Below are 115,343 nucleotides of genomic sequence, written 5' to 3'. Positions count from 1 at the left end.
AAGAGATTTAGGCATTGCCCAAGGGCGTATGGCGTGCAAGTTGCAGGCTGAAATAACTCGTCCGCTGCTGGTACTGTCAGGTGGCGAAACTAGCGTTACCGTGCGTGGTAATGGTCGAGGAGGGCGCAATGTTGAGTACCTGCTGGGGCTTTTTGATACGCTAAAAGGATGTGATGGTATTTATGCGATTGCTATTGATACCGATGGAATTGATGGCTCTGAAGATAATGCTGGCGCGTTAATTGGGCCTGAATGCTGGCAGCGGGCTAAGGCATTAACGCTTTCTGCCCAGGATTACCTTGACCGTAATGATGCGTACAGTTTCTTTGACGCTTTAGATGACCTCGTGGTAACGGGGCCAACCCGAACCAATGTTAACGATTTCCGAGCGATTCTTATTCTACCCAACCCGTCGTAAGACTGACGTTGTACCCGCTTAACTATCCAATTACCCGTTAAGGCATTGTTTTGCGTGGTTCTGAGTGGTTGTCCGAGGGGTAAACATGATAAGTTTCGTCGAGGTTCATTAGAGAGTTAGGCCATGACCCTCGGCTGGCACAAGAAAGGTTTTACCAAAACGAAAGAAGGTCGCGTTAGCGATCAAGATATTGTTGAACACATCCGGTCTGCGGTACTGATGCAGCGACTGGCACCAAATACAAAACTGCCTGAAGTCACCATAGGCGATGTATTTGGCGTCAGCCGTTCAGTGGTGCGTAAAGCGTTAACACGGCTTGATGCTGAACATGTTATCGACCAACGACCGAATCAGGTTGCCCGCGTCAGAGCGCCTTCAGTTGACGAAACGCGAGAGACGTTTTCCGCGCGTAGGTTAGTGGAAGGTGAGATTGTCTCACTGTTGGCGGGTAAGCTGGATGTTGCGACTTACAAGGCATTAGAGAAGCAGGTCGCACTTGAAAAGCAGGCGTTTGAAAACAGTGACGAACCGTCACGCATTGAGCATTCCCTCAATATTCACCACCTCCTTGCGCAGCATGCCCCTAATCGTATCTTGGGTGCGATGCTGACCGATCTCGTCTTGCGCACGTCAATTGTCATCGCTCTCTATAAGCGTCCGGGACTGTCTTCTTGCTACTTGGAAGGAGATCATGCGAACTTGCTTGGGCACTTGGCGAGTGGTGATGCTGAGGCGGCTAAGCAGGCGATATACACTCACCTTAATAGCCTAGAGTCTTTGCTGGTGCTGTCGTCTAAAGAGCCAGAAAACGACGATTTGATGACTATTCTAGGCGGTAAATCTGTTAGGGCGTGATTCGCTAACCCTAGGCTTTCGGTAACCCTGGGTTTTCGCGAACAAAATAGATTTCAATCCTCCAAACTGATGTCTCAAAAAAGCGGCGCCCATTGGGCGCCGCTTGTGGCTTACTGTGAGACGATTACAGCAGTAATCGGCGAATGTCCGTCAATACATCGGCCAGGAAGGCCGTAAAGCGGGCGGCATCCGCACCGTTAATTGCGCGGTGATCGTAGGAGAGCGACAACGGCATCATCAGACGCGGCTGGAAGGTACTGCCATCCCATACCGGTTTCATCTGCGCTTTCGACACCCCCAAGATCGCCACTTCCGGCGCATTAACGATCGGCGTGAACGCGGTTCCATCAATTGAGCCAAGGCTCGAAATGGTGAAGCAGCCACCGGTCATCTCATCACGCTTAAGCTTCTTGGTTTGCGCTTTCTTACCTAGCTCCGCCATCTCCTTGGCAATCTCAATCAAGGATTTTTTATCGGCATTGCGCACTACCGGCACCATCAGACCATCAGGCGTATCCACGGCAATCCCAATATGCACGTAGTTTTTCCATACCAGCGTTTCGCCGTCGCCTTTGAGGCTAACGTTAAACTGGGGGAACTTACGCAGTGCAAAGGCACAGGCTTTAACCATAAACGGCAACGGTGTCAGCTTGGCGCCTTGGGCTTCGGCCTCGGCTTTCATAGCTTTACGGAAGCTTTCAAGCTCGGTAATGTCGGCCTCATCGAACTGCGTCACGTGAGGTACATTGAGCCAGCTGCGGTGCAGATTGGTCGCGCCCATCTTAAGCAGGCGGCCCATCGGCTTTTCTTCTATCTCGCCAAACTGACTGAAGTCGACGTCCGGTATCGCGGGAATACCCGCACCACCACTCGCTGCTGGGGAAGTCGCTGTTTGTGCTTTACCTTGGTTGGCAATGGCCTGCTTCACGTAGGCCTGTACATCTTCTTTCAGCACCCGGTCTTTCGGGCCACTAGGCTTAACAAGACGAAGATCGACATTTAGTTCACGGGCCAGCATCCGAACGGCGGGGCCTGCGTGCACCAGCTGACTATCCCGTGGCTGATTATCAGCGATTTGTGCTTCCGGACTCGGGGAGCCTTCAGGAGAAGAAGCTTGTTTTGCTGGCTCTTTAGCGACAGGTTCTTCAGCGACAGGTTCTTCAACGGCAGACTCTTCTTCCGGCGCGCTGCTGGCTTGGCTAGCGGCTTGCGGCGCGTCTTCTTCAGCCGATGCATCACCGCCTTCGCTCGTGATTTCTATCTGGCCGATCACGTCGCCTTCCGAGACGGTATCGCCTTCTTTCACCGTGAGTGCAACGATCTTACCGCCGTGCGGGCTGGGTACATCCATCGAGGCTTTATCCGACTCGAGGGTGATCAGGGTGTCTTCGGCGTTGACGTCATCGCCGGCGCTGACCGCCACTTCGATGATTTCAACGTTGTCTGAACCACCCAGGTCCGGCACTTTAATATCGACCGTTTGTTTACCGCCACCGGCTTTCTTCGCTGCCGGTGCGGGGGCATCTTCCTGCTTCGGTGCGGGGGCTTCGTCGGAGGAGCTGTCAGCCGCTGCTTCCGGCTTGGCATCGCCACCGCCTTCAACTTCCAGCTCAACGATGTCGTCACCTTCCGAGACGGTATCGCCTTCTTTGACCAGCACTTTGAGCACCTTGCCGCCTTTCGGGGCCGGGACGTCCATGCTGGCTTTGTCAGATTCCAGGGTGATTAGGGTGTCTTCCGCTTCAATGACGTCGCCTTCTGACACCGCAATCTCGATGATTTCGACATCGGTGTCGCCACCGATATCGGGAACTTTGATGATTTCGCTACTCAAGGTCGCGCTCCTTCCAAATCGGATCGAGCCGGCGGGCATCTGCCCGCCGGGCAGCGGTTTAGCTGGTCAGCGGGTTCGGCTTGTTGGCATCGATGCCATATTTCTTCAGCGCTTCGCCGACATGCTTACGATCAAGCTCACCGCGGTCTGCCAGCGCACGCAGCGCCGCGACGGTGACGAAGTAGCGGTCTACTTCAAAGAAGTAGCGCAGCTTCTCGCGGGTGTCGGAACGGCCGAAGCCGTCTGTACCCAGCACGGTGTACTCGCTCGGCACCCAGGCACGTACCTGGTCAGCGTAGAGCTTCATGTAGTCGGTGGAGGCAATCACCGGACCGTCACGACCTTCCAGGCACTTCGTGACGTGGGGCTTGGTGGCCTCAACGTCCGGGTTTAAGAAGGCTTCACGCTCCAGCAGTAGTGCTTCGCGGCGCAGTTCGTTAAAGCTGGTGACGCTCCAGATATCCGCGCCAATGCCCCAGTCGTTGGCCAGCAGTTCTGCGGCGGCTTCGACTTCGCGCAGGATGGTGCCGGAGCCCATCAGCTGTACGCGGCCTTTATCGCCCTGCGTTTCGTTGAGCAGGTACATGCCTTTGACGATATCGTCGGTGGGCACGTTGTCGATGACCGGATGCTCGTAGTTTTCGTTCATCACCGTCAGGTAGTAGAAGCAGTTCTCTTTGTCGGTGAACATGCGCTTCAGACCATCCTGGAGGATGACCGCCACTTCGTGGGCATAGGTGGGGTCATAGCTGCGGCAGTTGGGGATGGTGGAGGCTTGAATCAAGCTGTGGCCATCCTGGTGCTGCAGACCTTCGCCGTTGAGCGTGGTGCGCCCGGCGGTGCCGCCGACCATAAAGCCGCGGGCTTGCAGGTCACCGGCGGCCCAGGCCAAATCACCAATCCGCTGGAAGCCGAACATCGAGTAGTAGATGTAGAACGGCAGCAGGGTGACGTTGTTGTTGCTGTAGGACGTCGCGGCGGCAATCCACGCGGACATCGCGCCGGCCTCACTAATCCCCTCTTCGAGGACCTGACCTTTCTGGTCCTCGCGGTAGTACATGATCTGGCCTTTATCGACCGGCTCGTACTTCTGCCCTTCGGAGGTGTAAATGCCCAACTGGCGGAACATGCCTTCCATGCCGAAGGTACGTGCTTCGTCTGGAATAATCGGCACCACGTGCTTGCCAAGCTTCTTATCCTTCACCAGGCCGTTGAGCACGCGCACAAACGCCATGGTGGTCGAGACTTCGCGCCCTTTGGAACCGCCCATTTGCGAGGCAAAGGTTTTGTCTTCCAGGCTGGGGATTTCCAGCGCCTCAAAGTCACTGCGGCGGCTGGGCAGGTAGCCGTTGAGGCGTTCGCGCTGCAGGTGCATGTACTTAAGCTCGGGGGAGTCTTCTTCCGGCTTGTAGTAGGGCACGTCTTTGAGCTGCTCGTCGCTGATTGGAATGCCAAAGCGATCGCGGAATTTACGCAGCGCTTCGTACTCCATGCTCTTGACCTGGTGGGCTTCGTTGGCGGCTTCGCCATCGCCGCTGCCCATGCCGTAGCCTTTGACGGTGTGCGCCAGAATGACTGTGGGCTTGCCGTTAGTCTGGTTGACCGCTTCATGGTAGGCCGCATAGACCTTGAACGGATCGTGACCACCGCGGTTGAGCTTCCAGATGTCTTCGTCAGACAGGTCGTTGACCATCGCTTCGGTTTCGGGGTACTTACCAAAGAAGTGCTCACGGGTGTAGGAACCGCCGTTAGCCTTGTAGTTCTGGTACTCACCGTCGACCGCTTCGTCCATGCGTTTTTGCAGGATGCCTTTCTTGTCCTTCTCGAACAGCGGGTCCCAGTGACGTCCCCAGACGACCTTGATGACGTTCCAACCGGCACCACGGAACACGCCTTCGAACTCGTCCATCACGCGGGAGTTACCGCGCACCGGACCGTCCAAGCGCTGCAGGTTGCAGTTGATGACGAAGATCAGGTTGTCGAGGTTTTCACGTCCCGCCAGGGAAATCGCGCCCAGTGACTCCGGCTCATCACACTCGCCGTCGCCCATAAAGCACCAGATCTTGCGGTCGTACATGTCTTTCAGCTCACGGTGATGCAGGTACTTCATCACGTGGGCTTGATAGATGGCCTGAATCGGGCCAAGTCCCATAGACACCGTGGGGAACTGCCAGTAGTCCGGCATCAGCCACGGGTGCGGGTAGGAAGAGAGGCCATCGCCGTCGACTTCGCGACGGAATTTGTCCATCTGCTCTTCTGACAACCGGCCTTCCAGGTAAGAACGCGCGTAAATACCCGGGGCGACGTGGCCCTGGATGTAAATCAGGTCGCCTTCAAAATCGCCCTTGGGCGCGCGGAAGAAGTGGTTAAAGCCGACGTCGTAGAGCGTGGCCGACGACATAAAGCTGGCAATATGGCCGCCCAACCCGGGGTTGGCACGGTTATTACGAATGACCTGAGCAATGGCGTTGTAACGGATCAACGACCGAATGCGGCGCTCCATAAACAGGTCGCCGGGCATCGGTGCTTCACGATGCACAGGGATCGTATTCCGGTGCGGGGTTGTCACCGAGAAGGGCACCTTCATCCCGTCCCGGCGCAGGCGATCCGCCAGGCGGGTCATCAGGTAGCGGGCACGATCTTCGCCCTCACGATCCAGGACTGATTCCAGGGAATCCAACCATTCCGTGGTTTCGAGTGGATCGAGATCTTCTCTTGTCTCCAGACTCATAGAGGTCTCTCCGAATGACGATAAAAGGTAAGCCTCACAGCCTGAAGGGCCGAGCACCACAGGTCAGGCTGAAAGGAAAATACAAGCGCTAAGCGCGTGAGAATTACGCTGCCTCGGCCGCACGCATGTGCAGGCGAAAGCGCGCTATCTGGATGATTTGTTCAATAGCGGTACGTCGTTCGGCAGCGGCGTCGTTTTCAAGACGCTTTTCGAACGCATAAAGGATGGCGTGTCGATCAAGCCCTTTAACAGCAATCACAAAGGGGAAGCCGAACTTCTCTTGATAGGCCTGATTCAGGCGTTGAAAGCGCTCAAACTCTTCGCTTGAGCATTGATCTAGCCCCGCACCTGCCTGTTCGCGGGTGGAGTCCTGGGTTAGCTCCCCCGCTAGCGCTGCTTTCCCGGCAAGGTCTGGGTGAGCGCGAATGACAGCAATTTGCTGATCGATATCAGCACGCTTAAGCACATTGCCCATGCAGTCAGCTAGTACATTCGGGTCATCGTGTTGGTCGGTAAACCCCTGTTTCCAAGCGGTTTCTGCTACCCAGGGTGAATGTTCAAAGATGTCCCCGTAATGCTCAAGAAAGGCGTCTAAGCCGAGGCGGCTGGGGCGAGCTGATTTTAAAATGTGCGACATTGTATTCTCCATTTGTATTTGTTTGTCTTTTTTATTGTATACAATAAATATGTCAAAATGTACTCTAAGAAGTGTTGTTCCCGCAAAAAAATCGCTATTGCATCCGCGATAAGCGGGCATAACGGCGTTAGGAAAATCTTTATAGAAAGTTCTTTATAGAAAAATCTTTATAGAAGGGCCTTTACAGAGAGGGCTCTTAGAAAGATGCCTAAAAACAAAATTAAACAACAAAGGGTTTTGCATGTTGAAGAGCAAACGAGCAGTGGCAACGTATCTGGTGATAGGCGCTTCCCTTGGTACTATCTCGGCAGGTGCCCAGGCAGCGACATGGAGCGATACGTTTGTGGGTTATCGCTATGGAACACAGTTTACCGAGCCGAATAACCCAGAGAACATAGAGAAGCATATTCTTCAGTTCACCCATGTGAGTGGTTACTCACTGGGCCAAAACTTTTTCAATTTGGACGTGCTTCAGTCCAGCAGCCAAGACCCTGCCAATAACAGTGATTCAGGGGCGACGGAAGCCTATCTGGCATATCGGCATCAACTCCATGGTGGCGGAGTATTCAATGAACCCATCGCTTTCGGGCCCATCAAAGACATGGCGCTGACGTTTGGGTTTGACCTAAACACCAAAAATACTGGCTTTGCACCACGTAAACGTCAGCTAGTGATGGGGCCAACGTTTAAATTTGATGTGCCGAGAGGCTTTGTGGATCTAAGTCTCTTCTATAGCCGTGAGTGGAACCACTGCGGCTTGCCACCTTGTGGGCTGCCAGAAAACCAGAACAGCATTTCGTTTGATCCCTATTACCAAATTAACTTGGCCTGGGGGCTGCCGTTTGAAGCGGCGTCGTTACCGCTAAAATTCCAAGGGTTCTATAACTACAACAGCGAAAAAGGAGACGATTACTTTGGGGAAACGACCAAGCCTGAGCAGTTAATGCGCACCTCACTGATGCTAGACGTTGGGCAGGTCGCGTGGGGTGCGGAAAACTCCTTATGGATGGGCGTCGGTTATGAGTATTGGCGCAACAAATTCGGAAACCACAGCCAGCCGGGTGTCGATACCGATGCCATGACCTTTAATCTGGAGTGGCACTTCTAAAACTAACCACTGCTACTGGCTTAACCGATACCCCTTGGTCTGAAAGTGCCAAGGGGTATTTTTTATGTCTCAGGTGCTCCTTGGCTGAAAAGCCAAGGCGTTTTTTATCTAACGTTTACTCAACCTTCCGTTTAACGCTTTTTCCTGGCTGGTTTTTTATCAGCACTGGCTGGCGAGCTTTCCTTTGCGCTATCGCCACTGGGAAAGTGGGCGCGTACCAGTTCCAACAAACCTTGGGTAGAGGCGTCGAAGTCGGCGGCGTTGGTGTCGATGCGCTCACTGATTTCACCGGCAATGCGTTTGCCAAGCTGCACACCCCACTGATCAAACGAGTTGATGTTCCAGATAACGCCTTGCACAAACACCTTGTGCTCGTAGAGGGCAATCAGCGCACCTAGGTTTTTCGGTGTTAGCTCGTCAAGCAAAAGGGTGCTGGAAGGGCGATTGCCGGGGCAACTGTAAGGGTCATGTTGGCTTAGCTCTTTGCTGTCCCCTTGGCTGCCTTCCATAAAGGCATTGGCCTGGGCGAGCATATTGGTGAGCAAGGCGAAGTGGTGGTCTTCCACGCCGGGCTCGGGTTTTAGCGAGGCAATAAAATCAATTGGCACGTAGCGGGTGCCTTGGTGCAGTAGCTGGAAGAAGGCGTGTTGACCGTTGGAGCCGGTCTGGCCCCAAACAATCGGACCGGTTTTATAGTTAACCGGATGGCCGAAGATATCCACCGACTTGCCGTTAGACTCCATATCCAGCTGCTGCAGGAACGAAGGCAACTGGTTCAAGGCTTGATCGTAGGGCACGATGGCCTGGGTTTCCGCACCCACAAAGTTGATGTACCAAATGCCGATCAGCGCCATCAGTACTGGCATATTTTGTGAGAAGGGCGCCTCAATAAAGTGGCGATCCATCTCATGGGCGCCTTCCAGCAGTTCGATAAAGCCTTCAAAGCCAATCGAAAGCGCAATCGGTAGGCCGATAGACGACCACATGGAGTAGCGCCCGCCCACCCAGGCCCAGAATTCGAATACGTTCTCTTCACGAATACCGAATTCCATTGCCGCTTTGCGGTTGGTGGAAGCGGCAATAAAGTGGGCGCCTACGTCGGCATCTGCACCGGCATTTTCCAGGAACCAGCGCCGTGCGGTTTTGGCATTTAGCAGGGTTTCCTGGGTAGAGAAGGTTTTGGTGGAAACGATAAACAGCGTGGTCGCCGGGTCTAACCGTGAAAGCACTTTCTGAATATGGGTGCCATCGACGTTGGAGACGAAGTGGAAGTGCAGTTCCGGATGACGGTATTTGAGTAGCGCGCGTACGGCCATATTGGGGCCAAGGTCTGAACCACCAATGCCAATATTGACCACGTCTTTAATGCGTTGACCGTTATAGCCTTTCCATTCACCGTTTCTTACCGCTTCTGAGAACTGTTTGATCTGTTCCCGGGTGCGATTGATTTCCGGCATCACATCGTTACCGTCTACATGCACCGCTTCAGCGCTTAAATTGCGCAGTGCGGTGTGCAGTACCGGGCGGTTTTCAGTGACATTGATAATGTCGCCAGAGAACATCTGCGCTCGGCGCTGAACCAGGGCAGAGTGGTCGGCCAGCTCCAGCAGTTTTGTAAACACTTCGTCTGAGACGTGATGTTTGGAGTAATCTAAGAACAAGCCACCCACCCGTAAGCTCATTTTTTCAAAGCGCTGCGGGTCATTGGTGAAGTAATCACGAATGCGGTCGTTGGCGGTTTTGTCACGCAGGCGTTCAAGTGCCTGCCAAGTAACGCTGCGGGTGAGTTGAAACATAGAAGGCGGTCCTGTTGTTTTAGATGGTTATTAAGTGACGAGCGCTGGGTTGCTAGCTCTTGCTTTGTAATATCTATAAGTCTATTTATGAGTCATTTTATGTAAAAATACTACATAAACAGCCGAATGAAGCAACTAATAAGCGACTGATAGCTTAAAAATAAGTAATAAACCGTTTTTCTGTGTGAGGGCACGGTGGTAGCAGACAAGACGCTGAGTAAGCTGCAGCCTACCCAGCGCTGATGTTTGAAAGGTTAGCTGGCAACGGCGACCTGGGCGGCACCGCGTTTAATAAAGGCATAGCCTAAGCCGGTTACCAACGAACCTATGATAATCGCAGCAAGGTAAAGCAACGCAGGTGTAATGGCGTTGGGGATTAGCAGAACAAAGATACCACCGTGAGGTGCCATTAGTTTTGCGCCTACCAGCATGGAAAGCGCACCGGTGATTGCACCGCCCACCATGCACGCGGGGATAACCCGCAACGGATCTTTCGCCGCAAAGGGAATGGCCCCTTCGCTGATAAAGCACATGCCCAGTACAAACGATGCCTTGCCTGCTTCGCGCTCTGGTGCAGAGAACTTGTTGCGTGCAACGAAACTGGCAATGCCCATGCCTATCGCTGGCACCATGCCTGCCGCCATGATCGCTGCCATTGGGCCGTAGGTTTCCGAAGCTAACAGGCCCACGCCAAAGGTATAAGCTGCTTTATTGACGGGGCCGCCCAAATCGAAGCACATCATTGCGCCCAATAGAATGCCTAGCAGCACCGCGTTAGTAGAGCCCATAGATGCCAGGAAGCTGGTCAGCGCATTCAGCAATGCAGCGACAGGCTCGCCAATCACGTAGATCATGGTTAGGCCTGTTACCAGGCTGGCCACCAGCGGGATAATCAGAATAGGCTTGAGCGATTCAACGCTGGAGGGCAGCTTAACGTAGCGGGTAACCGCGAGGGCCACGTAGCCTGCCAGAAAGCCTGCCAAAATACCGCCAATAAACCCGGAGCCAATGTTGGCCGCCAACATCCCGCCAATCATTCCTGGGGCGATGCCGGGGCGGTCAGCGATGGAGTAGGCAATGTAGCCTGCCAGCACGGGTATCATTAGCGCGAAGGCGGTACCACCGCCAATTTGCATAAGCGCAGCGGCCAGCGTGCCTTCCTGTTCAAAGGCTTCAATACCGAAGACAAACGAGAGCGCAATCAGCAAGCCACCCGCTACCACCATCGGCAGCATGAACGACACGCCGGTGAGTAGGTGCTTATAAACACCTTTCTCTTTAACGCTTTTATTGGCGCTGCCCGAACCGCTGCTGGCAGTTTCTACACTAGCATCAACAAGGGCAGCTTCCAGCGTAGGGCGTGGCTTTTTCAGCGCGTTGCCGGTTGAGGTGCGGTAGATACGCTTACCTGCAAACCGCGACGGATCAACATCGATATCGCAAGCCAGTACGACCACGTCGGCATCGGCGATCTCTTCTTCGGTTAAGTGATTCTGAGCGCCTACTGAGCCTTGGGTTTCCACGCGAATAGCGTGCCCCATCGCTTTACCTGCTTCGGCTAATGCTTCGGCGGCCATAAAGGTATGGGCAACACCGGTGGGGCAAGCAGTCACTGCCACAATTTTCTTACCACCCGTGTTGCTCGGCGGAGTAGCGGCGGCTGTAGGGGTTGTAGGAGCACTGTAAATCGGTGCTTCACGCTTGGCTTGATTTAAGAAGGCACCGGGGTCGGGCAGGGCGCTGGCAATCGGCGCCTGGAAAAGCCGCTTGCCATCAAAACGTTCTGGGGCAGGGACGTGATCGGCAGCCACCACAATTAAATCGGCATTAGCAATTTGCTCGGCGGTGGCAGCCTGCAGCGGCGCAATCTCGCCGTGCATTTCCACATGAGCGCTCCAGCCCATCCGTGTGGCCGCTTGTTCAAGGCGCTTGGCGGCCAGAAAGGTGGTCGCCATGCCGCTGGGGCAGGCGGTAATTAGAATCAGGTTCATCGCGTGGCTCCCTCGGTGATGGCGTCGTCAAGACGCCGTACCAAAGTCTGTTGTTGGAGTAAGTCAAAGTCGTCGGCGTGGGGGGTGCCCACGCCGACGTGGCGAACCGCTTCGGCAGAGAGTGCCGTTGCGAAGCGAAGGGTGTCGTGTGGGGTGAAGTCGCTAAGCAGCCCGTGGAGCATGCCAGCCACAAAGGTATCTCCCGCACAAACGGTATTGATGGCGTTCACGCTAGGTGGGGTGGATTGCCAAGTGCCCTGTGAGCTGACCCATAAAACGCCCTCTGCGCCTGCGGAAATCAACGCGTGCTCGATGCCGCTGGCGTGCAGTCGCTCGGCGGCGACCTGGCGCTGTTGATGTGAATCTAGCGCGCTGCCAGCCCAGTCAGCGAGCTCCGTTTCGTTAGGTTTTACAGCCGCAGGCTGAGTAGCAATGGCGGTCAGCAGTGCTGGGCCGCTGGTGTCTATCCAAAGTGGAACGCCATAGCTTTTTAGGGTGGTCAGTAGTTCAGCAAACAGCGGCTGATCAATACCCGGTGGAAGGCTACCGGCAACGACGACCGCTTGGGGCGGAGCGGGGCGCTGAAACAGATCGTCTAGGGTAGTTCGTAAGGCATCTAGATGGGCAGCCTCAATCGGCATACCGGGGCCGTTAATATCAGTGACGCGGCCGCTTTGCTCCGCCAGCTTAGCGTTAATGCGCGTGCTGCCGGGCACTCGCACAAAGGCATCTTCCACGCCGTAGCGGGGAAATGCCAGACCGAACGGGGCGTCGTTATCCTGACCGAGGAAGCCGCTAACGATCACTTCGTGGCCTAAGCTTGCCAGCACTCGCGCTACGTTAACGCCTTTGCCCGCGGCTTCTAACTGGGCGCTGTGGGGGCGGTTCACATGGCCGAGTGTCAATGTTTCAAGATTAAATGCTAAATCCAGCGCGGGGTTGAGTGTAATGCACACTACCTGGGCCATTAGCGGGCCTCCAGGGCGTCGCGCACCTCATCGCTGGTGGCTTTACTCAGTGCTAATTGGGCAGTGGCTTTTGCATCGGCAAGATCAAATTCACGCAGGCGAGCTTTGACCAGCGGAATTTGTCGCGCACTGACGGAAAGCTCATCAACGCCTAACCCTACCAGTACAGGCACGGCCATGGCGTCCGAGGCGAGTTCGCCACATACGCCAACCCACTTACCGTGGGCATGGGCGGCATCAACGGTCATTTGAATCAGGCGCAGCACGGCGGGGTGTAAACCATCCGCCTGGGCAGAAAGCTCTGGGTGGCCGCGGTCGATGGCCAGGGTATACTGGGTTAAATCGTTCGTGCCGACGGAGAAGAAGTCCACCTCGGCCGCCAGCGTAGGGGCTAGCAGTGCGCTGGAAGGCACTTCGATCATCACGCCCAGTTGCACATCGGTGGCGCGCTGCTGTGGCGGGATTTCGCTAAGCAGGCGGTCATAGATGACTTTGGCGGCACGGAATTCAGCGACATCCTTGACCATCGGCAGCATGATGCGTAGCGGACGGCCGACAGCTGCCATCAGCAGTGCGCGGATTTGTGTTTCCAGCACTTCCGGCTGGGTCAGTGCTAAGCGAATGCCGCGTAGGCCCAAAAAGGGGTTGTCTTCCTGGGGAACCGGCCAGTAGGGCAGTGGCTTGTCGCCACCTACATCCAGAGTACGCGCGACCAGTGGGCGGCCATCCAAGGCATCGGTGGCTTCACGGTATTCGGCAATCTGGGTGGCTAGGTCCGGCGCACTTGAGTAGGCCATAAACAGGAACTCGGTGCGCAGCAGGCCAACGCCTTCGGCACCCCGTTCAACGGCGTCAGCGGCGTGGGCGGTGTTACCAAGATTGGCCGCCACTTCAACCCGATGACCATCGCGGGTTTGGGCTTGCTCAAAACGCAGCTCCCAGGCATCGGCTTCACGCTGCTGCTGATCGAGAAGCTGTTGTTCCGCCCGCTGCAGGCGCTCTTCGGAAGGCTGGGAGGTAACCCGCCCACGTTCACCATCCAGAATCATCATGCTGCCGTTATGCAGTACCATCACGGCATCACCTGCGCCGACGACCGCTGGAATACCCAGGGCGCGAGCCAGAATAGCACTGTGTGCGGTGGCGCCACCGCGCACGGTAAGCAGGCCGCGTACGCGTGAGGTATCCAGGCGAGCAACGTCGGAAGGGCCGATGTCATCCATCACCAGAATATACGGGTGGTCAGGTGGCTCGGGCAGTTGGACATTGCACAATACACCCAACACGCGGCGGCCTACGTCGCGCAGGTCAGCGGCGCGCTCGGCCAGCAGGCGGTCGGCGAGCATTTCCTGGGCGTGAGCGGCGGTTTCAATGGCATCCCACCAACCGGCTTCGGCTGAACGACCTTCACGAATCGCATCAATGGCAGCGTGCTGCAGCTCAGGGTCATCGAGCATCTCTTCGTGCATCGAGAGAATATCAGCCACTTCGCCGCCAGGAGCGTTGTGTACCAGTGCTTGAAGTTGTGCTGCACCTTCTTCTAATGCTGCTTTCAGGCGGTTAATTTCGTGCTCGGGGTCGTTGGCGTGTTCAGCGTAGTCGAACTGCATCGGGCGAATGACAAACACCGGCGCAATGGCTAAGCCTGGCGAGGCGGCAACGCCTGCGTGAGGTGTATCGACGACTAGCGGCTCAACCGGCTTACTCGTGTTAGCAACTGACTTGGCATCAAAACCGCCGTCGAACGGTGTTACTTTCTCGCCTAGACCATCTTCAACGGCGGCGGCTACTGCGCCTAGCGCAGCACTTGCCTGGTCGCCTTCGGCAGAAAGGATCAGCCACTGACCGCGCCGTGCTCCTAAACCAATCACTTTGGTTAGGCTGGCGGCAGACACCGTGGAAGCGCTGCCTTCTTCAAGGCGTACGTTAATCGGCATTAATTGCGCGCGGGCGACCTGTACCAGCTGTTTTGCCGGACGGGCGTGCAGGCCATGGGGGTTCAAGACGCGCACGCGGCGAGTCTGGGTACTCGCCGTTTCACCTGCCAACGTGGCCAGCAGCTGTGCGCTGCTTTTGCCCATCAAGCTGTCACTTTCGCCGTTCTCCAACACGGCTAATAGCTGTTCCAGCAGTGGACGGTGGGCATCGCCGCTGGCTGCCAAGCAGAACAGTATATGGACGGGATGGCCGCTATGCTCAAGTTGAGGGTCGGCTGGCGTGGCAACGCCTAGTGCGGGTTGTGTCACCCCTTGGGCTTGGCTTGCCAACCAAAACCCTTTGCCCAGCCATTGGGGGGAAGCGCTGGCGATGGCACTAATAAAGGCGTTATCAACACAGCCACTTTGACGAAGCCGTGCGGCAGCGGCCAAGGCGAGCTCTTGAGGATCACGAGCAGGAAAGTTAATGCACAGCGTATCGGCATCCAGGCGCGGCTCAAGCAGCGGCTTGGAAAGTAAACGCGCTACCTCGACAGCCGAGCTGGCGCTGGCGAGCTGGCTGGCGACGCCGTCGCGGTCTAAGACGTGGGTTAGCTGGCGCAGAATATCTAGATGTTCGTCATTTTGCGCAGCGATAGTCACCAAAACATGCACTGTCTGGCCGTCATGCCACTGAACGCCTTTGGGGAACTGCAGCACCCTCACGCCGGTATGTTTTACGTGCTGACGACTTTCCGGCGTGCCGTGTGGAATAGCAATCGCGTTACCAAGATACGTGGACGACTGAGCTTCACGGGCATGGAGGCCATCACGGTACTCGGCCTCAACTAAGCCCGCATCCGTTAGCGCCTTAGCGGCGACGTCGAGTGCAGCTTGCCAGTCGTCCGCATGGCGGTCGAGCAAGATGTCATCTGGGCCGAGAATTAACATAGGGTTCTCCTGTAAACGCTATCAGCCAGTGGTGATGTCTGCAGCGTGATCATGCTTAAACGTTGGTCGTAGAGCGTTGAGCTTCGCTGGATGAATCGTGTCATCTATGGTTAGTTGGCTATGCTGAATCGATTCACTTAAAGACACAAGGGTTGTCTTTCTAGACTTTAGTCTGGGTGGGGATAAACGGCTGATAAACTACATCGGCAACCAGAGGGAGAATTGCATGACACTTGCCGACATTGCCCGGCTTGCGGGCGTATCGCGCACCACGGCGAGCTATGTAATTAATGGCCAGGCCGAGCAACGGCGTATTAGTAATGCCACCATCGAGAAAGTAATGGCGGTGGTGCGGCAGCATCGCTATCACATTGACCCGCAGGCAGCGGCGCTGCGTCGTGGGGCAAGTCGGCTGATTGGTTTGATCGTGCCTGACCTTGAAAATATCAGCTATGCGCGGCTCGCGAAACGCTTAGAGCGTGGCGCGAGAGAGAAGGGTTATCAGCTGTTAGTGGTTAGCTCGGACGACTGTGCCGATAGCGAGCGCACCTTGGCATTGGCGCTTCGCGCGCAGCGCTGTGAGGTGCTTATTACCGCCAGCTGCTTAGCTGAAGATGACACCTTCTATTCTGATTTGGTGGATGAAGGTTGGTGCGTTGTGGGAATGGACCGTGGTCTTGCGCCGACACGTTTTGCCAGTGTCGTCAGCAACGATCAAGACGCGGCATATGCGCTAACGCGCTCGGTCATTACGGGTAGCACGCGGCGGGTGGCGTGGTTAGAAGCGATGCCGAGCTTGTCGATCAGTCGCGAGCGGAGGGTGGGGTTTCAGTCAGCATTACAAGACACCTCTATCGAGCCGGTTTTACTTAGCGGTACACACTACGAGCGTAGCGAAGGCGCCCGCCTTGCCGCGCAACTGCTGGATGAGAAAGGAGGGGCTGATGCGTTGATCACCGCGTCTTATGTGCTGATGGAAGGGGTGTTTGACGTGTTTCTAGAGCGCGGTGGACTACCAGAAGAGATGCGGTTGGCCACCTTTGGCGACCACCGCTTGTTAGATTTTCTGCCGCAACCGGTGAATTCAGCGTTGCAAGATTATGATCGCATTGCTGAACTCACCCTGCGCTGTGCCCTGAATGCCATGAACGGTGATTATCAGTGTGGGCAGCAGGTCGTGGCGCGCCACCTGCGTACCCGATAAGCCACACATAGTCGGACGGCCTTATCTTACACCGTGCGGGCCTGAGCCCAAGCTTCTGCGTCTGGAATAGACATATCGTAGCGTTCACTGAGGTAGGGCGATGACAGTAAAAAGTCGGCGCTCGCCGCATTGCATGCCACCGGCACGTTCCATAGCGCGGCTAAACGCAGCAGCGCTTTAACATCAGGGTCGTGGGGCTGAGGAGCAAACGGATCCCAGAAGAAAATCAGCACATCTAGCTGTTGTTCGGCAATACGCGCGCCAATTTGCTGATCACCCCCCAGCGGGCCGCTCATCAACCCCTCGACCTCTAGGCCAAGCGAACTTTTGAGCCGCCCAGCGGTAGTCCCCGTACCAATAAGAGTGTGCTGGCTGAGCGTTTCTTGCCAGCGTGTTGCCCACTCCAGCATTTCGGTTTTTTTGCCGTCGTGGGCAATTAGCGCAATGCGCTTACGCGGTTGCAGCGTACGAACGGCTTGGCGGGGTGGACGTGCGTCGCTCATGGCATGGCTCTCCAGTTAACATTCCGACTATTTCAGGTCACTGTTGGGTTTACGCTTCTTGGACGGCCAGCACTTTCATGGTGTTGGTTCCGCCGTGGGCGTTCATGTGGTCGCCGCGAGTAAGAATGACATGATCGCCAGGGTGTGCCAAACCATGAGCTTGGAGTAGCTTGACGGCTTCTTGATTGAGTTCTTTAGGGTCCATATGGGTTGTGTCGAAGGGAATCGACACGACGCCGCGATAAAGCGCCATGCGCCGTTGGGCAATCGGGCTGTGTGCAAGGCCAACAATCGGCAGGCCAGAGCGAATGCGTGAGGCAATCAGTGGCGTATAACCTGTCGAGGTCATACAGGCAATGGCACTGACGCCGGTTAAGTGGTTAGCGGCGTACATTGCGGAGAGGGCAATGGTTTCATCAATGCGCTCAAAGCCTTCGTGGATACGGTGACCTGATGATTGGGCAATTCGCTCACGTTCGGCGCCTAAGCATACCCGATCCATCGCCTGAATGGTTTCTACCGGGTAGTCGCCCGCGGCGGTTTCCGCAGAAAGCATGACAGCGTCGGTGGCATCTAGCACTGCGTTAGCCACGTCGAATACTTCCGCGCGGGTGGGCAGTGGCGACTCAATCATCGACTCCATCATTTGTGTGGCGGTAATGACCGCGCGGTTAAGCGTACGAGCATGCTTGATGATGCGTTTTTGGGTTCCGATCAGCGCGGCATCGCCAATTTCCACACCCAAATCGCCACGCGCTACCATCACAGCTTCTGATGCTTCAATAATGCCATCCAGAGTCTCATCGTCAGCAACGGCTTCCGCGCGCTCCAGTTTGGCCACTAAACCAATTTCTTTTCCGGCTTCGCCGAGCAGTTCGCGGGCCTCCTGCATATCAGCAGCGCTGCGTGGGAATGATACCGCCAAGTAATCGACCCCAATATCAATCGCGGTTTTGAGGTCTTCTTTATCTTTTTCGGTAAGCGCTGGGGCCGACAGTCCGCCGCCTTGCTTGTTGATGCCTTTGTTATTGGAAAGCTTGCCACCGACATGAACGCGGGTATGCACTTCTTGCCCAACAATAGAGGTGACATCCAGCACCAAGCGCCCGTCGTCCAGAAGTAGCCGGTCGCCGGGGGCGACATCGTCAATCAGCGACTTGTAGTCACAGCCGACGCGCTCGGCGGTGCCGCTATTGGCATCCAGCGCCATGTCGAGCACAAAAGCCTGGCCAATGTCCAAATGAACAGCGCCTTCGGCAAAGCGTGATATACGAATTTTCGGCCCTTGCAGGTCACCCAATGCGGCAACGCTGCGGTTTAGTCGTTGGGCGATCTCGCGTACTTCTTTCAAACGGCGGCGGTGGTCGTCTGCGGCACCGTGGGAGAAATTGAGCCGCACGACATCAACACCCGCTTTTAGCATAGCTTCTAGTACGCCAGGGCGATCGCTTGCTGGACCAAGCGTCGCGACAATCTTGGTGCGGCGAAGGGGGGTGGGAGATGTTGAGCGAGTCATAAAAGTTACTCCTGTTGAGCATCTGGGCGGTGATTAATTATTGGACTACGATAGCCTTTATATAGTAATTTTACTACATATTGGGATGTTATTAGCCTTTAAGGGCAGTTTTAACAGGTATAAACTGATCTAAAGGTGAATAAATACGTATTTTTAGTAATTTTTTTACTGGGTACGCCAACGACTACCACTGCTTGATTGAGGTGCCATCATGACAATAAGAGTTGCTATTAACGGTTTTGGACGGATTGGGCGTAACGTACTGCGAGCGCTATACGAAAATAGCTACCGGGATCGTATTCAGGTGGTTGCGATTAATGATTTAGGTGATCCTTCTCTAAACTCGCACCTGCTGCGTCACGATACGGTTCACGGCCACTTTCCTTTTGCCGTTGAGCATGATGCCGAAAGTATTAGTGTAGATGGCGATCGCATCGCGATCTCTTCTGAGCGTGATCCCAGCCAGCTTCCCTGGGCATCCATGAACATTGATCTTGTCATGGAGTGCACTGGCCTGTTCACTAAGCGAGAAGCCGCTGCCAAGCATATAGAAGCGGGTGCTAAGCGTGTGTTGATCTCTGCGCCCAGCCCAGATGCTGACGCTACTATTGTCTATGGTGTTAATGACGATAGTCTGACAGCCGAACACACGGTGGTCTCCAATGCGTCGTGCACGACTAACTGCTTGGCACCTGTCGCCAAAGCGTTAAACGATGCAGTAGGCATTGAAAACGGTTTGATGACCACGGTGCATGCCTACACTAATGATCAGAATCTATCGGATGTTTATCACTCCGACCCTTACCGCGCACGGAGTGCGACGCACTCGATGATTCCAACCAAAACAGGCGCAGCAGCGGCTGTAGGGTTGGTGTTGCCGGAGCTGGCAGGTAAGTTTGATGGGCTAGCCGTGCGCGTGCCGGTGATCAACGTTTCCTTGGTAGATTTAACGTTTACGGCAAGTCGCGATACCAGCAAAGAAGAGATCAACGCGATTGTTGAAAAAGCGGCGGCGAACTCGTCTGTGCTAGCGGTTAACGCACAGCCGCTGGTGTCTATTGATTTCAATCATGATGCACACTCGTCTACTTTTGATGCCAATCACACCCGTGTGAATGGACGCCTGGTGAAAATTATGGCGTGGTACGACAATGAGTGGGGGTTCTCTAATCGGATGCTAGACACCGCCCTTGCCATGCAGGAAACGGCCAAATAACACCTGCTTGAGCCTCATGGGCAAGTATCACCCAGCAGTAACTCAGTTTTGAGTAGCTGCTGGGTTTTTGGTATCCGCCCTAGAATCATTTTCGCCGCCACGCGGCCTTTGCCCGCACTGTCCTGGCGCACGGTCGTTAAACGCGGTGCTCTATATTGCCCTTCCGCTATGCCATCAAAGCCCGTAATTCTTAGTTCTCCCGGTACGTGAATGCCGCGCTGTTCGGCTAATGTAAGTGCGGTTAGCGCAATACGGTCTGACATACACAGCAGCAGGTCTGGCCGCTGATTGGTAGGCAGGTCAAGGATTTCTGTGATCACCGGTGAGCACACATCAAACACATTCTCTTCGATATTCCACAATGGGATCTGATCAGCATCAAAGCCATGTTCGGTGAGCGCTGCATGAAACCCAGCCAAGCGGGCGCGGCTAATAGTACTGCTGTTGGGTAGCATTGTGTGTGCAGCAGTTACTCGCCCATTGCAATGCTCTTTGGTCAGGCGAAGATTGATCACCGCTGGTCGTTCAGGCCGAGTTTTTAGCGCGTGCTGGGCAATATGATAGCTGGCATCCTGGTCATCGATATGAACGGTAGGGCTGCCTTCAATATCGAAGTCAACCGACACCAGTGGACGTTGGGAAGGAAGCTCGCTGAGTAGCTTATTATTGGGCATTAAACCGTAAACGATAAAGCCGTCGGCAATATTTGCTGACCCTGGTGGCTGGGAAGCATGACCACGTCCAGGTAGTAACAGCAAGGTATGGCCATGGGCATCGAGTACTTCAGCGACACCTGATAAAAACTCACTGGCAACAGCATCGTTAAGGCTGTAGGTCAGGCTTTCGGCAAGAATAACCGCAACAATGCTTGAGCGCCCAGTGCGCAGGCTCCGAGCCTTTGCGTCTGGGCCGTTATACCCTAGGCGTTTGGCCTCACTTAAAATGCGGTCTCTTAAAAGGGGGGAGAGCTGATCAGGGCGGTTGAAGGCATTTGATATTGTCGCGGTGGAAACGCCGAGTTCTGTGGCAAGATCTTTGAGAGTCATTCGACGATGGGCAGTCACGGGTTTCCTATCCTGTTTAATTATTTAGCGTTATTTTACATCGCAGGCTAATGAATTGAATCACGCGCAAAAAAATAACGGCCTTGACGTTATTCTTACCACCATTGCAAAGGGTGGCAGCATCACCAAAGGCCGTTGTAAGTCCAGCAAGAGATCGCTGGCGATTTATATTAACTCTTTATATCAACCGCCTAAATCAACAATCGAAAGCTAGGCTGCAGAACGTGTTTCAGCAAGCGCTAATGCCATACCGTTTTCATCAAATAGATGAACATGTTCAATGTCAGGCACCAGGGATACTTGTTGGCCTTCTTTCCACTGGCTAGGCGCTTCGCTACGATGAATAAGCAGTGTATCGCCCTCTTTTGGTTCTAAGTAGACATACACTTCATTGCCTAGGTATTCAACGTTAACGATATCAAAGCAATTATTGTCCGTTGGAGCTTCCAAGCGCAGGTGCTCTGGGCGTACGCCCAATGTCAGCGAGCTGCCAGAGCTGTAGCTGCCAGCCGCTTGAGGGAGCACAACCTCTCCTAACCCTTTTGCAGTTACTCGGCAGCCATCCTTTGAGCCGATGACAAGCTCTGCGGACATAAAATTCATCGTAGGTGAGCCGATAAAACCTGCGACAAACTTGGTGGCTGGACGTTGGTAAAGTTCATGTGGACTGCCAACTTGCTCGATATGGCCGCCTTTGAGTACCACGATTTTGTCTGCCAGGGTCATCGCTTCGACTTGATCGTGGGTCACATAAATCATGGTAGAACCCAGGCGATTGTGAAGCCTGGCGATCTCGTTGCGCATTTGTACGCGCAGCGACGCATCCAGGTTAGAAAGCGGCTCATCAAAAAGCAAAATACGAGGCTCTCGGGCCATCGCGCGGCCCATTGCAACACGCTGGCGCTGACCGCCCGACAGTGCTTTCGGCTTGCGGTGCAGTAGATCTTCAAGCTGCAAAATTTTAGCGGTACTCATTACCCGTTCATGAACCGTCTCTTTGTCCGTTTTGGCAAGCTTCAAACCAAAGGCCATGTTGTCATAAACGGTCATATGTGGATAAAGAGCATACGACTGGAACACCATGCCCACACCGCGCTCTCGCGGGGGGAGGTCATTAACTAACGTATCACCAATGTTTAAGTCACCGTCGGTGATGGACTCTAGACCTGCAATAAGTCGCAGCAGTGTGGATTTGCCACAGCCGGATGGGCCAACAAAGACGACAAATTCACCATCGCCAATGGTCAGGTCAACGTCTTTAATAATGTGATCGTGACCAAATATTTTGTTGATCTTTTCAAGCGTAACACTTGCCATGGTTAGCTCCTTGTCGGCCTCAATGCAGCATTCCTCGTATCGGGCCGACTATCATTATTGAATGTTGTTATTGAATGTTGCTATTGAGTATTGCCATTTACTTGATTAAGCAACGTGCATGAAAGCGGCTTGATAGGCAGGCAGCGTTAGCATATTGTCCTTGCGGGCCGCAGTGAAGCCGTGTCCTTCTAGCTCACTGATGACGTCAAAGGGGAGAGCTGTTTGCAGCTCATTCCCCGTCAGGTTAAAGACACACAGCACTTTCTCTTGGTCATTTTGACGAATAAAACCCAGTAACTCCTCGCCAACCTCAATAAGCTGTAAATCACCGTCGAACAGCGCGGAGTGCGCTTGGCGGAAAGCTAGCATTCGGCGAACACTGTTAAGTGTTGAGCCTGGATCTGCCTGCTGACGGCTAACTGCCAACGGCAAGTGACGTTTGTCTACAGGTAGCCATGGCTCAATAGGCGAGAAGCCTGCCTGAGTATCATCAGACCATGGCATTGGCGTACGGCACCCGTCTCGGCCTTTAAACTCTGGCCAAAGGGCTTTTCCATAGGGGTCTTGAATGCGCTCGAAGGGTACCTCAGCTTCTGGAAGCCCTAACTCTTCCCCTTGATAAAGGCAGACGCTGCCGCGTAGGGAAAACAGCATGGCGAGCATCACTTTAGGATAAGCAACAGGGTCTTCTTCAGCGCCCCAGCGTGATGCGCTGCGTTCAACATCATGATTCGATGTTGCCCAGCAGGGCCAAGCGTCACCAGCTAGCTGCTGAAAGCGTTCAATGACGCGATGGATATAGCGGGCAGAACGTGGCTTGTTAAGCAGGTCGAAGGTGTACGCCATGTGCAGCTTATCACCGCCAGCGGTGTACTCAGCCATGCGCTCAAGCGGGTTGTCATCGCCGATTTCGCCTACTGTCGTAGTGCCCGGATACTCATTCATTAAAGCGCGTAAGTCTTTCAAAAACAATACGTTTTCAGGGCGGCTGATATCATAGACATGGCGCTGCCAGGTGTAGGGGTTGGCTTCTGGCGCACCCAGTGTCTTGGATTCACCTTTTGGCACTGGCGGGTTGTCACGTAGCTCAGCGTCGTGGAAGTAGAAGTTGACGGTATCTAAGCGGAAACCATCAACGCCAAGATCCAGCCAGAAGCGCATGTTGTCCAGCTGGGCTTGACGGGCTTCTGGGTTGTGGAAATTAATATCCGGTTGGCTGGATAAAAAATTATGCAGGTAATACTGCTGACGGCGCGTGTCAAAGGTCCAGGCAGGACCACCGAAAATAGACAACCAGTTGTTTGGTGGAGTGCCATCTGGCTTAGGGTCTGCCCACACAAACCAGTCAGCTTTGGGGTTAGTACTGTTCTGGCGGCTCTCCTTAAACCAAGCGTGCTGTTCAGAGGTATGGCTAATAACTTGGTCAATCATCACTTTAAGACCAAGTGAATGGGCCTTGTCGAGCAGCGCTTTAAAATCTTCCAAAGTGCCGAACATTGGGTCGACGTCGCGGTAATCGCTGACGTCGTAGCCAAAGTCGAGCATGGGAGAGGTGAAAAAGGGTGAAAGCCAGACACCGTCAACATTCAAAGAAGCCACGTAGCTAAGCTTTTCAGTAACACCTTTTAAGTCACCAATGCCGTCCCCACGGCTGTCTAAAAAGCTGCGCGGATAAATTTGATAGATAACGCCACCGCGCCACCACGTCAGGTTGTCTTGCATGAATAATCCTTAATAAAACGTAAATGCGTCTGCGCTTAGCCTTTCACTGCACCAGCAGTGAGGCCTGAAACAATTCGACGCTGGAAAATAATAACTAGAATCACCAGCGGCACGGTGACGACGACCGATGCAGCCATGATTGGGCCCCAGGGCAGTTCGTAGGCGCTACCACCAGAAAGCAGGGCTATGGCAACTGGCACAGTGCGCTGGGTATCAGTGAGTGTGAAGGTCAAGGCAAACAGGAACTCATTCCAGGCGGCAATGAAAGCGAGAAGGCCAGTAGTTGCCATAGCGGGCCACATTAGCGGTAGGAAAACTTTAGTAATCGTAATCCATGGCGTAGCGCCATCCATGATGGCGGCTTCTTCCAGCTCCATGGGTAGCTCTTTCATGAAGGTGGTAAGCACCCAAACAGTGAAAGGCAGCGTGAAAATGGTGTAGCTCAAAATTAGGCCAGCGGGATTGTTATAGAGGTTTAGTGCGCGAATCACCTCAAACAAGCCTGAGAGCACCGCAACTTGGGGAAACATCGATACCCCAAGAATGACTAGCATGACGGTCGAGCGACCACGGAAGCGAACACGACCCAGCGCGTAGGAAGCGGTAATACCTAGGAGAAGCGCAATGAAAACAACGCTAAATGCCACGACAACCGAGTTAAAAATCGCACGTATAAAGCTCGATTGGCTAAAAATCTGGGCATAGTTGTCCAGGTTCCAGCTCGAAGGCCAAAGTTCAACTCTAAAAAGCTCGCTGGAAGGTTTTAGTGAGGTAATCACCGCGTAATAAAACGGGAAAACGGCATACACCATAATCAGCGCAATTAAGGCCCAAAAGCCGACGCGCTTAGCAATTTTGGCTAACTGACGTTGGTTCATCAGTCACCTCCTAGTTGTATTTTGTTACGGCCTAAATAGAGGTAAGCAACAGTGGCCAGGGCAATAATCAAGAACAACAGAGTAGAGGCGGCGCTGCCGTAACCAACATCCTGGAACTCAACCAACTGTTGGCGCGCATAGACCGACATCGACATCGTGCTGGTCGAGTTAGAGGTCAGTACGTAGATCACGTCGAACACCCGCAGGGCATCTAGAAGACGGAAAATTACCGCCACCATCAAAGCCGGCGTAATCAACGGCAGAGTAACTTTGAAGAACACGCGGACGGGATGAATACCGTCTACTTCTGCGGCTTCATAACAATCTTTTGGCAACATTTGTAGGGCGGCTAACACCAACAGGGCAACAAACGGAATTGTTTTCCAGACATCGACCATGATGACTGCCCACATTGAGTAAGTAGCGCTAGCCGTCCAGGCGATAGGATTGTCAATAATCCCAACGGTCATTAGCAGGTGATTGATGATGCCGAACTGATCGTTGAGCATCCATGCCCACATTTGTGCGGAAACGATGGTGGGGATTGCCCACGGAATCAGCACTGCCGCGCGAACAATCGTCCGACCCTTAAACTCCGCATTTAGGATCAGCGCCACAATCACACCGAAAATGACTTCTAAAGAAACGGATACCACCGAAAAATAAACGGTGTTCCAAACAGAACGCCACCAAATAGGGTCGGCAAGAACCCCGAACCAACGGCCATTGTCGTAGACGAGGTAGTTTTCAAACCCGATTAGATTAGCCGCACCGAGGTCCGACAGTGAGGCATCGGTGAAGCTTAGAAAAAATGTTCGCATTAACGGCCAGCCAGCAACCAGCGTTAATGCAATTAGCATGGGGGCCAAGAACAACCAAGCCGCTTTGACCCGTTGACGGCGCACTTTGGTGCCGCGGTGCCGTCGCGCTGGTGCGATGGCTGAGCGCGCCTCGAGGGGCGCGCTATTATTAGAAGAGATCGACATAGGTGTCTCCGCGGTTACCAGTTGCGACGCTTCAGGCGTAGTAGCTCGCCTTCAAGGTCAGCGACGGCGTCAGCGCCCGTTTTAGTGCCTGAAAGCACATCGTGTGAGGTGCTGAAGAAGGCATTGCTCACACGGCCATAGGCATCACCGGTAGGTGCTGACGGACGGGCGACTGCATTGGTGAAAGTGTCGTAAAGGGTTCCGAAGAAGGGAACTGCTTCCAAAACCTCTTCATCTTGATAAAGCGAATCGATGGTGGGGTTGTAGGAAGATTGGATGGCGCGACGCTTTTGCTCTTCTTCACCGGCCAAGAAAGCGACCAGGTCAGCGGCGAGCTCGGGATGTTCGCTATAACGGGATACCGCTAAGTTCCAACCGCCTAAACCAGCTGCACTTTGGCCGTCTTCCCCACCTGCGGGCAATTGGGTGACACCAACGTTGCCCCGCACATCGCTATCCTCACTTTGAGCCAGTGACCATGCGTATGGCCAGTTACGCATAAACACGGCATTACCACCCTGGAAGACTCCACGGGCTTCTTCTTCGGTATAATTCAATACGCCTTCAGGAGAAATGTCACCAATCCAAGAGGCAGCTAAATCTAGCGCTTCAGCAGCTTTCTCGTTATTGATGGTGACTTCGCCATCATGATCTACCACGGTACCGCCACCGAAGCTTGATACCCACTCCAGAGCATTGACGGCAAGTCCTTCATAAGCACGCCCCTGGAAGACAAAGCCCTGCATACGATCATTGCCTTCAGCACGCTCCGCATCTTTGATATCACGTGCGATGTCGGTCAGTTCCTGCCACGTAGTAGGCACGTCATGCCCATGTTTTTCTAGCAAGTCTTCGCGGTAATATAGAACGCCCGCATCGGTAAACCAGGGCATCGCAACTAGGCGGCCATCGATAGTGTTATTGGTGACAATGGTATCGAAGTGGCCCGCTGCGGCATCTTCACCGAGCACCTCACGTAAATCGAGAAGGTGATTAGCGAGTAGGCCTGGCCAAACGACATCGATCTGCATGACATCAATGTCGCTAGAGTTGGCGGACAAAATTTGCTGATAGAGTGATAAACGTTCAGTAGACGAGTTGGGCGTTGAAACCACATCGACACTGTGACCGGTCTTCTCTTCCCAGGCTTTTACGCCTTCTTGGCAAAGGGTAAGCTCCGCACCAACAGCGCCACAAGAAATGGTTAACTCAGCCGCTTGGGCAGAACCAGTGACGCTAGCGATACTAGCCAAAGCAATAGCAGAAGTGAGTAGTGTCTTTTTCATAGGGCGTTCCTCGACATTTGTTGTTGTGGGTAATGGGTGTTCAAAGCGCTTGCAGCACCTACTTAAACGATTAAGTATGGTGCTAGTTAGCCGCCTCCTCGTAACAAGTTCAATAGCGACTTTTGTCTAATGCCCCTTCATTGGTTTTAGCTAATCTCTGAATTGTTTTAGACATTGGTCGATAATTAGAAGTTTATTGTTGGTTTACTAGCTCTTAATCGATTAAGTTTTGTGTTCCGCCATTTGGTGGAGCGAAACGTAGTTGCTTTGCAACATAATCTTCTCTATCTGGCTAGGCAATTAAGCGTTCAACGCCCAAAAGGCGTCCAGTACAAAAAGACGATTAGTGCCACCACGAGTGTTCAGCGCCGCTAAGCAGAAATGGACGCTACCAGAGCAGCAAGGCGTCAGTGAGTGCCTTGGGTCTATCGGTAGGGTTTAAACAGCATTGCAAGTTTGCGTTTTTAAGAAATCTTAAAAATAAAAGAGTTAAAGCCAGTTGCTAACACACTGGATGTAAAAACACAGGGTTTAAAACAATGCATAAAATGACATTCAAGACGCCTCTCGCCATTGCCATCGCCGCTGCCAGTTTTGGCTTGTATGGCACTGCTAGCGCTAACACCACACTAGAGGAAAGGTTTGCGCAGTTAGAAGCACGAATTGCAGCTGCCGAGCAGCGTGCCAATGCTGCGGAACGCCGCGCTGAGTTAGCTGAGCAGGGACAAACTACACCATCGTCGAGTGCGCCTGCCGCCGCCACCGATATTGAAGAACGCCTTGCCCGTGTAGAGCGCCAATCCAATGGCGAAGAAGGGTTCTCTTTTAATGTTTATGCGCGCTCTGGCTTGCTAATTGGCGAAGACGGCAAAAGCGCACCAGGTGGCCCTTATCTAACACCCGCGGGTGGAAATGGCGGCGCTGTTGGCCGTTTGGGCAATGAGCCGGATACTTATTCTGAAGCCATTCTTAACTACCGCATGCAGTTTGATAACGGTGCAAAAGCCCGTTACACCACTATGTTGGCTGCCGGTACTAATTCCAGCAATGACTGGGTAGGCGATGATACTAACCTAAACGTTCGTCAGGTATATGCCGAATTTAGTGATCTGCCAAGCTTTACCGGCGCGTTTGAAAACGCTTCTATTTGGGCCGGTAAGCGCTTTGACCGTGATAACTTTGATATCCATTGGCTCGACAGCGATGTCGTCTTCCTCGCGGGTACCGGTGGCGGTATTTACGACATGCAGCTAGCCGATAACTGGAAGAGTAACTTTTCAGTTTATGGTCGCAGCTTCAGCGACTATCCGGTCGTCAACCGTGAAAATCCCGGTTTAGATGGCGAAAATAGCGATACGGATAACCTTGTAGTGACCTCCAATAATTACTTCGGTAACTGGCAGGTCATGGTCAACGGCATGTCTGCTGCTGATAACGATGAGCGTGATATCGGTGTGGGCCAAAATGCGGCTGACTCGGGCTGGCATACCATGGTGGCTTACCACGGCGACAGCTTCTTCGGCATGGGCGAGGGTAACTTTAAGGCCGCTGTACTGCACGGCCAAGGCTTAGGGGCCGAAGTTAAAGGGTTGGGCAGCAACGGCGACCTGACGGATGATGCTACCGCAACGCGGCTGGCGCTATACGGAACGACCTACATTGCACCGAAGTGGCGTATTGCACCGTCTATACTGGCTGAAACCAGTGAAGATCGTTTCGCCAATGGCGACAGCTATGACTGGGCCACGCTAAACGTGCGCTTGGCGAATGAAATTAACCAGAATTTCGAAATGCAGTACGAAGCTAGCTATCAGTGGATGGATTTAGATCCACAGGGTTACAGTGACCGTAACGCGGTTGATGGTGACTATATGAAGTTCACTATCGCACCGACTTTCAAGCCGGAAGTAGGTGGTTTCTGGAAGCGTCCTGAGATCCGTCTATTCACGACTTACAGCGATTGGGACGATAGCCTTAATAGCTACGGTGCAAGTTCTCTAGGTAGCGATGGATTTACTGGCGGTGAATTCACCTTTGGCGTACAAACCGAGGTATGGTTCTAAGCAGAGTTTCTAAGCAGAGTTTCTGAGCAGAGTTTCTGAGCAGAGTTTCTGAGCAAAGATTCTAAGCGTAAGCCGCTGCTCGCTAGCGAAAACTGTTTCTCCAATGCTGATTGCCCGCGACGTGTCGCGGGCTTTTTGTTATGTAAATCACTGATATCGGGAGGCGCTGATGTCGTTACTTAAAGAAAAGCTAAAGGCACCGCCGTTGCCGCTTAGTGTGGTGGCCCGGCCTAGGCTTAATGATTATTTCACTTTAAATGATCGAGTGCGGCTGCTGCTGATTCAGGCACCTTCCGGATACGGCAAAACGGCACTATTGGCCGAGCGGTTGCCTGCGCTGGAGCAGGAGGCCGCCTGGCTTCGATTGGATCAGCGTGATAACCAACCAGCACGTTTTCTAACCTACTGGCGGGCAGCGTTGCACAAACTGCTCGATGACACCTATGTGCTTTCGCCCATGGCTGACAATACTGACTGCATTGAGCAGCTTGAGCGTTGGCTGGGCGAGTTACCCGAGCAGCGTTCCCCGTGTCGTTTCGTTGTAGATGAGTTTGAACACTTGACCCATCCCGATATTTTGGCTGGCGTCGCTCACTGGCTACGTCATCAGCCGCCCTGGTTGACCTTGACACTGGCGAGCCGCTCGCGACCAGCGCTTGGTTTGGCGAGCCTGCGATTGAGGGGGGAGCTTGAAGAAATCGACCTTCATGGGTTGGCCTTTGACAGCGAAGAAGCACATACCCTGTGTGCCGAACAGCTAAGTTTTCCGCCCACCCGAGTAAGCCTTGAACGCGCGTTGCGTAAAAGCGGTGGCTGGATTTTGGCGCTTAACTGGCTGGTTGAGCGAACCACCACGCGTGCGGGATTTGATGCGCTGGTCGAGCGTTTAAGCGGCGCGCATCCTGATTTTGTCGCTTGGTTTGATGAGCTGCTAGCCGCTGCACTTCCCTCTGAAGAGCGCGAATTAATGCTTCAGTTGGGGGTGTTAGAGCGTTTTTCGCCCGAACTAATGGCGCGCCTTTTGGAAGGAGAGCGGCTAACTCAGCGTTTAGAAGCGTTTGAACAAGCGGGACTCTTTATTGAACGCCCCGACCCTCATGCCCAGTGGTTCCGCTTCCAGCGGCTATTTGGCGAGTATCTTCGACACCGCCGACACGAGCTTAATTTATCTACTCAGCGAAGACTGCACCAGCGTGCAAGTCAGGCGTGGTTAGCGCTAAATGATCCGGTCATGGCGTTACGACAGGCAATTTTAGCCGAGGAGCAAGAGGACGTTGCCAGCTTATTGACTGCGCAGGGCCCTGCCTTATTAGCTAGTGGGGCCTATGCGTTATTAGCGCAAGGTTTTGCGCTGTTGGGCGAACCGAAGCTTTCAAAAAGTCCAGAGCATACGCTGCTCTATGGCTGGGTATCTCATGGGCAATTTCAGTTTGATGTGACAGCACGGGTGATCGGATGGATCGAGGCACAGCTGGATGAGCCCGAATGGCAGGCGTTGAACGCTGAATTTGCCACGTTACGTGCCCAATTGGCGATTAATCATGGTAACGCTGAGCGCGCAGCGCCACTTGCTGAGCAGGCACTTGCGGTGCCTGCACGTTACTTAGCGTCAACGCCGTTGACGGCAACGGCTATTCTCAGCGAAGCGCGCTTTGTACAAGGCTATTTAGAGGAGTCGCTGCAGCGGGTGCGTGAGGTAGAGCGACAAGCGCGGCAGGTTGGCGATCATCAACGACTGCTGTGGTCGTTTTGTCATCAGTCGGAAGCACTGGTGGCTCAAGGTCGCTTGCAGGCCGCCTACGATATTCAAGAGCGCGCCTTTGCACATCTAGAGCGCGCCGAACTTGAACATTTACCGGTTGCGGAGTTTTTGTACCGCATTCGCAGCCAGGTGCTTTGGGAGTGGCATCGGTTAGATGAAGCCGAGCAAGCCGCGTTGAAAGGTATTGCGGTGTTAGACAATCAAGGCGAGCGCTGGACGCTTCAGTGCCATATTCAGCTCGCTAAAGTCGCCCAGAGCCGAGGAGACCAAGCGCAGTGTGCTGACCATATTCGTAGGCTTCGCAAAATTCTCTCAGAAGGGGACTACCACATTGACTGGGTAGCCAATGCCCATGCAACGCTGTTGGCGTGGTGGCAATCGACACACGATATGGATGCGGTTGAGCGTTGGCGCCAAGAAGCGCCAGAACCCATTGCTGAACATGCCACCAATCATTTTTCCCAGTGCAACGTGCGGAACCATGCCCGTGCATTAACACTATTGGGGCGCTACGAAGAGGCCCGCGAACTGCTGGATGCCCTTGAAGCCCACACACAGCGACTGGGATTAGTGACCGACGCGAATCGCAACCAGCTGTGCTTAGCGGCGGTGGCTTGGCATCAAGGTCAAGTTGTCCAGGCAAGTCACCATATGCATCAGGCACTCGGTTTGGCTTCCCGCACCGCGTTGGTGGGCAGCTTTTTACGCTTAGGGAAACCGCTGGGGGAGCTGCTGTCGACGTTATTAGCAAGTAATACCTTAGCCCCCCTTGAGCAGGCGCGTGCGGAACGGCTGTTGACCTTAGCCATCCGCCAAAAGGATTTTGGCAGTGCCCGCCGCTTGATGTTGGACGAGACAGTGATTGCCAACATTGTGGCACGGCCCGATGTGCCTGAACTTATCCGAACGTCGCCACTGACTCGACGAGAGTGGCAAATCTTGGGTCTGATTCATGCTGGACTCTCGAATGAGCAGATCGCCGAACAGCTATCGGTGGCACCGACCACCATCAAAACGCATATCCGCAGTCTTTATCAAAAACAGAATATTCGCCGACGTGATGAAGCTATTGCGCTGGCGGGGCAATTACTGGCGCATATTCAAGGAGAGTAAAGAAGGTTTATGGTCGGCGCTAGTGGCTACTCCTAACGCCTACGCCTGGTCAATCCATAGGGGGATGATTTTATATCGAGGTTCAGCCTGCATGATGGCAAGCAACAGGCCATTAAAAGGACAATACGATGATGCAGATGCCTTCAACTTCCCACTACGTTGGCAGCCAAGGCGCTGACTGGTGGCGCGGTGCCGTGATTTATCAAATCTATCCGCGTAGCTTTTTAGACAGTCGTGGCGACGGCATTGGTGATTTAAAAGGGGTAATTGACAAGCTCGATTACATTGCCTCGCTTAATGTCGATGCGATTTGGTTGTCGCCATTTTTTACATCGCCGATGAAAGATTTTGGCTACGATATTAGCGATTATCGCGGTATCGATCCGATGTTTGGCACTCTGGAAGACTTTGACCGACTGATAGAAGCCGCTCATGTGCGAGGGCTGAAGGTAACCATCGACCAAGTGATGTCGCACACGTCAGACCAGCACGCCTGGTTTGAAGAGAGCCGACAAAGCCGTGATAACCCCAAAGCTGACTGGTACGTCTGGGCTGACCCCAAGCCTGATGGTGCGCCGCCGACCAACTGGCAGTCGGTGTTTGGTGGCAGCGCCTGGCAGTGGGATACGCGCCGTTGTCAGTACTATCTGCATAACTTCCTGGCTAGCCAGCCGGATCTGAATTTCCGCACTCCCGCCGTGGTGGATGCCATTCTGGAAGAAGCGCGCTTTTGGCTAGAGCGCGGGGTCGACGGCTTCCGTCTTGATGCGGTGAACTTCTGCACCCATGGCGAGCTTAAGGATAATCCTCCGCGCGCAGAAGTAACCGAAAGCTTTTTAGGTGTTCGCCCGGACAACCCCTACGGCTACCAGCTTCACCAGTACGATAAAACCCAGCCAGAAAACGTGGTGTTTTTAGAGCGCCTGCGCGGCTTGTTAGACGAGTACCCAGGCTCGACGAGCGTAGGAGAAGTTGGTGACGATGACGCCCTGGGAGTGATGGCGGAATACTCCCAAGGTGGGAATCGCCTGCATATGTGCTACTCGTTCAACCTGCTTACCGACAAATCCGACCCTGGTTATTTGCATAAAACGCTCACCGAAATGGAAGCACGCATTGGTGATGGTTGGCCCTGTTGGGCACTGGGGAACCACGATGTTACCCGTCTTGCCACTCGCTGGCAGGCCGAAGGGCAGCTGGATAAGCTGCGGCTTTATATGGTGTTCTTGCTTACCCAGCGGGGCAGTGTGTGCCTCTATCAAGGCGAAGAACTTGGCTTGCCTGAAGCTGAACTGACGTTTGAGCAGTTGGTTGACCCGGCGGGCATTACCTTTTGGCCTACCTATAAAGGCCGCGACGGCTGCCGAACGCCACACCCCTGGCAAGCTGACGCACCACATGCTGGCTTTAGTAACGTCACGCCCTGGCTGCCAGTGCCCGAGTCTCATGCCAGCCTCGCCGTTGACCAGCAAGATAGCGATGCCGGTTCGTTGCTCAATGCTTATCGCGAGTTTTTGGCGTTCCGCCGTATCCTGCCTGCGCTAGTAAAAGGCGACGTGCGCTATCATGCCGTGCGTGACGATGTACTCTGTTTAGAGCGCACTTATCAACAAACACGGTTGTTGATTGCGCTAAACTTTAGCGATCGAACCGTCACTCGCATGGTTCCTGAGAGCGCTGAATCTATTAAGGGTTCGCCTGCCTGGCTAAACGGCGTATGGCGGGGTGGCCAGTTAACGCTGCCGCAACTGTCTCTTCCGCCCTATGGCGTGGCGATTGCCCAGTGCTCACAAACCGAGGAAGACGCGCCATGGGACGTTTAACGCTTAGCGGCATTGGTAAATCCTTTGACGGTGTGGAAATCTCTCGGGATATCGATCTTACGATCGAAGATGGCGAGTTTGTTGTCTTCGTTGGCCCCTCTGGCTGCGGAAAATCCACCCTGCTGCGTATGATTGCGGGTCTGGAAGATATCACCGAAGGTGATATGCAACTTGATGGTCAGCGGATCAATGAGATTCCTCCCCAGGAGCGGGATATAGGCATGGTCTTCCAGTCCTATGCGCTTTACCCGCATATGAGCGTGGCAGAAAACATGGCCTTTGGCTTAAAGCTGGCGCGTACTGATAAAGCCGAAATTCGTCGTCGTGTACAACACGCTGCGGAAATGCTGCACTTAACTGAACTGCTTGAACGCAAACCTAAAGATCTTTCAGGTGGCCAGCGTCAGCGGGTAGCGATTGGCCGTACCTTGGTAAAAGAGCCCGCGGTTTTTTTGTTCGATGAGCCGCTCTCTAATCTGGATGCCGCGCTGCGGGTGGATATGCGGGTGCAAATTGCGGCCCTGCATAAGCGTTTGAACGCCACCATGATCTACGTGACCCACGATCAAGTGGAAGCAATGACTTTGGCTGACCGTATTGTGCTGCTTTCCCGTGGCCGTATCGCCCAGGTCGGCGCGCCGCTTTCGCTTTACCACTTCCCTAAAACCCTTGAAGTGGCCGAGTTTATAGGCTCGCCACGGATTAATACTTTTACCGTCACGGTGGTAGACCCAGGCGAGCGCCAAACAGTAGTGCGCCTGCATAGTGGTGACACGTTGACAGTAGCGGTCAATGGCAAGCACCTTCAGTCAGGAGATAGCGCAACGCTTGGGCTGCGGGCAGAAGATTTTGTCGCAGCCGAGCAGGCAGAAGCCACGCTGAATGCGAGCTTGATGGTGGCGGAAAAGTTGGGCTACGAAACGCTGGCGCATTGGCAGGTAGTAGGCATCGACGTCCCACTTACCCAGCGTTTAGATGGCTTGACTCGCCTAGAAGAGGGCCAAAATGTACGCTTGGGGCTTGCAGGCCAGCACTGCCATCTGTTTGATCAGCACGGTAATGCTTGCCCCCGGCAGGTTGAAGTAGATGGCGTTAGTCAGTAGATAATCAACTGATTTATATATATAAAAAGCGCCTCAAATTTTTTAGGCGCTTTTTTCTTAATTATTTTCTAAAAAGAGTGCATCCAAAACGTCTCCTCGTGTGTATCCCCTATACAGCCACACTTTGCAGTGGTTGATACAAAACTCAAGGAGACTGAAAATGACTATCCAACCTCTTACGCGTGCAGCACTCGCCGCTACCTTGATTGCATCCTTCAGTCATGTTGCGCTGGCCGATATGACGCCTGCCGACGTTCAAGTGCCCGACGGCAATACCGTCGCCCTGGAAACAGTCGGTGTGGGCGCGATTACCTACATGTGTGAAGCCAAAGACGACGGTACTATGGGCTGGGTATTCAAAGGCCCACACGCGGCGCTGAACGATAGTGATGGGGCTCAAGTTGGCAGCTACTACGGCCCGCCTGCTACCTGGGAAGCATTGGATGGCTCTAAAATAACCGGCACTCAGCTGGCAACTGCCGCGAATGGTGATGGCAATATCCCGTTGCAGCTCGTTGAAGCCAATCCTGCGGAAGGTGAGGGCGCAATGACTGGCGTTAGCTATATTCAACGCCTGAATACTCAGGGCGGTGTTGCACCAGATGTGGCTTGTGATGACGGCCATGAAGGTGCCACTGCAGTTGTAACTTATCAGGCAGACTATATTTTCTGGACAGCTAACTAAGACTAAGTCCTTTAATTGCTTAATTAATATCAATACCGTTGCTAAGCAAAAATTTTCTCAAGAAACACATCTAAGTAAGGCTAGAGGCTCGTCTCGCGAGTCTCTAGCCGCTATGCTTGCTGGGAAAGCGCGGCGACAGGCTCGACGCGTCACCAGGGAGCTAGCATGTGTCTGATATAGGCGTATCTACGATAACTAACGACTTCGATTATGCTGATGCACTTGCGCGCTGTGCCCGTGGTGAGCAAGTGGCACTGCAGCAGCTTTATCGTCAAGAGGGTGCCCGACTGCTTGGGGTTGTCATGCGTATCGTGAAAGACCGCGGTATGGCTGAGGACATTGTTCACGATGCTTGCCTGAACATTTGGCAGCGTGCCGATAGTTTTGACCCCAAACGAGGCTCTGCCCGCACCTGGATATTCAGTATTGCCCGCCACTTAGCATTAAATGCTATCCGTCAGCGCGACCGAGAAGTCAGGCTAGATGTCAACGACCCAGGCGAGCTAGCCGATGATGACACCTACCAACAGTCATTATCGACGACGGCGGAGGCCTTTGACTGGCAGACTGGCCAGCAGATGGATGAGTGCTTGCAGCAATTGGAAACCGAGCGCCGAAACTGTGTGCTACATGCCTACGTGGATGGGTTAAGTCATGCCGAAATTTCTGCACACACTGGCGCGCCGCTAGGCACTGTTAAAGCCTGGATTAAGCGAAGTTTGCTTCGCCTGCGGGAGTGTATGTCATGACGCGTTCCAACGAAAACGATGACCTTCATGCACTTGCAGGGGAGTACGTACTAGGTTCGTTACCCATCGCTGAGCGAGAAGCCTTTGAGGCACGCTTAGCCAACGACCCACAATTACAAACCATCGTAGCTGACTGGGAAGAGCAGTTTTTCCCCTACACCGCGATCGTTGATCCTGTTACCCCATCAGATTATTTATGGCCGCGCATTGAGCGCAGCATGCAAGCCGCATCGAAAAGATCAGCGCGTGTTTCAAGGGCTGTCACAACGCCTCGCCGCTTGGTGCATAGCCTACCATTTTGGCGCGCCGCTACCGGCCTTGGTTTAGCTGCCGCCGTGACGATGGGTGTGTTGTTGACCAATGTCTCCACTGAACCAGCAACGCCAGAATATATGGTGGTGCTGTTAGCGCCGCAAACTCAATCAGCAGGGTGGGTTGTGCAGGCTGCCAACCGTCAAGAGATTCAACTGATCCCGTTGGGCACTTTTGAAGTGCCCGAAGGAAAAGCACTGGAGTTCTGGACCAAGGCGGATGATTGGCAAGCGCCGGTTTCACTTGGCCTAGTACAGCCAGGGCAACCGCTGCGCCTGCGTTTAGACCAGTTACCGCCGCTTGAAGATAACCAGCTCTTTGAACTCACGCTAGAGGATGACACCGGTTCGCCTACCGGTCTACCGACTGGCCCGATTGAGTTTATCGGCCGCGCGGTGGAGATTTAACGCATAGTGTTATTAACGATGCTAAGTGTTATTAACGATGCTAACCACATCAGAGGCGAGTTCCGAGTAGCTTAAAAGAACGTTAAACCGACTTGGAATAGGCGTTCCACGTCACGAATGCGCCGCTTATCGATCACAAACAGAATCACGTGGTCGCCGCTCTCGACCATCACATCCCCATGGCCAATGATGACCTCTTTGCCTCGTACAATGGCACCTATGGTGGTGCCTTCAGGCAAATTGATTTCAGCAATGGTGCGGCCCACGACCTTGGACGACTGCTTGTCACCGTGGGCGATAGCTTCAATGGCTTCCGCCGCGCCACGGCGAAGCGAATGGACGTTAACGATATCGCCACGGCGAACGTGGGTAAGCAGGCTGCCGATGGTCGCTTGCTGGGGCGAAATGGCGATATCGATTTCGCCCCCCTGAACCAAATCTACGTAGGCAGCGTTGTTAATCAGCGTGAGTACCTTTTTGGCTCCCAAGCGTTTGGCCAGCAGCGACGACATAATATTAACCTCGTCGTCGTTGGTCAGAGCACAAAAGATATCGCACTCTTCGATGTTCTCTTCTTCCAGCAGCCGCTTGCTGGTAGCGCTGCCGTGAAGTACCACCGTACGGTCAAGCCGTTCGGAAAGCGCGGTGCAGCGCTCTAAACTGTGCTCGATAATTTTGACCTGATGGCTATGCTCCAGGTGTTCGGCCAAGCGTTCACCGATATTGCCCCCACCGGCAATCACCACCCGCCGAAAATCCCGTTCAACGCGGCGTAGTTCGCTCATTACCGCGCGAATATCGCGCCGTGCGGCCAGGAAAAACACTTCATCGTCGGCTTCAATCACCGTATCGCCACGGGGAATGATCGGCCGATTGCGGCGGTAAATCGCGGCGACGCGTGTTTCCACATTAGGCATGTGCTTGGCGAGAAAGGCTAAATCTTGCCCTACCAGTGGGCCACCGTAGAACGCCTTGACCGCCACTAACTGCACCAAACCACCGGCAAACTCCAACACCTGCAGCGCACCGGGGTGCTCAATCAGGCGGCGCACATGATCCGTGACCACTTGTTCAGGGCTGATCAGTACATCAATAGGAATCGCTTCGTGGGCGAATAATCCTTTACGGGTGAGGTAGGCGGTTGAACGTACGCGGGCAATTTTGGTGGGGGTACGAAATAGCGTGTGGGCGACTTGGCAGGCGATCATATTGACTTCGTCGGTGTTGGTCACCGCAATCAACATATCGGCATCTTCACAGCCTGCTTGGCGCAGCACAATAGGATAAGAAGCTGCGCCTGTCACGGTGCGAATATCCAGTTTGGTGTGCAGTTCGCGCAGTTTCGCACCGTCGGTATCAACAACGGTGATGTCATTTTCTTCGCGGGCAAGGTGCTCTGCCAGGGTGGCACCGACTTGGCCGGCACCCAAAATAATAATCTTCATCGGTGGTTAGATCACTCTGGCGACATGTCACTGAAGATAGTCACCTATCTATAGGGAGGCTGTCGAGTGTAGCAATGATCGGAGGCCCTCTTAATTAGCCAAAAGCTCATTTTTTTACACCTTTTTGACGGCTAACGCCTTAAACGCCATCGATTTTTTACGCAGGCAATCTCTAAGCTCAAGGTGCCAATCAAAGGAGGCACTTCGATGAATATTGCACTGTTGATAATCGCGACCGGCACAGCGGCGTACTTGTTTTACGCGCTAGTTTGCCCCGAGCGTTTTTAGGAGATTGCTATGAACGACATGATCGCCATTTATGCCATCGTGGCATTACTTGGTGTGCCATTGGGGATATATATCGCCCGCGCGCTAAGTACCCAGCCAAGTCGAATAGACACGCTATTCAGAGTGATAGAGACGCCTATTTATCGATTAGCAGGCGTTAATAGTCAAAGCGTGATGACGTGGCAAGTCTATGCGCTAGCCATTTTGAAGCTGCATGTAGGCTTGATACTGCTGGCATGGTTGGTGTTTATGTGTCAGGGCTTGCTGCCCCTGAATCCTGATGGCATACCCGGCATGAAGTGGGATACTGCGCTCCACACAGCGGTATCATTTGCCACCAACACTAACCAGCAGCACTACTCGGGCCAGGCGCAGCTCTCCCATCTAAGTCAAACCTTTGCCATTGTAACGCTGCAGTTTTTAACACCTGCCACGGGGCTCGCTGTACTGGTCGCAATAGCCCGTACCTTGCTTGTCGCTCGGCCTGCGGGAGCGTTAAAAGGGGTTGGTAATTACTACCATGACTTGACCCGTACAGTGGTGCGCGTGATGTTGCCGCTGGCAGCAGTGGTGGCGCTGTTGCTGACCTCGCAAGGAGTGCCTTCCAGCTACCAAGCGGCGCATCAAGTGGAAATGCTGGACTCGCAAGTGGAAGAAGTGCAGTCGATTCCCTTAGGGCCGGTTGCATCTATGGTCGCGATCAAGCAGCTGGGCACCAATGGTGGTGGCTGGTACGGGCCAAACTCTAGCGTTCCGCTTGAAAACCCAACGCCGTTGGCCAATGTGATTGAAACTGCTTCCCTGACGATCATTCCCTTCGCATTACTGATTGCCATTGCACTTATTAGTGGCCGACGCCGATTAATGATGGGCATTGGTGCTGTGATGCTGACGTTCTCGCTGATTTCCACCTCTGTAGTGGTCTCTTCGGAACGTATGCCGAATGCTGCCCTTTCCGAGCTTTCTCAGCCCGGCGCTAATTTGGAAGGCAAAGAACTGCGTTTTGGTACCGATCTTTCCGCTTTATGGGGCAGCTGGACAACACAAACATCGAACGGCTCCGTTAACGCCATGCACGACAGCTTTAACCCCATGGGCGGCATGATGGTGTTGATGGATATGTTTGTGAACGTCACCTTTGGCGGCGTAGGTGTTGGGCTTATTGGCTTCTTTCTATATCTGATGTTGGCGGCTTTTGTTGGCTCATTGATGGTCGGTAGAGCGCCAGAGTTGTTTGGCAAACCGCTTGAAACCCGTGAAATGCGTTGGATCTCGCTAGCAATCCTGGCGCAGCCGTTAGTCATTCTTGGTCTTTCCGCGCTTACCGTAGCGATGCCTAGCGCTGCTGGAACCTCAAACCCTGGTTTCCACGGCCTATCCCAAGTGCTTTACGAATTTACCTCTGCCTTTGCCAATAACGGCTCTGGTTTTGAAGGGCTTGGCGATGATACGCCGTGGTGGAACCTCGCCTGTGTTATTGCACTGATGGTCGGCCGATTCCTGCCCATGTTGGTGCCATTAGCGGTGGCCGGATGGCTGGCAGCGAAGCGCACTGCACCCGCAGGACGCGGCACCTTACCGATGGATAGCCCGGCATTTATGGGATTGACCGCCGGTGTGATTGTAATTGTTAACTTGCTGGGCTTCTTACCGGCGTTAGTGCTTGGCCCGATTGCTGAAGCCGTGACGCAAGGCTTCTAGGAGAAACGAGATGTCACATACTGAGCTTGCTAAACCGCCGCGTCGTCCGCTACCCATTGGCCAGGTCGTCGCTGGGGCTGTGAAAGGACTTGCGCCTCGTCAACTTGCGCGCAACCCGGTGATGGCAGTGGTCGCTATTGGTACCGTCGTGTGCTTTGGGCTGACGCCAGTTGCTTTTGCCCAGGGAGAAAATGGCGGCTTTGCGTTGGCCATCGCGTTGTTGTTACTGGCTACCATTCTGTTCGCCACGGGGGCCGAGTCGTTGGCAGAGTCACGTGGTAAAGCCCACGCTGGGGCGCTGCGTAAAACCAAGGGAGAGCTGAAGGCGGTTAAGCTGAATGCTGATGGTACGACGAGTAATGTGACGGCCGACTCTCTTCGCAAAGGCGATCGTGTGAAGGTTGTCGCGGGGGAGCTGATTCCCGCCGATGGCGATATCGTTGAAGGGGCTGCCTCGATCAATGAGTCGGCTGTCACCGGTGAGTCTGCACCCGTATTGCGTGAAGCGGGCACTGATAACAGCGGTGTCAGTGCTGGGACCAAAGTGCTGTCGGATCATCTGATTATTGAGGTCAGCGCTAACCCTGGCGAATCGTTGTTAGATCGCATGATTGCCTTGGTAGAAGGCGCCAACCGTCAGAAGACACCTTCCGAACTGGCGCTATCGGTACTCTTGGCCATGCTAACGCTGGTGTTTTTGATCGTGGTGGTCACGTTGGTGCCCATGGCGGCTTTCGTGGGCGTTGAAACCTCCACGGTCATGCTCGTGGCGTTGCTGGTTTGTTTGATTCCTACCACCATTGGTGGCCTCTTGCCCGCTATCGGTATTGCGGGTATGGAGCGCGCTATGCGGGCTAACCTGGTGGCTAAATCCGGTAAGGCCGTCGAGATTGCTGGCAGCATCGACACCTTGCTGCTGGACAAAACCGGCACGATAACGCTTGGCGATCGTCGTGCGACGGAGTTTGCTCCTTGCCAACAGGTTCCGCGTCAACGAGTTCGTGACGTGGCGTTTTTAACGTCCCTGGAAGACCCTACGCCGGAAGGTCGTTCAATTGTGGAGCTAGCCACTGAGCAGGGCGTCGACGTCCAGCTTAGTGAAGAAGCCGATGGTGCAACTTTTGAAGCGTTCAGTGCTGAAACACGCCTGTCAGGTGTTGATCTCACCAGCGGTAAAAAGCTGCGCAAGGGGGCTCCGAATGCTATTGCGGAGTGGGTTAAGGCCCAGGGCGGTGAGATCCCCAGCGATTACGAGCAGGTCATTGCACGTATCTCACGGGATGGTGCAACCCCTATTGCGGTGGCAGAAGGCAAACAGATTTTGGGCGTGGTGGCGCTGTCTGATGTGATTAAAAGCGGTATCGCGGAGAAGTTTGCTGAACTGCGTACCATGGGTATCAAAACCGTAATGATCACGGGCGACAACCCGATTACGGCGTCGGCTATTGCCGCGACGGCAGGCGTGGACGACTACATTGCCGAAGCCACGCCAGAGCGCAAGCTAGCGTTGATTCGCGAAGAGCAGGCCAGTGGTCGCTTGGTTGCCATGGTGGGTGACGGTACTAACGATGCTCCCGCTCTTGCTCAAGCTGATCTAGGGTTGGCAATGAACTCAGGCACCCAGGCAGCCCGTGAAGCGGCCAATATGGTGGATCTGGACTCTGACCCCGGCAAGCTGATTAGTGCGGTGGAAATTGGCAAGCAGTTGCTGGTTACCCGTGGCGCGCTGACGACGTTCTCGCTGGCGAATGATGTGGCTAAATACTTTGTTATTTTGCCCGCACTATTTGCCGCCAGCTTCCCTGCGCTTGGCGTGCTCGACGTGATGAATTTGCACTCGCCGACTACGGCGGTGCTAGCGGCGGTGTTGTTCAACGCGTTAATCATTCCGGCATTGATCCCCTTTGCCTTGCGCGGTGTGTCTATAAAAGCGGCATCGGCGACGGAGCTATTGCGTCGAAATCTGCTGATTTATGGCCTGGGCGGGCTGCTGCTGCCATTCCCTGCCATCAAGCTTCTCGACATGCTGATTGCGTTATTTATCTAGGAGAAACGTCATGAATGTGGATATGAAACGCCAGATCGCTGCGAATGACGATGTGCTGCAGGCAAAGGCCTCCTGGGGCCATGCACTTCGCTTTATGGTGGTAATGGCCGTTCTTCTGGGGCTGATTTACCCGCTAGTTACCACAACACTGGGCGGTTGGTTATTCCCCGAGCAGGCCCAAGGTAGTTTGGTTAGAGACGCTTCTGGTCGGGTGGTCGGGTCAAGCTTGGTGTCCCAAACGTTTGTCAGCGATGAGTACTTTATTGGTCGCCCATCGGCGGCGGGCAATGACGCTGGTGGCGTCTCAGGGTCTAATTTGGCGCCGAGTAATGTATCGCTGCGTGAGCGTGCCCAGGCAGATGCAAATGCCATTGCTCAACGCGAAAACGTAAGTGTCGATCAAATCCCGGTCGATCTGATTACCGCGTCTGGGTCAGGTATCGACCCACATATCTCCCCCGAGGCGGCTGAGCTACAGGTTGCAAGAGTAGCGCAAGCACGCGGAATCGACGAAGCTACTGTGACAGAGCTAATTGAGCAAGCACTTGAAAACACAGGCTGGTTGGGCTCGCCGGTGGTGAACGTGTTGCGGCTGAATGTCAGTTTGGATGATCGTTTTCCAGTATCATCAACCATCGCAGCGCCATTAACCCCAGCCTCCGTCACCCCGACGGCTTCAGACACCATGGAGTAAACCAATGTATTCAGCGGATCAGCGACCCGATCCCAATACATTGCTAAAAGCCGCGCGCCGAGAGGCGCGCGGCTGTTTGCGTGTATTTCTGGGAGCCGCGCCCGGTGTCGGTAAAACCTACACCATGCTTCGCACCGCCCGTGAGAGGGCAGAGGAAGGTGAAGATATTGTAATTGGCGTGGTGGAGTCACACGGACGTGCCGATACCGAAGCCTTGTGTGATGGGTTGGCACGGCTTCCGTTAGCGCCTTTAAAGCACCATGGCCGAACCTTCTATGAGTTTGATATTGATGCGGCCCTGGCGCGACGTCCCAGTATTTTGCTGGTGGACGAGCTTGCCCACCGTAATATCCCCGGCAGTCGGCACCCACGCCGTTACCAGGATATTGAAGAGCTGCTGGATGCAGGTATTGATGTATGGACAACCGTTAACGTCCAGCATCTCGAGAGTTTGAATGATGATGTCGCGCGGATTACTGGGATTCGCATGCGTGAAACAGTGCCCGATGCGCTGTTAGAACGTGCCCGCGATGTATCGCTTGTTGATTTAACCCCTGACGAACTCCTTGAGCGCTTAAGACGTGGCAAAGTCTATATACCCGAGCAGGCCCGTGCTGCCATGGAAGGCTACTTTAATGAATCCAATCTCAACGCGCTGCGTGAGCTGGCGATTCAAACTATGGCCGAGCGCGTAGATGCCGATGTGAAGGTGGCAATGGATGCTGGCGGCAGGGCAGGCCCCTGGCCAGTAAGACCGCATCTGTTGGTGGTCATTAATGGAAGTGAAGACGACGTATCGCTGGTTCGCGCGGCTCATCGGATGGCCGAGCGGCGCTTAGCGGTATGGCGAGCGGTTTATGTTGATAAAGGAAGTGTTTCTCCACAGCAGCAACTGGCCGTTGAACAAGTCTTAAGCCTGGTCGCTCGGCTGGGTGGCGATTCAATACGTTTACAAGGGCATAGCCAGCTAAGTGAGATTCTCAACTATGCACGCTCAATTAATGCGACCACTATTGTGGTGGGTCGCGAAGCGAAGCGTCGTTGGTGGAAATGGTCACGGCCACTGGCCCAACGCTTGATGGCGCATGCCGAGGCATTCGATATTGTTGTAGTGGCTAAAGGGGCTGTGAAACAACGCGCCAATCAATGGCAACATGGCTGGAAGCTGCATCCTCCCCAGTTACTGGCCGCTAGCTTGGCGGTGATGGCATCCCTAGGGGTGGCTGTCATGCTGGAGCCCTGGCTTGAGCTAGCTAACTTATCACTAGTGTTTTTAGTGGCCGTACTGTTCAGTGCGGTATGGGCGGGTACCGCGATGGCAATGTTCAGCGCCATCGCGAGCTTTTTAGCATTTAACTTCTTCTTTACCGAGCCGCGTCTCACCTTTGCCATGGTGGAGCGTGGGCAGTTGCTAACGGCAGTATTTTTTTTGCTCGTTGCCGTGGTGGTTGGGCAGCTTGCGGGTAGGGGGCGTCAGCGTTTAATTGCACTGCGTGCTAGCCGCGATCAAACTCAGCTTTTGTTGCGTTATGCCGAACAGCTATCAACCGCGACAGACAGTACCAGTGCAGCAAAAATTGGTGTTGATACATTGGTGCAGTGTTTTGCAGTGCCCACGGTGTTTATTGAAAGCGCCGAAAGCGCGAATGAAGTGCGAGTTGTGCATGCACTGCCAGATTCAGAGCGATTGGACATAGCGGCCAAGCAGGCAGCGGTGTGGAGCTGGCAGCATCAAAAGCCCAGTGGCCAAGGCACCGATACACTGAGCCAGCAGGCTTGGCGTTTAATACCATTGGCAGTGCAGGGAGAAAAAGTAGGGATGCTGGCGCTTAAACTGTCGGAAAGCCAAAAAGCGCTCAACCATGAACGAGAGTCGTTAATGGATACGTTAATACGGCAGCTCAGTATGGCGTTAGAACGCACTCGGTTAGTGGCGGAATTGAACACAACCCGTGTCTCTGAAGAGAATGAACGTCTGCGCTCTGCGTTGCTCTCATCGGTGTCTCATGACCTACGGACACCGCTCTCTTCCATTATTGGCTCAGCCAGTTCATTGATTGAACTAAAACCGCAGCTAAGCGAGAGCGACCAACGTGAGTTGCTTGATGGCATTTTGTCCGAAAGCGAGCGCCTCAATCGATACATACAAAACTTGTTGGATATGACCCGATTAGGGCACGGCACATTAAAAATTGAGCGGGATTGGGTAGCGTTTGACGACGTTATTAACTCAGCGCTTAAGCGCTTGGGCCAGTCGCTTAAGCATGTCGTTGTCCGCAAGTCTTGGCCTCCTTCGTTACCGCTACTTTATGTCCACCCTGCGCTGGTAGAACAAGCGTTGGTGAATGTCTTAGATAATGCTCAACGTTTTTCACCGCCAGGGGGTGAGTTGAGCATCAAAGCGAACCTTAACGAAGGTGACCCCGAGACGTTGGTGATTACTGTTGAAGATCAAGGCCCGGGCATTTCTCCCGAGCTGCGCGAGCAGGTATTCGATATGTTTTACAGCGGTGGTGATGGCGACAGAAGTGCCCATGGCAGTGGCCTTGGTTTAGCCATATGCCGTGGCATGATTGGTGCTCACGGCGGCACTATTACGGCTGATACCGGCGAAAGTGGGCGAGGCACTGCGATTATTATTACGCTGCCACTGTTAGGGGCAGAGATCAGGAGGGGTGATGAAGAGTGAAGGCAGCGGTCGCATTCTGATTGTTGACGATGAGCAGCAGATTCGGCGTTTTCTGCGTATCAGTCTCGCCTCTCAAGGCTATGGGGTTTTAGAGGCGGAGAACGGTAAGCAGGCATTAGCCATGGTGTATACCCAAGCCCCTGACGTCGTACTGCTCGATTTAGGTTTGCCTGATATGGATGGGCATGAAGTACTGCAGGGGATACGTGAACACAGTACTGTGCCGGTTATTGTGGTATCTGTGCGTGATCGAGAAGAAGAGAAAGTCTTTTCGTTGGATAACGGTGCCAACGATTACGTTACCAAGCCCTTTGGCATTCAAGAGTTACTGGCGCGTATAAGGGCGGTATTGCGCTTGGCCCAAAAGGCTAGGGGAGAGCAAACATCAAGTTACTATGTCAGCCAGGGGTTAGCGATTGATCTGGAACTAAGGCGAGTCACACTACAGCAAGAAGATGTGCATTTAACTCGAAAAGAGTTCGCTGTGTTAGCGCGCCTGTGTCGCTACGCTGGGCGTGTCGTGACGCAGACTCAGTTGTTAAAAGAAATTTGGGGGCCAACGCATGTAGACGATACGCACTATTTACGCATCGTGATTAGTCGCCTGCGGCAGAAACTGGGAGATGACCCACAAACACCCACCCTGCTTCAAACAGAAGCAGGCGTCGGGTATCGATTATCGGTAGAAGCCGCGCTGCGCCCTGAAACGTAGCATCGTTCTAACGATATTAGCGTCGCCAGAACATGGGGGTGAGCAGTACCACGACCGTTAAAATTTCCAGGCGACCCATTAACATACCGATGCACAGTAGCCATTTAGCGGCATCGGGTAGGGTTGCAAAGTTACCTGCCGGGCCAATGGTGTCACCGAGACCAGGGCCTACATTCGCCACCGCAGTGGCCGCACCGGAAAGGGCAGTGACTAAGTCCAAACCCAACGCTGAAAGGCCCAGCGCAAGCACTGCAATCGTAATAAAGAAGAAGAAAGAAAAGGCCACGACGCTACGAGAAATATCGCTAGTCACCGGCTGCTGGTTATAGCGCGTTGTGAAAACACCATTGGCATGAATCAGATAACGCAACTGATTACGCAACATCAACATAGCGATTTGGAACCGGAAAATCTTCATACCACCGCTGGTAGAGCCGCTACAGCCACCCATAAACGTAAGATAGAAAAACGCCGCGATAGGTAGTGAACCCCACAGGGTATAGTCGTCGGATGCATAGCCAGTGGTGGTCACGACTGAAATGACGTTAAACGTGACGTGGGTGAGCGAGACAAACCAATCATCGCCTTGTAAAACACGCCACGCGCTGAGAATCAAGATCGCTGTTAGCAGCAGTTTCAACAAGCCACGCACCTGTTGGTCTTTCCAAAGTGCGCTGCGGGATGTGCGAATAAAGCGAATATACAAGACAAACGGTAGCGCACCACTGAGCATAAAAAAGCTACCCATCCATAGTAGCCACGGCTGCTCAGCGTAGGCACCAAACGATGCGTCAGAGTTGGCAAAGCCCCCGGTCGCCAGCGATGTCATTCCATGTACAACGGCATCTAGAGGGTGCATTCCTCCTGCCCAATAGCTCAGCATCGCTACTAGTGTCAGCCCCACGTAGATACTTAGCGTCGCTTTCGCAATGCCGCCCGTACGGGGCATTACTTTATCGGACCAGTCAGAAGATTCAGTGTGGAATAGCCGCATGCCGCCTACTTTAAGAAACGGCAGAATGGCGATGCCCATGACGATAATGCCGATACCGCCCATCCATTGCATTAAGCCTCGCCACAGTTTTAGACCGTCGGATAAATCTTCGATCCCAGATAATATGGTTGACCCGGTGGTAGTAATCGCCGAGACGGACTCAAAGACTGCATTAGTGACACTAAGTTGGGGCGCACCTAAGATAAGCGGAAGGCTGGCAAAACAGCTAATGCTGGTCCAGCTGCCAGCCGTTAATATAAACATTTGCCAGGGCTTTAGTTCCAGCGCAACACGGCGGGTGAGCAGCCAAGTAATAAGCGTGGCGCTCAGAATAATTAAAAGAGACATCCCAAACGCGGGGGCGTCCGGATCTTTTTCAATAACCAGAACAATCCATGGCAGCGTCATAAACATGGCAAGCACTAACCATAACACTGCCATAATTTTAAAAATTTGCGCCCAATTGCGGTAAGCGTCTCGATAGTAAATCCCGCTGGGAAAGATGGTCATAGATCCGCTCTTAAATTGCCCTAATGTTTATCGCGATATAACACCATGGCAACCACAAAAAGTCCGTAAAATTTCTCTAAAAAAATACTCAAGTGATGAACTTAGTGATGAAAAAAACCGGCCCCATTAATGGAGCCGGTGACGAGCAAGGTGCTCAAGCGAGGAAGCGGGAGTGGTGTACTGAGTAGTTAAATCCAGAAATTTAGCCTTTGACGCCCCCAGCGGTTAATCCGCCAATAATCCAGCGCTGACAGATCAAAAACGCGACGGTAATGGGCAGGCCGGAAAGCACCGCGGCAGCGGCAAAGTTGCCCCAGCGCTGGTTGTGGTCGGCAAGGTATTGCTGGGCGCCGACCGCCAAAGTGAGTTTGTGCTCATCCACCAGAAGCACTGAGGCCATGGGGTATTCCATAATGCTCATGACAAAAGCCAGAATGAAAACCACCATCAAAATGGGAATCGACAGCGGCAGCAGGATGTAGCGGAACGCCTGCCAAGTGCTGGCGCCGTCGACCATGGCGGCTTCTTCCAGCGAGCCATCAATCGACTCAAAGTAGCCTTTAATGGTCCATATATGCAGCGCGACCGCGCCCAGTGATGCCACGATCAGAGCACCGTGGGTGTTGATGCCTAACCAGCCAACAAACTGTCCCAGTCGGTCGAACAGGGCGTAAAGCGCCACCAGTGACAGCACCGCGGGGAACATCTGGAAAATCAGCATGCCTTTCAAAAGCGGTTCTTTGCCTTTAAAGCGCATGCGTGCAAAGGCGTAAGCGCTCGTCGTCGCTAGCATTAAAATCAGCACGGAAGACACCACTGCCACTTTTATGGAGTTCCACAGCCACAACAACACGGGAAAGGGCGGTTGAACAATGCTGCCATCCGGGCGTTCCCAAGGGGTTCCCAGCGCTAGTGACCAGTGTTCCAACGAGAAATTGTTGGGAATTAAGCTGCCAGAGGCAAAGTTACCCTCGCGAAATGAGATTGAAATCACCAGCAGCAGTGGGAAGACGATTAGCGAAACAAAGCAGATCAAAGCAAGGTGGGCGCCTAAGCGACGCGCTCCCACCGAGCGGGGTTGAACCATGGCCATAAGTAACCTCCTAAACCTTAACCTTGGAAAGGCGCAAATTAAGCAATGACATACCCGCAACCAAAAGGAAAATAAGCGTTGCGATGGCGGCTGCCAGCCCAAAGTTCTGTCCGGCATCCTGGAAGGCAATGCGGTAGGTGTAGCTGACCAAAAGATCGGTGGTGCCTGCTGGAGTGCTTGCACCCAAAATGTCAGGGTTGCCGCCGGTTAATAGCGCAATCAGCACAAAGTTATTGAAGTTAAAGGCAAAGGCGGCAATTAACAGGGGGGTTAGCGGTTTAATAATCAGCGGCAGGGTAATCTTGAACAGGTTGGTAATGGGGCCGCCGCCATCTACCGCCGAGGCTTCGTAGAGGTCTTGGGGAATGGCTTGGATTAGCCCCATGCACAGCAGCAGCATATAGGGGTAGCCCAGCCACGTATTAACAATCAGCAGCATGGAACGCGCCAGCCACGGGTCGGTGAACCACTCTGGCCGAACGCCAAACAGCGTGTCCAGAATCATATTCACTTCACCGAAGTGCTGATTAAACATGCCTTTAAAAATCAGGATGGAGATAAAGGCGGGCACGGCGTAGGGAAGAATTAACAGCGTGCGATAAATGGCTTTGCCTTTCAGTTGATCCCACTGCAACAGTGATGCTAATACAAAGCCAACAGCCAGGGTGAAGACCACCGTCAGTGCGGCAAAGACAAAGGTCCACACAAAAATTTGCATGAAGGGACCGCGAATGTCGGGATCGGTGAATATCTTCGTGTAGTTGGTAAACCCTACATTGACTGGCCATCCTGGCGTGATTCTTTCGCCGTTATCAGTGACAAAAAATCCGATAGCGGGGTCGGGTGTAAGAACGCGGTCATCGCGGCGATCATAAAGTGTGCCATCTTCACGAGCTTCATAGCGATCCACCATAGGTGCAAACTGGCGTAATCCTGCCATGCGCAGCTCCGCGCCATTAGGTGTCAGCAGCCTAAGTTCTTGCAGAGAATCACGAGCTTGAATAATAGCGCGCATTCCCAGTGGCTCCTGGGTAGGTGAAGCGTCTACTGCCTGAATGCCTATTTGACGGGTCTCGTGATTGTCAAAGTTGAGCGGTGAGGAAACGAAGCGCTGTGGCGTGTCTGCCTCACTGTTTTCCAGGTATAAGCGGACAAGCTCACCTTCTTGGTAAAGCGTTAGGTCAAACGCGTTGCCTTCCTGTTGGTAGGTTTGGCTCATTAGCTGGCCGCGCACGCGCTCTTCCGATAGCAAGTTGCTTGAGCTGTAATTACTAAAGCTAATGCCGATGGTGTAAAGCAGCGGGAAAATAACAAATACACCAAGCCCCGCTATGGCAGGAAAAATATAGCGGTGGCTCATTAGCGTGCGTTTGGTAAACACCACACCCAGTGAGGCGCCCAGCACTAGAAAGAGCAGCGCGAACATCCACTGGCCGTTGAGGTGAAAAGCAAGCACTAACCAAAGAAGCGCGATGACCAACGTGGCAATAACGCAGCGAAGTGCCCAGCGTGTGTAACGTTCGGTGAGATGGCGAGAGCGATGGCGGGGAAGGCCACGAGAGGCGTTAGTGGTATACATGACGATATCCTGCAGGCTGCCCGGTGGCGATTGCCACCGGGCAGAAGGGCAAAAAAAGGCTACTGGCGCATACGGCGTGCGGCGGCGTCCAGCGCTTCTTGTGGGGTCTGGCGCCCGCTACCGATGTTCTGCAGGGCGGGCTCCATGGCTGCCCAGAAAGCACCCATTTCAGGAATGTTTGGCATGGGCATACCGACTTCAGCATTTTCAAGCGTCGCGGCAATGTTGGGGTTATCAGCAAGTTCAGCCTGATAATCTATATGGGCGACCGCTCCCAGTGAGCCGTCGCTGTTGAATGTGTGCATGCCCTCTTCGCTAAGCAGGTAGTTTTCTAAAAACTCCACGGCGAGAAAATCATTGGGTGTGGCGGAGTTAATCATTGCCGTCATCACGCCAAACATGGGTTTAGCACGTTCATCCCCCACTTTCGGGAGTAGTGCGACGCCGTAGTCAATTCCGCTACGCTCAAGGTTCGGCCAGGCCCATGGGCCGCTAATCATGGTAGCGACTTCGCCTTGATTAAATCGGGTGTCCATCAAGTTGTAATCAGTGCCGCGGGGTAATACATCACTTTCGATCAGCTCAACCAACAGTTCTGCCCCTTGTAGGGCGCCTTCGTTGTTAACGCCTATATCGCTGACATCATAGCCGCTGTCAGTCTGCTTGAAAGGGTAGCCGCCGTTGGCTGCAAGCAATGTCCAGCCGTAATAAGGTTCGCTGTAATCAAATAAGATGGCCTTTTTGCCGTCTTGAGATAGCGTTTCGTCAAGCTCCATCAGTTCGGCAAAACTTTCTGGCGGTGTTTCTACTAGGGCTTTGTTATAAATGAGGCCCAATGACTCTACCGATATCGGGTAGCCGTAGGTGTCGCCATTCCACAGCGCAGCCTCCCAGGTGAAGTCGTAAAACGCCTCGCGGAAGCTGTCACTAGGGGCGACTTGCTTCAATAAGCCGCTTTGTGCCCACTCGCCCATGCGGTCGTGAGCCCAGATGACGATGTCTGGCCCTTGTCCACTCCCCGCCGCCTGCTGAAAACGGTCGGTAAGATTATCGGGAAAGATCACCTCAACTTCGATGCCTGTTTCTTCAAGAAACTGCTCGGCAACTGCGCGTATGCCTTCCTGGCCTTTATTATCACCCATCCAGATAGTCAGGCGATCATCCTCAAAGGCAACGGCGGGCAGGGTGGCACTGGCAGCCAGCGTGGCGGCTAGCAGCGGCATCATGATGGGTCGATACATTGCCATAGCGTGAATACCTCATTGTTGTTGTCGTAGAGTGCTGCGAACATTTTGATGAGCAGCGCTTTCGTCAGTGCCAGCGTCGCCAATTACGCGCAATGTCACCTCATCCTCAGGGGGCGTAGCGATGGCGTATCTAAGGGGCGTAGAGTGGAATAAAAGGTAACAATAAACAGGTAAAACAGTGGGTAGCGGTATGGGCATAACGCAGTAAAAGAGCTAAATGGCAGTAAAAAAAGCAAATGGGAAGGCAGCGTTACTTTTTTGTAGTAAAATTACATCAAATATTGCGTATAATGCCCTTTATCAGATAGATTTTAGGTAATCTAACTACATTAGATCATCTAATTATAAATAGGAGCTGAGATGAGCCAGTCACATTCCCCGCTGGGCGATCAGAATCACGCTATCGATTTAGCGCTGTTTGGGGCGCTGGGCGATCTTGCGATGCGCAAGCTGTTTCCTGCGCTTTATCATCTTGACCGTGAAGGCCTGATGCCCGAAAGCACGCGTATTATGGGGCTGGCGCGTCAAGAACATGATAGTGCGGCGTTTCGACAATTGGTAAATGGTGCACTGCAAAAGCGACTGAACAAGGATGAACAGGATAAAGAGAGTCTCGAACGCTTTCTAAACAGGCTTGACTACTGCCAGCTGGATTTTAAAAAAGCCGAGGGTTTTGAGCAAATACGCCAGTGGCGAGAAGGCTCTGATCGACCCATGGTGATTTATTTATCCGTTGCCGCAATGATCTACGGTGATATTTGCCGCAATCTTGAGGCGAGTGGCAGCCTGGATGAGCAGACGCGGGTAATCGTCGAGAAACCTATTGGCTACGATCTAGTGTCATCGCAAGAAGTTAACGATGCGATCGGGGCGGTTTTTCCTGAGTCACGTATTTACCGTATTGACCACTATTTGGGTAAAGAAACGGTACAAAACCTGATAGCTTTGCGCTTTGCTAACCCGCTGTTTGGGACGCAATGGAACCAAAACCACATTTCCCATGTGGAAATTACCGTCGCAGAAAAGGTCGGCATTGAAGGGCGCTGGGGCTACTTCGATGATGCAGGACAGCTACGCGATATGGTGCAAAACCACTTGCTGCAGCTGCTTTGCTTGATTGCCATGGATCCGCCTTCCAACCTGGATGCGGATGCTATTCGGGATGAAAAGGTAAAAGTGCTTAAAGCGCTTAAACCTTTCACTGGCGATGCGCTGGGGCGTGACGTGGTACGTGGTCAGTATATAGCAGGTACCCACGATGGCCAGCCGGTGCCGGGGTACTTAGAAGAAGAGGGTGCGAATACCGAAAGCCGAACCGAAACCTTTGTGGCAATGAAAACTGAGGTTTCCAACTGGCGCTGGGCAGGCGTGCCGTTTTACCTGCGTACCGGTAAGCGCATGCCCGAAAAACTGTCCCAAATCGTGATTCATTTCCGCCAGCAGCCACACTATATTTTCGATCCTGATCAGCGGGGAATTGCCTCGAACAAACTGATCATTCGCCTGCAGCCGGATGAAGGGATTGCGCTGCAGGTACTCACCAAAGACAGCGGTTTGGATAAAGGCATGCGTCTGCGTCCTGGCCCGTTGCACCTGGACTTTAACAGCGCATTTCCGAAGTCACGTATTCCCGATGCCTATGAGCGCTTGCTACTGGAAGTCATGAAAGGCCAACAGTATCTGTTCGTGCGCCGTGACGAAGTGGAGCACGCTTGGCGCTGGTGTGACCAGCTTATCGACGGCTGGAAAAAACGTGACACGCCGCCGCGTCGTTATCCGGCAGGTTCTTGGGGGCCAGTCGCCTCCATCGCCATGATTACCCAAGATGGTCGCAGTTGGTACGAGGATTATTAATATGAGCAACGTACGTCAAGCGCTGGCGGAACAGCTGGCGGAAGCGGTATTCCAGGCATTGGCCGAAGACTTGACTCGCCAAGAACGTGCGCTACTAATCGTATCGGGTGGCTCTACGCCGGTGCCATTTTTTAAAGCCTTGGCAGCTAAGCCGCTGCCTTGGTCGCGCATTGACATTACCCTGGCCGATGAGCGCTGGGTGGATGAACAAAGTAGCGACAGTAACGCCAAACTGGTGCGCGAGAACCTGCTTCAAGGAGCGGCCGCGAACGCCAACTTTGTGCCGTTGACCTCTGATGCCTCAACGCCTGAAGAGGGGGTTGAGGAGGTTGCCAAGCGTACGGCGTCTCTATCCTGGCCTGCCAGCGTGGTGATCCTGGGAATGGGGGGCGATGGTCATACGGCGTCGCTGTTCCCCGACAGCCTAGAGCTTGGCTTAGCGCTCTCTACCGATGAGCCGCTTGTCGCGGTACGCACGCCCAGCCAGCCGCAGCCGCGTATCACTTTCTCGGCAGGTCGCCTTCATCAGGCGCATCGCCATATTTTGCATATTACCGGCGATGATAAGCGCAGCGTATTGGCAAACGCCATGAACGGAGATGACGTTCGTAAGCTGCCCATTCGCGCGTTTTTATCTTGCCCGTTAGCGATCTATTGGGCGCCGTAACGCCTAGGCTTTCGCCAATAAAACGTTTGCCAGTAAAAATTGCTTGGAGACTCACTGATGACAATCGATAAACAGCTACCCTCAACGCGCACCGCCGAGCTTGATAGCATTTGCTTAAAAGCTGAGGTCATTCCGGTTATTACCATTGAGCGTCTTGAAGATGCGGTACCGCTGGGTCGTGCCTTAGTCGAAGGCGGTTTAACGGTATTGGAAATTACTTTACGTACCGACTGCGCACTGGAGGCCGTCAAACGTATGCGTGAAGCGCTGCCGGGTGCCAGCATTGGTGTAGGAACCGTGTTAACACCCGCGCAATACCGCCAAGCTGAGCAGGTAGGTGCAGATTTTGTGGTAACGCCTGGTGCGACAGAGGCACTTTATCGCTACGGCGTAGAGAGCCCGGTGCCGATGTTGCCCGGTGTATCAACGATCTCTGAGCTAATGACTGGCTGGCAGTATGGCTATCGCCGCTTCAAGTTCTTCCCGGCGGAGTCCAGCGGCGGCGCAAAAGCCATTAAAGCCTTTGGTGCACCGATTCCCGAAGCACGTTTTTGCCCAACCGGCGGTATCACGGTCGATAACGCTGACACCTATCTCTCACTGCCAAACGTGATGTGTGTCGGTGGTTCTTGGCTGACGCCAAAAGCTATGGTTGAAGCAGAGGATTGGGAGGGTATTCGCGAGTTGGCCCGTCAGGCCGCTGAGCGTTTTCATCACTAATGAATACGATGTAAATCGACACGAGCACTCTCGTTACTTGCCACGCTGATATCGGGTCGTGTGCGCAAGTCATTTGCCCGAGCATATTGCCATGCTCGGGCTTTTTTATGCGTTTCACCTAACGGTGTAGGGCAATAAGGAGCAAAGCGTGATAGCCTCAACTTAATCGATTAAGTAAAGGTTTTTAACAGTGAGTCTCGTCGAATTTTCTCCTCTCAGGCCAGCGCTGCATTTTACTCCGCCGATGGGGTGGATGAATGACCCCAACGGACTCGTATATTTCGAGGGGGAGTATCACCTTTTTTATCAATACCACCCCCATGACACGGTATGGGGGCCCATGCACTGGGGGCATGCGGTAAGCACAGATCTTTGCCGCTGGGAACACTTGCCTATTGCACTGGCGCCAGACGCCCAAGGGGCGTGTTTTTCAGGCAGTGCCATTGTGGATGAACATGATGTGACGGGGCTGTTTGACGGCCAGCCGGGGCTGCTGGCGTTTTATACCTGTCACCGAGTGCTTTCTGATGACCCTGAAGATTATGAGCAGTCACAGTGTTTGGCTTATAGCCGCGACAAGGGGCGTACCTGGCAGCGTTATGCAAGCAACCCTGTGCTACCCGCGCCAGGATTTAAAGATTTTCGCGACCCAAAGGTGGTGTGGCATGCTGCTACCCAACGTTGGGTAATGGCGCTGGCCTGTGGACAGGAAATTCATTTTTACACTTCGGAAAACCTATTGCACTGGCAGTTCGCCAGTGCGTTTGGCGAGGGCCACGGCGCGCATACTCAGCACCCTTGGGAGTGCCCCGATTTGTTCGAACTGCCTGTAGAAGGTGCCAAAAACGGCCAGGCGACTAGCCGCTGGGTATTAATTGTGGGCATTGGTGCTACGCCAGATAATGCCTTTGGCTCATTCACGCACTATTTCGTGGGGGAGTTCGACGGCCAGCGTTTTACGAACGACCACTCGCCTGATGACGTCATGATGATGGATGAAGGACGTGATTTTTACGCCGTGCAGAGCTGGTCGAATACCTCGGGGCGTCGTTTAGCCGTGGCCTGGCTGAATAATTGGCAGTATGCCAACCATACGCCTGAAGCCGGCTGGCGGGGAATGATGAGCCTGCCAAGAGAGTTAACCCTGCGCGCGACATCGAGCGGCATTCAGCTTTGCCAGCGTATCGCCAGAGAGTGCCATGAGGCGCTGACAGCTGTATCGCAGTCTATCCCGCCACAGGCGATTCTGGGTGTTGGGCAATATAGCGTTTTAACCTCTTTGCCGCTGGTAAGTCGTGGTGTTCTTGCACTGACCTTAACGGCTGGCAGTCGAGTAGCATTGTCGCTTCAGCAGGGAGATCATCAACAGCTTACTCTTGAAGCGGGAGAGGAGGACGTTGCACTTCGCTACACGCGTAACGGCGTGAACGGACAAGCAGCTTTCGATGACCATTTCACCTGTGACCATGCAGCGGGCAGCGTTGATAGCTTAACTGTTACGATTGAGTGGTGGTGTGATCATGGCTCGCTGGAGATCCTGGTTAACGGCGCGACGCAGCAACGAGCAATTTCCCAGGTTAGCTTTACACAAGCCAAAGGCTCGGTTGATGTGAGTGTCTTGGAAGGCAGTGTAAGCTTGCTGGAGGGCAGTGTGGTATCGAGTAAAGAAGCGGTAGCGCAAGAGAAGGTGGCCAGTTCTTGTACTAATTAGCGCGCTGGTAGGATGTAGAGTGCAAATGGGTTTTAGCGTGTAAGTGGGATTTAGCGTGTAAGTAAGATGCGTGATTAAGGACGTGCTGTTGCACGCCCTTTTTTGCTACAGACGTTATGTATTTCACAGACGTTACGTATTTCTTAGCGCTTCAATATCACTATGAGTCGGCAGTGCGGCGTAAGCGCCTGGGCGGGTCACTGCGTGAGCGCCACAGCGGCAGGCAATCTCCACCGCGCGGGTTAAAAAGGCACTGTCCTGGTACCAGTTCTCATCTATGCCGTGCCGTGATAACTCAGCCAGCAGGCCGCCAATAAACGCATCACCGCCAGCGGTTGTGTCAACAGCGGTCACCTGGGGCGGTGTGATGGTGTGGTCAAGGCCAACACCTTTCAGCACCACGTTGTTAGGGCCGTCGGTGATTAAAATGACCTTTACCCCGGCGGCGAGTCGCTGAGATAACCACGCTTCTTGAGAATGCCCGCCACGAAGATAATCAAGCTCCTCCAGTGAGACTTTAACGAGATCGGCGCAATCCAATAGCTCGGTTACCCGCCACACATCCGCTGACCCTTCAGCCCACAAATTATGACGGAGGTTGGCATCCACGCTGACTAAACAGCCTGCGCGCTTCGCCATAGCGGCAATCGCTAAGGTGGTATCGGCAATCTCGGGGTCAGTCAAACTGTTGCTGCACAAGTGAACAATCGCCGGTTGTTCAAACACGCCCTGGGGCAGGTGCTCTAGGCGATAGAGCAGGTCGGCCGCCGGTGGGCGATAAAAATCAAAGGTGCGCTCGCCGCTGCTATCCCGGGAAACAAACGCCAGCGCAGTACGTGCTTCTTTGGTCAGCACCACGCCCTGGGTATCTACCCCATGGCTTTTCAGCTCACGAATCAGGAAGTGGCCAAACGTATCGTCACCCACCATGCCTAAAAACTGGCTGGGTACGTTAAGTCGCGCGCAGGCAACCGCGACGTTAGCAGGCGCGCCCCCCGCGTATGGCGTGAAGGTTTCCTGGCCAGTGTCATCGCCTAAGCGGCTGGACAGCATATCAACCAAGGCTTCACCAAAAGCAATCACCGGCGTCATAAGTCATTCCTTGTCATTATATTATTAATTGATGAAGGGATTACGCGACGCAGTGGCCTCGCGCGGCCTCTAACAGCTCGTACCACGTCTCTCTTGAAAGCGTCTCAGGCCCGTTGAGCATGTCAGCAATACGCTCAGGTTTTACACTGCCGACAACGGGAACCGGACGGCTAGGCAGTGACCGCAACCAAGCCAGCGCTAACGCGTTAGGGGTGCAGTTTTGCTCTTGGGCGACGCGGTTAAGCACGTTACCGACGTCGCCTTGCATGAGTGTGCCGCCCGCGAGCGGTGACCACGCCATCGGCGAATGGCCGTCGGCGCAAAGATCATCAAAACTGCCGTCAAACAGCGGTGCGTTATGGCTAATAGAAAGTTCGATTTGGTTGGCGCGTAAAGAATGGTGCATAGCGTTTTGCAGCCTACGCCACTGGCTTGGCAAATGGTTCGAAATACCCGCAGCGCCAATTTTACCTGCATCGATAGCGTCATCCAGGGCACGGCCAGTCGCTTCTGCGTTCATTAATAGGTCGGGGCGATGAATTAAAAAATGCTCGATGCGCTCGATGCCCAAGCGACCCAGTGCGGCATCAATCGCCTTATTCAAATAGGCAGGGCTGGCGTTATAGTGCTTTATCTTGCCAGAGCCGTGGGCTGGGTTATCGTTGGCGATGCTCGCTTTGGTCACCACCTTAAGTCGTTTCGCTAACCCAGGGCGCGTGCGCAGCGCTTGACCAAATAGTGTCTCGCAAGCACCGCTGCCATAAATGTCGGCATGGTCGAACCAGTGCAACCCCTGCTCGATACGGGCTTCGATCCAGTCGGCAAGATGATTCGCCTGGTGCATCTCTGGTGCTTCATGCAGGCGCATCATGCCGAGAACAAAGGGCGCATCGAAAGTGTGAGCAGGCATGGTCATCCCTAATAAGTTAAAAGACTTCTTCGTTATGCAGCGCTTCAGCGGCTCCGAGTAGCCCTGTCCACGGGTGAGTAACAATCCACACGGGAATATCGGCGTTATAGGCGCCCATCCGGCCTTTGTTCACAAAGCTATCACGCAGCTCGGATTTGGGTAGCCACTCCAGCAGGCGTGGTAAAATTCCGCCGCATAGATAAACGCCGCCCCTGGCTCCCATTGTTAGGGTCGCGTCGCCGCATACATCACCGAGAATTTTTAAAAAGCGTAACAGGGTGGCGGTGGCGGTAGGGTCACCCTGGTTGGCGGCTTGGGTAACCTCGGCTGGCGTCGTGCAGCTAGGCGTTTGCTCCTTCAGCGCACAATGGGCTTGGTACAGTTCCAATAGGCCCTGGCCGCATAAAATGCGCTCCACGCTGACCCGTTGGTAACGCTGTAGAAAAACATCCAGCAGCGCTCGCTCGGTGGTGTCGGTGGGAGCAAACGTAACGTGGCCGCCCTCGGTGGGAAGCGGTATCCAAGCATGCTGGCCGGGAAAAACACCAGCAACGCCCAGACCTGTACCGGGGCCAATTACCAAGCGGGTAGAGTGAGACTGGGCCACACCTGCTTGTACTTCCACCAGATTGTCGGTGTCCACATGGGGCACGCCCAACGCCTGGGCAGTAAAGTCATTAATCACTTTGAATAGCGATAAGTTCAGCGTCTGCTGAACATCGCTTTTCATAAAATCCCAGTGATTATTGGTCATCTTGACGCGCTCGGCGTGAACCGGACAGGCAAACGCCAAACAGGCTTCCATTGGTGCATTGTCACCGGTAGCTCCCACGCGCTCCAGATAGTCCTGAATCGCATCGATAACCCCAGGGTAGTCCGCGCAGGGAAGATTAATAATATCGTGGGGCGTTACCCCACCTGGCGTGACGAGCGCCAGGCGTGCATTGGTACCGCCAATATCACCAATTAAGGCCGGTCGCATCAGGCATCCTCTTGAAGAATCTGGCCCTGTTGACGAGCGAGATCGTCGGCTTCAAAGCCGCCCAGTGAGCCTGCACCTTCTTCACCCCGCATGGCCAGGTGGCGGAAGCCGCTAAACAGTTCGCGGCCCAGGCCAACGTGATAGTGATCCAAATTCGCCACTACGCGCTCGCGATCTGCCCAGGTAGCCGCCTCTACTTTGGCTTCCAGCGTACCTGCGTTGGCGTCCAGGCGCACAATGTCGCCGTCGCGCAGTTTCGATAGCGGGCCGCCGTCCAGTGCTTCTGGGCTAATATGAATCGCAGCGGGCACTTTACCGGACGCGCCAGACATACGGCCATCGGTCACCAATGCCACCTTGAAACCACGGTCCTGCAATACGCCTAGGAACGGCGTCAGTTTGTGTAGTTCCGGCATTCCGTTGGCTTTTGGCCCTTGGAAGCGCACCACCACGATGACATCGCGATCTAAGTCTCCAGACTCAAACGCCGCCTTCATTTCATTCTGGTCTTCGAAGATTTTCACCGGTGCTTCTACCACGCGGTGTTCGTCTGCAACGGCGGATACTTTGATCACGCCGCGTCCCAGGTTGCCTTTCATTACGGTCAGGCCGCCGGTAGCTGCGAAGGGGTTAGCCACTGGGCGTAAGACGTCTTCGTCTAAGCTGCTTTCCGGACCTTCGTGCCAAACTACCTTGCCATTTTCCAAGAACGGCTCTTGGGTATAGGCGGTCAAGTCAGTGCCGAACACCGTGGGGATATCGCCGTGCAGTAAGCCCGCGCCGAGCAGTTCGCGGAACAGGTAGCTCATGCCGCCTGCCGCCTGAAAGTGGTTAATGTCCGCTTGGCCGTTAGGGTATACCTGCATCAGGCTGGGCGTTACAGCGGAAAGGTCGGTGAAGTCATCCCAGTTCAGCGTAATGCCTGCCGCAGCGGCCATGGCAATCAAATGCATCGTATGATTGGTCGATCCGCCAGATGCCAACAAACCGACTACCGCGTTGACGATGGCGCGCTCATCAATCTGCTTATAGAAAGGGCGGTAGTCACCGCCAGGTTCAGTGTTGCGAATCGCCTGTTCAGTTGCGTAGCGAGTCAGGGCTTCACGCATTTCCGTGCCTGGGTTCACAAACGAAGTGCCCGGCAGGTGAAGGCCCATTACTTCCATCATCAGCTGATTCGAGTTGGCAGTGCCGTAGAAGGTGCAGGTGCCAGGGCTGTGATAAGAGTCAGACTCCGCTTGCAGCAGCGCGTCGCGGCCTACTTTGCCTTCTGCGTATAGCTGGCGTATGCGTGCTTTCTCTTTGTTCGGCAGGCCGCTGGGCATCGGGCCAGCCGGTACGAACATGGCAGGTAAATGACCAAAGCGCGCCGCAGCGATAAACAGGCCAGGGATAATCTTGTCGCACACGCCCAGGTAAAGGGCAGCATCAAACATGTTGTGTGAAAGCCCAACGGCGGCCGCCATTGCAATCACGTCGCGAGAAAACAGCGACAGTTCCATGCCCGGTTGCCCTTGGGTCACCCCGTCACACATGGCGGGCACACCACCGGCAAACTGGGCGGTTGACCCCATGGCGCTGGCAGCGGCTTTGATGGTTTCCGGAAAGGTTTCAAACGGCTGATGGGCCGACAGCATATCGTTATAAGAAGAGATGATCCCTAAGTTGGCGCTGTTCATTAGCTTCAGGGAGTCTTTCTCTTGAGGGCTGCAGGCGGCAAAGCCGTGGGCTAGGTTACCGCAGGATAGCTCTGCACGATGCACACCACGCTTATGCTGGTCCGCCATGCGTTGCTCATAGAGAGCACGCCGCTCAGCAGAGCGCTCACGAATGCGTTGGGTAACCTCAGCAACGGTAGAATTTAAAGTAGCGGGTGTTGAGCTCGGCATAGAGACCTCTGCATGGTAGAGACGGTGAGTCAAGTTTGTAGTTATTTTACATCTTTTTGTGTCGATATAAGAGACTTTACGGCAATAAAAACCATATTTGTAGTTTTATTACCCCTAGTTGATAACTACTATCGTCGTAAATGATGATGCTTTTATGAACCTTACAGCTAACAGAGCAGTTCGGCCCCTAATGGGGTGGTTGCGTGCTGAAGTGTCTTAAAGCGCAAGTATAGCAGCCGCGCTTTTGCTACCATCTTGCGCAAAATGAATTTGATTGCTGCCCTGGAGCCGCTATGCATCCCGTCGTTAACCACGTCACGCCACTTGATAGTCACACTGGCGCATTGACACTTCGCTATATTGATACGCTCACCAAGCCGCCAGGCAGCCTCGGCCAGTTAGAAACATTGGCCGTTACGCTTAGTGAGATCACTGGTGAATGTAAACCAATCATCACGCCACCGGCGATTATTGTCTTTGCTGCTGATCATGGTATTGCTGAAGAGGGAGTGTCGGCCTTCCCACAAGAAGTGACGGCTCAAATGGTGGCTAACTTTGTCCGTGGTGGCGCGGCGATTAACGTCTTCGCCAGACAAATTGGCGCCCAGGTTGAGGTGGTGGATGTTGGCGTTGCTTCACACCTAGCAATGCCGAGTATTACGGATGCCAAAGTGCGCGCGGGCACCGCCAATATGGTGCTTGAAGATGCCATGAGCCGTGACGAAGCACTCGCTGCGTTACAGGTAGGCGGCGAAGCCGTTGAGCGCGCCGTTCAGGCGGGAGCGAAATGCATTATTGTTGGTGAAATGGGCATTGCGAATACCACCGCAAGCAGCGCCATGCTGGCGGCGCTGACCGGTAAGCCAGTGGCTCAGTTGGTGGGCGCTGGCACCGGTATTAGTAGCGTCCAGCAGGCTCATAAAGTAGCGGTGATTGAGCGGGCGCTAAGCGCACGCCAAGCCAATATCGAAGACCCTATAGAGGTGTTAAGCAAGCTAGGCGGGTTAGAGATTGCTGCTATGGCAGGCGCTTATCTAGCCACGGCGGCCAATCGCTTGCCAGCCATTGTGGATGGCTTTATCGCCACGGTTGCTGCCCTGACGGCCTGCCGTTTATGTCCAGCGGTGCGCGGTTATTTGATTTTTGGACATCGTTCTGAAGAGCCTGGCCATGCCACGGCCCTTGAGGCGCTTGATGCAACGCCATTGCTCTCTTTGGGGATGCGCCTGGGGGAAGGCAGTGGCGCGGCGTTGGCGTTTCCTTTATTACAGGCCGCCGCCGCGATGCTCAGTGAAATGGCTACCTTTGCCGATGCGGGCATTAGCGACAATGCTGACCCATGAGCGAGCTAGAAACGCTTTCATTTAGTCAGCCGCTAACGTGGTCGCAAAGTGAACACTGCTTGGTGGTGTCGGCTGCTGAGCCACTGTACACCCTGAGTAGCGCGCTTGTGGGAGGCGGGTTTGGGCATTGCCAACACTTCGCAAATTTTCACGTCGATAAAGATTACGACGGCCATCACCCAAAAGACGACCTGCTACGTTGGCTAGCAGATCAGCGACTACCGCTATCCGCTGTTGCGATGATGACTGCAGTGCGCCTGCACAGTGCATGTGCCGTCAGCGTACCATTGGCTGCAACAACCAATGGTGTGCTGGCGTTGGTGACGGCAGGTGTTGGCAACGCGGTTGATATTAGCGTTTCAAGTGACGCAGATCCTCGCTTAATGCTGAGAAGCACACCCAGGGTAGGCACAATTAACACGTTTCTTTTTTTAGATGCCCATTTGACCGATGGCGCGCTGGTTAATGCCTCTCTCTCGGCAACGGAAGCGAAAGTTCAAGCATTGAGAGAAATGGGCGTTAACGATCCATTCAGCGAAACGCCCGCTACCGGCACATCAACCGACAGCCTGTCTATCGCCGCTACCCAGCGTGGCGATCCAACACCTTATGCAGGCTCTGGCACGGCGATTGGGCGGGCGATAGGACAAGCGGTGTATCAGGCGACGTTGGGGTCGCTGACGAAATCGCAACAGGTTTCACCATGCTGGGGTTAGCGTCTGTTGGTTTAGTAGCGATGGCGATTGTGATTGATTTGATCATTGGTGACCCCCGTTCGCTGCCGCATCCCGTGGTCATTATTGGGCGCACCATCAGCGCACTTGAGCAGCGCTGGAACCAGGGAAGTGAAAAACGCCGTCGGCGCTTGGGCTTTATGCTCACTGCAACCATTGTGCTGGGCACGTTTAGTCTTGCTTGGCTAGGGTTGGCACTACTGACGTGGGTACACCCTTGGCTTGGGCTAGCTGCCGAGCTATGGCTGCTGGCGACAACGCTGGCCATAAAAGGTTTGGCGGAAGCGGGACGTGCCATTGCTGTGCCGCTGGCTAACGGTGATTTTGCATCGGCGCGAAAGGCGCTTTCTATGGTGGTGGGGCGTGATACCGAGCAACTGGATGAAGCAGGCATTACCCGTGGTGCGGTGGAAACCATTGCAGAAAACACGGTAGACGGCATTACCTCGCCGCTATTTTTTGCTGTGATAGGCGGTGCGCCGCTGGCGCTGGCTTACAAAGCGATTAACACGCTGGATTCCATGGTGGGCTACCAAAACGAACGCTACAGCGACTTTGGTTATGCCTCAGCGAAACTCGATGATATCGCTAACTGGCTTCCCGCAAGGCTGACCGCGCTATGCTTGTGGGCTGCTGGGGTGTTGATCAGTTGGCAATCATCGGCGCACTATTGGCGTCGGGCCATTATGGCCACCTGCCGCGAAGCGCCCCGTCACCCAAGCCCTAATGCGGGGTGGCCAGAGGCCATGGTCGCGAATCTGTTGGGTGTGCAGTTGGGTGGCACCAATGTTTATCAGGGCGCGGTATCCCATCGAGCCACCCTTGGCTCCCCGTTGGAAACGCTGACGTGTTCGCATATCAACGCCACGATTAAATTGATGCACGGCGCTTGGTTGCTGTTTTTCTTGTTAATGGCCGTGTTAACGATCTTATTAAGCGTGGGGATTTCATGGCTATGAGTCGTCAAGCCACTGTTCACGAAGCGGCTGATTGGCCAAGCCATGGTGGTCAGGCCGCGGCGCTGCTAAAGCGTTTTGGGCTACCTGACGATCATGTGGTTGACGACGTGAGCGCTAACCTTAACCCGCTTGGACCGCCCGAGTGGGTAGCAAGTTGGCTAGTAACTCGACTTGGCGGGCTTAGCCGCTACCCCTCGCCAGACTACGCGTCAGCCCGGCAGGCCATTGCGGCGCACAACGGTGTTCAGCCAGCACAAGTACTGCTGACCAATGGTGGGGCGGAAGCGATTTTTCTTGCCACGGCGCTGCATGCCGGTGGCCGAGCCCTATTATTGGCTCCCAGTTTTGGCGAATATGCCAGAGCCTGTTCTGCCCACCGTATTGAAACGGCCGAGAATGTGTTGCGCGAGCCGCATTTCGCTGGTGAGATGGCGGACTTGCTAGAGAAAGCGGCAAACGCTGACGTGGTGTTTCTGTGTCGCCCGAATAACCCAACAGGCACGCTGATACCCATTGACGCAGTAGAGACACTGCTAGCGCATACGCGGGAAACCGGTACCCAGGTAGTGGTTGATGAGGCGTTTATCGATCTATCGATAGGTGTCGAGGCGCTGACGCCGCTACTTAAGCGTTACGGTCACTTAGTGCTGCTACGCTCAATGACCAAGTTTTATACCTTGCCTGGAGTGCGCCTAGGCTATGTGCTGGCTTCGGAAAACATAGTAGCTACCATGAGCCACCACCAGCCGCCCTGGAGTGTGAACCACCTTGCCGCCGAACTGGTAGCGCCGCTGCTAGCGGATAGTGAGTTTGCACGGCTCACCCAGCAGTGGCTTGCCAGTGAGCAGCCTCGTATGGGCAAGGCATTGTTGGCGTTAGGACTTGAGGTGGTGCCCAGCCATAGCTGCTTTTTCCTAGTGCGGCCTGGTGTTTTACAGCGTGAACGCGGCGTGACCAGCGCAGCCCTTTTTGAACGCATGCTTTATAAAGGGCTACTGGCGAGGCATACCCATAGTTTTAAAGGGCTTGAGGGCAGCTGGCTGCGCTTGGCACTGCGTGATGAGTCGGCAAATAACCGGTTGCTAAAGGTATTGCATGATTGTCTTTGTTAGTGGGGGGGCTCGTTCTGGAAAAAGCCAAGTAGCGGAGCAGCGTGTGCTCAGCGCGGCGGGTGACGCCAACTGCTATTACATTGCCACCGCCACTGTTGACGATGCAGAAATGGCCGACCGCGTATCGCGCCATCAGGCACGCCGGGAAGGCCAATGGGTGACACTAGAAGCTCCCCTTGCGATTGACCAAGCCATTGCCCAAGTACCCGATCACCACGCGGTACTACTCGACTGTTTAACCCTGTGGGCTGGGCAAGTGCTGTTTGGCGCTGAGCCAAATGAAGAATTCAGTGATGAGCAAGGCCTGGCGCTGCTTGATCGCTGCCTGCGTGATGCACAAGAACGGAGGCTGACATTGGTGATTGTATCGAACGATCTCAACGAAGAGTTGATTCCTGATCAGCCCGTTACTTGGCGCTACGTTGAGTTTATCCAGTGCCTGCACCGTTGGTTAGCGGCGCAAGCTGACTCAGTGCTTGAAGTCATCGCGGGCTGTGCTGTGGAGTGGAAACGATGAAAGATGCGCTGTTCGGCCTGGTGCTCGCGCTGCAGTTTCTAACCCGCATTCCACTTCCTGTTGCCTGCCCATGGACACCCGCCACTCGGCGTTGGGCAATCCGTGCCTATCCGTTGGTGGGGTTGTTAATTGGCAGCGTGCTGGTGTTAAACGCGCTGCTATTAAATTTCATAGGGGCACCAACGCCAATAACGGCGTTGCTACTGCTTAGTTTATGGGTCGCGCTTTCAGGGGGGTTACATCTCGATGGTGTGATGGATCTTGCCGACGCGTTAGGCAGTAACCAACCTCTTGAGCGGCGTTGGGAAATCATGAAAGACGCTCAGATAGGTAGTTTCGGCATCCTGGCACTGCTGTTTCTGATGGCTTGGAAGGGCGTATTACTGTGGGCACTGCTGGCGTATCAGGCGCCGCTGTGGTGGCTGTTGGCAGTGCCTGCATTAGGTAGATTTGCAGGGGTTGCACTGCTGGTTCTTACCCCCTGTGCCCAATCGAAGGGGCTTGCATGGAGTTGGCAGCAGTCGCTTAGCCCCCGTGATGTGGGTTATGCCTTGCTGCCTTTGTTGCTGCTTGTCGTGGTGTTCCCTGGTTTGATTGCCTGGGGGTTGGTCATTGTGGTGTGGGTAGCATTTGCCAGAAAGGCACTGCTGCGTCTATTTAACGGCATCAATGGCGACATGGTAGGTGCCACCATTGAAGGAGGAGAGCTTTGGCTACTAGTCTTAATGTGGAGTTGGTGGCAGTTCGCCACGGTATCACCGCCTGGAATTTAGAGCGCCGCTACCAAGGGCAGCGCGATATTCCGCTGCTGTTTCCTGACGCGGAAGCGGGGCTGCTGGCATTGCGAGACGCATTGACAGAAGAGTGCTTTGACGCTGTTTATTCAAGCGATTTAACCCGTTGCCAGCAAACCCTAGCGTGGTCGCAGGCGGCAAAGCCGGATGTGCCGCTGTATTTGGAGCCACGGCTACGGGAGCTGGATTTTGGGGAGTACGAAGGCAAGGTCTACGATGAGCTAAAAGCGTTACCCCATTATCGCGCTTGGATTGACAGCGTGGGGGAGCTGCAAATTCCAGGCGGTGAATCGTCTGGCCAGCTACGTGACCGGTTAGATGCTTGGCTTGAACAGGTGGCTGCGCATGCCCGCGAGCACCATTATCAAAAAGTGCTGGTGGTTACCCACGGCGGGGTAATACGCGAGTTGCGGCGTCGCTTTGAAACCATTGGCTTTTGGGAAGGTATCGTGCAACAAGCGCAGGGGCGGCGTTGGCAACTGACGTATCTAAATCGTGAAGAGGGTAAAGGAGAGTGGCAATGCAGCTGTTCATCGGCGGTGCCTGTGCAGGTAAGCGCGACGTTGTAAACGCACGCTTTCCCAGCGCTGTTTGGAGGCGGCTTTCCCCAGGGCAACGTTTACACGAAGTGAGTCACATTATGCAGCCCAATGTGCCGCTCGTGCTTCACGGCGTGTTTGAGTGGTTAGCGGCAGTGCTAAGCTCGGATATAAGCAGCGATGCGTCGCGCGATCAGTGGCGGCAAGACCTTGCAAATTTGGACACTGCAGCACACACCCACGGCGTGACGCTGGTGCTAATCATGAACGAGTTAGGGCGGGGTATCGTTCCCATGGCCCGAGACCAGCGTCGCCTGCGCGATTTAAGCGGCTGGTTTAGCCAAGATGCCGCCGCCCAATCCGAGCAGGTCTGGCATGTACGGCATGGGTTGGTGCAGGCGCTTAAACCCTAGTCGGTTAAATTGACCAACCCCCAACAAATTGCTAGTTTACGCGCACTCTCAGGTGCTGCTGGCCATTATCGCCATCAGTTAAACGGGAAGTTGGTGAACGCTTACGTGAATCCAACGCTGCCCCCGCAACGGTGATCGAGATAAGAACGGCTAAAGACGCCACTGTGCTAACGCATGGGAAGGTGGTCGTTCGGAAAGGATAGGTGCTGTTATCCGCCTTTCGCTCGTCAGCCCGGAGACCGGCCTAAGAGACATGGTTCTAAAGAACCACACTATACCGAAGCGCGGAGGGCGCTTTCAGGGTAATACTAGTAGCTGTCAGGTTGCTGATACTTCCCTTGGACTCCCTCTGCCCGGTCAAAAAAACACGCTGTGCGGGTGAGCACAGTGAGCAAGGGATTTCTCCATGTCTTATCGTTTTCATTCCACCGTCACGCTGGCGGCGTTTGCGATGGCTGCACTACCGTTGGCCGTTCAAGCCCAGTCGAATGCCCAGCCTGCGACAAATACGTTAAACCCTGTGGTGGTTACCGCCGCGCTTGCGCCGCGCACTGCCAACGAAAGCTTATCTTCGGTAACCGTGCTGGACGAAGCTACGTTACGCCGCCAAGATCCGGTCAGTATTACCGACCTGTTTCGCGGCCAGCCTGGGGTGGATGTTTCTACCAACGGCAGCTTCGGTAAAAACAGCAGCGTGTTTATTCGTGGCAGCGGTAGCAGCCAAAATGTACTGCTGATTGACGGTATTCGTCTGCGTTCCGCCACCAGCGGTGGGGCTGCCTGGCAATACCTGGAGCCGCGCATGTTTGACCGCGCCGAAATTGTGCGCGGCCCGCGCGGTAGCTTATACGGGGCCGATGCGATTGGCGGCGTTATTCAGCTGTTTACCCCTCAAGGCGAAGAAGAAGGCCCACAACCGCGGGTTTCTTTTGGCGGTGGCTCGTTTAACACCCAGCGTCTGAGTGCCGGTATTAGCGGCAAAGAAGGGGGTACCCGCTACAGCTTTGCCGGTAGCCACTTCACCACCGATGGCCAGCCGGTTCGGCGTGACGGAGACGATAAGGGCTATGACAACACCACGGCCCTAGCACGGGTTTCCCATACCTTTGCAAGCGGTGCAGAAGCAGGCGTGCTGGCGCTTCGTGCCCGTGGCCATAACGAATACGATGGTGGCGAAAACGACTTCGTGCAGCAGGTGGCAGGGGTCTACGGTGAACTGCCGATGACCGATAACTGGCGCAGCCGCTTAACCCTCAGCGAATCACGTGATGAGAGCGATAATTTTGCTGACTTTGGTGACTCTGTGTTCAACACCAAGGTGAGCACCGCGCGCTGGGAAAATACCTTTACAGCGGGCGCCCATGAGCTAATTGCTGGCGCTGAGTACAGCGAAGATCGAGTCAATAGCACCACGGCGTATGATGAAACCAGCCGAAGCAACGCGGCGGTCTTTACTCAGGCGCTGCTCGATTTTTCACCGTTTACCCTGCAAGCCAGCTTGCGCTTTGATGACAATGAATCTTACGGTGAAGAAGTCACTGGTAGCGTAGGCGTGGGCTATGACGTAGACAGCCATCACACCTTACGTGCCAACTACGGTACGGCCTTTAACGCACCCACTTACAATCAGCTCTATTTCCCTGGCTTCGGTAATCCCGACTTGGAGTCTGAAACGTCAGAAAGTATTGAAGTGGGTGTACGTGGACAGTATGCCCAATGGTTCTGGGATGCCGCGCTTTATCAAACCGATATCGACAACTTGATTACTGGCCAAGGTCTGCTGTTTAACGTGCCGGAAACCCGCATTCGTGGGGCAGAGTTAGCGGCTGGCGTTGAACTCGACGATTGGACACTGGCTGCCGCACTCACTTACACCGACCCTGAAAACCGTCTGACAGGTAAGCGCCTGCAAAACCGCGCCTCACAAAGCCTTCGCTTAGACCTAGACCGTGAGCTTGGTGACTGGTCGGTGGGTGGGTCTTGGATTGCTCAAAACCACCGTTACCGTGATGCTCAGAACCAAGACCGCCTAAGCGGTTACGGGCTGGTGAACCTGCGTGCGGGCTGGCAGTTTGCCCCGCTGTGGAGTGCGCGGGTAACGTTGGAAAACGCCTTGGATCAAGATTACATTACAACACGCTCTTTTGATGGTGCCGACTACATTAATGCAGGCCGTGCAGGGTTCTTGAGTGTTCACTTTGGCCAATAAAAAAGCGAATCAGAGTATGTCTAAACAGTGCGGGGCTATTGGCCCCGCACTGCCATTAAAGCGATTTTTATTTAATCGTTGCCTACAGACTCTATTCACACTACCCCTGTTAACACTCGGTGGTGTGGTTTCAAGCGCCGTAGTGGCAGATGACCACAGCCGCTGCGTGGTAGATGACCGTGAGCGGGAGGTGTGTCTACACACTGAGGCTCGGCGCATTGCCACACTTTCCCCTGGGGCGACGGAGCTGACCTACGCTGCGGGTGCTGGGGAACAGGTCGTTGCTGTGGTGAGCTACAGTGATTATCCACCGGAGGCCAAACAAGTAGCTTCCGTTGGCAGCCACACGCGGATTGATTTAGAAGCGCTAGTGGGGCTGGCACCTGACTTAGTGATCGGTTGGGTAACTGGCAATCCGGCTGAGCAAATGGAAACCCTTGAAGCACTTGGCATGCCGGTGTTCTACATTGAACCGCGTACGGTTGATGATGTCGCTGATACTATTGAGCGGTTGGCACGCCTAGCGGGAACGGAGCTCGCAGGCCAGCAAGTGGCTGATAGTTTCAGACAGGGTATGGCGGAGTTGGCGGCGCGCTATAGTGATCGAGAGCCCGTACGCACGTTTTATCAAGTGTGGGATCAACCGCTGATGAGCGTGAACGATGAACACCTGATTGGCCAAGTGGTACAGCTTTGCAGCGGTGAAAATGTGTTTGGCGATCAGCTACGCCTAGTACCAAGGCTGGATGACGAAGCCGTATTGGCGGCTAATCCTGAAGCGATTATTGCTGGTGGTATGGGGGAAGAGAACCGCCACTGGCTGACCCACTGGGAACAATACCCACATCTTTCCGCCGTGGCGGATGATAGCCTCTATTTTGTGCCGCCTTCGCTGATTCAACGGCCCACGCCACGTCTGTTAGACGGCGCTCAGTTGCTGTGCGAAAAACTTGAGCAAACCCGTCAAAAACGCGCTAGGGCGGCTTCTATGGACAAGGACTCTTAATGACAGCGCGCCTGTGGCAACCTCTTTGCCTGTTGGCATTGATTGCCATTACCGCCATGCTATTTTCCCTAGCGGTGGGCAGTGCTCAGCTTTCCGCTGCCCAGCTTTGGGCGGTGATGCAAGGGCAGGGTGATCCGTTGGCGCGTACTATGGTGATGGATTTACGCCTTCCCCGCGCGCTTTCGGCTTTTGCTGTCGGCGGTTTATTGGCAGTCGCTGGCGCTCTGATGCAAGTGCTGCTGCGCAATCCTCTTGCAGACCCTTATGTACTTGGGCTTTCCGGTGGCGCATCGATTGGCGCGTTGGCGGCCATGCTGGTAGGTGTGGGTGGGCTGCTAATTTCAGGCTCAGCGTTTTTCGGCGCATTGCTGTCCACGTTTCTAGTGTTTGGTTTGGCCCACGGCAGCGGCAGCTGGACGCCCTCACGTCTGTTGCTTACCGGCGTAGTCGTGGCGGCAGGCTGGGGTGCGGTGATTACCCTAATGTTGGCGTTGAGCCCTGCCGAACGGCTGCCGGGCATGCTGTATTGGCTGATGGGCGATCTTTCCTACGCGCGTACTCCCTGGCCGCCACTGCTGCTGTTATTACTCACGTGTATTGTCTTGATTCCATTGGGGCGTAGTTTAAATGTGCTGGCTAGAGGCCCTCAGCAGGCAGCGGCACTGGGGGTTGCTGTTCGTCCGTTGGAGTGGGGAATTTATATCGCGGCGAGCTTGTTAACTGCAGCGGCTGTCACCACTGCGGGCAGCATTGGCTTTGTTGGCTTAGTGGTGCCGCATATGCTGCGCCTGTTGCTAGGCAACGATCAACGGCTGATATTGCCAGCTTGTGCCCTTGCCGGGGGCTCCTTACTCGTGTTGGCCGATACATTGGCCCGCACGATGATTGCCCCGGAGCAGTTGCCAGTGGGGGTGATTACCGCGCTATTGGGTGTGCCGACGTTCCTCTTTTTGCTTTACCGGAGCCGCTGATGAGCCGCCTGGTCACGCAAGACCTCATCATCAACGTGCCAGAAAGGCGCGATGGCACGGCGCTGAATATTGCCATCGAACCCGGCCAGATATGGGGCGTATTAGGCCCCAACGGTGCGGGTAAAACCACGCTGCTGCACACCTTGGCGGGGTTGAACGCACCGCGTTCCGGGCAAGTGTTGCTGGGGGGGCAGCCGCTTGAGACGCTGCGCAGGCGGCAAATTGCCCAACGCCTGGGGATGGTCTTTCAGGAACGCCTGGACGGCTTTCCCGCCACCGTATTGGAAACCGCGTTGATTGGCCGCCATCCCTATCTGTCGTTATGGCAAATGGAGGGGGCAGACGACTATGCCCGGGCTGAAGCAGCGCTTGAGCAACTGGACGTTGCCCACCTGCGCGACCGGCTGGTGAGCACGCTTTCCGGTGGCGAAAGGCAACGTGTTGCGGTGGCCACGGTACTGACTCAAGCCCCCAGTATTTGGCTGGCCGACGAACCGACCAATCATCTGGACCTGCATCACCAAAGTGCGGTGATGGCGCTGATGGCTCAGCAAGCAGCCCAAGGCAGTGCGGTGATGATGTGCCTGCACGATTTAAATCTAGCGGCCCGTTGGTGCGACTACATTTTGCTGCTTTACCCAAGCGGTGAGGCCTGCTGGGGGCCGCGAGACACCATGCTGGTGCCCAGCGCGTTAGAGCGGCTTTATCAGCAGCGTTTGGCAACGGTGCAAGTTAACGGCGCGCCGGTATTTGTACCCATTCAGTAATACCCAATATCACTATAAATTCCAAAGGCTTGTATTAAAAAGCTTGTATTGAAGGGGAAGAGGCATGTTGCAAGGTGAAGCCCACGCGGCGTTAATTAGCGCACCTGGTTCCGGCCAGGGAAAATCTATGGTGACCGCTGCGTTAGCAAGATTACACCGTAACGCGGGGCGCACCGTGCGGGTCTTCAAGCATGGCCCAGATTATCTCGACCCAATGGTTCAGGAAGTGGCTTCGGGCCAGCCGGTGTACCAGCTCCACCCGTGGATGACTGGCGAAGATGAGTGCCGTTGGCGCTTGGCTCAAGCCGCTCAAGAGGCAGATGTAATTTTAGTCGAAGGCTCCATGGGGCTATTCGACGGCTCGCCTTCCAGTGCCGACTTAGCCATTTTGGCCGGTATTCCGGCGTTGCCGGTAATTGATGCCTGGGGGATGGCGCAAACCTTTGGTGCGGTCGCCCAGGGGCTTGCTAACTACCGTTCCGATCTTGCCATTCATGAAGTGATTGCCAACCGTGTTGGCAGCCCAGGCCATGGCAAGTTGCTGGCAGAAAGCATGCCAGAAGGCATTGCGCTGTTGGGCGCGATTCCCCGTCACGATGCCATGAAAATTCCCGACCGCCATTTAGGCTTACTACAAGCCCATGAGCTAAGTGGCTTGGATGCCCAGCTAGACGCCGCCGCCAAGGTATTGGAAGAGGCTGGGTTAGGCCGACTGCCCAAAAAGGTAACGTTAAGCGCTGAGCCACCTACACCGGTTCCTGAGTATTTACGCGGTGTGCGCATTGCCATTGCCCGTGATGATGCCTTTGCCTTTATTTATCGCGCCAATGTGGAGTTGCTGCAAGCGATGGGCGCGGCGATTCACTTCTTCTCACCGCTCAATGACAGCGTGCTACCAGGATGCGATGCCCTGTGGTTACCCGGCGGTTATCCGGAACTACACGCAGCAATGCTTAGCGCGAATCAGCCAATGTGTGAGGCGATCACCACTCATCATCACCAAGGTAAACCTATTTTGGCAGAGTGTGGTGGGCTGATGAGCTGTGTCGAGCACCTAGTGGATGGTGACGGAAAGCGTCATACCATGCTGGGGCTATTGCCTGGTACTGCAAAAATGGCGGGCAAACTGACGGCGCTAGGCCTGCAAAGTTTACACGCTCAACAGGGTGAATTGCGGGGGCACACTTACCACCATTCGCTGTTGGAAACGTCACTTCAGCCGTTTGCTCGTACCCGCAAGTTGGCGGGCAGTGAAGCCGAGCCGATCTACCGTGATGGGGCGCTGATTGCGAGCTATTTCCATGGTTATTTTCCTTCGGCACCTAAGTTAGTGGCGAACATTTTTACCGGTCAGCCCCTGCAAATACTGGCGCAGTGATTTTTTTGGAATATTTTTCCATAAAGCCGATGTGGGCTATCATAGGGCGGTTAATACCCTACACCAACGATTATCAGGAGCCGCTATGAGCTTTTACGTTTATCTTTCTGGCGAGATTCACACCGACTGGCGTGAAGAAATTCAGCGAGGCGCAGACGCCGCTGGATTAGACATTGTATTCACCGCCCCCGTTACCGACCACGACGCTTCTGATGCCGCAGGCGACCACCTAGGCAAACCGGACAACGGCTTCTGGCGCGACCACCAGTCTTCCAAGGTCAACGCCATTCGTACCCGTACCATGATCGAACAAGCGGATTTGGTCGTCGTGCGTTTCGGTGATAAGTACAAGCAGTGGAACGCCGCCTTTGATGCGGGCTATTGCGCCGCACTTGCCAAGCCCTACATCACGCTGCACAGCGAAGACATTGTTCACCCCCTGAAAGAAGTGGATGCCCAAGCCCAGGCCTGGTGCACAACGACGGATCAAGTGGTAGAAACGCTGCGCTACGTTCTAAAAGCTTAAGCGTTAACTCAAGGAGCACCCATGCGCGAAAATGCCAAAACCCCGGAACGCCATGCCCAGCGCATGGCGGCCAAGCAGAAAATCATGAACGAGCGCATCGCCAGCGCTGACAAAGAGCAGGGCGTGCTGCTGGTGCTAACCGGCCCCGGTAAAGGCAAAAGCAGCTCCGGTTTTGGCATGCTCGCCCGCGCCCTTGGCCATGGCATGAACGTCGGCGTGGTGCAGTTTATTAAGGGCGCGTTTAGCACAGGGGAAGAAGCCTTCTTTCGCAACTTGCCTAATGTGGACTACCACGTGATGGGTGAAGGCTACACTTGGGATACCCAAGACCGCGAACGCGATGTCGCTGCCGCCAACGCCGCCTGGGAGCAGGCCAAGCGCATGCTGCAAGACGACAGCTACCACATAGTACTGCTCGACGAACTTAATATTGCCCTGCGCTACGAGTACCTCGACCTAGACCAAGTGCTCGACGACCTGCAAGCCCGCCCAGCTATGCAGCACGCCGTTGTCACCGGCCGTTACGCCCCGCAACAACTCATCGATCTTGCCGATACCGTCACTGAAATGAAGGTGGTTAAACACGCCTTTAAAGACCAAGGGATTAAAGCTCAGAAAGGCATCGAGCTTTAGTAAAGAAGAAGGCGTGAGAAAGTAACTGAAGCTCCGCTCGCCTATGGCGACTGCTATGGGAGGGAGCTTCAGCTCGCGAAGACTCAGCCACATAAACAATCTAGCCACCCCGTAGCGCGGCGTAACGCTTGGCGAGAAACGAGCCAAAAGGCACCCGCGAAGGCAGCTAGCTGCCCAAAGCCTCCACCTGCCCGCTTTCTCTGCAAAGCCACGTGACCTAAGCCAAATTTATCAATAAAGTATGATTGAATGAACGGTTGCAGAAGGGCTGTTTGTCGAAAGAGAAATGGCGGTTGCTGACTTTATAGGCATGGCAACGGGCTATAAAAAACCAATGCATCCGACTGCTGACGCGTCCGCTGATTGAGGCGTTATGGGGCAAGTCGATCGTGCCAGTAGCCGGGTTTTTTAGAATGATGAGCGAAAGCAACAACCGTAATTGTTTGACTATTTGCTATGGTCACCAAAGAGAAAGGAAACCTTTGAAGAATCAATCTTTTGGCTCCAAGCTTAGCTGCTTCACCAATGACTGGTACGAGCGGTGGGTTTGGTTTGCTGAGCTTTGCCGCTGCCTGCTCAAAACTTGTAATGAGCTGTTCTCCCAGACCCGGTACCTCCAGTTCGTACCAAGCAGCGGCTTCGGTCAATTCTTCGCTAGCTTCCGTGCTGACTTTTACTTTCAAGATCAGCCCCTAATCCGAGCTCTGGCACGTGAAATGGCGTCATCAACATCAAGAAGTTCAGTTTTTCCTGATTTAATGTCATTGATTCTACAGCAGATTTCAACGTCCCAGGCCTCTACAACACTAATATCGGCTGGACCATCTAAACTGGCAACCAAATCATGTGCAAGCTTAGCACGCTCTTTCTCAGGCAAGGTCATAGCGGCACTAGTGATACGTTCAAGTTGTGCTGTTTCCATTGCATCACCTAAAACCTTTAAACTTAAAATGAATAAATGATGCCCCAGACGACACTCCATAACAAGGCTAAGCACAGCGATAGCTTTTTCATTGTGGCTTCGCCTTCACGACAAAGCCACGCGTGTTGGCGGCGTTAACCCCTTGTTTCTTTATATTGCGACTATCGTGACCGCGAGCAGCACAAGCCACTCATCCTTGATGGCGAGGAGTTCGTGCGCCGGTTCTTGCTCCATGTTCTGCCTAAGGGGCTGATGCGGGTACGCCATTACGGTTTTCTGGTCAATCGCTGTCGTCGGCAACGTTTGGTACAGATCTGGCTCGCGTTAGCGGTTGTTGAGCCAGCACCGTAGCCGATATGGCTGCCAGCGAGGCGGAGCCGACCTACACCTGTCCACACTGTAGACAACCCAGCATCGGCATGCGCCCCTCCTGCGATCCACCGCCTAACCACCAGGAGCAACGCTATCGAGCCTAATGTAACGGCATACCACGATGAAAGGCATGGTTCACCGGCCCGCTGGTGGGTCACGGCTACACTTGTCCCGGTGATGGATTTTAGCCGTCAGGCACGCTACATTGGGTTAATTTTGGTTTGGGAGCACTGACATGATGGTCAATCTCAGCATGAGAGCGCGTTATAAGCAACATGCCGATGCATGGCTTGGTGCCTCAGGCCGCCTGCCCGTCACCCTAGTAAATAGCCGCCTGCTGGGCGCGCTTTAGTCCAACAGGCATTTATCCGCCATGCTCCGCAGGCGAATAAATGCTTCACTGTTATGTTTTAAGGAGGTATCTTGAAAAATGGAGTAACTATAAGCTTGGCTCAAATTCCTATCGCGAGAGGCGACTTATGTGGGAATATTGAAAATCATATTAAAATGATCGAGAAATCATCTTATTGCAAAGCTGATGTTGTCGTTTTTCCGGAGTTATCATTGACGGGCTATGAGCTAGACTTGGCTGGTGAGCTGGCTTTTTCGCCTGATCCGATGCGCTTTAAAGAACTCTCTCAAGCGTCAGTTGAAAATGAGATTATAGTTATTGCAGGTTGTCCGCTACAAGCTAATAATTCCTCAAAGCCAACAATAGGTGCGGTAATTTGTTTTCCTGATGGCTCAGTCCAATTTTATTCAAAGCAATATCTGCATGAAGGCGAGGACAAGTATTGTTCTTTTGGGACGACAGATTATTTTTTGACTATTAATGGGCATCAAATAGCACTGGCTATTTGTGCCGACTTCATAACACCGGAACATTCTCAGCGGGCTAAAAAACTCGGTGCAGATGCTTATGTTGTAAGCGCTCTAATTTCTGGTAATGGTTTTACCACTGATTCTAAAATCCTATCCGAAATTGCTTTAGAACACCGAATTCCTGTACTTGTAAGCAACCATATCTCAGAAACAGGTGGTTGGGAAACTTGTGGTAGAAGTTCAGTTTGGGATTCATTTGGGAAGCTCGTTATTAGCTCTAGCGAAAAAGAAAGTGGTTTGGTTTTGTGTACGATTGCTGGCAATGAGATCGAGGTAACTAAAACATAACAAACAATTTAAGAGTGATTCAGCACGCTTGGCATTTTTGGTTTGAATCAAATTTAGTGATTACGTTGTTTAATTTGAGTTTTGTAGTAGCGTGCTTCACACCTTAATGCGGCGTTAAATTTTCGCTGCATTCTGGCAGGCGTTGCTGTAATACCAACATCGCTCCCGTATCTCTGTCTCCACAAGGTATAATCTCACTTATCTTCCCAGGCCCCCACGCTGCCAAAGTCTGCGGTCAACTTTTTTTGAATAACAGGGCAGTGGTCAATAATCAGCACCGACATATATAAGGCAAACTATCAACATCATGGCAAGAAAAACACTCAGTTTGAAAACAAAAAAACAGATAGATACCAAGCCCGCCGACGAAGTGGAAGATCAGTTCCCTGAGGTTCCCGAAAAACGTTTTTTAAATGGCGTGGCTGTTCATCCTTCCCCACGCATTGTTTTAGAGCTTGGTTCTAAGCAGCGAAGTGTGCGGGCGATGGATTTGATTACGCCCATCGGCATGGGGCAACGCGGGTTGATTGTTGCGCCGCCGGGCTCTGGCAAGACGACGATGTTAAAACATATCTGTCAGGCCGTGGCAGCCGCTCATCCGGATATAAAGCTGTATGCCTTGCTGATTGATGAGCGCCCTGAGGAAGTGACCGATTTTAAGCGCAGTGTGTCGGCAGACGTACATGCCTCGTCTTCAGACGAAAGCTACACGCACCATGTGCGCTTGGCAGACAAGCTGCTTGAGATGGCGCGTAAGCAAGCAGGCGAGGGTCATAATGTGATGATTGTGATCGATTCGCTTACCAGACTCGCGCGCGTTCATAATGCTGAACAGCGCGGCAATGGTCGTACGATGTCGGGTGGGCTGGATAGCCGTGCAATGGAAATACCGCGAAAACTGTTTGGCGCTGCGAGAAAGATCGAAAACGGCGGATCGCTCACGATTCTGGCTACTGTGCTGGTGGATACGGGAAGCCGTATGGATCAGGTGATTTTCGAGGAGTTTAAGGGCACGGGCAATATGGAACTCGTGTTATCACGGGAAGTGGCAAATCAGCGAATTTTCCCGGCGATAGATATTGCCAAAAGCAGTACCCGTCGAGAAGAGCTGTTGATTGATGCTAAAGATATTGAAAAAGTTAGGACCTTGCGTAGAGCGTTAACACCCCTTAAGCCTGTTGAAAGCGCGCAGAAGCTACTTGCGCTGTTGGAGAAGTACCCCACGAATGCGGAGCTGTTGGATGCTTTTTCGCCCGCTGAGTAGAGGTGAAGCTCACCCTTGTATTCATTCGAGGTGAGCTTCTTGGTTAGCGCTTAACGATTGCTTTTTTTAACATGGTTCAAGTTAGAAGCGGGGACTGCTTTTTTAACCGGAAAGCCTTCGATTTCTTTACGCTCAATCGTATTTTTCAAACGTTTTTCAATCGCACAAAGATTTTTAAAGTCACTGATGTCTACTAAGGAGATGGCTTCACCTGAGGCGCCTGCACGGCCGGTGCGGCCAATGCGGTGGATATACTCTTCTGGCTGAAAAGGTAAATCGTAATTCACCACTCGGCTCAGTTCACCAATATCCAACCCCCGAGCGGCTACCCCTGTGGCAACTAGGTACTTCAGTTCGCCCGCTTTGAACTGATCCAACACCTTCTCGCGCATGGCCTGGCTTCTGCCGCCATGGATGGAGTCCGCTTGAATGCCGCGCTTTTCCAGCTGAGCCACCAGTTTGGCCGCGCTGTGTTTTTTCTCGACAAAAATAAGCGCCTGATCCCACGCTTGCTCGTTGATCAAGTGACTCAACAGGGCGGACTTGGTGTCCTTGTCTACCGTGATGAGCCATTGTTTGATCGTGGCGGCGGCGCGGACGTTGGGCGTAATGGAGATGTCAGTCGCCATGTCTGTCATCTTGCTGTCTGAAAACGCGTGAGCGATGGCGCGAACGTCATTGGTCATGGTGGCCGTGAACAACAGGTTCTGACGGTTTTCAGGCAGGCGCACGATTATTTTGTGGATATCATCGACAAAACCCATGTCGACCATTCTATCCGCTTCGTCCAGCACCATGACTTGAAGTTCATCAAAGTGCAGCGCACGCTGATGGGCCAAATCCAGCAGTCTGCCCGGCGTGGCGACGAGAATATCTACTCCTTCGATGAGGCGTTCTTTTTGTGGCGCAGTGTCAACGCCGCCATATACCGCCATCGAGGTTAGGGGCGTGTGTTTAGCGTATTGAGCCACACTGGCTTCAACCTGAACTGCCAGCTCGCGGGTCGGCACTAGGATCAGTGCGCGAATGCGTTTGCCGCGCAGCGGTTCTGCTGCTTTACTGAATTTTTCCAACAGCGGCAGCACAAAGGCAGCGGTTTTGCCTGTGCCGGTTTGTGCGGTGGCGATCAGGTCTTTACCCGAAAGAATGGCTGGAATTGCTTGTTTCTGGATGGGCGTTGGCGTTTGGTAACCTAGTTCGGTGATAGCTTGAACAAGAGGACTGGATAAACCGAGTTTTGAAAATGGCATTAGGCGCCCTGACATATCGTCGTAAGGTGTGTCGAAAATGAAAATTGATGCAGTATAGCGTAAATGACGTCGACGTCAGTGGTTGCGGCTCACATGAATGTCCAGGCCAATACCCTCGTGATCTTATTTCCCTGCTTCATCTCTATTTCCCGTACATCCACTGCGCCGAGCTTACGAATTAACTTCTTGGCAGGCTTAACATTGTCAGTTTTTGAAACCAAGCTGGTAAACCAGCGACATTGAGCTGAATACAGCTTGCTTTCTCTTATCAGCTTTTTCAGAAACAGCTGTTCGCCGCCCTTACACCAAAGCTCTGCTCCCAGCCCGCCAAAATTCAGAGTGGGGGTTTGGGTCGTTGGTTTTTGTTCACCGCGACTGCGAGCAAGGTTATTGAGTTTAAGCTGGCTACCTTTAAGTGCTTCATCAAGCGAGGCATGGAAGGGCGGGTTGCAGACGCTGACATCAAAAAACTCGCCAGCTTGAATAATCCCTTCAAAAATGTGGTTTTTATCGTGCTGCGTGCGCAGTGTGAAGCGTTCTTTGAGAGAGGGGTTATTGGCGATAATCGTGGCTACGTTTTCAAGCGACTGAGGGTTAATGTCACTACCGACACATTGCCAGCCGTAAATTTGGCAGGCCAGTAGTGGGTAGATTCCGTTTGCTCCAGTCCCTATATCGAGTAGCTTGATACTGCGCTGTTCAAGCCCCAACAAGTCAGCCATATAATGGATATAGTCGGCTCTGCCTGGGATGGGAGGGCAAAGCGCTCCCTCTGGAATATCCCAATCGACAATGTTGTAGTGCCGGTTTAATAACGCGGCATTAAGCGTTTTTACTGCCACTGGGTCTGCGAAATCGATGGAAAGGTCGCCATGCGCGTTCGGTTTCACATGAGGGGCTAATGCTGGGTGGCTTTGTACGAGAGCTGAGAAGTCATAGCCTTGGTTGTGTAGATTCCTTGGGTGCAGGCCTTTGCGAACAGGCCTAGCTTGGCTTTTTTCACTTCGATGGGGGTTGCTCACAGTAATAGGCCCAAGGCTTGGAGTTCGATAGTAGAGTGGGGCTTGCTTAGCCGGTGATTATAAGCTTAATGGTTGTGACGTGCATGCTCGGTAGTTCGAGGGTAAGTTCGAGGTGGCGAGAGGCTTGCTGTCCATTACGCGTTTGTTTCTTGTCGGGTTCTGGCCTTTTGCTCTGCCTGATCCAGAAGTACAGGGCCGCTACCTGATTCTGCCAGTTTTTTTAAAAGCTGCTGCCAGTCTTCAACTGTTGGCGTGCGGTTATCAAACGACTCTCTGTCATGCATTGGTTCAGCTGACCATCAGTAAGGAATATTTAAATGATTCGTAAATGCCGAGAGAGGGATATTGACCAGATATTGGAGATATGGCTTTCAGCATCGATTAAAGCGCACGCTTTTGTTGAGGCGGAATTTTGGGCGTCAAAGGTTAACGAAATGCGAGATGTTTATATCCCCGCATCGGAGACGTTTGTCTTCGAATCTGACAATCAGATAGCGGGATTCTACAGTTTGTACGGAAATACGCTGGCTGCCATTTTTGTGTCCCCTGAATTACAAGGCGAAGGTGTGGGGTCAGCGATGCTTGATGATGCCAAGAGCAGAAGGGAGTGTTTGCAACTGTCGGTCTACCAGGAAAATACTCCCAGTATCAACTTTTATAAAAAGCAGGGGTTTATTTTATTAGGTGAGCAAGTTGATGAGCGAACTGGCCATTCAGAGTTAGTTATGGAGTATTACGGTTAACAACGCGTTGTGGCCGCTTGTAGGTCACTTCGCATAAACCAGCAAAGCGTTGAGATATGCGTTAACAGACCTTAAGCAAGGAATAGAGATGGATCATGAAGCGCTGATTAAACAATGGATAATGAGTGATTCTGATCGCTTGGAGGCGCTGACTATCGCGGCTGCGCAGAAGCTGCCGGGTTGGTGTCTTGCTGCTGGATTCGTTAGAAATTTGGTGTGGGACAAGCTGCATGACGTTTCAGCGAGTACGCCCTTGAACGACATTGATTTAATTTACTTCGATTCGAACGACATAAGCGTTTCTCGTGATCGTGAGATTGAGCAAGGGTTAAGAGGCGTCTCAACCTTTCCCTGGTCAGTAAAGAACCAAGCAAGAATGCATGAGCGAAATAGGGACTATCCGTATACCTCAACTGAAGATGCGATGAGTTTCTGGGTCGACGTGGAAACTGCGGTAGGTGCTGCGTTGGGTGATAATGGGGAGGTCATCATTGTGGCTCCCTTTGGCGTTAAGCCGCTGTTTGACTATACCGTTACATTAAATCCTAAACGGCCAAAACGAACGGATTTTGAAGCTCGGGTATACAACAAGCAGTGGCTGCAAACTTGGCCAAAACTGGTGGTCAATGCTTAGCAAGGTAGCAGATGACTGTACCGTACAAATCAAACCCGGCAACGCTGCGCGCTGCTTTTGCGCCGGGCCGCCGCTGCGGGTGCGCTTCGCATACCACGCACTACAACACCTGTTAATTTAATGCGTTGCCGAATCGTAGTGCGGTGTAACGCATGGCAAGGAGCAGCAGTTTCATTTTTACATGCTGGAAAATAACGTATTTAGATTCTTAGGACACCCTTACATGAACATTGGCATCTATATCTATGACCAAGCAGAAGTACTCGATTTCTCGGGCCCCTTTGAAGTTTTTACGACGGCCAGTCGCGTCAGTGATGAAGACGCGCCGTTTTCAGTATTTTTAATTGCTGAAAAAGACGGCCCGGTAACTGCTAGGGCGGGATACCAGGTGTTGCCAAATGCCACCATCGATAATCACCCGCCCATTGATGTCTTGATTATTGTTGGTGGTGTGCACACGGGTGAAATGGCAAACGAAAAGGTAAAGGTCTGGATTGCAGATCAAGCAGCCATAGTGCAGCAGGTGGCCACAGTGTGTACTGGTATCTTCCTGTTTGCTAATGCACAACCCGGTCTGAAAGGAAGAGTGACTACCCACTGGGACGATCAAGGTGATTTGCGAACTCAGTTTCCGCAGCTTGATGTGGTGGAAGACGTGCGCTGGGTAGATGATGGGGGTGTTATTAGTTCCGGTGGCATCTCGGCGGGGATCGATATGTGCCTACACTTGGTCGCCAAGTTACACAGCACCGAGCTTGCGGAGAAAACAGCGCGGCAAATGGAGTATCGCTGGGATAGATAAAGTAAGTGCCTTGCAGAAGTATTACTTAAAGCCTTATCAGGCGGTTTATAATGTTTCTTATAGCCGCTACGTAACTAAAAATAAGCGGCGATATTAACGTTGAGTGAAGGAAGGTGGTTGGTAATGATTAACACCAAAATATATAAAGCGGTTTATGAACTAGCTGAAAAGCTTATGAAGGCCGCTGCGAAAGATGACCGCGCGACCTTTGAGGCTCTCTATGCAGAGTTGCAGGCGATTTGTATCGATAACGAACACACCGATAAAGATCACCCAGAGCAGTGGGAAACCCTGGCTGACTTTACCGAGGAGTTAGAGGATGCGCTGCCGATCTACCAAAAAGCCCTTGAGAAAGCCATTGCGAAGAACTCGAAAGACCATATGGCTTCTATCGGTTTTTCCATGGCAATGTTGCAAGTAGAGCTAGGCCAAACGGATGAGGCGATCGAAATGCTGCAACATGCTAAAGTCAGCGCCAACAAAATTGAAGATAATGAGTTGCAAGCTGAGATAAATCAGCTGCTCGAAAAGCTAACCTCCAATCAGGACCCCAATTTTGACCAATAACGATATTTTTCGCCGTATCCGCTATGCTTTTGATTTAAAAGATAAAACCATCGTGGATATCTTCGCGCTGGCAGACGTTAGTGTAAGCCAAGAGCAAGTGACCGCTTGGCTAAAAAAAGATGAAGATGATGCTTTCGTTACGATGAAAAATAAAGAGCTGGCGTCGTTTCTTAATGGATTCATCAGTTTTAAGCGCGGCAAGCGTGAAGGCCCACAGCCAGTGCCTGAAGCGCAATTAAATAATAATATGGTTTTCCAGAAGCTGCGTATTGCGCTGAATATGAAAGCCGAAGATGTTTTAGAAGTGTTTGAGCTGGTGGGCTTACCGCTAAGCCACCATGAGCTCAGCGCTTTTTTCCGTAAGCCAAGTCATAAGAATTACCGTGAGTGTAAAGATCAAATGCTACGTAATTTCTTGCTCGGTATTCAGCGCCAGCTACGGCCTGGCTCGAACGACGCAGGTTCTGAGTCTTAAGTTCAGCGCGTTACACCTCGCTTTATGTCACACGGTAATGGTAAGAGGGGAGCACAAGGCCTCTCTGCCTTATCGGCGCTAGCGCTTCACGCACACAAAAATCGCATTGCCTAAAAGGCTATCCCAAGGGGTAATGGTCTGGTAGTTGTGCTCAAATACATGCACCTCAAAATAAGGCGTCAGTAGGGCGGTTAATTCTGTAAAGCTGACCGCTACCATGGGGTGCTCATCGTTCCAAATTTGGGTAGTGTCGGCGTTAGTTTTTTCAATACTCAGCCTAAGCGATTGCTTTTCACCGTGCCCGTCGTAGTGCCAACCCGAGCGAAACGTAAAAACATCATCGTCTTGTTTGGCGCTGTGTTTAACCCATAAATCGTTGTTAATTTTGTTTTTATCCACCGCGTTAAAATAGAAAACGCCGCCCTGTTTTAGCGCGCGGTGGGCGCTGGCAATACACTTTTTTAGCTTTTCAATCCCATCGTTGTAGTGGATTGAGTACAAAAAGCAGGTGATTAAATCAAGAGATTCACTGACTTCGAACGTGCTCATATCTTGCAGTGAAAAAAACGCTTCTGGGCAACGCGTGGCGGCGATATCCAGCATGGGTTGGTTAATATCAAGCCCACTGCTGAGATAGCCAACATCAATAAAGTGACGAACATGAGGACCCGTGCCACAAGCTAAATCAAGGTGCGTATGCCCGCCATTGCCGAAAATCTGATGGAGCCGATGAATGGCGTTGCTTTGCGCTTGGTAGTCGATATCGACGCACATCAAATCGTAGTAGCCAGATAGGTCGGTATAGAGTGCGTTGGCGGACAGATTGGCGGACATAGTAGCCTAATGGTGGGCGCTGTAATATTGGGGGGCGCATAGTAAACGAGCGGAGAAGGTTTTAGAAGCGGGGTGATATCGCTGTTAAAGAAATCCGACGATTTTCCGATAATTGCTTTAGAGGAAAAGTCGCCAAGCCGCCACAAGAGTCAGCCATGTCAAAATCCCCTGTCTTTGTTCTCGCTGCAATACTGCTTAGCCTGACCACCTATTATGCTCAGGCGTCTGCTCAGACGGCAGAAGCAGCGGCGCTTGCGTGGTTAGAATCAATTGATAATGATGAGATCGAACAAGCTTGGGAGACCTCATCGCCACTTCTAAAAACGCCTCTATCGCCCAACATGCTTAGACGTATCATTGAACTAGCACGTCATGAGTTTGGACCGGTAGAATCTCGTCGGAAAGTGCAAGTCTCTCACTACCAATCTATGCCGGGTGCGCCAGATGGTGACTACATGGTGTTTATCTTTCATACCCGATTTGAAAATAAAGCGAGAGGAATTGAGACCGTAACACCTCATCTGGAAAATGGAGAGTGGCGAGTCAGTGGTTATTATGTGCAATAGTTCTTGTAATGGTTCTTTGTAATGGTTCTTTGTAATGGCTCTTTGTAATAGATTTGCGTAAATGAGTGATGCCGTAACCAATAGGAATCAAGGTAGAGATGCTATGCCTAGTATTGCTAATACGCCCGAGCCTCCTTACTACGCGGTTATTTTTACTTCCCTGCGCACCAATATTGATAATGGCTACGATGCAATGGCTGCTCGCATGGTGGAGCTTGCGGCTCAGCAGCGGGGGTTTTTAGGGGTTGAATCTGCTCGAAACGAAGTGGGCGTTACTGTTTCATACTGGACTGATTTGGCTTCGATAAAAGCGTGGAAAGCGCACGCAGAGCATCAGGAAGCCCAGCGACTAGGCCATCAGCAGTGGTACCAGCATTTTAAAACGCGCATTGCCAAAGTCGAGCGAGAGTATGGTGTTTAAAATATCAACTTAGCCTAGGCAGGCTTTTTGCTGATTAAATTTAAGATGCTAACCTCAAGGCAAAGCCAATAATCAGTGTTCCAAATACCCAGCGTTGTAATGTTTGCCTTTTTTGATGGCTGGCAAACCAGCGCTGCATCTGCGCTCCCAGGCAGGCATATAGCGCATCGTACAAAAGCCCTACACCCACTAGCACAGCCCCCAATAAAGTAAACTGGAGCGCAACATCACCCTGTTGGGTGTGAACGAACTGGGGTAATAACACCGAACAAAACAGCAGCGATTTTGGATTTAGCAGGTTCGTTAAAAGACCCCGTCTCCAAGCTAGGTAATAGCTACCGGTGAGCGATGCTTGCGGTTTGTTAGTATCGGTGCGCTGTTTGGTACGAATTAGCTGTACGCCCACCCAAATCAAGTAGGCAGCGCCGAGATAACGAACAGCATCAAAAAGCCACGGGGCGGCTACAAATAGGGCGGCTAGGCCCAAGCCTGCTAACGCCACATGCAGCCCTCGGGCGATAGCTAACCCTAACGCTGTGGCTAGCCCATGTCCTCGGCCTAGCGTACTACTGGTATGCAGCACCAACAGCATATCCGGGCCTGGAATCAGGTAAACAATGGCTAATGCGCTAATAAAAAGTCCGATTTCCATGGCCCCTCCTCAAGATTGCACGTAGTGACTTTATAAAGGGCATGGTACCGTTAAAGTGATGAGTGAATTCTTGCCATTTGCGCTCATGAAACATCAATTATTGGTATTTTGTGCCAACTAAGTGTGGGGTAATACTTACTTATGCCAAGTAGTCAGTTAGATGCTACCGACCGACGCATTCTTGCGTTGTTACAGGGGGATGCTCGCTTAACCAATGTGGAGCTTGCGGAGAAAGTAAATTTGTCGCCGTCGCCCTGCTTACGCCGGGTGCGGCGCTTGGAAGCAAGCGGCATTATTCGTGGCTACCACGCGGAGCTTGATCGTCGAAGCGTCGGGCTGGAATTAACGGTGTTTGTGGGCATTAAGGTAGAACGACACCATGAAGAGCAAGCTAATGCTTTCCGGGAAGCAGTGGTTGAACTGCCGGAAGTGGTCACAGCGCATTTGGTGTCTGGTGAATCGGATTTTCTGCTACAGGTGGTAGTGCCTAGCTTGGCTGCATACGAGGCGTTTTTAACGGGGACGTTGCTGCGCTTACCAGGTGTGAGCGATATTCGCAGCAACTTTGCTATTCAGCCGGTGAAGGAGTACGGCACATTACCACTGGATAATAGCAGTAAGGCCTAGTGGGGTAGTCGAGAGATGAAGAAGGCCTTCGGTTTTGCGATCAACGCGACATCACCAACCCTGCCAGTGTCTGAAGTCCGACGACCACCACAAGAACCACCATGCCTAGCGCTAGGCTGGTTTTAAGCGCGTGACGCTTCCACATAAGTTCTACGCGGTTGCCAAAGCGGTGTACCAACCAAGCAAGGCCGAAGTAGCGCAGCCCGCGGGCTAGCAGGGCAGCCAGCACAAATAACATAATCGGATAGCCGGAAAGCCCGGCGGTAATCATCGCCACCTGAAACGGGATCGGTAGTATGCCAATGGCTAGAATCGCAGCAAAACCGTACTGCTCAAAGAAGGTTTGGAAAGATTGATAGCTTTGTTCAATACCCATAAATTCGATAAACCACGTACCTATGGATTGATATAGCACCATGCCGACGGCATAGCCCGCAATGGAAGCTATCAGGCAGCCAAGGGTCGTCGCGGTGGCCATTGCCCAAATGCGCTGCTTGTTAATCGCCATGAGCGGGATCAACACCAGCTCGATGGGAATTGGCAAAATAATGGTTTCTAAAAAAGATAGAGTGCCGAGTAGCCACAGCATGTTTTTCGAGCCATTGATGCGCTCAAACCACTGTTTAGTCCGTGTTGTTGAAAGCATCTTATGTCTCTACATTTCAGTATTAATGCGACGATAGACGGACGCTAAAAGGCTGTAGAGACCAAACGCAAAGAGCCCAAGTGCGACAAAGGCAAGCAACCACTGACCGAAAGGTTGGCTGCGCAGCGTGCTGAACACTTCTCCCATACCACCTGCTTGATTAGGGTTGATTTGGTAGGCTGCGATGATAAAAAAGCTACCCACGATCACGAAGACGAGGCCACGGATCACTAAGCCGAATCGACAGATGGGGTAGGCCCACTGTTGAGTTTGGGGTGGCATCGAAAAGTGTTTGTCGAATTTGGCCTTGTAGCCTTTGATTGCATGGGCAATACCAACACCTATCAAGATTAAGCCAACCCCGCCAACTAACCATCGTCCGAATGGCTGTTGCATCAGCCAGCCCGCCACGCCTTGCGAGCCACCTCCAGAATCTCCAGAAGAGCCTGCGAGTTGGAAGATAAGCGTTGCGGCAAAAAAAGCTAGAAGAGTATGCGTAATGGCGCTTGCTAATAAGCCCGCACGAATCGCTAAGCCTTTTGCATCTTTACCATGATGGTCGGTGTCTTTAATGGCTTGGATGGTGCGCCACATAGCATAGCCAACCAAACCAACAGCAATAAGGCCCAACATGCTTTTACCAAAGGGAGCGGTAAGTACTCGCTCTAATGCGCCGCGGCTGCCTTCGGTCTGGCCGCCTTGCCCAAAAGCTGCCAGGGCGGCGAGGCCACCCACTAATACATAAACGATGCCGCGAGAAGCGTAGCCCATTCGGGCGAAAAGGGTAATCGCATCACGATGATCTGGGTTATTCATACGATTGGCCATGGTGTCCTCCTGACGTTAATGGCATTGCGAATTCCTACGCAATCTAGTGTATATAGTGCTTTTCTGGCGGCCTATACTGTGCGTGTGCTGCGCTATTGTCCAGCGTAGGCCAAGTTAACAGGCTATTCGCTATTTTTTTGATGATGCGAGCAGAAGATGAGCTGTAAGTCTTTAGGTGCTGGGTCTCCAAGTGCTGGGTCTTCAAGTGCCGGGTCTCCAAATGCTGGGTCGCCTCCGGTTTTTTGGCGCGACTCACGACTGCCTTATGTCGAACTACGCAAAATCAGCGATGCAAGGCAAGTGTGCTACGCCCCTCACAGCCATGTTCACTGGTCGGTAGGAGCCGTTACGTCAGGCAGCAGTACGTTTCGTTATCGGGAGTCGACTTATCCTATTAGCGCTGGTGACTTAGTCATGATGAACCCCGATTGGGTTCATGCATGTAACCCCATTGAGAACGAGCCCTGGGCGTATTTGATGCTCTACGTGGACGCGCAATGGCTAGCGGATTTACGTTATCAACTAGGCACGCTGGAGACCCCCGTCTGGAGTGATATCGATACGGCGGTGGTCTCACAGCCAGCGCTTTATGCTCGCTATTGCGAAATGGCGGCTTGTTTATTGGATGAACAGCGCGCGATCTCTATCAAGCACGCGTCAGTGACAGAGTTTCTTACCGCATTAATGCTGGCATTGACGCATGAGACGACCGTCTCTAGGTCGAAGCCGCCTGATGGCTTGCATGCTGCGGCCGTCTATTGTGATGTGAATGCCGCGTTTGATGTTTCGCTTGAAACGCTGTGCCAGTTAACGGGGTATAGCGCTGGTCATCTCATCCGAGCGTTTAAGCAACACTACGGGCTTACCCCCCATGCTTACCTGATTAATCGCCGTGTTCAGCTTGGCCAGCGGGCGCTTAAGCAGGGGGAGTCGATCGTTAATTCAGCTCTGTTAGCCGGTTTTAACGACCAACCCCACTTCCAGAGAACCTTTAAGCGGTTAGTGGCGGCAACACCCAATCAGTATCGCTATCCGCTACTCAAGCAGCAGGAAAATAGCGCTGGCAGCTAGGCCAGCCGCCAGCGTGCGGTTAATGGTAAGCAGAATGAATGGGCGGTGAACGTAGCGTTTAAGAAAAGCACCTGCATAAACCCAGCTTGCCAATGACAGCCAACAAATGGGTAGGTAGAGAGCAGCGAAGAGCCATAACTGGTAAGGGTCATTGCTGCTGGTGTAAGCCCCAATGCCAGCGGCAGACGCCAGCCACGCCTTAGGGTTTAACCACTGCATCATCGCGCCGGTCATAAAACCTGGTGGCTTATCCGTGTCCTGGTTATGAACCGAGCCATTATGCTGGAAAAGCTGGTAGCTTAAGTAAAGTAAGAAAAGTAGCCCCGCCCAACGTAATATTTCCTCCAGTAGCGGTAGTGCGTTCAGAAGTGAATAGAGCCCTGCTCCAGTCGCCAGGAAAAGTGCTAGAAACCCCAATGTCGCACCCGTGACGAAGATAAGCCCTTTGGCGATAGGGTAGTGGGTGCCGCTACTCAGGCAAACAAGGTTGACTGGGCCTGGGGAAATAGACGCGGCAAGGGCAAATGCAGACATTGGTAACAGTAGTGAAACGCTCATTGTTGTCCTCCTAAACAGAATCAAGAGCTTGCAAGAGCGCGAGAAAAGAGTATTGAACAAAATTGAGATGCCACGATATTGCGCAAGATTCGGGTAGGCCTGATGACAAGGCCTAGTTAAGCTTGTGCTGTATTCAGAGAGCCCTGTGCTTTTCCTCGTTTAGCTTCGGTGAGAACGTCTTTATGAATGACTATGCCCGTATCGAAAAAGCGATGGCCTATATGGTGGCCAATGCCGCCAGCCAGCCAAGTTTGGAAACGGTGGCGGCGCAAGTACATTTGAGCGCTTACCATTTTCAGCGGCTGTTTTGTCGTTATGCGGGTATCAGCCCTAAGCGTTTTTTACAGGCGTTGACCTTGGAGCGTGGCAAACAACTGATCGCATCGTCAGAAAGTCTTACCAATACCGTGCATGCATTAGGGCTGAGCGGCGGCTCGCGGCTTTATGATCACTTTGTACAGTTAGAAGCGGTCACGCCGGGTGAGTTTAAGCGCCAAGGAGAGGGGGTAGAGATTACGTATGGGTTACATCCCACGCCTTTTGGCGAGATGTTAGTGGCGATAACGCCGAGAGGGATTTGTCGAATGGCCTTTGTGGCGTCTACCAGCCAGGAAGCGCTGCTGGCGCCACTAGCGAAACAGTGGCCACGTAGTACGCTCTGTCATTGCCCTGACACCACTCGTTATGTGGTAGAGGCCCTGTTTACACCATTTACTAAAACAAAGTGCGCTAACCATTCGCCTGCCACGCTGTCGCTCCACGTGAGCGGTACTAATTTCCAGATTGCCGTATGGCGCGCGCTGCTGACCATTCCTGAAGGGCAGTTGGCGAGCTACTCGCAAATTGCTCAGGCACTTGGCACGCCGAAATCATCTCGAGCCGTCGGAAATGCGGTGGGTGCAAACCCCATTGCATTGTGGATTCCTTGCCATCGGGTAATCCAACAAAGCGGTGCGCTAGGCGGCTACCGCTGGGGCATTGAAACCAAGCAGCAGGTCCAGGCGTGGGAAGCGGCCCAGCACTCCCCCTTGCTTGAGCCGCATTAACTCTGAACTAATGCCCAAACACCGACCACCCAGTGTGTTGGACAAACATTTCCAACGCGCGTGTGCCCAACAAGCTATTGCCGTATTTATCCAGCCCTGGTGACCACACGGCCAGCGAACCACGCCCAGGAGCAATAGCCAAAATTCCACCGCCTACGCCGCTTTTGCCGGGTAGGCCAACGCGGAAAGCAAACTCCCCGGACGCATCGTAGTGGCCGCACATCATCATCAGTGAGTTAATCCGCCGCGCTCGCTGAGGTGATACCACGCGTAAATCGCTCGGCTGATTGACGCCGTCAGAGGCCAAAAATAGCCCAGCGTGAGCAAGCTGTTCGCAACTCATGGCAATCGCGCACTGGTGAAAGTAGGTGCCGAGCACTTTATCGACATCGTGGCGCAGGCGACCAAAGGCTTTCATAAAATGCGCCAGCGAGGCGTTGCGGTCTTTATGCTGCATTTCTGAAGCTGCTACCTGATGGTCAAAGCAGATACTGTTATCGTCGGCGATATAGCGTACAAAGCTAAGAATTTCTGCCAGTGTCTCTTTAGGTTCGTGGCCCATCATGATGGCGTCAACGATCGCAATTGCCCCGGCATTAATAAACGGATTGCGCGGTTTACCGCCTTCGTGCTCAAGCTGCACAATGGAATTGAACGGGTCGCCAGAAGGCTCGCGTCCGACCCTCGACCATAATCCATCGCCCCATTTTCCCAGCGCAATGGTTAGCGTAAAAACTTTGGAAATACTCTGGATTGAGAACGGCGTGGTGGCGCAGCCTGCAGAGAAGCGTTGGCCGTCTACCGTAGCTAAACTGATAGCGAATTGGCTGGGGTCCACATGGGCAAGCTGGGGAATATAGTCAGCGACTTTTCCCCGCTCGGTTTCAAGGGCAAGCTCGGCGGCAATCTTATTGAGTAACTCTTGCATCTAATTCGAATTCGTTTGGCAGCGTGAGGCGCTACCCTAGCGGAAACTAGCATGCTTGTCTGCTCGAAGACGATACCGAAATACCATGGGCTATGCGCATTGTTGGGAGATCTTGTACGTTGCTAACGACCTGTTCGGCGGCTACAGTTCGGCTACTTTCAGCAAGGGCCGACGGGCATGACCACATTAATGATTCAGGGGACTACCTCGGATGCAGGCAAAAGTACGGTGGTTGCCGGGCTTTGTCGCGTGTTAAAGCGCCGTGGTATTTCAGTTGCGCCCTTCAAGCCGCAAAACATGGCGCTTAATAGCGCCGTTACCAGCGATGGGGGTGAAATTGGCCGTTCCACCGCGCTACAGGCACAGGCGGCGGGTGTGATCCCCCATAGTGATATGAATCCGGTGCTATTAAAGCCGGAGAGTGATCGCGGTGCCCAAGTGATTCTACGCGGTCAAGTGCATGGCCATATGGATGCACTGGATTACCACGCGTTTAAGCGCACGGCGAAAGAGAGTGTTATGGCGGCATGGCAGACCTTGGAAAGCCGTTTTGATGTCATCATTGCCGAAGGTGCGGGCAGTCCGGCGGAAATCAATCTGCGTAAAGACGATATCGCTAATATGGGTTTTGCCGAAGCTGCAGACTGTCCGGTTTTATTAGTGGGCGATATTGACCGCGGCGGTGTGTTCGCTCAGCTAGTAGGAACACTGGTGCTACTAAGCGACAGCGAACAGGCACGCACAAAAGGATTTATTATTAATCGTTTTCGGGGCGATATTGCACTTTTAGAACCAGGGCTTGAGTGGTTAAAAGCACATACTGGCAAGCCGGTACTGGGAACCCTGCCTTACTTGCAGGGCCTCCTGCTAGATGCTGAAGATAGCATTGGTCGGGTTCAAGCTGAAAAAGCCAATCACACCCTTAAAGTGATCGTCCCTGCGCTGCCGCGTATCAGCAACCACACGGACTTTGATCCGCTGCGCTTACATCCCCAGGTATCGCTTACTTTTGTAGGGCCAGACCAACCGATTCTACCTGCTGATGTAATGATACTGCCAGGGAGCAAAAGCACCGCCAGCGATTTAGCCTGGCTAACACGCCAGGGCTGGAAAGAGGCGATTGCTCGCCATTTGCGCTACGGCGGCAAGGTGCTGGGGATTTGCGGTGGTTTTCAAATGCTGGGCGAGTGGGTGGATGACCCAGACGGCTTGGAAGGCGCGCCAGGGAAAGTAGCAGGTTTGGGGCTGTTGCAGATGTCCACACGTATGGTCGCGGGTAAGCAGCTGCGCAATGTCAGCGGCGTCATGGTGGGGCAAGAAGCGGCTGTGTCGGGCTACGAAATTCACAATGGTGTAAGCAACGGGAATGCACTCAATCGGCCGCTGTTTGATTTAGGTAGCCACGTGGATGGCGCTATCAGTATCGATGGCCAAGTGATGGGTACTTACCTGCATGGATTGTTTGACCACCCCGAAACCTGCCAAGCGTTGCTGACTACGTTAGGCTTAGAGAGTGCGGCACCTGTCGATTATCGTGCCCATCGTGAACAAGCGCTGGAGCGGCTAGCTGACACGTTGGAAGCACACTTAGATATAGAATCGATCTTAGCAATGATAAGGGCGCACTAAGCGCCCTTGATGTAGTACTGGTTGATTAAGTACTGGTTGATTTAGCCCTTATTCTTGCGGTGGGCGCTTTGCCATCAGGGTAATTTCGACGGTGCTGCCCCCGCAAATATTAGGTGACTCTGTGCAGGTGCGAGCTGGGTAGTAACCTGGTTCAAAAAACTCTGCGTAGATGCTGTCTAGTGCATTGATCTGTCGTAAGTCGCTCAAGTGAATATCGACGCGAACAACATCGGCTAAGGTACCGCCTTCTTGCGCTAGCATACGTTCAAGTTCACGCATCACAAGGCGTGTTTCTTCTTTGACATCGCCACGGGCAGCTTTACCGTTAGAAAGGTCAGCAACGGTTAAGCCAGAAATAAACATATAGTGTTCGTCAATCACCATGTGGCTACCGGGAAACGATGGTTTGGGTAGCGTTGGGTCGTTAATAAACTGTGGCATTAGTGCTCCTTAGCGACAACATAAGCGTGTCGCACTGGTGGGACAATGCCTGCAGCGGCTAGTTCCTCTGGCCTCAACAGACTGGTGCTTCTTGTTGGTTTGCTCTACGCTGGCGGCTTTTTACAGCCTGCCAGTTATTGGGGCGATTTTAAATCCTCATGAGAGAGCGTAATGAAGGTAGTTCACATTAGTCAGAGCGCCCCGCGTGATGCATGTTTGGCAACGTTGTGTGCGCAGGTATATGGACAGCAAGCAGGGTTAACGCCCCTAGTGGTTTTTACTGGTACTAAAAATGTGCTGTTCGACCAAGAAGCGGCTCGTTTGTTAGCGGGTGTCGATGGTGACGGTAAGCCTCTGGCGTTAGCGTTGTTAGTGTTGGATGAAGCTGGCGAGGGAATGACGGTAACTCACGCTTGCGAATTTGTTGAAGGCGCTAAAGCACGCTTAATCAGTGAGTTAATTCTCAAAGCTCCGCTACGTGTTGAGGTAAGTGATGCTGCCCAAGAAGCGTTTTATCAGCAGTGCGGATTTAAGCGTTGGTTTGATGGCGTGAAAGGGCGACGCATTGGTTTAGGTGCCCGCCACCCAGCCAAGCATAGTGATGATCTAGCACCCACCTTGTGCCTGGATGAAGCGCTGATACTACGTCGCTTTAAGCATGACTCCGCTGCGTTTGCCGATGCCAAAGACGCTTTTTTATCAGGTTTAAACAGCTTCCCTACTACCTTGTAAGGCGATAGAGCACTCAGTGAGTAAATGGATAACGGTAGGGCGGCTACCCCTTGGCACCTGCTGCTCCTGATCTTTGGGTGTTATTACGTTGCTTCTTATATAGCTAAGACTAAAAGACGACGTTTACAAAAACGTCGTTTTTTTATTGCTATGTTGTCGACAGTTTGAATGGTTTTATCGGTTTTTAAGCGTATTTTTCGCTTATTTAACCCGTGTAGGATTATTTTCTAGCCAGTGTGTCAACAATATTTGTGTCAGCCATAAAGGGGGTATGCACGAAAAGTCGAATATTAACTTGGTGGATAGCTAAGTAAAAAGCACACATCTAACAATAACAATACTCACAAGGATTCAATAATGAACAACCAGACACCGTGAGGAATCGTCGTGCTGCTCAAACGAAAATATGGGGAAGAACATCCCTACTGGCCCGTTGGCCCATTCAAAGTTCGCCTACCCTTTATTCATTTCCGCTGGGAAATACCTGAGACCATCCAAGCGCTGGTAATGTTTGTTATCGGGCTAGGGATGATTCCTCTATTAGAACAATATCTAGGGCTTCCTTATGAAGTGGCGTTGGCCTACGTCGTCGTGTGCGGCATTGGTTTTATTCTTCCCCCGTTGTTGGGTGTTCCGTTTGTGGCCGGTTGGATCACGCCCGCGATACCTGTAGTGCTATTGTTTATCGGCCAGTTTGAGCCGGGGCCGGAAGCAATCCGCGCGATGGTAGCTCTACAGCTCATGGTCACCGCAATTTTTCTATTTATGGCGGTAACTCGGTTAGGAACAAAGCTTGTTAACAGCGTGCCGGATTCAATCAAAGCAGGCATTTTGCTCGGCGCAGGCATTGCGGCAATTAGCGGCGAGATTAGCGTTGGGGGCAGGCTGTACGAAACGCCTATTTCGCTGGGGATTGGCGGTTTAATTACGCTTTATGTGCTGTTTTCACTGTCATTTCGTGACTTGACTGAGAAGTTTCGCTGGGCACGCAATATCGCCGCCTACGGCATGGTGCCGGGGATGCTAATCACCATGGCGATTGGCTGGGGAGTTGCCGAATACCCGATGCCTTCGGTTGAGTGGGGCATTGCGATACCCGATTTTGCCGGTATCTGGGCCTACCTACCGTTCACCATTGGCGCGCCGGGTATTGATCTTCTGGTGGCGGCAATCCCAACGGCTATCATCGCGTACATCATTGCATTTGGTGACATTATTGTTGGCCAAAGCCTTATTAAGCGTGTCGACCATTTGCGTCCGGATGAAAAAATCGAGGTGAATGTCGATCGGGTACACCTAATTACCGGTTTGCGTAACCTGATGCACTCCATGTTTGCCCCTTACCCTGGCTTGGCTGGGCCGCTCTTTACCGGAGCGATGGCAACCATTGCAGAACGCTACCGCTATGGCCGCGGGGCGATGGATACCATCTACTCAGGGGCATCAGTGTTTTGGATTGTTGGATTTCTGGCGCTGTTCTTACTGCCGTTGGTAACGCTTTTCCGCCCGGTGCTGCCAATTGCGCTGTCGATCACGCTGTTGATTACTGGTTACCTATGCATTGCAGTGGCAGTTGAGCAAATTAAGAACGCCACTGCCATGGGCGTTGCCGGGATTATGGGCGTAGTGTTAGCTACCCACGGCGCAGCCTGGGGGCTGGGTATTGGGGTAATTCTGTACTTCATGATTGAGCACCGTTCACGCAGCCATGCCAATGATGAGGCTGAAGAGCCTATCCATGTAGAAGAAGATATGGCGGTAGAAAAGGAGTTGGTGGTTGAAGCAGAAGAAAAACCAGCCCGCTAGTTAAGTATTAGTTAATGCAAAGCTTGCGTTAACGTTAGTCTGTTTGAAAACCGGTGGGCTATAGGCTCACCGGTTTTTGTTGGAACAGTGCGTTCCACGATTGGCAACAAAACTCCATGCTCTTGTCATGATGTTGTTCGCTAAGCTCGCTAAAATAGTCATATTGTTGATTACTGAGGTCGAGGAACCGTATATGGCGCTAGCAGTGATGGATACTAATAAACGCTATGGAGTGGTCAGCCGCCTGCTCCACTGGGGGATGGCACTATTATTTGTATGGCAATTCAGCAGTGCTGCGGCGCGGGTGTTTTTTGAGGACACGCCGCTCGAGTCTTTTTTATGGGGTACTCACAGCCAAGTGGGCGTTGTGCTCCTGGCGCTTGTGGTCATGCGAGTCGCCTGGGCGTTAATCAATACATCGCGCCGTCCGCCATCCGTTAGCGTGATGGCTAAACTGGGTCATTTGGCGCTTTACGGGCTAATGATTGCGGTGCCGACCATCGCGCTGATTCGTCAGTACGGTTCAGGCCGAGCGCTAGATGTGTTTGGAATTAACCTAATGCCTGGCTTCGATGGTGAAAAAATTGCCTGGATGACAGATCTTGGCGGTTTGTTGCATGGTGAACTCGGCTGGGCACTGCTGGCGTTGATTGTGGGACATGTGGTGATGGCAATTTTGCATCGAAAATTGACTAACCACGATGTGCTGTCACGCATGACTTAGTGATAAGGTGTTAGCTAATTAAGCGAACAAAAACGGCGCGTTCAATTGAACGCGCCGTTTTTTTGGCTAGCGTCGAGGCAGGGGAAAGCGTTCGCCGTGACTGTGTTACTTGGCTAGCTCGCGCATCGCCGTCTCCAGGCCTTCCATGGTCATGGGGTACATACGGTCATCAATGACGTCGCGAATTAACTGGGTCGAATAGGTATATTCCCAGGCACGGGGGGGCATTGGGTTTAGCCATGCCAAGCGTGGAAACGTCTCGGTTAAACGTTTCAACCACACGCCGCCTGGTTCGTCATTGAAGTGCTCTACGCTGCCGCCAGAGTGAGTAACTTCGTAAGGCGACATGGCGGCATCACCGACTACCACCACCTGATAGTCCGCCCCGTAGGTGTGCAACACATCCATGGTCGGGATGCGTTCGTTACGGCGCCGCATGTTATTGCGCCAAACCCCTTCATAAAGGCAGTTGTGGAAGTAATAATGTTCTAAATGCTTGAATTCGGAACGTGCCGCTGAGAACAGCTCTTCGCAGACGCGAATATGATCATCCATCGACCCGCCGACATCTAAAAACAGCAGCACTTTAACCGCGTTATGACGTTCGGGGCGCATTTGGATATTGAGCAGTCCCGCATCCCGAGCGGTTTCGCGTATGGTGCTGTCCACATCAAACTCATCCAATGCGCCTTGGCGGGCGAACTTGCGCAGCCGCCGTAAGGCCATTTTGATATTGCGGGTGCCAAGTTCAAGCGAGTCATCATAATCGCGAAAGCGTCGCTCGTCCCACACCTTGGTGGCGCGACGGTGGCGCGAGCCATCCTGGCCAATGCGTATGCCTTCTGGATTGTAGCCATACGCCCCAAAAGGGCTGGTGCCACCGGTGCCAATCCACTTGTTGCCACCTGCATGGCGCTCTTTTTGCTCTTCTAGACGCTTTTTAAAGGTCTCGATCAGCTCCTCAAGGCCGCCTAGGGATTCAATTTTGGCTTTCTCTTCGTCGCTGAGCTGTTTTTCAAATTCGCGCCGCAACCATTCATCGGGAATGAGCGCCTCAATGGCCGAATCCATGTCTTCAATGCCTTTAAACCAGGCAGCAAAGGCGCGGTCAAAGCGGTCAAAGTAGCGCTCATCTTTGACCATGACGGTACGCGCTACTTGATAAAACGCGTCCATATCGGCAAACACGACGCCTTGTTTTACCACGGCGTGAAGGTCGAGCAATTCGCGCAGTGAAACGGGCACACCGGCACGTTTGAGGGCATCAAACAGACCAATAAACATGGCTTAGCGTCCCGTACTCTTTTGGCGACGCATCATGAACGCTAAGCGCTCTAGCAGGTGAGTATCCTGCTCGTTTTTAACCAGCGCACCCGCCATTGGTGGCAGGGCTTTGGCTGGGTCGCGGTGATAGAGCGCCTCCTGGGCCAGCTCGTCGGCCATGAGCAGCTTGAGCCAATCGACAAGCTCCGAGGTAGAGGGCTTTTTCTTGAGCCCAGGAGCGTTGCGCAGATCGAAAAACACTTCCAAAGCTTCGCCGACCAGCTTGGGGGCGATATCTGGGAAGTGGACATCCACAATGGCTTGCATGGTCTCGCGGTCGGGGAACTCGATGTAATGGAAAAAGCAGCGACGCAGGAAGGCGTCAGGCAGTTCTTTTTCGTTATTTGAGGTGATCACGATAATCGGTCGCTGTTCGGCGCGGATGGTTTCGCCGGTTTCATAAACATGAAACTCCATACGATCCAGCTCTTGCAGCAGGTCGTTGGGAAACTCGATATCCGCTTTGTCGATTTCATCAATCAGCAGAACCACGCGCTCGCCCGCGGTGAACGCTTCCCATAGCTTGCCGGGCTTGATGTAGTTACCGACATTTTCCACCCCTTCAACGCCCAGCTGGGAATCGCGCAGGCGGCTGACCGCATCATACTCATAAAGCCCTTGGGCGGCTTTGGTGCTGGACTTGATATGCCAAGTAATCAGCTTAGTGCCCAGGGATTCAGCGAGTTCCTCGGCCAGCAGGGTTTTACCGGTGCCGGGTTCGCCTTTAATAAGCAGTGGACGTTGCAGCACGACCGCAGCGTTGACCGCCTGTTTGAGTGCATCAGTTGCGATGTAAGAAGAGGTAGAATCAAACGCCATGGGGAGTGCCTCGGCTTGTCGAAACGAGTTGTTGAAAAATAGATTCAAACAAGTGTACGTGAGGGTAAACCCCAAGGCCAACTAACGACAGCTTCTATGCAGTCAGCTCAAGGTGTTTGTTCATTTTTGGTTATCTGCGCTAAGTAATCCACATCGTGCTTATGTAGGTAGTCACGTATTAGTTGTCGCACTACTTGCGAGGGCGTCAGATCCTGTGATGCACATAGCTTTTCAAAGGCCTGTTTCTTTTGAGGATCTATGAGCAGCGTGAGCCGAGCAGTCTTCTTTTCCATTACCATCCCTCCATAACATTAACATTAACATTTAATGTTAATGCGCTATCTTTGTTATCGCAATGACTTAGCCGTCACCACACTAGAGAGTATCTTGTGTCAATTGCATAAAATTATAACCACATGTTAATGTCATTAACATAATTACGCTCTCTAGGCCGACTGCTTTGGGCAACGCTTTCCCGGCAAATGTGCTGCATTGCAGAGAGATCGATTGCCAAGATGGGTGACTACAAAGAGGGCTAGCGTATGTCGCGCCAAAAATTTCCCGTTAACTTTCCTATTGCCACTGGGCTTCGCGCCGCGTGGCGGGACGGTTATGGATTCGCTGATTTACGCAGAGATGTGATGGCAGGCCTCACCGTTGGTACCGTGGCAGTGCCTCTGTCAATGGCCTTGGCAATCGCTACAGGAGTGCCCCCTCAGCATGGTCTTTACACCGCGATTGTTGCGGGTGCCATCATCGCGCTAACGGGCGGTGCCCGTTTCAACGTGTCTGGCCCGACGGCTGCCTTTGTCGTCATCCTTTTCCCGATTGTCCAGCAGTACGGGCTAGGCGGTTTGCTCATCGCATCAATGATGGCTGGCGTTATCTTGATACTGCTAGGCGTTACCCGGATGGGCCGACTGATTCAATTTGTTCCTTACCCAGTCGTGCTTGGATTTACAGCAGGCATCGCTGTTGTGATTGCCGTTCTGCAGGTGCCGGATTTCCTCGGCCTGGAAACAGGTAAGCTTGGTGAGCACTTTGTCGAGAATGTCACCGTTATCGTCTCTTCCATGCCCACGTTAAACCCGCTTGAACTGAGCGTGGGCGCCTTCACGTTGATCGTCATGCTTATCTGGCCACGCCTACACATACCCATCCCTGCGCCTCTTGTGGGGTTAGCTGTCGGGGCGTTTGTCGCTTATGGGATGAACCATTGGTTGAGTGGTCCCGGCGTGGGAAATGCTGTGGAAACGATAGCGACCCGTTTTACCTGGGAAATAAATGGAGAAACAGGTCATGGAATCCCGCCTATTCCGCCAACGTTGATGGCCCCTTGGCGTTTGCCAGGGGCCGATGGTGAGCCTCTGCAGTTAAGCTTTGAGCTAATCCGGGCACTTTTAGGCCCGGCGTTTGCTATTGCGATGCTGGGAGCTATCGAATCGTTGTTATGCGCGGTTGTGGCAGATGGTTTGACGAAGACCAAGCACGACCCCAATGCTGAGCTGATCGGCCAGGGGTTGGGAAATATTGTTGCACCTCTTTTTGGTGGCATCACCGCAACGGCTGCGATTGCGCGCACGGCCACCAACATTCGTAGTGGGGCCCGCTCACCGATATCTGCTGTGATTCATGCGCTCGTTGTTTTACTTGCGGTCGTTGCACTTGCTGGGCTGCTCGGTTTGGTGCCTATGGCAGCCCTTGCCGCACTGCTGTTTATTATCGCGTGGAATATGAGTGAGGCACGTCACTTCCTGAAAACGCTACGTTCAGCCCCTCCAGGGGATGTGAGTATCCTTGTGATATGTTTTGGCTTAACCGTGCTTTTCGATATGGTTCTGGCCGTTGCGGTGGGCGTTGGGTTGGCCGCTGCTCTGTTCATCCGAAGAATGTCCATGCTGACTCAGACTGATCAAATTGATGTTGACCATCACTCTACAACCCATGGGCTGCCCGCAAAGGTGGCAGTTTATGACATTAATGGCCCGCTGTTTTTTGGGGCTGCGGAAAAAGCGCTTAAATCACTGCATCTGATCGACCCGGCGATTGAAACAGTCATTATCGATATGCACGATGTGCCAAGTATGGATGGCACCGCCATTGTGGCTTTTCAGTCATTAATCGCTGAAATGAAGCATCAGGGCGTTAGACTGATTATCGTCGGCTTGAAAACAAGAATCATCGTTAAATTGCGCCGTGCTGGTGTTCACAAGGTGGCTGGGTCATTGACGTACTGTCGTCATTTGGAACAAGCAAGCGTCGTGGCCCAGCGCTGGCAGAAAGAGCACGCTTGATCGTCTGTCTAGTCGATTCTGTTTAATAGCACAGAACTCCTAAAGGCCGATAAGCGCGTCAGTATCGATTTATCATCCTTGCCAATTGGGGGGCACTATTCCTTGGCGCTGCATTTGCCGGTAGACCGTAGGCCGTGAAACGCCTAGCGCACGGGCAACCGCGCTAATATTCCAGTGGTGTTGCTTGAGCAGGTGGGTAAGTGAGCCTGGCTGAGATTCACTGGCATCGGCTACAAGCTGCGTCGCTTCGTGGCGAGTAATTCGTTGGCTAAGGCACTGTTCTGGCAGGTCGTGAACGGTTATTTCGTCACTTTCTGAGGTTGCCAGGGCAAAGGCGAGAGCATTTTTAAGTTGGCGAATATTGCCGGGCCAGGAGTAGGCGAGTAGTGCACTGATGGCATCTGCGCGCAGGCGCGGCGATACGTGCGTGGCGCGTTCGGTGGCGACGTCTTCAAATACGCGGCGGATAACATACAGTTTGTCGGCGCGTTCACGTAATGCGGGTAAGCGCAGCTGCGCGCCGTTAAGCCGGTAATAGAGGTCTTCGCGGAATTCCCCTTGCTGAATCATTTCTTCGATATGTCGATGGGTTGCTGTAATAACGCGAATGTCGATTTTTACTGGCGTGTTAGCGCCTAGCGGCATGACTTCCCGTTCGGCCAGCACGCGTAACAGCCTAGTTTGTAGCGCTAATGGCATATCGCCGATTTCGTCTAGAAACAGCGTGCCACCATGGGCCTGAGGAATAAGCCCACGCATCCCTTTTGAACGGCCACCGGTAAAGGCGCCAGGTTCGTAGCCAAACAGTTCGCTTTCAATCAATGACTCGGGAATGGCCGCACAATTAACCGCAATAAACGGTTGTTTGGCGCGATTGCCGCTTTTGTGCAGTGCGCGTGCAACCACCTCTTTGCCGGTGCCGGTTTCGCCGCTAATCAGCACGTTAACGTTGGTTTCATTGCGCAAACGTTCGGCCAGCTTTTGCACTTTGCGCATGGCGGGGTCGTCGGCACCTAGCCTGGCCAATGGTTCCGGCAGTTCAGACGCAGGCGGTGTTGTCCGTTGTGCCATGCGAGGGCGGCGGGGTTCCAGCAGGCTAATAAAGTGTATGGTGTTGCTGGCGCGAGCGCGGAAGGCACGCAATTGATCATCAGTACCGCTATTAATACTGAGTATATCGGCGATCTCACACTCAAATAGTTCACCCAGCATTGGGGTGTGATTTGCAGACCACGGTGGCCAGCGATGCTGGTGCTCGGCGATGAGTTCGCGGCCTACGGCGTTGGCGGCGATCACCTGTCCATTCTCTTCAATGGCAATTAAGCCACGCCCGTTGACGTGGACAAATTCTCGGGAAGTATCTAGACGCACCATCAGGCAGTCGCGGTAGCGCTGAAGAAAATAGGCATCCTCAATCATGCGTGCATAAAGCGTTACTAGCGATAGGCTGAAATTCTGGCTTTCGTGTTGCGTAGGTGACTGCAGCGCGGAGATATCTAACACGGCCATCACATTACCCTGAGGGTCAGCAATGGGGGCGGCGGTGCAGGTCAGTGAAATATGGGAAGCATCGAAGTGTTCCTGGCGGTGGCAGATGATGGCCTGGCGATCATGTAAACAGGTGCCAACAGCGCAGGTGCCAGCAAAGCGTTCGTCCCAGTCAGCGCCCAAGTAGAGGCCTGCTTTGCGTAATTGCTGGTCCTGGTTGGGATCACCGCGAAACTCAACGGTAATACCGCGGTGGTCGGTGACCAGTAGCACGTAGCCAAGTTGGGCTATTTGTCCATAGAGCTGATCGACCCCAGCGCGGGCGACATGCAGTAACTCGTCAACAGACTCGCGGTGCTCAATCAGGGTTTGCTGAGGCACTACCCGTGCTGGGCGTGGGTGAGTGGGGTCTAGCTGATAGTCATTTAGGCAGCGCAGCCAGGAACGACGAATGGTGGCCTGTGCAGGTAAGCAGGGGGCGTCTAGCCCTTCACCGAGCTGAAAAATATGCTCGATATGTCGACGCTGTTCAGACTGAAGCTGTGTAGTTGCCTGAAACTGTTTAGTGGCGTGCGTGTGATGCAGCATGGCGTTACTCATTGGGCGCTGTTGTTATTGTTCTTTTAGCCTATGCGCTTTGCCCCCAGAGTCAACGTGGGCTGCTTACGCCGTTAGTCGTGCGTTACACCTGTAACGTTTAGCTGTAAACAGCGTGACAGGTGTACGACTCTTTCGCTGTCTTATCTATTTGTCTGCATGTAAATAAATTATATATTTTTCAATTGCTTATTTTTTATATGGTTGGTTTGGCACGGCGGCTGCTATGTATTGGGTGCATCACCGTTAACTCAACAATAACAACTGCACATGGGGTACCCGCTATGTCAACGATAAAGGCACAAGGCCCGCAAGCCGCCACGGCAACTGTTCAAGGGTGGCTTCGCGATTTTGATGCTGCTCTTCAAGGCCAGGATGTTGAGCGCGTGCTGTCTCTGTTTGGAGACGAGTGCTACTGGCGCGACTTTCTTACCTTCACCTGGAATTTAAAAACCTGCGAAGGCAAAGATGAAATTCAGGCCATGCTCAATGCCACGCTCAATAACGCACAGCCTACGGATTGGCAGTTAGACGGCGAAGCCACTGAAAATGGCGACATCTATGATGCGTGGTTTACTTTCAAAACAGCGGTTGCCAGTGGTAAAGGCTATTTGCGTCTTAAAGAAGGCAAGTGTTGGACGCTGTTAACGACCATGCAAGCGCTGAATGACTACCCTGAGCAGTGCAATCACCATCGCCCAAAAGGGGCCGAACACGGTGCCAATAAGCAGCGTGAAACGTGGTTAGAGTCACGACAGCGTGAAGAAGCGGAGCTTGGCTACACTCGGCAGCCGTATTGCGTGATTATTGGCGGCGGCCAGGGTGGCATTGGCTTAGGCGCACGGCTAAGGCAGCTGGGCGTGCCAACGATCATCATTGAGCGAAACGAGCGCGCGGGAGATTCCTGGCGTAACCGCTATAAGTCACTCTGCTTGCACGATCCAGTGTGGTACGACCACCTTCCCTATATTCCATTCCCAGATAACTGGCCTGTGTTTGCCCCTAAAGACAAAGTGGGCGACTGGTTGGAAATGTACACAAAAGTGATGGAGCTCAATTATTGGAGTTCCACTGAGTGTCAGAATGCTAGCTATGACGAGGCCGCAGGGGAGTGGGTGGTTAAGGTTAAGCGCAACGGCGAGGAGATCACGCTACGACCCAAACAGTTAGTGATGGCTACCGGTATGTCTGGGATGCCCAATGTGCCGACATTTCCAGGGGCGGAAAGCTTTGAAGGTGAGCAGCAGCACTCTAGCCAGCACCCAGGGCCGGATGCCTATAAAGGCAAGAAATGCGTCATCGTGGGCTCAAATAACTCGGCCCACGATATTGCCGCAGCGCTGTGGGAGCACGATGCTGATGTCACCATGCTGCAGCGTTCATCGACCCATATTGTGAAGTCGGATTCGCTGATGGAAGAGGTGCTAGGGCCGCTTTATTCGGAAGAGGCGGTGGCAAGTGGGCTAACCCATGAAAAAGCCGATCTGGTGTTTGCCTCGATTCCTTACAAGGTGCTGCCAGATTTCCAGCGCCCCGCCTTTGAGGCGATTAAAAAGCGCGATGCCGAGTTTTATCAGAAGCTTGAGAACGCAGGCTTTATGCTTGATTTCGGTGACGATGAATCGGGGCTGTTTTTGAAGTATTTGCGCCGTGGTTCAGGCTATTACATTGATGTAGGGGCTTGCGATTTGGTCGCCAGTGGCGACATCAAACTGCGCAGCGGCGTGGGCATCGAACGCATTAACCCGCACTCCATCACGCTGACAGATGGCAGCGAGCTTGAGGCTGACCTGATTATCTATGCCACCGGTTATGGCTCGATGAATGGCTGGGCGGCACGGCTTATTTCTCAAGAAGTGGCCGATAAAGTCGGTAAGTGTTGGGGGTTAGGTTCCGACACCACTAAAGACCCCGGTCCATGGGAAGGTGAACTGCGCAATATGTGGAAACCCACTCAGCAAGAGGCACTGTGGTTCCATGGCGGCAACCTACACCAGTCGCGGCACTACTCACGCTATCTAGCGCTGCAGCTAAAAGCCCGTATGGAAGGGTTAGACACCCCTGTTTATGGCCTGCAGCCAGTTCATCACAGAGCATAAGAGAAGGAGTAGCAAATGAGTGAGTCAACCATGCAGGCAGCGGTTTGGTACGCAGCGAAAGACCTTCGTGTTGAGCAAATGCCAATACCAACGATTAACGACCCTCATGAGGTAAAGGTCAAAGTAGCGGCGTGTGGTATTTGTGGTAGCGATTTGCATGAGTACGCTGCCGGGCCGATTTTTATTCCAGTCGATAAACCACACCCCATTAGCGGTGAACAAGCACCGATTATCATGGGTCATGAATTCGCCGGTGAAGTGGTTGAGATAGGTGACAAAGTAACGCGGGTTAAAGTGGGGGATCGCGTTGCCATAGAGCCGATTCTTTCACCCAATAAGGATGGCGCTTATCAAATGGAGCGCTATAACCTCACGCCGCTATTGGGCTTTCATGGCCTTTCCGGCGGCGGCGGTGGCTTCTCGGAGTTCACCGTGATGGGTGAGCACATGGTACATAAGCTGCCGGATGACCTCAGCTTCGAACAAGGGGCACTAGTGGAACCCGCGGCGGTTGCCTTACATGCGGTGCGCCAAAGCAGTTTAAAAGCGGGGGATAGCGCGGCAGTGTTTGGCGCAGGCCCAATTGGGTTAATGACCATTGAAGCGCTGAAAGCTGCGGGTGCCGCTCAAATTTACGCCGTTGAAGTCGCGCCTTCACGTAAAGCCAAAGCTGAAGCACTTGGTGCAATTGTGGTTGACCCGCAGCAAGAAGATGCCGTGGAGAAACTGCAAACGTTAAGCAATGGCGGCGTTGACGTGGCGTTCGAGGTGACCGGGATTCCGGCAGTGCTGAACCAGTCGTTGCATAGCACCCATGAAGGCGGCGAAGTCATTGTGGTGAGTATTTGGGAGGGAGAGGCAAGCTTCCAGCCAAATGACCTAGTCATTAAAGAGCGCACCATGAAAGGGATTATTGCCTATCGCCATGTTTATCCGGCGGTGATGGCACTCATGCAGCGCGGCTACTTCCGCGCTGAAGATATGGTGACTCAACGCATCCCGCTAGCAGATATTGTCGAGGAGGGGTTTGAAGCACTGTTAAATGACAAGGCGCAGGTGAAAATCATCGTCACGCCTTAACCCAATAGCTGTGTTAATCACGCCAGGTTGACGCATTGTGAGGCAGAGGTGCCCAAAAATGTGCAGTGCTGGTGCATTTTATTTGCTGCAATGCGTCGTAACACTTTTGAAAACCAGTAATTTTATATTAAGTAATTGTTTTAATTTAGTTATTAAAAAATTGGCACGCAGATCGCTATATATTAAGTAAGCAGCAAATGAATAGAGTTGATAGATGAACTAGGTCTCTCTCCCTTCTTTGCTACATCGCCCCAGCTTGTGCTGGTAAGCGATACACCGAGTGAGCTGGCGTGCTCCACCTGGGTCCCCTTCGGGGGACTTTTTTTATGCGCCCGACCTAAATGTCGGGCGTGTTGTGTTTGCGTTATGGGGTCAGGTTTTGCTGGCTGTTCTCCGTCACGACAATGTTATCTTCAATACGAATGCCGCCACAGTTGGCTAGCAAGTCAACGAGGCTCCAGTTGATCGGTAGCGTTTTGTTGCGCAAGGGCTCTAATAGCATTGGGATATAGTAAAACCCAGGCTCTATGGTTACTACCATGCCAGGGCGCAGTGTACGGGTTAAACGTAGCGCTGGATGCTGTTCAGGAGCAGGGGCGGGTGTTCCGTCTGGATGACGCAGCCCTGCCACATCGTGAACCTGCAATCCCAACGAATGCCCTAATCCGTGTGGGCAAAAGGCCCGCGTAATCCCCTCATCAACTGCCTGTTCTGCACTGCCCTGGAAAAGATCATTGGCAATAAGAATATCTGCCAGCAAACGATGCATTTGCTCATGTAGCGCAATGAACTCCACGCCTGGGGCAACGCTTTCTACCAGCGTATCTTTTAACTGATTAATATCATCAATTAAGTTGCGATAGAGGCTTGGCGCGTCAGGTCCAGCATAAGTGCGTGTAATATCCGCGCAGTAACCGCGAAAACGGCGTCCAGCGTCAACCAGTAGGCTATGTCGCTTCGTAGGGCTGCTTAAGCCGTAGTGTTGGTAGTGTAATACGCCTGCATGGTTATTCAGCCCAATGATGTTCTGATAGGGAACATCGGACTCCCGCTGTCTGCTGGCAGCCAAGTACGCCAGTTGAATATCTAACTCAGCCGATGCGCCAATAAATGCCGCCTGCGCTGCTTGATGTCCTGCCATGGCGAGCCGGTTAGCTTCACTCAAACAGGCAATCTCATAAGCAGTTTTAAACATGCGTAGTTCGTCTAGAGCGTTAACCAGCGGTTGCGGTTGGTACTGTGCGTCTAGCGCGAGTTGTGTGGTGGGATCAATATCACCGATCACAGCAGCGCGGCCAGCTAGCGTTGGTAGTGGTTTTTCGCTACACAGCTGAATATCAAACTCAGTAACCCACGGCTCTTCAGGCAGGTGGGTAGGCAAATGCCAGAAATCAGCTGGCGCATACAGGTGTAGCTGCGGGCGTTTTTCCGGTTGAATTACCAGCCAGCTGTGCTGGATGTCGGCCATGCCTACCCAGTGCATAAAATGGCCGTAGGTTTGGAAGGTGGGTGCTTGATCATCGCCAAAGTGTGGGTTGGCGTGGCCGCTGTAAATGGCCACGCTATCGAGACGGTGACTGGCTAACAGGTCTGTATAGGTTTGCTGTAAATGTGTTAAGTGGTCGCGCTGCAAGTTAAACAAAGAAGCTGACATTCAGGTGGGGTCCTTTTTTAATGGCGGCTAGACTAGGATCTTAGAGTTCGTTATCAAATTAGGTGTTGGTGCTCATCGCTGGTTCAATTGCGTGGCGGAGCGAGCTCACTCCACAAGCTATCCAGCTCGGCGTGATGCTGGTTCTGGTGACGGTATAGGCGCAGCTCCATCGGTACGTCCCAACGGCTATCGCCTGCTCTAACTAATGTTCCGTTGGATAGCTCAGCAGCTATGTTGCGTTCGGGTAACCAGCTCATGCCATAGCCAAGAAGAACCAACTCTTTAATGCCCGCCGCATAGAGGTTTTCACTTTGCGCCGTGAGGTAGGTACTCTGCGGTAGACGAGCAAGGTGCGCCTTTACCGCTGAGCCTAATAAGCCCCGCTTTGGATAGGCCAGCCAAGGCGCGGGCTGCTGGCGTGAGCCGGGTAGCAACGCGCAAGGTGCGCCATTCATATCTAGGCCTGTGACAGGAATTAAACGTTCGTGACCAATGACCCGATACGTGCAGGCACTGGTATCAATATCTAAATCGCACCGCCCGATGGGCCAATAGCAGATAGCTAGATCGCACTCTGCCCGGCCAAGCGCTTGAAAATAATCGCTTGCTACCCAGCCAGTTGCGCGTAAATAGGGCTGAATACGTTCTTGCCAGCCCGTAGACGCAAGCCATTCTGGCAAAAACTGCGGGAGTAGACTTTGCGGAGCAGCCACCATGATACGCCGTTGTTGTCCGGCGCTGATTTCACGCACGCGGTCACGCGTCAAGCGCACGCGATCGGTTACCTGCTCGCAAAGCGTCAGGAACTCTTCTCCCGCGGGGGTCAGCGAAAGTGGCAACGTTTGCCGGTTGATCAGCGTTACGCCCATCTCTTCCTCTAGCAATTTAATGCGCCGTGAAAAGGTGGGCTGTGTAACATGCTGCTCATCCGCTGCGCGGGAGAAGTGTCGCGTTCTGGCCAGGGCAATAAAGTCTTCTAGCCAGCGAATTTCCATGTCTTACCTCGCAGTGATGCCAAATATAGTGCTGTTGTTGAAACTGGCGTCATAGGCGGCCTTCTTCAACAGCGTGGCACGCAACACGAGTGCCGTCATCTTGGGTTTGCAGGGCGGGAATTTCCTGGTGGCAACGGGCGTTGGCGTAGGGGCAGCGGCCATGGAATACACAGCCGCTTGGTAAGTTGACCGGTGTAGGCACTTCGCCGGTAAGACGAATATGCTGCGGGCGATCATCTTTTAAGCGCGGAATTGCGGAAAGTAGCGCCTGGGTATAAGGGTGACGTGGTTTAGCAAATAGTGTCGCTGTCGTTGCCACTTCACATACGGTGCCTAAATACATCACGGCTACCCGGGTGCCAAAGTGCTCAACAACGGCTAAATCGTGGGTGATGAATAAATAAGTTAGGTTACGCTCTTGTTGCGCCTCCATCAGCAAGTTGAGCACTTGGGCTTGGATAGACACGTCCAACGCTGAAATAGGCTCGTCGGCGACGATAAATTCAGGATCAACGGCTAGGGCGCGTGCAATGGCGATACGCTGGCGCTGGCCGCCGGAAAATTCATGCCCAAAACGCTTGCCCCAGTCGGGGTCAATGCCTACTGAACCCATAACGTCTTGAACCTTTTCAAGTATCTTTTCACGGTTCCAGTTTGGGTGGTGTAGGCGCAGCGGCTCTTCCAGCGTCTGCTGAATTGTCATCCGGGGGTTAAGCGATGCGTAAGGGTTTTGGAAAATCATTTGCATGCGCTTGCGATAAGGCAAGAGCTGGCGCGAGCTTAAGTTGTCGATGCGCTGTCCGTCATAGCGAATCTCACCCTCTGTGGGGGTGAGTAAGCCCATAACTGTTCTGGCAACAGTGGATTTACCACAGCCAGATTCACCCACTACACAAAGAGCTTCGCCGCGCTTGATATCAAGGTTAACACCGTTAATCGCGTGAACATGCTCTTGGTGACGAACTAGCTTGCCGCCTTTAAAGCGCAGCTGTTCCAAAAAATCCCCTGATAAAGAAAAACGCTTTTTTAGCCCTCGAATTTGCAGTAGCGATTCACTGCTCTCTTCGTTTTGAGTGGGCGTCGTTTGAGTAGACGACTTGGTTTGAGTAGGCATAGCTTGATTCGGCGACGTACTAGGGGTTTCTACCTGAGCACTCATTGTGTTTCCTCCTTCAGGCGACGATCTTCAAGCATTTCAGCCACCATATGGCAGGCAACACGGCAATTGCCGGATTCGACAAATTCAGGTACTTGCTGGGTGCAGGCAGGGCGTGGCTGACCATCTGCTCTATTGATGAAGTCGCAGCGAGGATGAAATGCACAGCCACTGGGTAAGTTAGAGAGTGACGGCATGCTGCCACGGATCTGATTGAGTTTTTCGCCGGGTGTCGCCATTTGTGGTAATGCGTTGATCAGCCCTTGGGTATAGGGGTGCTGCGGATCATTGATAATTTCCCGCGTGAGGCCTTGTTCAATAACACGACCTGCATACATAACCAGCATACGCTGAGTGACCTGACTCACGACACCCAAGTCGTGAGTGATAAGAATCAAGCCCACATTGTGCTGTTCACATAGCTCAAGCAGCAGTGCCATGATTTCCGCTTGGATGGTCACGTCCAGGGCGGTAGTCGGTTCATCGGCAATGATAATATCGGGGTCGAGCAGCAGGGCGATGGCGATGATAATACGCTGACGCATACCACCAGAAAGCTCGTGGGGGTATTGATCTAAGCGTGTTTCTGGTGACGGAATCTGAACTTGGCGCAATTTATCCAAGGAAATAGCGCGTGCTTCTTTGGTGGAGATACGTCGATGGGCTTTTAGGCACTCGACCATCTGTTCACCAATTGAGAGCACGGGATTTAATGTCATCATCGGGTCTTGGAAGATCATCGAGATGCGGTTACCACGTACTTTGCGCAGACCGCGCTCAGACATGGTGTTAAGCGTCTGACCTTCAAATTTAATGCTGCCACCCGCTATAAAGCCGGGTTTAGCGATCAGGTTAAGCAGTGAGAAAGCGGCGACGGATTTACCCGCGCCAGACTCGCCCACGATGCCTAAGCGTTCGCCGCGTTCCAGGGTGAAACTAACATCACGTAATGCGCGCACTTCCCCTTGGCGAAGGGCAAAACGAACGTCGAGTTGGGAGACTTCAAGTAGCGCCATGGTGTCCTCAGCCTTTGTAGAGTCGTGGGTTCATGACATCGCGCAGCCAATCGCCCAATAGATTGATAGACAGCACCAGCACAATGAGTACCGCACCAGGAATTAGGGTGATCCACCAAGACCCCGACTGTATATAGTCAAAGCCTGATTTAATTAGCGATCCAAGCGATGGGTGGGTTTCAGGCATACCCAAACCTAAAAACGACAATGCGGCTTCTGAAATAATGGCGTTGGCAATTTGCACCGTCGAGATAACAAAAATCGGTGAAAGCGTATTGGGCAAGACGTGTCGGAACATAATGCGCTTGCTGCGTAGGCCCATGACCCGTGCGGCATCGACATACTCTTTATTTTTCTCAGCCAGCACCGAAGCGCGCACCGTACGTGCATACTGAGGCCACTCGGCCAACCCAATAATCAAAATAAGCATGAGCACGGCATATTGGCTGTAAAACGCGCTGCCCATGGTGGCTTTCACCAGTGCACCCACCACGATAGCGACCATCAGGGTGGAAAATGACAGCTGTATATCAGCTAAGCGCATCAAAAAAGCATCGATGCGACCGCCTAGGTAGCCTGCCATTAAGCCGAATGTTACGCCGAGCAGTGCTTGAAGTATGACCGCGCCAAAACCAATCAGTAACGATACGCGGGTGCCGTAGAGAATAATCGACCATAAATCGCGCCCCTGGGCATCGGTGCCTAAGCTGTAACGCTCATCGGCTCCCTCAATCCAAAAGGGCGGTAACTCAGACGACATAATATCGATATGACGTAGATCATAAGGATCAGTGGGGGCTAGCAAGGGCGCTGCAAACGCTGCAATCACCAAGCAAATGAATACTGCGAGGCATAGTTGAGCCGTGCGGTCACGTTTAAAGCTGTACCATAAATAAGAGTCGCGCAGGCGTTCCCAGCGGCTAGGTGCAGTCGTTGTTGTGGGCGTTGTCATGCGGGCTTACCTGTCAGTTTTACGGTGGGGTTCACGAAGCCGTAGATCAAATCCACAATGGTGTTCGTCACCACGAAAATGACGCCGACAATCATCAGGTAGGTAACGATCAGTGGTATATCGGCTCGGTTAATTGCATCAAGGAACATCAGTCCCATGCCCGGCCATTGGAAAACGGTTTCTGTCAAAATGGTGTAAGCCACCATGGTACCAATCTGTACACCGCCAACGGTGATAACTGGCAGCATGGTGTTTTTAAGCGCGTGAACAAAGTAAACACGGCGCATTGAAATGCCTTTGGCACGGGCGTACTTCACGTACTCTGACTGCAGTACTTCCATCATTTCCGCGCGAATCAGGCGGATAAACAGCGGCAGCATAATAGATGCGAGTGAAACAGCGGGGAGTACCAAATGCTGTAAACCATTCCACGTGGCTAAGTTGGTGTCCCAGTGGCCTACCACATGCACTAAATCATAGCCGCGGCCAAAGGATGGCATATTACCCTCTGTCGATAGCAGGTCATTTAGCCAAGCTCCCCAGCTGGTACTTTCAGGAAACAGGGTGACGGTGATACCAATCGAGAAAATCTGAATCAATAAAATGGCGGTCAAAAACACTGGTATTGAAATGCCGATAATGGAAGCACCCATAAAAAAACGCGATATGAAAGAGCGAGGTTTTATAGCGCTATAAACGCCAATGGGCACAGAAAAAAGCACAATAATAAGCGTGGCCGCAAAAACGAGTTCGAGGGTGGCAGGCAAGTGACGAGCAATTACTTCAAGCGCAGGTTCGCGGTAGAAGTAGGAGTACCCGAAGTCGCCTTGCACCGCATTTTTCGCAAAGCGTGCATACTGAACTAGAAACGGATCATTTAAGCCTAAGCGTTCGCGAATGGCTTCACGTTCGCTTTCGGGGACCGACTGTCCGACCATCTGCTGTACAGGGTCACCCAGGTTATCCTGGATGGCGAAGGCCAGTACACTGATGACAAACATCACCAATATCGCGTGCATCAGGCGCTTGATTAAAAAAGCAATCATGGCGTACGCCACCTATGTCATAGGTTTAATAGAGAATTAATTGCAAGTAAGGGTTGAGCTTATGGTGAGGCTGTTAACCACATAAAACGCTTCGTTCCCCAGGGGGCTAGGGAACGAAGCATCCTTGCACGTGTAAAAGTAAGCGTGGAAATTAGCGATTAATGACCAGGTCACCTAGGTAGGGGAAGTCGAGGGCGTTAACAACCGGCTCGATTTCAATGCCGTCAGCAGCACCGTAGGCGAGGTTTTGCCAATGCAGCATGATGTAGCCTACGTCCTCATAAAGCATAGCTTCGGCTTCACTTAGCATCTCATTGCGTTTTTCTAGGTCGGTTTCACTATCTGCTGCTGTTACAAGCGCATCAATTTCTTCGTTACAGTAGCTGCCGTAGTTGTACTGACCAGCGCCAGTCTCTTCATCAATGCAGAAAGAGAGGTACTGGAAGAAGTTGGCG

At 53.1% G+C, this 115,343-nt stretch carries 102 protein-coding genes, 1 pseudogene and 1 riboswitch (2 of these 104 running past the window's edge); of the genes and pseudogenes, 57 read left to right on the top strand and 46 right to left on the bottom strand.

The features are described from left to right. Both M0220_RS01070 and M0220_RS01065 read left to right on the top strand, forming a co-directional pair. Positions 1-418, top strand: the 3' end of a protein-coding gene (locus M0220_RS01070; RefSeq protein ID WP_030068979.1) for a glycerate kinase type-2 family protein. Its footprint begins 905 nt before the window's first position; the window shows 418 of its 1,323 coding nt (coding positions 906-1,323); its start codon lies off the left edge, out of view; its stop codon occupies positions 416-418. A gap of 123 nt (positions 419-541) precedes the next feature. Beyond that, positions 542-1,273, top strand: coding sequence for a GntR family transcriptional regulator (locus tag M0220_RS01065; RefSeq protein WP_030068982.1), 732 nt, complete (start codon positions 542-544; stop codon positions 1,271-1,273). 124 nt (positions 1,274-1,397) lie between these two features. Here the strand turns inward: M0220_RS01065 and aceF are convergent, their stop codons facing one another. From aceF to uraD, 3 genes are all read right to left on the bottom strand, one after another. Continuing rightward, on the bottom strand, positions 1,398-3,107 hold the full coding sequence (gene aceF, locus M0220_RS01060) for a dihydrolipoyllysine-residue acetyltransferase (RefSeq protein ID WP_264018440.1): 1,710 nt from the start codon (positions 3,105-3,107) through the stop codon (positions 1,398-1,400). 58 nt (positions 3,108-3,165) lie between these two features. Next, complete coding sequence (gene aceE / locus M0220_RS01055; RefSeq protein ID WP_264018439.1) at positions 3,166-5,838, bottom strand: pyruvate dehydrogenase (acetyl-transferring), homodimeric type; 2,673 nt, start codon at positions 5,836-5,838, stop codon at positions 3,166-3,168. Between the two features lie 103 nt (positions 5,839-5,941). Continuing rightward, positions 5,942-6,475: a 2-oxo-4-hydroxy-4-carboxy-5-ureidoimidazoline decarboxylase gene (uraD, locus tag M0220_RS01050; RefSeq protein WP_264018438.1), complete on the bottom strand. Its 534-nt coding sequence runs from the start codon at positions 6,473-6,475 to the stop codon at positions 5,942-5,944. Positions 6,476-6,716: 241 nt separating this feature from the next. Between uraD and M0220_RS01045 the strand changes: the two genes are divergently transcribed. Then, positions 6,717-7,583: a hypothetical protein gene (locus M0220_RS01045; protein WP_264018437.1), complete on the top strand. Its 867-nt coding sequence runs from the start codon at positions 6,717-6,719 to the stop codon at positions 7,581-7,583. Positions 7,584-7,714: 131 nt separating this feature from the next. Here the strand turns inward: M0220_RS01045 and pgi are convergent, their stop codons facing one another. The 4 genes from pgi to ptsP all read right to left on the bottom strand — a co-directional run bounded on the left by pgi (position 7,715) and on the right by ptsP (position 15,205). Beyond that, positions 7,715-9,379 carry a glucose-6-phosphate isomerase gene (gene pgi / locus M0220_RS01040; protein WP_264018436.1) on the bottom strand — a complete coding sequence of 555 codons (1,665 nt, stop codon included), beginning with the start codon at positions 9,377-9,379 and terminating at the stop codon, positions 7,715-7,717. Positions 9,380-9,633: 254 nt separating this feature from the next. Continuing rightward, positions 9,634-11,370: a PTS fructose-like transporter subunit IIB gene (locus M0220_RS01035; RefSeq protein ID WP_264018435.1), complete on the bottom strand. Its 1,737-nt coding sequence runs from the start codon at positions 11,368-11,370 to the stop codon at positions 9,634-9,636. After that, positions 11,367-12,338 (bottom strand): 1-phosphofructokinase, encoded by a 972-nt coding sequence (pfkB, locus tag M0220_RS01030; RefSeq protein WP_264018434.1) that lies wholly within the window; start codon positions 12,336-12,338, stop codon positions 11,367-11,369. Before pfkB ends, M0220_RS01035 begins: the two co-directional genes overlap by 4 nt. Further along, complete coding sequence (gene ptsP / locus M0220_RS01025) at positions 12,338-15,205, bottom strand: phosphoenolpyruvate--protein phosphotransferase (RefSeq protein WP_264018433.1); 2,868 nt, start codon at positions 15,203-15,205, stop codon at positions 12,338-12,340. Before ptsP ends, pfkB begins: the two co-directional genes overlap by 1 nt. 226 nt (positions 15,206-15,431) lie before the next feature. Between ptsP and cra the strand changes: the two genes are divergently transcribed. Next, positions 15,432-16,409: a catabolite repressor/activator gene (gene cra / locus M0220_RS01020; protein WP_264018432.1), complete on the top strand. Its 978-nt coding sequence runs from the start codon at positions 15,432-15,434 to the stop codon at positions 16,407-16,409. A 26-nt stretch (positions 16,410-16,435) separates the two neighbouring features. Here the strand turns inward: cra and M0220_RS01015 are convergent, their stop codons facing one another. Together M0220_RS01015 and pyk are read right to left on the bottom strand one after the other, a co-directional pair. Next, on the bottom strand, positions 16,436-16,912 hold the full coding sequence (locus tag M0220_RS01015; protein WP_264018431.1) for a methylglyoxal synthase: 477 nt from the start codon (positions 16,910-16,912) through the stop codon (positions 16,436-16,438). A gap of 49 nt (positions 16,913-16,961) precedes the next feature. Further along, positions 16,962-18,428 (bottom strand): pyruvate kinase, encoded by a 1,467-nt coding sequence (gene pyk, locus M0220_RS01010; protein WP_264018430.1) that lies wholly within the window; start codon positions 18,426-18,428, stop codon positions 16,962-16,964. A gap of 211 nt (positions 18,429-18,639) precedes the next feature. Between pyk and gap the strand changes: the two genes are divergently transcribed. Beyond that, a complete protein-coding gene (gap, locus tag M0220_RS01005; protein WP_264018429.1) occupies positions 18,640-19,644 on the top strand; it encodes a type I glyceraldehyde-3-phosphate dehydrogenase in 1,005 nt (334 codons plus the stop codon). A gap of 14 nt (positions 19,645-19,658) precedes the next feature. Here the strand turns inward: gap and M0220_RS01000 are convergent, their stop codons facing one another. The 6 genes from M0220_RS01000 to M0220_RS00975 form a co-directional block, all read right to left on the bottom strand. Further along, positions 19,659-20,690, bottom strand: coding sequence for a LacI family DNA-binding transcriptional regulator (locus M0220_RS01000; protein ID WP_404813852.1), 1,032 nt, complete (start codon positions 20,688-20,690; stop codon positions 19,659-19,661). Between the two features lie 228 nt (positions 20,691-20,918). Continuing rightward, a complete protein-coding gene (locus tag M0220_RS00995; protein WP_264018427.1) occupies positions 20,919-22,025 on the bottom strand; it encodes an ABC transporter ATP-binding protein in 1,107 nt (368 codons plus the stop codon). 105 nt (positions 22,026-22,130) lie between these two features. After that, complete coding sequence (locus M0220_RS00990; protein ID WP_264018425.1) at positions 22,131-23,747, bottom strand: alpha-glucosidase family protein; 1,617 nt, start codon at positions 23,745-23,747, stop codon at positions 22,131-22,133. A 35-nt stretch (positions 23,748-23,782) separates the two neighbouring features. Next, positions 23,783-24,625 carry a carbohydrate ABC transporter permease gene (locus M0220_RS00985; RefSeq protein WP_264018424.1) on the bottom strand — a complete coding sequence of 281 codons (843 nt, stop codon included), beginning with the start codon at positions 24,623-24,625 and terminating at the stop codon, positions 23,783-23,785. Then, positions 24,625-25,611 carry a carbohydrate ABC transporter permease gene (locus M0220_RS00980; RefSeq protein ID WP_264018423.1) on the bottom strand — a complete coding sequence of 329 codons (987 nt, stop codon included), beginning with the start codon at positions 25,609-25,611 and terminating at the stop codon, positions 24,625-24,627. The genes M0220_RS00985 and M0220_RS00980 overlap by 1 nt, the downstream gene beginning before the upstream one ends. Before the next feature lie 14 nt (positions 25,612-25,625). Then, positions 25,626-26,897 carry an ABC transporter substrate-binding protein gene (locus M0220_RS00975; protein ID WP_264018422.1) on the bottom strand — a complete coding sequence of 424 codons (1,272 nt, stop codon included), beginning with the start codon at positions 26,895-26,897 and terminating at the stop codon, positions 25,626-25,628. 539 nt (positions 26,898-27,436) lie between these two features. Between M0220_RS00975 and M0220_RS00970 the strand changes: the two genes are divergently transcribed. From M0220_RS00970 to M0220_RS00940, 7 genes are all read left to right on the top strand, one after another. Continuing rightward, positions 27,437-28,960: a carbohydrate porin gene (locus M0220_RS00970; RefSeq protein ID WP_264018421.1), complete on the top strand. Its 1,524-nt coding sequence runs from the start codon at positions 27,437-27,439 to the stop codon at positions 28,958-28,960. A 169-nt stretch (positions 28,961-29,129) separates the two neighbouring features. Then, positions 29,130-31,835, top strand: a complete 2,706-nt coding sequence (gene malT, locus M0220_RS00965; RefSeq protein WP_264018420.1) for an HTH-type transcriptional regulator MalT — start codon at positions 29,130-29,132, stop codon at positions 31,833-31,835. Between the two features lie 128 nt (positions 31,836-31,963). Continuing rightward, entirely contained in the window at positions 31,964-33,658 is a 1,695-nt protein-coding gene (locus M0220_RS00960; RefSeq protein WP_264018419.1) for an alpha-amylase family glycosyl hydrolase, read from the top strand. Next, the gene (gene ugpC, locus M0220_RS00955) at positions 33,646-34,761 is read left to right on the top strand and encodes a sn-glycerol-3-phosphate ABC transporter ATP-binding protein UgpC (protein WP_264018418.1); all 1,116 of its coding nucleotides are present in this window, start codon (positions 33,646-33,648) and stop codon (positions 34,759-34,761) included. Before M0220_RS00960 ends, ugpC begins: the two co-directional genes overlap by 13 nt. 160 nt (positions 34,762-34,921) lie before the next feature. Next, on the top strand, positions 34,922-35,446 hold the full coding sequence (locus M0220_RS00950; protein ID WP_030069031.1) for a DUF3455 domain-containing protein: 525 nt from the start codon (positions 34,922-34,924) through the stop codon (positions 35,444-35,446). 167 nt (positions 35,447-35,613) lie between these two features. Next, positions 35,614-36,195 (top strand): sigma-70 family RNA polymerase sigma factor, encoded by a 582-nt coding sequence (locus M0220_RS00945; RefSeq protein ID WP_030069034.1) that lies wholly within the window; start codon positions 35,614-35,616, stop codon positions 36,193-36,195. Further along, entirely contained in the window at positions 36,192-36,914 is a 723-nt protein-coding gene (locus M0220_RS00940) for an anti-sigma factor (RefSeq protein WP_030069036.1), read from the top strand. Before M0220_RS00945 ends, M0220_RS00940 begins: the two co-directional genes overlap by 4 nt. A 71-nt stretch (positions 36,915-36,985) precedes the next feature. Here M0220_RS00940 and trkA read toward each other — a convergent pair whose 3' ends face one another. Beyond that, positions 36,986-38,359: a Trk system potassium transporter TrkA gene (gene trkA / locus M0220_RS00935; protein WP_030069038.1), complete on the bottom strand. Its 1,374-nt coding sequence runs from the start codon at positions 38,357-38,359 to the stop codon at positions 36,986-36,988. Positions 38,360-38,566: 207 nt separating this feature from the next. On the opposite strand from trkA, the gene kdpF reads away from it, so the two are divergent. Genes kdpF through M0220_RS00910 form a run of 6 tightly spaced genes read left to right on the top strand, consistent with a single transcriptional unit; the run spans position 38,567 to position 46,490 of the window. Next, complete coding sequence (kdpF, locus tag M0220_RS17390) at positions 38,567-38,647, top strand: K(+)-transporting ATPase subunit F (protein ID WP_083003017.1); 81 nt, start codon at positions 38,567-38,569, stop codon at positions 38,645-38,647. A 9-nt stretch (positions 38,648-38,656) separates the two neighbouring features. Continuing rightward, positions 38,657-40,348 (top strand): potassium-transporting ATPase subunit KdpA, encoded by a 1,692-nt coding sequence (gene kdpA, locus M0220_RS00930; protein WP_030069040.1) that lies wholly within the window; start codon positions 38,657-38,659, stop codon positions 40,346-40,348. A 10-nt stretch (positions 40,349-40,358) separates the two neighbouring features. Then, positions 40,359-42,395: a potassium-transporting ATPase subunit KdpB gene (gene kdpB / locus M0220_RS00925; RefSeq protein ID WP_264018417.1), complete on the top strand. Its 2,037-nt coding sequence runs from the start codon at positions 40,359-40,361 to the stop codon at positions 42,393-42,395. 10 nt (positions 42,396-42,405) lie between these two features. Continuing rightward, complete coding sequence (gene kdpC / locus M0220_RS00920) at positions 42,406-43,089, top strand: potassium-transporting ATPase subunit KdpC (RefSeq protein ID WP_232222322.1); 684 nt, start codon at positions 42,406-42,408, stop codon at positions 43,087-43,089. Positions 43,090-43,093: 4 nt separating this feature from the next. Beyond that, positions 43,094-45,778, top strand: a complete 2,685-nt coding sequence (locus M0220_RS00915) for a sensor histidine kinase (protein ID WP_264018416.1) — start codon at positions 43,094-43,096, stop codon at positions 45,776-45,778. Continuing rightward, complete coding sequence (locus M0220_RS00910; protein WP_264018415.1) at positions 45,768-46,490, top strand: response regulator; 723 nt, start codon at positions 45,768-45,770, stop codon at positions 46,488-46,490. Before M0220_RS00915 ends, M0220_RS00910 begins: the two co-directional genes overlap by 11 nt. A 16-nt stretch (positions 46,491-46,506) precedes the next feature. On the opposite strand, the gene M0220_RS00905 is transcribed toward M0220_RS00910, so the two are convergent. From M0220_RS00905 to malE, 4 genes are all read right to left on the bottom strand, one after another. Next, positions 46,507-47,994: a TrkH family potassium uptake protein gene (locus M0220_RS00905; protein WP_264018413.1), complete on the bottom strand. Its 1,488-nt coding sequence runs from the start codon at positions 47,992-47,994 to the stop codon at positions 46,507-46,509. Between the two features lie 202 nt (positions 47,995-48,196). After that, a complete protein-coding gene (gene malG / locus M0220_RS00900) occupies positions 48,197-49,087 on the bottom strand; it encodes a maltose ABC transporter permease MalG (protein ID WP_264018412.1) in 891 nt (296 codons plus the stop codon). Positions 49,088-49,097: 10 nt separating this feature from the next. Continuing rightward, complete coding sequence (gene malF, locus M0220_RS00895) at positions 49,098-50,666, bottom strand: maltose ABC transporter permease MalF (protein ID WP_264018411.1); 1,569 nt, start codon at positions 50,664-50,666, stop codon at positions 49,098-49,100. A 59-nt stretch (positions 50,667-50,725) separates the two neighbouring features. Next, positions 50,726-51,913 (bottom strand): maltose/maltodextrin ABC transporter substrate-binding protein MalE, encoded by a 1,188-nt coding sequence (gene malE / locus M0220_RS00890; protein WP_030069055.1) that lies wholly within the window; start codon positions 51,911-51,913, stop codon positions 50,726-50,728. Positions 51,914-52,273: 360 nt separating this feature from the next. On the opposite strand from malE, the gene zwf reads away from it, so the two are divergent. The 4 genes from zwf (at position 52,274) to M0220_RS00870 (ending at position 56,865) form a co-directional block, all read left to right on the top strand. Further along, positions 52,274-53,767 (top strand): glucose-6-phosphate dehydrogenase, encoded by a 1,494-nt coding sequence (zwf, locus tag M0220_RS00885; protein WP_030069058.1) that lies wholly within the window; start codon positions 52,274-52,276, stop codon positions 53,765-53,767. A gap of 1 nt (position 53,768) precedes the next feature. Further along, positions 53,769-54,434 (top strand): 6-phosphogluconolactonase, encoded by a 666-nt coding sequence (gene pgl, locus M0220_RS00880; protein ID WP_264018409.1) that lies wholly within the window; start codon positions 53,769-53,771, stop codon positions 54,432-54,434. Positions 54,435-54,491: 57 nt separating this feature from the next. Beyond that, positions 54,492-55,154 (top strand): bifunctional 4-hydroxy-2-oxoglutarate aldolase/2-dehydro-3-deoxy-phosphogluconate aldolase, encoded by a 663-nt coding sequence (locus tag M0220_RS00875; protein ID WP_264018408.1) that lies wholly within the window; start codon positions 54,492-54,494, stop codon positions 55,152-55,154. A gap of 190 nt (positions 55,155-55,344) precedes the next feature. Then, positions 55,345-56,865, top strand: coding sequence for a glycoside hydrolase family 32 protein (locus tag M0220_RS00870; RefSeq protein WP_264018407.1), 1,521 nt, complete (start codon positions 55,345-55,347; stop codon positions 56,863-56,865). A gap of 132 nt (positions 56,866-56,997) precedes the next feature. On the opposite strand, the gene M0220_RS00865 is transcribed toward M0220_RS00870, so the two are convergent. Genes M0220_RS00865 through edd form a run of 4 tightly spaced genes read right to left on the bottom strand, consistent with a single transcriptional unit; the run spans position 56,998 to position 61,738 of the window. Further along, a complete protein-coding gene (locus M0220_RS00865; protein ID WP_030069066.1) occupies positions 56,998-57,957 on the bottom strand; it encodes a carbohydrate kinase family protein in 960 nt (319 codons plus the stop codon). A 40-nt stretch (positions 57,958-57,997) separates the two neighbouring features. After that, on the bottom strand, positions 57,998-58,867 hold the full coding sequence (locus M0220_RS00860) for an aldo/keto reductase (protein ID WP_264018406.1): 870 nt from the start codon (positions 58,865-58,867) through the stop codon (positions 57,998-58,000). Between the two features lie 16 nt (positions 58,868-58,883). After that, on the bottom strand, positions 58,884-59,849 hold the full coding sequence (gene glk, locus M0220_RS00855; protein WP_030069068.1) for a glucokinase: 966 nt from the start codon (positions 59,847-59,849) through the stop codon (positions 58,884-58,886). Further along, complete coding sequence (gene edd, locus M0220_RS00850) at positions 59,849-61,738, bottom strand: phosphogluconate dehydratase (protein ID WP_030069069.1); 1,890 nt, start codon at positions 61,736-61,738, stop codon at positions 59,849-59,851. Before edd ends, glk begins: the two co-directional genes overlap by 1 nt. 293 nt (positions 61,739-62,031) lie before the next feature. Between edd and cobT the strand changes: the two genes are divergently transcribed. The 15 genes from cobT to cobO all read left to right on the top strand — a co-directional run bounded on the left by cobT (position 62,032) and on the right by cobO (position 75,639). Further along, complete coding sequence (gene cobT, locus M0220_RS00845; protein WP_264018405.1) at positions 62,032-63,081, top strand: nicotinate-nucleotide--dimethylbenzimidazole phosphoribosyltransferase; 1,050 nt, start codon at positions 62,032-62,034, stop codon at positions 63,079-63,081. Beyond that, on the top strand, positions 63,078-63,797 hold the full coding sequence (locus M0220_RS00840; RefSeq protein ID WP_264018404.1) for an adenosylcobinamide amidohydrolase: 720 nt from the start codon (positions 63,078-63,080) through the stop codon (positions 63,795-63,797). Before cobT ends, M0220_RS00840 begins: the two co-directional genes overlap by 4 nt. Then, complete coding sequence (cbiB, locus tag M0220_RS00835; protein WP_264018403.1) at positions 63,785-64,774, top strand: adenosylcobinamide-phosphate synthase CbiB; 990 nt, start codon at positions 63,785-63,787, stop codon at positions 64,772-64,774. The genes M0220_RS00840 and cbiB overlap by 13 nt, the downstream gene beginning before the upstream one ends. Continuing rightward, positions 64,771-65,886, top strand: a complete 1,116-nt coding sequence (gene cobD / locus M0220_RS00830) for a threonine-phosphate decarboxylase CobD (protein WP_264018402.1) — start codon at positions 64,771-64,773, stop codon at positions 65,884-65,886. Before cbiB ends, cobD begins: the two co-directional genes overlap by 4 nt. Then, positions 65,870-66,403: a bifunctional adenosylcobinamide kinase/adenosylcobinamide-phosphate guanylyltransferase gene (locus M0220_RS00825; RefSeq protein ID WP_264018401.1), complete on the top strand. Its 534-nt coding sequence runs from the start codon at positions 65,870-65,872 to the stop codon at positions 66,401-66,403. Before cobD ends, M0220_RS00825 begins: the two co-directional genes overlap by 17 nt. Next, positions 66,400-67,176, top strand: a complete 777-nt coding sequence (cobS, locus tag M0220_RS00820; protein ID WP_030069081.1) for an adenosylcobinamide-GDP ribazoletransferase — start codon at positions 66,400-66,402, stop codon at positions 67,174-67,176. Before M0220_RS00825 ends, cobS begins: the two co-directional genes overlap by 4 nt. Then, a complete protein-coding gene (locus M0220_RS00815; RefSeq protein ID WP_030069084.1) occupies positions 67,113-67,766 on the top strand; it encodes a histidine phosphatase family protein in 654 nt (217 codons plus the stop codon). Before cobS ends, M0220_RS00815 begins: the two co-directional genes overlap by 64 nt. After that, complete coding sequence (locus tag M0220_RS00810) at positions 67,718-68,149, top strand: bifunctional adenosylcobinamide kinase/adenosylcobinamide-phosphate guanylyltransferase (protein WP_264018400.1); 432 nt, start codon at positions 67,718-67,720, stop codon at positions 68,147-68,149. The genes M0220_RS00815 and M0220_RS00810 overlap by 49 nt, the downstream gene beginning before the upstream one ends. A 33-nt stretch (positions 68,150-68,182) precedes the next feature. Then, a riboswitch (cobalamin riboswitch) is annotated at positions 68,183-68,411 on the top strand. A gap of 144 nt (positions 68,412-68,555) precedes the next feature. Continuing rightward, positions 68,556-70,358, top strand: coding sequence for a TonB-dependent receptor domain-containing protein (locus tag M0220_RS00805; RefSeq protein WP_264018399.1), 1,803 nt, complete (start codon positions 68,556-68,558; stop codon positions 70,356-70,358). 16 nt (positions 70,359-70,374) lie between these two features. Next, complete coding sequence (locus tag M0220_RS00800) at positions 70,375-71,364, top strand: cobalamin-binding protein (RefSeq protein WP_264018398.1); 990 nt, start codon at positions 70,375-70,377, stop codon at positions 71,362-71,364. Beyond that, entirely contained in the window at positions 71,364-72,335 is a 972-nt protein-coding gene (locus tag M0220_RS00795) for a FecCD family ABC transporter permease (protein ID WP_030069090.1), read from the top strand. Before M0220_RS00800 ends, M0220_RS00795 begins: the two co-directional genes overlap by 1 nt. Continuing rightward, positions 72,335-73,102: an ABC transporter ATP-binding protein gene (locus M0220_RS00790; protein ID WP_030069092.1), complete on the top strand. Its 768-nt coding sequence runs from the start codon at positions 72,335-72,337 to the stop codon at positions 73,100-73,102. The genes M0220_RS00795 and M0220_RS00790 overlap by 1 nt, the downstream gene beginning before the upstream one ends. Positions 73,103-73,166: 64 nt before the next feature. Further along, on the top strand, positions 73,167-74,480 hold the full coding sequence (locus M0220_RS00785) for a cobyrinate a,c-diamide synthase (protein WP_030069094.1): 1,314 nt from the start codon (positions 73,167-73,169) through the stop codon (positions 74,478-74,480). An 85-nt stretch (positions 74,481-74,565) separates the two neighbouring features. After that, positions 74,566-75,006, top strand: coding sequence for a YtoQ family protein (locus M0220_RS00780; protein WP_030069097.1), 441 nt, complete (start codon positions 74,566-74,568; stop codon positions 75,004-75,006). Between the two features lie 21 nt (positions 75,007-75,027). Next, a complete protein-coding gene (gene cobO / locus M0220_RS00775; RefSeq protein ID WP_030069100.1) occupies positions 75,028-75,639 on the top strand; it encodes a cob(I)yrinic acid a,c-diamide adenosyltransferase in 612 nt (203 codons plus the stop codon). A 371-nt stretch (positions 75,640-76,010) separates the two neighbouring features. On the opposite strand, the gene M0220_RS00770 is transcribed toward cobO, so the two are convergent. Next, positions 76,011-76,322 carry a hypothetical protein gene (locus M0220_RS00770; protein WP_264018397.1) on the bottom strand — a complete coding sequence of 104 codons (312 nt, stop codon included), beginning with the start codon at positions 76,320-76,322 and terminating at the stop codon, positions 76,011-76,013. Positions 76,323-76,324: 2 nt separating this feature from the next. After that, on the bottom strand, positions 76,325-76,561 hold the full coding sequence (locus tag M0220_RS00765; protein ID WP_264018396.1) for an addiction module protein: 237 nt from the start codon (positions 76,559-76,561) through the stop codon (positions 76,325-76,327). A 153-nt stretch (positions 76,562-76,714) separates the two neighbouring features. On the opposite strand from M0220_RS00765, the pseudogene M0220_RS17455 reads away from it, so the two are divergent. The 3 genes and pseudogenes from M0220_RS17455 to rho all read left to right on the top strand — a co-directional run. Next, positions 76,715-77,037, top strand: a pseudogene (locus M0220_RS17455) (transposase); the annotation flags it as partial. Positions 77,038-77,356: 319 nt separating this feature from the next. Further along, positions 77,357-78,103: a carbon-nitrogen hydrolase family protein gene (locus M0220_RS00755; RefSeq protein ID WP_264018395.1), complete on the top strand. Its 747-nt coding sequence runs from the start codon at positions 77,357-77,359 to the stop codon at positions 78,101-78,103. Positions 78,104-78,410: 307 nt separating this feature from the next. Beyond that, a complete protein-coding gene (gene rho, locus M0220_RS00750) occupies positions 78,411-79,367 on the top strand; it encodes a transcription termination factor Rho (protein WP_264018394.1) in 957 nt (318 codons plus the stop codon). 50 nt (positions 79,368-79,417) lie between these two features. Here the strand turns inward: rho and M0220_RS00745 are convergent, their stop codons facing one another. Both M0220_RS00745 and rlmF read right to left on the bottom strand, forming a co-directional pair. After that, positions 79,418-80,617 carry a DEAD/DEAH box helicase gene (locus M0220_RS00745; protein ID WP_264018393.1) on the bottom strand — a complete coding sequence of 400 codons (1,200 nt, stop codon included), beginning with the start codon at positions 80,615-80,617 and terminating at the stop codon, positions 79,418-79,420. 89 nt (positions 80,618-80,706) lie between these two features. Then, positions 80,707-81,639, bottom strand: coding sequence for a 23S rRNA (adenine(1618)-N(6))-methyltransferase RlmF (gene rlmF / locus M0220_RS00740; RefSeq protein ID WP_264018392.1), 933 nt, complete (start codon positions 81,637-81,639; stop codon positions 80,707-80,709). Positions 81,640-81,956: 317 nt separating this feature from the next. Between rlmF and M0220_RS00735 the strand changes: the two genes are divergently transcribed. From M0220_RS00735 to M0220_RS00715, 5 genes are all read left to right on the top strand, one after another. After that, complete coding sequence (locus M0220_RS00735; protein WP_264018391.1) at positions 81,957-82,382, top strand: N-acetyltransferase; 426 nt, start codon at positions 81,957-81,959, stop codon at positions 82,380-82,382. Positions 82,383-82,470: 88 nt separating this feature from the next. Further along, complete coding sequence (locus M0220_RS00730; RefSeq protein WP_264018390.1) at positions 82,471-83,016, top strand: nucleotidyltransferase family protein; 546 nt, start codon at positions 82,471-82,473, stop codon at positions 83,014-83,016. A 223-nt stretch (positions 83,017-83,239) separates the two neighbouring features. Then, complete coding sequence (locus M0220_RS00725; RefSeq protein ID WP_030069132.1) at positions 83,240-83,818, top strand: DJ-1/PfpI family protein; 579 nt, start codon at positions 83,240-83,242, stop codon at positions 83,816-83,818. A 123-nt stretch (positions 83,819-83,941) separates the two neighbouring features. Beyond that, positions 83,942-84,385 (top strand): hypothetical protein, encoded by a 444-nt coding sequence (locus tag M0220_RS00720; protein ID WP_030069134.1) that lies wholly within the window; start codon positions 83,942-83,944, stop codon positions 84,383-84,385. Further along, on the top strand, positions 84,375-84,860 hold the full coding sequence (locus M0220_RS00715; RefSeq protein WP_264018389.1) for a YehS family protein: 486 nt from the start codon (positions 84,375-84,377) through the stop codon (positions 84,858-84,860). The genes M0220_RS00720 and M0220_RS00715 overlap by 11 nt, the downstream gene beginning before the upstream one ends. 78 nt (positions 84,861-84,938) lie before the next feature. Here M0220_RS00715 and M0220_RS00710 read toward each other — a convergent pair whose 3' ends face one another. Beyond that, positions 84,939-85,682, bottom strand: coding sequence for a class I SAM-dependent DNA methyltransferase (locus tag M0220_RS00710; protein ID WP_264019245.1), 744 nt, complete (start codon positions 85,680-85,682; stop codon positions 84,939-84,941). A gap of 167 nt (positions 85,683-85,849) precedes the next feature. Between M0220_RS00710 and M0220_RS00705 the strand changes: the two genes are divergently transcribed. Both M0220_RS00705 and M0220_RS00700 read left to right on the top strand, forming a co-directional pair. Continuing rightward, positions 85,850-86,260 carry a DUF4019 domain-containing protein gene (locus M0220_RS00705; RefSeq protein WP_264018388.1) on the top strand — a complete coding sequence of 137 codons (411 nt, stop codon included), beginning with the start codon at positions 85,850-85,852 and terminating at the stop codon, positions 86,258-86,260. A gap of 103 nt (positions 86,261-86,363) precedes the next feature. Then, complete coding sequence (locus M0220_RS00700; protein WP_264018387.1) at positions 86,364-86,681, top strand: antibiotic biosynthesis monooxygenase family protein; 318 nt, start codon at positions 86,364-86,366, stop codon at positions 86,679-86,681. Between the two features lie 40 nt (positions 86,682-86,721). On the opposite strand, the gene M0220_RS00695 is transcribed toward M0220_RS00700, so the two are convergent. Then, a complete protein-coding gene (locus M0220_RS00695; protein ID WP_264018386.1) occupies positions 86,722-87,333 on the bottom strand; it encodes a LysE family translocator in 612 nt (203 codons plus the stop codon). Between the two features lie 141 nt (positions 87,334-87,474). Here M0220_RS00695 and M0220_RS00690 point away from each other — a divergent pair, with 141 nt between their 5' ends. Beyond that, positions 87,475-87,960, top strand: coding sequence for an Lrp/AsnC family transcriptional regulator (locus M0220_RS00690; protein ID WP_264018385.1), 486 nt, complete (start codon positions 87,475-87,477; stop codon positions 87,958-87,960). Between the two features lie 40 nt (positions 87,961-88,000). Here M0220_RS00690 and M0220_RS00685 read toward each other — a convergent pair whose 3' ends face one another. Beyond that, positions 88,001-88,606 carry a YqaA family protein gene (locus M0220_RS00685; protein WP_264018384.1) on the bottom strand — a complete coding sequence of 202 codons (606 nt, stop codon included), beginning with the start codon at positions 88,604-88,606 and terminating at the stop codon, positions 88,001-88,003. 9 nt (positions 88,607-88,615) lie between these two features. Beyond that, positions 88,616-89,434, bottom strand: a complete 819-nt coding sequence (locus M0220_RS00680; RefSeq protein ID WP_030069156.1) for a DUF1206 domain-containing protein — start codon at positions 89,432-89,434, stop codon at positions 88,616-88,618. Positions 89,435-89,590: 156 nt separating this feature from the next. On the opposite strand from M0220_RS00680, the gene M0220_RS00675 reads away from it, so the two are divergent. Then, positions 89,591-90,505 (top strand): helix-turn-helix transcriptional regulator, encoded by a 915-nt coding sequence (locus tag M0220_RS00675; protein WP_232222325.1) that lies wholly within the window; start codon positions 89,591-89,593, stop codon positions 90,503-90,505. Here the strand turns inward: M0220_RS00675 and M0220_RS00670 are convergent. Then, positions 90,470-91,063: a LysE family translocator gene (locus M0220_RS00670; RefSeq protein WP_030069159.1), complete on the bottom strand. Its 594-nt coding sequence runs from the start codon at positions 91,061-91,063 to the stop codon at positions 90,470-90,472. The genes M0220_RS00675 and M0220_RS00670 overlap by 36 nt on opposite strands. 182 nt (positions 91,064-91,245) lie before the next feature. Here M0220_RS00670 and M0220_RS00665 point away from each other — a divergent pair, with 182 nt between their 5' ends. Next, positions 91,246-92,109 carry a bifunctional transcriptional activator/DNA repair enzyme AdaA gene (locus M0220_RS00665; protein WP_264018383.1) on the top strand — a complete coding sequence of 288 codons (864 nt, stop codon included), beginning with the start codon at positions 91,246-91,248 and terminating at the stop codon, positions 92,107-92,109. 7 nt (positions 92,110-92,116) lie between these two features. Here the strand turns inward: M0220_RS00665 and M0220_RS00660 are convergent, their stop codons facing one another. Next, entirely contained in the window at positions 92,117-93,037 is a 921-nt protein-coding gene (locus M0220_RS00660; protein ID WP_030069164.1) for a glutaminase, read from the bottom strand. Between the two features lie 177 nt (positions 93,038-93,214). Here M0220_RS00660 and M0220_RS00655 point away from each other — a divergent pair, with 177 nt between their 5' ends. After that, positions 93,215-94,666: a cobyric acid synthase gene (locus tag M0220_RS00655; RefSeq protein ID WP_264018382.1), complete on the top strand. Its 1,452-nt coding sequence runs from the start codon at positions 93,215-93,217 to the stop codon at positions 94,664-94,666. Between the two features lie 48 nt (positions 94,667-94,714). Here M0220_RS00655 and M0220_RS00650 read toward each other — a convergent pair whose 3' ends face one another. After that, positions 94,715-95,107: a RidA family protein gene (locus M0220_RS00650; RefSeq protein ID WP_030069169.1), complete on the bottom strand. Its 393-nt coding sequence runs from the start codon at positions 95,105-95,107 to the stop codon at positions 94,715-94,717. 171 nt (positions 95,108-95,278) lie between these two features. Between M0220_RS00650 and M0220_RS00645 the strand changes: the two genes are divergently transcribed. The 3 genes from M0220_RS00645 to M0220_RS00635 all read left to right on the top strand — a co-directional run bounded on the left by M0220_RS00645 (position 95,279) and on the right by M0220_RS00635 (position 98,369). After that, positions 95,279-95,839 carry a hypothetical protein gene (locus M0220_RS00645; protein WP_030069171.1) on the top strand — a complete coding sequence of 187 codons (561 nt, stop codon included), beginning with the start codon at positions 95,279-95,281 and terminating at the stop codon, positions 95,837-95,839. 387 nt (positions 95,840-96,226) lie between these two features. Next, the gene (locus M0220_RS00640) at positions 96,227-97,645 is read left to right on the top strand and encodes a hypothetical protein (protein WP_035536110.1); all 1,419 of its coding nucleotides are present in this window, start codon (positions 96,227-96,229) and stop codon (positions 97,643-97,645) included. A 193-nt stretch (positions 97,646-97,838) separates the two neighbouring features. Next, positions 97,839-98,369 carry a cytochrome b gene (locus M0220_RS00635; RefSeq protein ID WP_030069175.1) on the top strand — a complete coding sequence of 177 codons (531 nt, stop codon included), beginning with the start codon at positions 97,839-97,841 and terminating at the stop codon, positions 98,367-98,369. Positions 98,370-98,474: 105 nt separating this feature from the next. Here the strand turns inward: M0220_RS00635 and M0220_RS00630 are convergent, their stop codons facing one another. The 3 genes from M0220_RS00630 to M0220_RS00620 form a co-directional block, all read right to left on the bottom strand. Beyond that, positions 98,475-99,653, bottom strand: coding sequence for a vWA domain-containing protein (locus M0220_RS00630; RefSeq protein ID WP_264018381.1), 1,179 nt, complete (start codon positions 99,651-99,653; stop codon positions 98,475-98,477). 3 nt (positions 99,654-99,656) lie between these two features. Further along, a complete protein-coding gene (locus M0220_RS00625) occupies positions 99,657-100,511 on the bottom strand; it encodes an AAA family ATPase (RefSeq protein ID WP_030069180.1) in 855 nt (284 codons plus the stop codon). A gap of 107 nt (positions 100,512-100,618) precedes the next feature. Continuing rightward, the gene (locus M0220_RS00620; RefSeq protein ID WP_030069183.1) at positions 100,619-100,804 is read right to left on the bottom strand and encodes a hypothetical protein; all 186 of its coding nucleotides are present in this window, start codon (positions 100,802-100,804) and stop codon (positions 100,619-100,621) included. Positions 100,805-101,053: 249 nt separating this feature from the next. On the opposite strand from M0220_RS00620, the gene dauA reads away from it, so the two are divergent. Next, a complete protein-coding gene (gene dauA, locus M0220_RS00615) occupies positions 101,054-102,805 on the top strand; it encodes a C4-dicarboxylic acid transporter DauA (RefSeq protein WP_264018380.1) in 1,752 nt (583 codons plus the stop codon). Between the two features lie 72 nt (positions 102,806-102,877). Here dauA and M0220_RS00610 read toward each other — a convergent pair whose 3' ends face one another. Beyond that, positions 102,878-104,881 carry a sigma-54-dependent Fis family transcriptional regulator gene (locus tag M0220_RS00610; RefSeq protein WP_264018379.1) on the bottom strand — a complete coding sequence of 668 codons (2,004 nt, stop codon included), beginning with the start codon at positions 104,879-104,881 and terminating at the stop codon, positions 102,878-102,880. 293 nt (positions 104,882-105,174) lie between these two features. Between M0220_RS00610 and M0220_RS00605 the strand changes: the two genes are divergently transcribed. Further along, positions 105,175-106,989 (top strand): NAD(P)/FAD-dependent oxidoreductase, encoded by a 1,815-nt coding sequence (locus M0220_RS00605; RefSeq protein ID WP_030069190.1) that lies wholly within the window; start codon positions 105,175-105,177, stop codon positions 106,987-106,989. 15 nt (positions 106,990-107,004) lie between these two features. Next, the gene (locus M0220_RS00600; RefSeq protein ID WP_318784689.1) at positions 107,005-108,069 is read left to right on the top strand and encodes a 2,3-butanediol dehydrogenase; all 1,065 of its coding nucleotides are present in this window, start codon (positions 107,005-107,007) and stop codon (positions 108,067-108,069) included. A gap of 364 nt (positions 108,070-108,433) precedes the next feature. Here the strand turns inward: M0220_RS00600 and pepQ are convergent, their stop codons facing one another. The 7 genes from pepQ to M0220_RS00565 form a co-directional block, all read right to left on the bottom strand. Then, on the bottom strand, positions 108,434-109,723 hold the full coding sequence (gene pepQ / locus M0220_RS00595) for a Xaa-Pro dipeptidase (RefSeq protein ID WP_264018378.1): 1,290 nt from the start codon (positions 109,721-109,723) through the stop codon (positions 108,434-108,436). Between the two features lie 83 nt (positions 109,724-109,806). Then, positions 109,807-110,718, bottom strand: a complete 912-nt coding sequence (locus tag M0220_RS00590; RefSeq protein ID WP_264018377.1) for a LysR family transcriptional regulator — start codon at positions 110,716-110,718, stop codon at positions 109,807-109,809. Between the two features lie 49 nt (positions 110,719-110,767). Beyond that, positions 110,768-111,832, bottom strand: a complete 1,065-nt coding sequence (locus tag M0220_RS00585; protein WP_030069201.1) for an ABC transporter ATP-binding protein — start codon at positions 111,830-111,832, stop codon at positions 110,768-110,770. A 41-nt stretch (positions 111,833-111,873) separates the two neighbouring features. Next, on the bottom strand, positions 111,874-112,890 hold the full coding sequence (locus M0220_RS00580) for an ABC transporter ATP-binding protein (RefSeq protein WP_030069203.1): 1,017 nt from the start codon (positions 112,888-112,890) through the stop codon (positions 111,874-111,876). A gap of 7 nt (positions 112,891-112,897) precedes the next feature. Beyond that, on the bottom strand, positions 112,898-113,842 hold the full coding sequence (locus M0220_RS00575) for an ABC transporter permease (protein WP_030069206.1): 945 nt from the start codon (positions 113,840-113,842) through the stop codon (positions 112,898-112,900). Beyond that, positions 113,839-114,888, bottom strand: coding sequence for an ABC transporter permease (locus M0220_RS00570; protein WP_264018376.1), 1,050 nt, complete (start codon positions 114,886-114,888; stop codon positions 113,839-113,841). Before M0220_RS00570 ends, M0220_RS00575 begins: the two co-directional genes overlap by 4 nt. 151 nt (positions 114,889-115,039) lie before the next feature. Continuing rightward, positions 115,040-115,343: the 3' end of an ABC transporter substrate-binding protein gene (locus M0220_RS00565; protein WP_264018375.1), read on the bottom strand. It continues 1,268 nt past the right edge of the window; the window shows 304 of its 1,572 coding nt (coding positions 1,269-1,572); the start codon falls outside the window, past its right edge; its stop codon occupies positions 115,040-115,042.

The sequence above is a fragment of the Halomonas qinghailakensis genome (assembly GCF_025820815.1).
Taxonomy (GTDB): Bacteria; Pseudomonadota; Gammaproteobacteria; order Pseudomonadales; family Halomonadaceae; genus Vreelandella; species Vreelandella qaidamensis.
The sequence above is the reverse complement of the archived record's forward strand: the minus strand, read 5'-3'. Positions and strand labels throughout refer to the sequence as shown.

Coding starts and splice junctions, on each gene's coding strand:
- malE (WP_030069055.1), bottom strand. CDS start 51,913: ATGGCAATGTATCGACCCATCATGATGCCGCTGCTAGCCGCCACGCTG.
- pgi (WP_264018436.1), bottom strand. CDS start 9,379: ATGTTTCAACTCACCCGCAGCGTTACTTGGCAGGCACTTGAACGCCTG.
- M0220_RS00735 (WP_264018391.1), top strand. CDS start 81,957: ATGATTCGTAAATGCCGAGAGAGGGATATTGACCAGATATTGGAGATA.
- M0220_RS01015 (WP_264018431.1), bottom strand. CDS start 16,912: ATGAGCGACGCACGTCCACCCCGCCAAGCCGTTCGTACGCTGCAACCG.
- M0220_RS00680 (WP_030069156.1), bottom strand. CDS start 89,434: ATGGCCAATCGTATGAATAACCCAGATCATCGTGATGCGATTACCCTT.
- cobD (WP_264018402.1), top strand. CDS start 64,771: ATGAGTCGTCAAGCCACTGTTCACGAAGCGGCTGATTGGCCAAGCCAT.
- M0220_RS00970 (WP_264018421.1), top strand. CDS start 27,437: ATGCATAAAATGACATTCAAGACGCCTCTCGCCATTGCCATCGCCGCT.
- M0220_RS01035 (WP_264018435.1), bottom strand. CDS start 11,370: ATGAACCTGATTCTAATTACCGCCTGCCCCAGCGGCATGGCGACCACC.
- M0220_RS01000 (WP_404813852.1), bottom strand. CDS start 20,690: ATGACTCTCAAAGATCTTGCCACAGAACTCGGCGTTTCCACCGCGACA.
- M0220_RS00780 (WP_030069097.1), top strand. CDS start 74,566: ATGAGCTTTTACGTTTATCTTTCTGGCGAGATTCACACCGACTGGCGT.
- pfkB (WP_264018434.1), bottom strand. CDS start 12,338: ATGGCCCAGGTAGTGTGCATTACACTCAACCCCGCGCTGGATTTAGCA.
- M0220_RS00915 (WP_264018416.1), top strand. CDS start 43,094: ATGTATTCAGCGGATCAGCGACCCGATCCCAATACATTGCTAAAAGCC.
- pgl (WP_264018409.1), top strand. CDS start 53,769: ATGAGCAACGTACGTCAAGCGCTGGCGGAACAGCTGGCGGAAGCGGTA.
- ugpC (WP_264018418.1), top strand. CDS start 33,646: ATGGGACGTTTAACGCTTAGCGGCATTGGTAAATCCTTTGACGGTGTG.
- M0220_RS00875 (WP_264018408.1), top strand. CDS start 54,492: ATGACAATCGATAAACAGCTACCCTCAACGCGCACCGCCGAGCTTGAT.
- M0220_RS00660 (WP_030069164.1), bottom strand. CDS start 93,037: ATGCAAGAGTTACTCAATAAGATTGCCGCCGAGCTTGCCCTTGAAACC.
- pepQ (WP_264018378.1), bottom strand. CDS start 109,723: ATGTCAGCTTCTTTGTTTAACTTGCAGCGCGACCACTTAACACATTTA.
- M0220_RS00810 (WP_264018400.1), top strand. CDS start 67,718: ATGCAGCTGTTCATCGGCGGTGCCTGTGCAGGTAAGCGCGACGTTGTA.
- malT (WP_264018420.1), top strand. CDS start 29,130: ATGTCGTTACTTAAAGAAAAGCTAAAGGCACCGCCGTTGCCGCTTAGT.
- M0220_RS00995 (WP_264018427.1), bottom strand. CDS start 22,025: ATGGCAAGTGTTACGCTTGAAAAGATCAACAAAATATTTGGTCACGAT.
- M0220_RS00705 (WP_264018388.1), top strand. CDS start 85,850: ATGTCAAAATCCCCTGTCTTTGTTCTCGCTGCAATACTGCTTAGCCTG.
- M0220_RS01045 (WP_264018437.1), top strand. CDS start 6,717: ATGTTGAAGAGCAAACGAGCAGTGGCAACGTATCTGGTGATAGGCGCT.
- M0220_RS00785 (WP_030069094.1), top strand. CDS start 73,167: ATGTTGCAAGGTGAAGCCCACGCGGCGTTAATTAGCGCACCTGGTTCC.
- M0220_RS00630 (WP_264018381.1), bottom strand. CDS start 99,653: ATGTTTATTGGTCTGTTTGATGCCCTCAAACGTGCCGGTGTGCCCGTT.
- M0220_RS00575 (WP_030069206.1), bottom strand. CDS start 113,842: ATGACAACGCCCACAACAACGACTGCACCTAGCCGCTGGGAACGCCTG.
- M0220_RS00990 (WP_264018425.1), bottom strand. CDS start 23,747: ATGCAAGACAACCTGACGTGGTGGCGCGGTGGCGTTATCTATCAAATT.
- M0220_RS00910 (WP_264018415.1), top strand. CDS start 45,768: ATGAAGAGTGAAGGCAGCGGTCGCATTCTGATTGTTGACGATGAGCAG.
- M0220_RS00585 (WP_030069201.1), bottom strand. CDS start 111,832: ATGCCTACTCAAACCAAGTCGTCTACTCAAACGACGCCCACTCAAAAC.
- M0220_RS00840 (WP_264018404.1), top strand. CDS start 63,078: ATGAGCGAGCTAGAAACGCTTTCATTTAGTCAGCCGCTAACGTGGTCG.
- edd (WP_030069069.1), bottom strand. CDS start 61,738: ATGCCGAGCTCAACACCCGCTACTTTAAATTCTACCGTTGCTGAGGTT.
- zwf (WP_030069058.1), top strand. CDS start 52,274: ATGAGCCAGTCACATTCCCCGCTGGGCGATCAGAATCACGCTATCGAT.
- ptsP (WP_264018433.1), bottom strand. CDS start 15,205: ATGTTAATTCTCGGCCCAGATGACATCTTGCTCGACCGCCATGCGGAC.
- M0220_RS00675 (WP_232222325.1), top strand. CDS start 89,591: ATGAGCTGTAAGTCTTTAGGTGCTGGGTCTCCAAGTGCTGGGTCTTCA.
- glk (WP_030069068.1), bottom strand. CDS start 59,849: ATGCGACCGGCCTTAATTGGTGATATTGGCGGTACCAATGCACGCCTG.
- malG (WP_264018412.1), bottom strand. CDS start 49,087: ATGGCCATGGTTCAACCCCGCTCGGTGGGAGCGCGTCGCTTAGGCGCC.
- kdpF (WP_083003017.1), top strand. CDS start 38,567: ATGAATATTGCACTGTTGATAATCGCGACCGGCACAGCGGCGTACTTG.
- M0220_RS00655 (WP_264018382.1), top strand. CDS start 93,215: ATGACCACATTAATGATTCAGGGGACTACCTCGGATGCAGGCAAAAGT.
- gap (WP_264018429.1), top strand. CDS start 18,640: ATGACAATAAGAGTTGCTATTAACGGTTTTGGACGGATTGGGCGTAAC.
- M0220_RS00745 (WP_264018393.1), bottom strand. CDS start 80,617: ATGCCATTTTCAAAACTCGGTTTATCCAGTCCTCTTGTTCAAGCTATC.
- M0220_RS00950 (WP_030069031.1), top strand. CDS start 34,922: ATGACTATCCAACCTCTTACGCGTGCAGCACTCGCCGCTACCTTGATT.
- M0220_RS00570 (WP_264018376.1), bottom strand. CDS start 114,888: ATGATTGCTTTTTTAATCAAGCGCCTGATGCACGCGATATTGGTGATG.
- M0220_RS00960 (WP_264018419.1), top strand. CDS start 31,964: ATGATGCAGATGCCTTCAACTTCCCACTACGTTGGCAGCCAAGGCGCT.
- cobS (WP_030069081.1), top strand. CDS start 66,400: ATGAAAGATGCGCTGTTCGGCCTGGTGCTCGCGCTGCAGTTTCTAACC.
- M0220_RS00860 (WP_264018406.1), bottom strand. CDS start 58,867: ATGCCTGCTCACACTTTCGATGCGCCCTTTGTTCTCGGCATGATGCGC.
- M0220_RS00645 (WP_030069171.1), top strand. CDS start 95,279: ATGAAGGTAGTTCACATTAGTCAGAGCGCCCCGCGTGATGCATGTTTG.
- M0220_RS00620 (WP_030069183.1), bottom strand. CDS start 100,804: ATGGAAAAGAAGACTGCTCGGCTCACGCTGCTCATAGATCCTCAAAAG.
- M0220_RS00765 (WP_264018396.1), bottom strand. CDS start 76,561: ATGGAAACAGCACAACTTGAACGTATCACTAGTGCCGCTATGACCTTG.
- M0220_RS00625 (WP_030069180.1), bottom strand. CDS start 100,511: ATGGCGTTTGATTCTACCTCTTCTTACATCGCAACTGATGCACTCAAA.
- trkA (WP_030069038.1), bottom strand. CDS start 38,359: ATGAAGATTATTATTTTGGGTGCCGGCCAAGTCGGTGCCACCCTGGCA.
- M0220_RS01065 (WP_030068982.1), top strand. CDS start 542: ATGACCCTCGGCTGGCACAAGAAAGGTTTTACCAAAACGAAAGAAGGT.
- cra (WP_264018432.1), top strand. CDS start 15,432: ATGACACTTGCCGACATTGCCCGGCTTGCGGGCGTATCGCGCACCACG.
- M0220_RS00865 (WP_030069066.1), bottom strand. CDS start 57,957: ATGACGCCGGTGATTGCTTTTGGTGAAGCCTTGGTTGATATGCTGTCC.
- rho (WP_264018394.1), top strand. CDS start 78,411: ATGGCAAGAAAAACACTCAGTTTGAAAACAAAAAAACAGATAGATACC.
- M0220_RS00695 (WP_264018386.1), bottom strand. CDS start 87,333: ATGGAAATCGGACTTTTTATTAGCGCATTAGCCATTGTTTACCTGATT.
- pyk (WP_264018430.1), bottom strand. CDS start 18,428: ATGACTCGCTCAACATCTCCCACCCCCCTTCGCCGCACCAAGATTGTC.
- M0220_RS00725 (WP_030069132.1), top strand. CDS start 83,240: ATGAACATTGGCATCTATATCTATGACCAAGCAGAAGTACTCGATTTC.
- M0220_RS00825 (WP_264018401.1), top strand. CDS start 65,870: ATGATTGTCTTTGTTAGTGGGGGGGCTCGTTCTGGAAAAAGCCAAGTA.
- kdpB (WP_264018417.1), top strand. CDS start 40,359: ATGTCACATACTGAGCTTGCTAAACCGCCGCGTCGTCCGCTACCCATT.
- M0220_RS00605 (WP_030069190.1), top strand. CDS start 105,175: ATGTCAACGATAAAGGCACAAGGCCCGCAAGCCGCCACGGCAACTGTT.
- malF (WP_264018411.1), bottom strand. CDS start 50,666: ATGTATACCACTAACGCCTCTCGTGGCCTTCCCCGCCATCGCTCTCGC.
- kdpC (WP_232222322.1), top strand. CDS start 42,406: ATGAATGTGGATATGAAACGCCAGATCGCTGCGAATGACGATGTGCTG.
- M0220_RS00980 (WP_264018423.1), bottom strand. CDS start 25,611: ATGTCGATCTCTTCTAATAATAGCGCGCCCCTCGAGGCGCGCTCAGCC.
- cobO (WP_030069100.1), top strand. CDS start 75,028: ATGCGCGAAAATGCCAAAACCCCGGAACGCCATGCCCAGCGCATGGCG.
- M0220_RS00940 (WP_030069036.1), top strand. CDS start 36,192: ATGACGCGTTCCAACGAAAACGATGACCTTCATGCACTTGCAGGGGAG.
- M0220_RS00635 (WP_030069175.1), top strand. CDS start 97,839: ATGGCGCTAGCAGTGATGGATACTAATAAACGCTATGGAGTGGTCAGC.
- M0220_RS00690 (WP_264018385.1), top strand. CDS start 87,475: ATGCCAAGTAGTCAGTTAGATGCTACCGACCGACGCATTCTTGCGTTG.
- M0220_RS00665 (WP_264018383.1), top strand. CDS start 91,246: ATGAATGACTATGCCCGTATCGAAAAAGCGATGGCCTATATGGTGGCC.
- dauA (WP_264018380.1), top strand. CDS start 101,054: ATGTCGCGCCAAAAATTTCCCGTTAACTTTCCTATTGCCACTGGGCTT.
- aceE (WP_264018439.1), bottom strand. CDS start 5,838: ATGAGTCTGGAGACAAGAGAAGATCTCGATCCACTCGAAACCACGGAA.
- M0220_RS00580 (WP_030069203.1), bottom strand. CDS start 112,890: ATGGCGCTACTTGAAGTCTCCCAACTCGACGTTCGTTTTGCCCTTCGC.
- M0220_RS00685 (WP_264018384.1), bottom strand. CDS start 88,606: ATGCTTTCAACAACACGGACTAAACAGTGGTTTGAGCGCATCAATGGC.
- M0220_RS00610 (WP_264018379.1), bottom strand. CDS start 104,881: ATGCTGCATCACACGCACGCCACTAAACAGTTTCAGGCAACTACACAG.
- M0220_RS00600 (WP_318784689.1), top strand. CDS start 107,005: ATGAGTGAGTCAACCATGCAGGCAGCGGTTTGGTACGCAGCGAAAGAC.
- M0220_RS00650 (WP_030069169.1), bottom strand. CDS start 95,107: ATGCCACAGTTTATTAACGACCCAACGCTACCCAAACCATCGTTTCCC.
- M0220_RS00720 (WP_030069134.1), top strand. CDS start 83,942: ATGATTAACACCAAAATATATAAAGCGGTTTATGAACTAGCTGAAAAG.
- M0220_RS00975 (WP_264018422.1), bottom strand. CDS start 26,897: ATGAAAAAGACACTACTCACTTCTGCTATTGCTTTGGCTAGTATCGCT.
- cbiB (WP_264018403.1), top strand. CDS start 63,785: ATGCTGGGGTTAGCGTCTGTTGGTTTAGTAGCGATGGCGATTGTGATT.
- M0220_RS00985 (WP_264018424.1), bottom strand. CDS start 24,625: ATGAACCAACGTCAGTTAGCCAAAATTGCTAAGCGCGTCGGCTTTTGG.
- M0220_RS00730 (WP_264018390.1), top strand. CDS start 82,471: ATGGATCATGAAGCGCTGATTAAACAATGGATAATGAGTGATTCTGAT.
- M0220_RS00790 (WP_030069092.1), top strand. CDS start 72,335: ATGAGCCGCCTGGTCACGCAAGACCTCATCATCAACGTGCCAGAAAGG.
- cobT (WP_264018405.1), top strand. CDS start 62,032: ATGCATCCCGTCGTTAACCACGTCACGCCACTTGATAGTCACACTGGC.
- uraD (WP_264018438.1), bottom strand. CDS start 6,475: ATGTCGCACATTTTAAAATCAGCTCGCCCCAGCCGCCTCGGCTTAGAC.
- M0220_RS00795 (WP_030069090.1), top strand. CDS start 71,364: ATGACAGCGCGCCTGTGGCAACCTCTTTGCCTGTTGGCATTGATTGCC.
- M0220_RS00700 (WP_264018387.1), top strand. CDS start 86,364: ATGCCTAGTATTGCTAATACGCCCGAGCCTCCTTACTACGCGGTTATT.
- M0220_RS00805 (WP_264018399.1), top strand. CDS start 68,556: ATGTCTTATCGTTTTCATTCCACCGTCACGCTGGCGGCGTTTGCGATG.
- M0220_RS00800 (WP_264018398.1), top strand. CDS start 70,375: ATGTCTAAACAGTGCGGGGCTATTGGCCCCGCACTGCCATTAAAGCGA.
- M0220_RS00905 (WP_264018413.1), bottom strand. CDS start 47,994: ATGACCATCTTTCCCAGCGGGATTTACTATCGAGACGCTTACCGCAAT.
- M0220_RS00670 (WP_030069159.1), bottom strand. CDS start 91,063: ATGAGCGTTTCACTACTGTTACCAATGTCTGCATTTGCCCTTGCCGCG.
- kdpA (WP_030069040.1), top strand. CDS start 38,657: ATGAACGACATGATCGCCATTTATGCCATCGTGGCATTACTTGGTGTG.
- M0220_RS00590 (WP_264018377.1), bottom strand. CDS start 110,718: ATGGAAATTCGCTGGCTAGAAGACTTTATTGCCCTGGCCAGAACGCGA.